The sequence below is a fragment of the Methylobacterium sp. E-046 genome (assembly GCF_022829625.1).
GTDB lineage: Bacteria > Pseudomonadota > Alphaproteobacteria > Rhizobiales > Beijerinckiaceae > Methylobacterium > Methylobacterium longum.
In genome coordinates this window covers 1-109,225 of sequence record NZ_JAKSYP010000211.1, presented here as the reverse complement: position 1 = coordinate 109,225, position 109,225 = coordinate 1, and the positions used below count along the sequence as shown (strand labels likewise).

112 protein-coding genes, 1 other RNA gene and 1 pseudogene (1 of these 114 cut by a window edge) are annotated in these 109,225 nt (G+C 70.2%); 65 read left to right on the top strand and 49 right to left on the bottom strand.

Annotated features, from left to right (window positions below; translation table 11 throughout):
• Nucleotides 1-863: the 3' portion of a glycoside hydrolase family 25 protein gene (locus tag MKK82_RS21910; protein WP_238288688.1), read on the top strand. Its footprint begins 22 nt before the window's first position; 863 of the gene's 885 nt are visible here — the last part of the coding sequence; its start codon lies off the left edge, out of view; the stop codon is at nt 861-863.
• Between the two features lie 137 nt (nt 864-1,000).
• Nucleotides 1,001-1,768, top strand: coding sequence for a Crp/Fnr family transcriptional regulator (locus MKK82_RS21905; RefSeq protein ID WP_238288690.1), 768 nt, complete (start codon nt 1,001-1,003; stop codon nt 1,766-1,768).
• Between the two features lie 33 nt (nt 1,769-1,801).
• Here the strand turns inward: MKK82_RS21905 and MKK82_RS21900 are convergent, their stop codons facing one another.
• Nucleotides 1,802-2,185 (bottom strand): VOC family protein, encoded by a 384-nt coding sequence (locus MKK82_RS21900; protein ID WP_238288692.1) that lies wholly within the window; start codon nt 2,183-2,185, stop codon nt 1,802-1,804.
• Nucleotides 2,186-2,401: 216 nt separating this feature from the next.
• On the opposite strand from MKK82_RS21900, the gene MKK82_RS21895 reads away from it, so the two are divergent.
• Both MKK82_RS21895 and fabI read left to right on the top strand, forming a co-directional pair.
• Nucleotides 2,402-3,328, top strand: a complete 927-nt coding sequence (locus MKK82_RS21895) for a DnaJ C-terminal domain-containing protein (protein ID WP_243986843.1) — start codon at nt 2,402-2,404, stop codon at nt 3,326-3,328.
• A 139-nt stretch (nt 3,329-3,467) separates the two neighbouring features.
• The gene (gene fabI / locus MKK82_RS21890) at nt 3,468-4,292 is read left to right on the top strand and encodes an enoyl-ACP reductase FabI (protein WP_238288695.1); all 825 of its coding nucleotides are present in this window, start codon (nt 3,468-3,470) and stop codon (nt 4,290-4,292) included.
• 251 nt (nt 4,293-4,543) lie between these two features.
• Here fabI and MKK82_RS21885 read toward each other — a convergent pair whose 3' ends face one another.
• Nucleotides 4,544-5,536, bottom strand: a complete 993-nt coding sequence (locus MKK82_RS21885; protein WP_238288697.1) for a polyphosphate kinase 2 family protein — start codon at nt 5,534-5,536, stop codon at nt 4,544-4,546.
• Between the two features lie 97 nt (nt 5,537-5,633).
• Between MKK82_RS21885 and MKK82_RS21880 the strand changes: the two genes are divergently transcribed.
• The 3 genes from MKK82_RS21880 to MKK82_RS21870 all read left to right on the top strand — a co-directional run bounded on the left by MKK82_RS21880 (nt 5,634) and on the right by MKK82_RS21870 (nt 11,941).
• A complete protein-coding gene (locus MKK82_RS21880) occupies nt 5,634-6,221 on the top strand; it encodes a histidine phosphatase family protein (protein ID WP_238288700.1) in 588 nt (195 codons plus the stop codon).
• A gap of 108 nt (nt 6,222-6,329) precedes the next feature.
• Nucleotides 6,330-10,397 carry a Pls/PosA family non-ribosomal peptide synthetase gene (locus tag MKK82_RS21875; protein ID WP_238288718.1) on the top strand — a complete coding sequence of 1,356 codons (4,068 nt, stop codon included), beginning with the start codon at nt 6,330-6,332 and terminating at the stop codon, nt 10,395-10,397.
• Nucleotides 10,398-10,786: 389 nt separating this feature from the next.
• Nucleotides 10,787-11,941 carry a sensor domain-containing diguanylate cyclase gene (locus MKK82_RS21870; RefSeq protein ID WP_238288719.1) on the top strand — a complete coding sequence of 385 codons (1,155 nt, stop codon included), beginning with the start codon at nt 10,787-10,789 and terminating at the stop codon, nt 11,939-11,941.
• 32 nt (nt 11,942-11,973) lie between these two features.
• Here the strand turns inward: MKK82_RS21870 and MKK82_RS21865 are convergent, their stop codons facing one another.
• Entirely contained in the window at nt 11,974-13,449 is a 1,476-nt protein-coding gene (locus MKK82_RS21865) for a PAS domain S-box protein (RefSeq protein WP_238288721.1), read from the bottom strand.
• 339 nt (nt 13,450-13,788) lie between these two features.
• Here MKK82_RS21865 and MKK82_RS21860 point away from each other — a divergent pair, with 339 nt between their 5' ends.
• Nucleotides 13,789-13,995 (top strand): SlyX family protein, encoded by a 207-nt coding sequence (locus MKK82_RS21860; RefSeq protein ID WP_238288723.1) that lies wholly within the window; start codon nt 13,789-13,791, stop codon nt 13,993-13,995.
• A 16-nt stretch (nt 13,996-14,011) separates the two neighbouring features.
• Here the strand turns inward: MKK82_RS21860 and MKK82_RS21855 are convergent, their stop codons facing one another.
• Both MKK82_RS21855 and MKK82_RS21850 read right to left on the bottom strand, forming a co-directional pair.
• On the bottom strand, nt 14,012-15,445 hold the full coding sequence (locus MKK82_RS21855; protein WP_238288725.1) for an NAD-dependent succinate-semialdehyde dehydrogenase: 1,434 nt from the start codon (nt 15,443-15,445) through the stop codon (nt 14,012-14,014).
• A gap of 101 nt (nt 15,446-15,546) precedes the next feature.
• On the bottom strand, nt 15,547-16,335 hold the full coding sequence (locus MKK82_RS21850) for a class II glutamine amidotransferase (RefSeq protein WP_238288735.1): 789 nt from the start codon (nt 16,333-16,335) through the stop codon (nt 15,547-15,549).
• A 322-nt stretch (nt 16,336-16,657) separates the two neighbouring features.
• Between MKK82_RS21850 and MKK82_RS21845 the strand changes: the two genes are divergently transcribed.
• The gene (locus tag MKK82_RS21845; RefSeq protein ID WP_238288745.1) at nt 16,658-17,050 is read left to right on the top strand and encodes a response regulator; all 393 of its coding nucleotides are present in this window, start codon (nt 16,658-16,660) and stop codon (nt 17,048-17,050) included.
• Nucleotides 17,051-17,302: 252 nt separating this feature from the next.
• Here the strand turns inward: MKK82_RS21845 and rpsU are convergent, their stop codons facing one another.
• Nucleotides 17,303-17,638 carry a 30S ribosomal protein S21 gene (gene rpsU, locus MKK82_RS21840; protein ID WP_238288747.1) on the bottom strand — a complete coding sequence of 112 codons (336 nt, stop codon included), beginning with the start codon at nt 17,636-17,638 and terminating at the stop codon, nt 17,303-17,305.
• A gap of 221 nt (nt 17,639-17,859) precedes the next feature.
• On the opposite strand from rpsU, the gene MKK82_RS21835 reads away from it, so the two are divergent.
• The 11 genes from MKK82_RS21835 (at nt 17,860) to MKK82_RS21785 (ending at nt 29,286) form a co-directional block, all read left to right on the top strand.
• Nucleotides 17,860-18,906 (top strand): threonine aldolase family protein, encoded by a 1,047-nt coding sequence (locus MKK82_RS21835; RefSeq protein ID WP_238288749.1) that lies wholly within the window; start codon nt 17,860-17,862, stop codon nt 18,904-18,906.
• Nucleotides 18,907-19,066: 160 nt separating this feature from the next.
• Nucleotides 19,067-19,510, top strand: coding sequence for a type II 3-dehydroquinate dehydratase (aroQ, locus tag MKK82_RS21830; protein WP_238288752.1), 444 nt, complete (start codon nt 19,067-19,069; stop codon nt 19,508-19,510).
• Nucleotides 19,511-19,653: 143 nt separating this feature from the next.
• The gene (locus tag MKK82_RS21825; RefSeq protein ID WP_238288754.1) at nt 19,654-20,355 is read left to right on the top strand and encodes an orotate phosphoribosyltransferase; all 702 of its coding nucleotides are present in this window, start codon (nt 19,654-19,656) and stop codon (nt 20,353-20,355) included.
• Between the two features lie 12 nt (nt 20,356-20,367).
• Entirely contained in the window at nt 20,368-21,447 is a 1,080-nt protein-coding gene (gene pyrC / locus MKK82_RS21820) for a dihydroorotase (RefSeq protein WP_243986841.1), read from the top strand.
• A gap of 203 nt (nt 21,448-21,650) precedes the next feature.
• Nucleotides 21,651-23,096 (top strand): amidase, encoded by a 1,446-nt coding sequence (locus MKK82_RS21815; protein WP_243986839.1) that lies wholly within the window; start codon nt 21,651-21,653, stop codon nt 23,094-23,096.
• A 432-nt stretch (nt 23,097-23,528) separates the two neighbouring features.
• Complete coding sequence (locus MKK82_RS21810; RefSeq protein WP_243986837.1) at nt 23,529-25,304, top strand: acetolactate synthase 3 large subunit; 1,776 nt, start codon at nt 23,529-23,531, stop codon at nt 25,302-25,304.
• Between the two features lie 81 nt (nt 25,305-25,385).
• Entirely contained in the window at nt 25,386-25,928 is a 543-nt protein-coding gene (ilvN, locus tag MKK82_RS21805) for an acetolactate synthase small subunit (RefSeq protein WP_043347129.1), read from the top strand.
• Nucleotides 25,929-26,049: 121 nt separating this feature from the next.
• Complete coding sequence (locus MKK82_RS21800) at nt 26,050-26,694, top strand: glutathione S-transferase family protein (RefSeq protein ID WP_243986835.1); 645 nt, start codon at nt 26,050-26,052, stop codon at nt 26,692-26,694.
• Between the two features lie 84 nt (nt 26,695-26,778).
• A complete protein-coding gene (locus tag MKK82_RS21795; RefSeq protein WP_238288770.1) occupies nt 26,779-27,435 on the top strand; it encodes a TetR/AcrR family transcriptional regulator C-terminal domain-containing protein in 657 nt (218 codons plus the stop codon).
• Between the two features lie 12 nt (nt 27,436-27,447).
• Nucleotides 27,448-28,467, top strand: a complete 1,020-nt coding sequence (gene ilvC, locus MKK82_RS21790; RefSeq protein ID WP_238288772.1) for a ketol-acid reductoisomerase — start codon at nt 27,448-27,450, stop codon at nt 28,465-28,467.
• Nucleotides 28,468-28,632: 165 nt separating this feature from the next.
• On the top strand, nt 28,633-29,286 hold the full coding sequence (locus MKK82_RS21785) for a pyridoxamine 5'-phosphate oxidase family protein (protein WP_243986827.1): 654 nt from the start codon (nt 28,633-28,635) through the stop codon (nt 29,284-29,286).
• Between the two features lie 4 nt (nt 29,287-29,290).
• Here the strand turns inward: MKK82_RS21785 and tam are convergent, their stop codons facing one another.
• The 3 genes from tam to trpS are packed head-to-tail and all read right to left on the bottom strand — an operon-like array spanning nt 29,291 to nt 31,854.
• Nucleotides 29,291-30,070 (bottom strand): trans-aconitate 2-methyltransferase, encoded by a 780-nt coding sequence (gene tam, locus MKK82_RS21780; RefSeq protein WP_238288781.1) that lies wholly within the window; start codon nt 30,068-30,070, stop codon nt 29,291-29,293.
• A gap of 21 nt (nt 30,071-30,091) precedes the next feature.
• Nucleotides 30,092-30,793, bottom strand: coding sequence for a haloacid dehalogenase type II (locus MKK82_RS21775; RefSeq protein WP_238288783.1), 702 nt, complete (start codon nt 30,791-30,793; stop codon nt 30,092-30,094).
• Nucleotides 30,790-31,854 carry a tryptophan--tRNA ligase gene (gene trpS, locus MKK82_RS21770; protein WP_243986823.1) on the bottom strand — a complete coding sequence of 355 codons (1,065 nt, stop codon included), beginning with the start codon at nt 31,852-31,854 and terminating at the stop codon, nt 30,790-30,792. The genes MKK82_RS21775 and trpS overlap by 4 nt, the downstream gene beginning before the upstream one ends.
• A gap of 276 nt (nt 31,855-32,130) precedes the next feature.
• Here trpS and MKK82_RS21765 point away from each other — a divergent pair, with 276 nt between their 5' ends.
• On the top strand, nt 32,131-33,882 hold the full coding sequence (locus tag MKK82_RS21765) for a di-heme-cytochrome C peroxidase (protein WP_279603192.1): 1,752 nt from the start codon (nt 32,131-32,133) through the stop codon (nt 33,880-33,882).
• Between the two features lie 15 nt (nt 33,883-33,897).
• On the opposite strand, the gene nth is transcribed toward MKK82_RS21765, so the two are convergent.
• Both nth and MKK82_RS21755 read right to left on the bottom strand, forming a co-directional pair.
• On the bottom strand, nt 33,898-34,659 hold the full coding sequence (gene nth / locus MKK82_RS21760) for an endonuclease III domain-containing protein (protein WP_238288795.1): 762 nt from the start codon (nt 34,657-34,659) through the stop codon (nt 33,898-33,900).
• A gap of 200 nt (nt 34,660-34,859) precedes the next feature.
• Nucleotides 34,860-35,603 carry a GyrI-like domain-containing protein gene (locus MKK82_RS21755; protein WP_238289059.1) on the bottom strand — a complete coding sequence of 248 codons (744 nt, stop codon included), beginning with the start codon at nt 35,601-35,603 and terminating at the stop codon, nt 34,860-34,862.
• Nucleotides 35,604-35,800: 197 nt separating this feature from the next.
• Here MKK82_RS21755 and dapF point away from each other — a divergent pair, with 197 nt between their 5' ends.
• Nucleotides 35,801-36,688, top strand: coding sequence for a diaminopimelate epimerase (gene dapF / locus MKK82_RS21750; protein ID WP_238288811.1), 888 nt, complete (start codon nt 35,801-35,803; stop codon nt 36,686-36,688).
• A complete protein-coding gene (gene mtaB, locus MKK82_RS21745) occupies nt 36,688-37,914 on the top strand; it encodes a tRNA (N(6)-L-threonylcarbamoyladenosine(37)-C(2))-methylthiotransferase MtaB (RefSeq protein WP_238288823.1) in 1,227 nt (408 codons plus the stop codon). Before dapF ends, mtaB begins: the two co-directional genes overlap by 1 nt.
• A gap of 264 nt (nt 37,915-38,178) precedes the next feature.
• Here mtaB and MKK82_RS21740 read toward each other — a convergent pair whose 3' ends face one another.
• Nucleotides 38,179-38,853, bottom strand: coding sequence for an RluA family pseudouridine synthase (locus tag MKK82_RS21740; protein ID WP_238288826.1), 675 nt, complete (start codon nt 38,851-38,853; stop codon nt 38,179-38,181).
• Between the two features lie 57 nt (nt 38,854-38,910).
• Between MKK82_RS21740 and ftsY the strand changes: the two genes are divergently transcribed.
• Both ftsY and MKK82_RS21730 read left to right on the top strand, forming a co-directional pair.
• On the top strand, nt 38,911-40,311 hold the full coding sequence (gene ftsY, locus MKK82_RS21735) for a signal recognition particle-docking protein FtsY (protein WP_238288842.1): 1,401 nt from the start codon (nt 38,911-38,913) through the stop codon (nt 40,309-40,311).
• A gap of 334 nt (nt 40,312-40,645) precedes the next feature.
• Complete coding sequence (locus tag MKK82_RS21730; protein WP_238288844.1) at nt 40,646-41,260, top strand: septation protein A; 615 nt, start codon at nt 40,646-40,648, stop codon at nt 41,258-41,260.
• Between the two features lie 86 nt (nt 41,261-41,346).
• On the opposite strand, the gene MKK82_RS21725 is transcribed toward MKK82_RS21730, so the two are convergent.
• From MKK82_RS21725 to MKK82_RS21715, 3 genes are read right to left on the bottom strand one after another with little or no spacing between them, the layout of a single operon-like run.
• A complete protein-coding gene (locus tag MKK82_RS21725) occupies nt 41,347-41,961 on the bottom strand; it encodes a DsbE family thiol:disulfide interchange protein (RefSeq protein ID WP_238288847.1) in 615 nt (204 codons plus the stop codon).
• A complete protein-coding gene (gene ccmD / locus MKK82_RS21720; RefSeq protein ID WP_238288857.1) occupies nt 41,958-42,101 on the bottom strand; it encodes a heme exporter protein CcmD in 144 nt (47 codons plus the stop codon). Before ccmD ends, MKK82_RS21725 begins: the two co-directional genes overlap by 4 nt.
• 10 nt (nt 42,102-42,111) lie before the next feature.
• Nucleotides 42,112-42,909 (bottom strand): heme ABC transporter permease, encoded by a 798-nt coding sequence (locus MKK82_RS21715; protein WP_243986822.1) that lies wholly within the window; start codon nt 42,907-42,909, stop codon nt 42,112-42,114.
• Between the two features lie 244 nt (nt 42,910-43,153).
• On the opposite strand from MKK82_RS21715, the gene MKK82_RS21710 reads away from it, so the two are divergent.
• Together MKK82_RS21710 and MKK82_RS21705 are read left to right on the top strand one after the other, a co-directional pair.
• Nucleotides 43,154-43,825, top strand: a complete 672-nt coding sequence (locus MKK82_RS21710; RefSeq protein WP_238288861.1) for a trna delta -isopentenylpyrophosphate transferase — start codon at nt 43,154-43,156, stop codon at nt 43,823-43,825.
• 39 nt (nt 43,826-43,864) lie between these two features.
• Nucleotides 43,865-44,179 (top strand): hypothetical protein, encoded by a 315-nt coding sequence (locus tag MKK82_RS21705; RefSeq protein WP_238288863.1) that lies wholly within the window; start codon nt 43,865-43,867, stop codon nt 44,177-44,179.
• Between the two features lie 9 nt (nt 44,180-44,188).
• Here MKK82_RS21705 and MKK82_RS21700 read toward each other — a convergent pair whose 3' ends face one another.
• Both MKK82_RS21700 and MKK82_RS21695 read right to left on the bottom strand, forming a co-directional pair.
• Nucleotides 44,189-44,935, bottom strand: a complete 747-nt coding sequence (locus MKK82_RS21700; protein ID WP_243986821.1) for a tRNA1(Val) (adenine(37)-N6)-methyltransferase — start codon at nt 44,933-44,935, stop codon at nt 44,189-44,191.
• Entirely contained in the window at nt 44,932-45,156 is a 225-nt protein-coding gene (locus tag MKK82_RS21695) for a DUF2007 domain-containing protein (protein ID WP_238288866.1), read from the bottom strand. The genes MKK82_RS21700 and MKK82_RS21695 overlap by 4 nt, the downstream gene beginning before the upstream one ends.
• Nucleotides 45,157-45,324: 168 nt before the next feature.
• On the opposite strand from MKK82_RS21695, the gene MKK82_RS21690 reads away from it, so the two are divergent.
• Nucleotides 45,325-46,344 (top strand): polyprenyl synthetase family protein, encoded by a 1,020-nt coding sequence (locus tag MKK82_RS21690; RefSeq protein WP_243986820.1) that lies wholly within the window; start codon nt 45,325-45,327, stop codon nt 46,342-46,344.
• A gap of 70 nt (nt 46,345-46,414) precedes the next feature.
• On the opposite strand, the gene MKK82_RS21685 is transcribed toward MKK82_RS21690, so the two are convergent.
• Nucleotides 46,415-46,873: a MarR family winged helix-turn-helix transcriptional regulator gene (locus MKK82_RS21685; RefSeq protein ID WP_238289061.1), complete on the bottom strand. Its 459-nt coding sequence runs from the start codon at nt 46,871-46,873 to the stop codon at nt 46,415-46,417.
• A gap of 137 nt (nt 46,874-47,010) precedes the next feature.
• On the opposite strand from MKK82_RS21685, the gene MKK82_RS21680 reads away from it, so the two are divergent.
• On the top strand, nt 47,011-48,816 hold the full coding sequence (locus tag MKK82_RS21680) for a chloride channel protein (protein WP_238288869.1): 1,806 nt from the start codon (nt 47,011-47,013) through the stop codon (nt 48,814-48,816).
• Nucleotides 48,817-48,830: 14 nt separating this feature from the next.
• Complete coding sequence (locus MKK82_RS21675) at nt 48,831-49,304, top strand: hypothetical protein (RefSeq protein WP_238288878.1); 474 nt, start codon at nt 48,831-48,833, stop codon at nt 49,302-49,304.
• Nucleotides 49,305-49,321: 17 nt separating this feature from the next.
• On the opposite strand, the gene MKK82_RS21670 is transcribed toward MKK82_RS21675, so the two are convergent.
• The 3 genes from MKK82_RS21670 to MKK82_RS21660 all read right to left on the bottom strand — a co-directional run bounded on the left by MKK82_RS21670 (nt 49,322) and on the right by MKK82_RS21660 (nt 50,760).
• On the bottom strand, nt 49,322-50,194 hold the full coding sequence (locus MKK82_RS21670) for a 4-(cytidine 5'-diphospho)-2-C-methyl-D-erythritol kinase (protein WP_238288895.1): 873 nt from the start codon (nt 50,192-50,194) through the stop codon (nt 49,322-49,324).
• A 62-nt stretch (nt 50,195-50,256) separates the two neighbouring features.
• On the bottom strand, nt 50,257-50,538 hold the full coding sequence (locus MKK82_RS21665) for a hypothetical protein (RefSeq protein WP_238288896.1): 282 nt from the start codon (nt 50,536-50,538) through the stop codon (nt 50,257-50,259).
• Between the two features lie 15 nt (nt 50,539-50,553).
• A complete protein-coding gene (locus tag MKK82_RS21660) occupies nt 50,554-50,760 on the bottom strand; it encodes a molybdopterin-binding protein (RefSeq protein ID WP_243986819.1) in 207 nt (68 codons plus the stop codon).
• A gap of 226 nt (nt 50,761-50,986) precedes the next feature.
• On the opposite strand from MKK82_RS21660, the gene MKK82_RS34465 reads away from it, so the two are divergent.
• The gene (locus tag MKK82_RS34465) at nt 50,987-51,169 is read left to right on the top strand and encodes a hypothetical protein (RefSeq protein WP_238288906.1); all 183 of its coding nucleotides are present in this window, start codon (nt 50,987-50,989) and stop codon (nt 51,167-51,169) included.
• A 43-nt stretch (nt 51,170-51,212) separates the two neighbouring features.
• On the opposite strand, the pseudogene MKK82_RS34460 reads toward MKK82_RS34465, so the two are convergent.
• Nucleotides 51,213-51,380 (bottom strand): annotated as a pseudogene (locus MKK82_RS34460) (molybdopterin molybdenumtransferase MoeA); the annotation flags it as partial.
• A 212-nt stretch (nt 51,381-51,592) separates the two neighbouring features.
• On the opposite strand from MKK82_RS34460, the gene MKK82_RS21650 reads away from it, so the two are divergent.
• Together MKK82_RS21650 and MKK82_RS21645 are read left to right on the top strand one after the other, a co-directional pair.
• The gene (locus MKK82_RS21650) at nt 51,593-52,762 is read left to right on the top strand and encodes an aminotransferase class V-fold PLP-dependent enzyme (RefSeq protein ID WP_238288908.1); all 1,170 of its coding nucleotides are present in this window, start codon (nt 51,593-51,595) and stop codon (nt 52,760-52,762) included.
• 245 nt (nt 52,763-53,007) lie between these two features.
• Nucleotides 53,008-54,240, top strand: coding sequence for a hypothetical protein (locus MKK82_RS21645; RefSeq protein WP_243986818.1), 1,233 nt, complete (start codon nt 53,008-53,010; stop codon nt 54,238-54,240).
• 16 nt (nt 54,241-54,256) lie between these two features.
• Here the strand turns inward: MKK82_RS21645 and MKK82_RS21640 are convergent, their stop codons facing one another.
• The 3 genes from MKK82_RS21640 to MKK82_RS21630 all read right to left on the bottom strand — a co-directional run bounded on the left by MKK82_RS21640 (nt 54,257) and on the right by MKK82_RS21630 (nt 57,804).
• Nucleotides 54,257-55,384: a GNAT family N-acetyltransferase gene (locus MKK82_RS21640; RefSeq protein ID WP_238289063.1), complete on the bottom strand. Its 1,128-nt coding sequence runs from the start codon at nt 55,382-55,384 to the stop codon at nt 54,257-54,259.
• 5 nt (nt 55,385-55,389) lie between these two features.
• Nucleotides 55,390-56,379: a sterol desaturase family protein gene (locus tag MKK82_RS21635; RefSeq protein WP_238288912.1), complete on the bottom strand. Its 990-nt coding sequence runs from the start codon at nt 56,377-56,379 to the stop codon at nt 55,390-55,392.
• Nucleotides 56,380-56,616: 237 nt separating this feature from the next.
• Entirely contained in the window at nt 56,617-57,804 is a 1,188-nt protein-coding gene (locus MKK82_RS21630) for a glycosyltransferase family 4 protein (RefSeq protein WP_238288914.1), read from the bottom strand.
• A gap of 187 nt (nt 57,805-57,991) precedes the next feature.
• Between MKK82_RS21630 and MKK82_RS21625 the strand changes: the two genes are divergently transcribed.
• Complete coding sequence (locus MKK82_RS21625) at nt 57,992-59,182, top strand: DUF1972 domain-containing protein (RefSeq protein WP_238288916.1); 1,191 nt, start codon at nt 57,992-57,994, stop codon at nt 59,180-59,182.
• Nucleotides 59,179-60,423 carry a glycoside hydrolase family 5 protein gene (locus MKK82_RS21620; RefSeq protein ID WP_243986816.1) on the top strand — a complete coding sequence of 415 codons (1,245 nt, stop codon included), beginning with the start codon at nt 59,179-59,181 and terminating at the stop codon, nt 60,421-60,423. Before MKK82_RS21625 ends, MKK82_RS21620 begins: the two co-directional genes overlap by 4 nt.
• A gap of 7 nt (nt 60,424-60,430) precedes the next feature.
• Here the strand turns inward: MKK82_RS21620 and MKK82_RS21615 are convergent, their stop codons facing one another.
• A complete protein-coding gene (locus MKK82_RS21615; protein ID WP_238288933.1) occupies nt 60,431-61,735 on the bottom strand; it encodes a VpsF family polysaccharide biosynthesis protein in 1,305 nt (434 codons plus the stop codon).
• The gene (locus MKK82_RS21610; protein WP_243986814.1) at nt 61,732-63,828 is read right to left on the bottom strand and encodes a GumC family protein; all 2,097 of its coding nucleotides are present in this window, start codon (nt 63,826-63,828) and stop codon (nt 61,732-61,734) included. Before MKK82_RS21610 ends, MKK82_RS21615 begins: the two co-directional genes overlap by 4 nt.
• Before the next feature lie 267 nt (nt 63,829-64,095).
• Here MKK82_RS21610 and MKK82_RS21605 point away from each other — a divergent pair, with 267 nt between their 5' ends.
• The 7 genes from MKK82_RS21605 to MKK82_RS21575 all read left to right on the top strand — a co-directional run bounded on the left by MKK82_RS21605 (nt 64,096) and on the right by MKK82_RS21575 (nt 70,320).
• Nucleotides 64,096-65,682, top strand: coding sequence for a formyl transferase (locus MKK82_RS21605; RefSeq protein WP_238288937.1), 1,587 nt, complete (start codon nt 64,096-64,098; stop codon nt 65,680-65,682).
• A 105-nt stretch (nt 65,683-65,787) separates the two neighbouring features.
• Nucleotides 65,788-65,944: non-coding RNA, 6S RNA (gene ssrS, locus MKK82_RS21600), on the top strand.
• A complete protein-coding gene (locus MKK82_RS21595; RefSeq protein WP_238288947.1) occupies nt 65,934-66,545 on the top strand; it encodes a 5-formyltetrahydrofolate cyclo-ligase in 612 nt (203 codons plus the stop codon). Before ssrS ends, MKK82_RS21595 begins: the two co-directional genes overlap by 11 nt.
• 3 nt (nt 66,546-66,548) lie before the next feature.
• Nucleotides 66,549-67,367 carry a TIGR00282 family metallophosphoesterase gene (locus MKK82_RS21590; protein ID WP_238288955.1) on the top strand — a complete coding sequence of 273 codons (819 nt, stop codon included), beginning with the start codon at nt 66,549-66,551 and terminating at the stop codon, nt 67,365-67,367.
• A gap of 201 nt (nt 67,368-67,568) precedes the next feature.
• Complete coding sequence (locus tag MKK82_RS21585; RefSeq protein WP_238288967.1) at nt 67,569-68,543, top strand: MotA/TolQ/ExbB proton channel family protein; 975 nt, start codon at nt 67,569-67,571, stop codon at nt 68,541-68,543.
• A complete protein-coding gene (locus MKK82_RS21580; protein ID WP_238288969.1) occupies nt 68,543-69,556 on the top strand; it encodes a peptidoglycan -binding protein in 1,014 nt (337 codons plus the stop codon). Before MKK82_RS21585 ends, MKK82_RS21580 begins: the two co-directional genes overlap by 1 nt.
• A 452-nt stretch (nt 69,557-70,008) precedes the next feature.
• Nucleotides 70,009-70,320 (top strand): methyl-accepting chemotaxis protein, encoded by a 312-nt coding sequence (locus MKK82_RS21575; protein WP_238288972.1) that lies wholly within the window; start codon nt 70,009-70,011, stop codon nt 70,318-70,320.
• A gap of 44 nt (nt 70,321-70,364) precedes the next feature.
• Here MKK82_RS21575 and MKK82_RS21570 read toward each other — a convergent pair whose 3' ends face one another.
• Nucleotides 70,365-71,387, bottom strand: a complete 1,023-nt coding sequence (locus MKK82_RS21570; RefSeq protein WP_238288974.1) for a D-cysteine desulfhydrase family protein — start codon at nt 71,385-71,387, stop codon at nt 70,365-70,367.
• A 39-nt stretch (nt 71,388-71,426) separates the two neighbouring features.
• Complete coding sequence (locus MKK82_RS21565; RefSeq protein WP_238288976.1) at nt 71,427-73,268, bottom strand: ABC transporter transmembrane domain-containing protein; 1,842 nt, start codon at nt 73,266-73,268, stop codon at nt 71,427-71,429.
• Nucleotides 73,269-73,512: 244 nt separating this feature from the next.
• Between MKK82_RS21565 and rpmE the strand changes: the two genes are divergently transcribed.
• On the top strand, nt 73,513-73,761 hold the full coding sequence (rpmE, locus tag MKK82_RS21560; RefSeq protein ID WP_012322259.1) for a 50S ribosomal protein L31: 249 nt from the start codon (nt 73,513-73,515) through the stop codon (nt 73,759-73,761).
• 135 nt (nt 73,762-73,896) lie between these two features.
• Here the strand turns inward: rpmE and MKK82_RS21555 are convergent, their stop codons facing one another.
• Complete coding sequence (locus MKK82_RS21555; protein ID WP_238288991.1) at nt 73,897-74,427, bottom strand: DUF1465 family protein; 531 nt, start codon at nt 74,425-74,427, stop codon at nt 73,897-73,899.
• Between the two features lie 461 nt (nt 74,428-74,888).
• Here MKK82_RS21555 and MKK82_RS21550 point away from each other — a divergent pair, with 461 nt between their 5' ends.
• From MKK82_RS21550 to MKK82_RS34270, 3 genes are all read left to right on the top strand, one after another.
• Nucleotides 74,889-76,187 (top strand): murein L,D-transpeptidase, encoded by a 1,299-nt coding sequence (locus tag MKK82_RS21550; RefSeq protein WP_238288994.1) that lies wholly within the window; start codon nt 74,889-74,891, stop codon nt 76,185-76,187.
• 344 nt (nt 76,188-76,531) lie between these two features.
• Nucleotides 76,532-78,043 (top strand): calcineurin-like phosphoesterase C-terminal domain-containing protein, encoded by a 1,512-nt coding sequence (locus MKK82_RS21545; protein ID WP_238288997.1) that lies wholly within the window; start codon nt 76,532-76,534, stop codon nt 78,041-78,043.
• A 582-nt stretch (nt 78,044-78,625) separates the two neighbouring features.
• On the top strand, nt 78,626-78,829 hold the full coding sequence (locus MKK82_RS34270) for a hypothetical protein (protein ID WP_012322267.1): 204 nt from the start codon (nt 78,626-78,628) through the stop codon (nt 78,827-78,829).
• A gap of 10 nt (nt 78,830-78,839) precedes the next feature.
• On the opposite strand, the gene MKK82_RS21535 is transcribed toward MKK82_RS34270, so the two are convergent.
• Nucleotides 78,840-79,229, bottom strand: a complete 390-nt coding sequence (locus tag MKK82_RS21535; protein ID WP_238289001.1) for a hypothetical protein — start codon at nt 79,227-79,229, stop codon at nt 78,840-78,842.
• 316 nt (nt 79,230-79,545) lie between these two features.
• Between MKK82_RS21535 and MKK82_RS21530 the strand changes: the two genes are divergently transcribed.
• Nucleotides 79,546-79,755 carry a cold-shock protein gene (locus MKK82_RS21530; RefSeq protein WP_238289003.1) on the top strand — a complete coding sequence of 70 codons (210 nt, stop codon included), beginning with the start codon at nt 79,546-79,548 and terminating at the stop codon, nt 79,753-79,755.
• Nucleotides 79,756-79,985: 230 nt separating this feature from the next.
• Nucleotides 79,986-80,222 (top strand): AsnC family transcriptional regulator, encoded by a 237-nt coding sequence (locus MKK82_RS21525; protein WP_238289005.1) that lies wholly within the window; start codon nt 79,986-79,988, stop codon nt 80,220-80,222.
• A 31-nt stretch (nt 80,223-80,253) separates the two neighbouring features.
• Here the strand turns inward: MKK82_RS21525 and MKK82_RS21520 are convergent, their stop codons facing one another.
• Nucleotides 80,254-81,069 carry an inositol monophosphatase family protein gene (locus tag MKK82_RS21520; protein WP_238289007.1) on the bottom strand — a complete coding sequence of 272 codons (816 nt, stop codon included), beginning with the start codon at nt 81,067-81,069 and terminating at the stop codon, nt 80,254-80,256.
• A 362-nt stretch (nt 81,070-81,431) separates the two neighbouring features.
• Between MKK82_RS21520 and MKK82_RS21515 the strand changes: the two genes are divergently transcribed.
• Nucleotides 81,432-81,932 (top strand): DUF6101 family protein, encoded by a 501-nt coding sequence (locus tag MKK82_RS21515; protein WP_243986810.1) that lies wholly within the window; start codon nt 81,432-81,434, stop codon nt 81,930-81,932.
• A gap of 14 nt (nt 81,933-81,946) precedes the next feature.
• Here the strand turns inward: MKK82_RS21515 and ubiA are convergent, their stop codons facing one another.
• On the bottom strand, nt 81,947-82,894 hold the full coding sequence (gene ubiA, locus MKK82_RS21510) for a 4-hydroxybenzoate octaprenyltransferase (protein ID WP_238289011.1): 948 nt from the start codon (nt 82,892-82,894) through the stop codon (nt 81,947-81,949).
• A gap of 88 nt (nt 82,895-82,982) precedes the next feature.
• Entirely contained in the window at nt 82,983-83,456 is a 474-nt protein-coding gene (locus tag MKK82_RS21505; protein WP_238289013.1) for a hypothetical protein, read from the bottom strand.
• A 231-nt stretch (nt 83,457-83,687) separates the two neighbouring features.
• Between MKK82_RS21505 and MKK82_RS21500 the strand changes: the two genes are divergently transcribed.
• The 5 genes from MKK82_RS21500 to MKK82_RS21480 all read left to right on the top strand — a co-directional run bounded on the left by MKK82_RS21500 (nt 83,688) and on the right by MKK82_RS21480 (nt 87,462).
• Nucleotides 83,688-84,440, top strand: coding sequence for a 16S rRNA (uracil(1498)-N(3))-methyltransferase (locus MKK82_RS21500; protein ID WP_243986857.1), 753 nt, complete (start codon nt 83,688-83,690; stop codon nt 84,438-84,440).
• Nucleotides 84,441-84,733: 293 nt separating this feature from the next.
• Nucleotides 84,734-86,101 carry a glutamate--cysteine ligase gene (locus MKK82_RS21495; RefSeq protein WP_238289014.1) on the top strand — a complete coding sequence of 456 codons (1,368 nt, stop codon included), beginning with the start codon at nt 84,734-84,736 and terminating at the stop codon, nt 86,099-86,101.
• Nucleotides 86,102-86,202: 101 nt separating this feature from the next.
• The gene (locus MKK82_RS21490) at nt 86,203-86,478 is read left to right on the top strand and encodes a hypothetical protein (RefSeq protein WP_238289016.1); all 276 of its coding nucleotides are present in this window, start codon (nt 86,203-86,205) and stop codon (nt 86,476-86,478) included.
• Between the two features lie 115 nt (nt 86,479-86,593).
• The gene (locus MKK82_RS21485; RefSeq protein ID WP_238289018.1) at nt 86,594-86,848 is read left to right on the top strand and encodes a sulfurtransferase TusA family protein; all 255 of its coding nucleotides are present in this window, start codon (nt 86,594-86,596) and stop codon (nt 86,846-86,848) included.
• Nucleotides 86,849-86,886: 38 nt separating this feature from the next.
• Nucleotides 86,887-87,462 carry an NUDIX domain-containing protein gene (locus MKK82_RS21480; RefSeq protein ID WP_238289019.1) on the top strand — a complete coding sequence of 192 codons (576 nt, stop codon included), beginning with the start codon at nt 86,887-86,889 and terminating at the stop codon, nt 87,460-87,462.
• Here the strand turns inward: MKK82_RS21480 and MKK82_RS21475 are convergent.
• From MKK82_RS21475 to MKK82_RS21450, 6 genes are all read right to left on the bottom strand, one after another.
• The gene (locus MKK82_RS21475) at nt 87,459-88,322 is read right to left on the bottom strand and encodes a WecB/TagA/CpsF family glycosyltransferase (RefSeq protein WP_238289020.1); all 864 of its coding nucleotides are present in this window, start codon (nt 88,320-88,322) and stop codon (nt 87,459-87,461) included. The two genes, MKK82_RS21480 and MKK82_RS21475, sit on opposite strands and share 4 nt — an antisense overlap.
• Nucleotides 88,315-89,790 (bottom strand): GumC family protein, encoded by a 1,476-nt coding sequence (locus MKK82_RS21470; protein WP_238289021.1) that lies wholly within the window; start codon nt 89,788-89,790, stop codon nt 88,315-88,317. The genes MKK82_RS21475 and MKK82_RS21470 overlap by 8 nt, the downstream gene beginning before the upstream one ends.
• A gap of 281 nt (nt 89,791-90,071) precedes the next feature.
• On the bottom strand, nt 90,072-91,178 hold the full coding sequence (locus MKK82_RS21465) for a glycosyltransferase (RefSeq protein ID WP_238289022.1): 1,107 nt from the start codon (nt 91,176-91,178) through the stop codon (nt 90,072-90,074).
• Entirely contained in the window at nt 91,175-93,151 is a 1,977-nt protein-coding gene (locus MKK82_RS21460; RefSeq protein ID WP_238289023.1) for a glycosyltransferase, read from the bottom strand. The genes MKK82_RS21465 and MKK82_RS21460 overlap by 4 nt, the downstream gene beginning before the upstream one ends.
• A 352-nt stretch (nt 93,152-93,503) precedes the next feature.
• Nucleotides 93,504-94,550, bottom strand: coding sequence for a selenide, water dikinase SelD (gene selD / locus MKK82_RS21455; RefSeq protein WP_238289024.1), 1,047 nt, complete (start codon nt 94,548-94,550; stop codon nt 93,504-93,506).
• 47 nt (nt 94,551-94,597) lie between these two features.
• The gene (locus tag MKK82_RS21450) at nt 94,598-95,317 is read right to left on the bottom strand and encodes a cytochrome c biogenesis CcdA family protein (RefSeq protein ID WP_238289026.1); all 720 of its coding nucleotides are present in this window, start codon (nt 95,315-95,317) and stop codon (nt 94,598-94,600) included.
• 156 nt (nt 95,318-95,473) lie between these two features.
• On the opposite strand from MKK82_RS21450, the gene MKK82_RS21445 reads away from it, so the two are divergent.
• From MKK82_RS21445 to MKK82_RS21435, 3 genes are all read left to right on the top strand, one after another.
• Nucleotides 95,474-95,983 (top strand): metallophosphoesterase, encoded by a 510-nt coding sequence (locus tag MKK82_RS21445; protein WP_238289028.1) that lies wholly within the window; start codon nt 95,474-95,476, stop codon nt 95,981-95,983.
• Between the two features lie 129 nt (nt 95,984-96,112).
• Complete coding sequence (locus tag MKK82_RS21440) at nt 96,113-96,445, top strand: hypothetical protein (protein ID WP_238289030.1); 333 nt, start codon at nt 96,113-96,115, stop codon at nt 96,443-96,445.
• An 88-nt stretch (nt 96,446-96,533) separates the two neighbouring features.
• Nucleotides 96,534-96,674 (top strand): hypothetical protein, encoded by a 141-nt coding sequence (locus MKK82_RS21435; protein ID WP_238289032.1) that lies wholly within the window; start codon nt 96,534-96,536, stop codon nt 96,672-96,674.
• A 14-nt stretch (nt 96,675-96,688) separates the two neighbouring features.
• On the opposite strand, the gene MKK82_RS21430 is transcribed toward MKK82_RS21435, so the two are convergent.
• Nucleotides 96,689-96,934: a hypothetical protein gene (locus MKK82_RS21430; RefSeq protein ID WP_238289034.1), complete on the bottom strand. Its 246-nt coding sequence runs from the start codon at nt 96,932-96,934 to the stop codon at nt 96,689-96,691.
• Between the two features lie 167 nt (nt 96,935-97,101).
• Between MKK82_RS21430 and flaF the strand changes: the two genes are divergently transcribed.
• The gene (gene flaF, locus MKK82_RS21425) at nt 97,102-97,473 is read left to right on the top strand and encodes a flagellar biosynthesis regulator FlaF (protein WP_238289036.1); all 372 of its coding nucleotides are present in this window, start codon (nt 97,102-97,104) and stop codon (nt 97,471-97,473) included.
• A 13-nt stretch (nt 97,474-97,486) separates the two neighbouring features.
• Here the strand turns inward: flaF and MKK82_RS21420 are convergent, their stop codons facing one another.
• The gene (locus MKK82_RS21420; protein WP_238289038.1) at nt 97,487-97,891 is read right to left on the bottom strand and encodes a flagellar biosynthesis repressor FlbT; all 405 of its coding nucleotides are present in this window, start codon (nt 97,889-97,891) and stop codon (nt 97,487-97,489) included.
• Between the two features lie 150 nt (nt 97,892-98,041).
• Here MKK82_RS21420 and MKK82_RS21415 point away from each other — a divergent pair, with 150 nt between their 5' ends.
• On the top strand, nt 98,042-98,818 hold the full coding sequence (locus MKK82_RS21415; protein ID WP_238289040.1) for an SDR family NAD(P)-dependent oxidoreductase: 777 nt from the start codon (nt 98,042-98,044) through the stop codon (nt 98,816-98,818).
• A 248-nt stretch (nt 98,819-99,066) separates the two neighbouring features.
• On the opposite strand, the gene MKK82_RS21410 is transcribed toward MKK82_RS21415, so the two are convergent.
• From MKK82_RS21410 to MKK82_RS21390, 5 genes are all read right to left on the bottom strand, one after another.
• Complete coding sequence (locus MKK82_RS21410) at nt 99,067-99,297, bottom strand: hypothetical protein (protein ID WP_238289042.1); 231 nt, start codon at nt 99,295-99,297, stop codon at nt 99,067-99,069.
• A 218-nt stretch (nt 99,298-99,515) separates the two neighbouring features.
• Entirely contained in the window at nt 99,516-99,767 is a 252-nt protein-coding gene (gene moaD, locus MKK82_RS21405) for a molybdopterin converting factor subunit 1 (RefSeq protein ID WP_238289043.1), read from the bottom strand.
• 53 nt (nt 99,768-99,820) lie between these two features.
• Nucleotides 99,821-100,420: a CDP-diacylglycerol--glycerol-3-phosphate 3-phosphatidyltransferase gene (gene pgsA / locus MKK82_RS21400; protein WP_238289066.1), complete on the bottom strand. Its 600-nt coding sequence runs from the start codon at nt 100,418-100,420 to the stop codon at nt 99,821-99,823.
• 73 nt (nt 100,421-100,493) lie between these two features.
• A complete protein-coding gene (gene uvrC, locus MKK82_RS21395; protein ID WP_243986809.1) occupies nt 100,494-102,557 on the bottom strand; it encodes an excinuclease ABC subunit UvrC in 2,064 nt (687 codons plus the stop codon).
• 83 nt (nt 102,558-102,640) lie between these two features.
• Nucleotides 102,641-103,354: a protein phosphatase CheZ gene (locus MKK82_RS21390; RefSeq protein WP_238289048.1), complete on the bottom strand. Its 714-nt coding sequence runs from the start codon at nt 103,352-103,354 to the stop codon at nt 102,641-102,643.
• A 279-nt stretch (nt 103,355-103,633) separates the two neighbouring features.
• Between MKK82_RS21390 and MKK82_RS21385 the strand changes: the two genes are divergently transcribed.
• Entirely contained in the window at nt 103,634-104,464 is an 831-nt protein-coding gene (locus tag MKK82_RS21385) for a L,D-transpeptidase (protein WP_243986808.1), read from the top strand.
• Between the two features lie 102 nt (nt 104,465-104,566).
• On the opposite strand, the gene MKK82_RS21380 is transcribed toward MKK82_RS21385, so the two are convergent.
• A complete protein-coding gene (locus MKK82_RS21380) occupies nt 104,567-105,352 on the bottom strand; it encodes a DUF2076 domain-containing protein (RefSeq protein WP_238289052.1) in 786 nt (261 codons plus the stop codon).
• 203 nt (nt 105,353-105,555) lie between these two features.
• Nucleotides 105,556-106,398, bottom strand: coding sequence for an outer membrane protein (locus MKK82_RS21375; RefSeq protein WP_243986807.1), 843 nt, complete (start codon nt 106,396-106,398; stop codon nt 105,556-105,558).
• A 399-nt stretch (nt 106,399-106,797) separates the two neighbouring features.
• Here MKK82_RS21375 and MKK82_RS21370 point away from each other — a divergent pair, with 399 nt between their 5' ends.
• From MKK82_RS21370 to MKK82_RS21350, 5 genes are all read left to right on the top strand, one after another.
• Nucleotides 106,798-107,331 (top strand): GAF domain-containing protein, encoded by a 534-nt coding sequence (locus MKK82_RS21370; RefSeq protein WP_238291880.1) that lies wholly within the window; start codon nt 106,798-106,800, stop codon nt 107,329-107,331.
• 103 nt (nt 107,332-107,434) lie between these two features.
• Nucleotides 107,435-107,584, top strand: a complete 150-nt coding sequence (locus tag MKK82_RS21365) for a hypothetical protein (RefSeq protein WP_238291882.1) — start codon at nt 107,435-107,437, stop codon at nt 107,582-107,584.
• Nucleotides 107,585-107,729: 145 nt separating this feature from the next.
• Nucleotides 107,730-108,338: a PAS domain-containing protein gene (locus MKK82_RS21360; protein WP_238291883.1), complete on the top strand. Its 609-nt coding sequence runs from the start codon at nt 107,730-107,732 to the stop codon at nt 108,336-108,338.
• A gap of 114 nt (nt 108,339-108,452) precedes the next feature.
• Nucleotides 108,453-108,677 carry a hypothetical protein gene (locus tag MKK82_RS21355; RefSeq protein WP_238291885.1) on the top strand — a complete coding sequence of 75 codons (225 nt, stop codon included), beginning with the start codon at nt 108,453-108,455 and terminating at the stop codon, nt 108,675-108,677.
• A gap of 307 nt (nt 108,678-108,984) precedes the next feature.
• A partial coding sequence (locus tag MKK82_RS21350) for a MucR family transcriptional regulator (protein ID WP_243986806.1) occupies nt 108,985-109,225 on the top strand: 241 nt, incomplete at its 3' end.

Sequence of the window (109,225 nt, the reverse complement as noted above, 5' to 3'; positions counted from 1 at the left end):
CGCGGTCTCTGTCCCGGGACCTGACCTGGGGACTGAACGGCCGACTTGCCGCCGCCCGGCGGTGCGCCGGGCGATTCGCCGCCGCCGCGATCCTCGCGGGGCTCGCGGCCTGCGCGTCGAACAACGACTTCTACCCCACCAAGGGCGACACCAAGCCCCATCCCGGTGTGGCGAAGGCCAAGCAGCACCCGATCCAGGGCATCGACATCTCGAAGTGGCAGGGCAACGTCGATTGGGCTTCGGTCCGGGCGGCCGGAACCCAGTTCGCCTTCATCAAGGCGACGGAGGGCGGCGACCACGTCGACGAGCGCTTCCGGACCAACTGGGACGGCGCGGCCCGGGCCGGCGTGCCGCGGGGCGCCTACCACTTCGTGTTCTGGTGCCGCTCCGCCCGGGAGCAGATGGAGTGGTTCAAGCGGAACGTGCCGAACGACCCGGCCGCGCTCCCGCCGGTGCTCGATGTCGAGTGGAATGGCCACTCGCAGACGTGCCCCAAGAAGCTGCCCAAGGCGCAGGCCCTGGCGATGGTCACCGAGATGCTGGAGGAGATGGAACGCTACACGGGCAAGCGCCCGATCATCTACACCGACATCACGTTCCATAAGGACGTGCTCGAAGGCGAGCTGCCCGATTACCCGCACTGGTTGCGGTCTACGGCGGCGGAGCCCGAGCAGCGGTTCGTCAACCGCAAGTGGATGCTCTGGCAGTTCACCTCAACTGGCCGGGTCCCCGGGGTGCAGGGCGACGTCGATCGCAACGCCTTCTACGGCACCCCGTCCGACTGGGCCTCGTTCCTGTCCACGGATTGCGATCCGCGGGAGCACCGCCGTCTCTCCGCGCAGGGGCTCTGCACGGACAAATAGATACGGTCTATGGAAAGAAACCCAGGTTAGTTCAGAGGCGCGGCGCGCGGAGTATTTCTCCGGAAGTCTGGCTGCCGATCCGGCACGCCGGCGAGGATCCCTTCGGGAGCCTCTCCTCCCGGACCTCGCCGCGCCTGATGCCGATCGATCGTGCCGTCCCAACGGGTAACCTGCTCCTCGCCGCGCTGTCCGCCACCGACCGTGCGCTGATCGTTCCCCACCTCGAACACCTGTCCTACGCCAAGGGCTCGACCGTCTTCGAGGCGGGTGATGAGGTGACGCACATCACCTTTCCCTGCGAACAGACCGTCGTCGCCCTGGTCGTCGCCACCCGCGACGGGCGAACCGCCGAGACCGTCACGATCGGCCACGACGGCGCCGTCGGCGGAATCGTCGGCCCGGGCCGGATGCCGGCTTCGGCCAACGCGCTGGTGCAGGTCGGCGGGCCGACGCTCCGCCTCCACGCGGATCGCCTCCTCGAGGCGACCGTCCGGTCCGCCTCGCTGCGCGACCTGTTCGCGCGCTACGCCGATTGCTTCCTCGCGCAACTCGTCCAGACCGCCGCCTGCAACGCCCTGCACCCCATCGAGCAGCGGTGCCTCCGCTGGCTGCTGACGCTCCAGGACCGGCTCGGCGGCGATATTCTGCCGATCACCCACGAGGTGCTGGCCGCGATGCTCGGCGTCCAGCGCACCTATCTGACGCGCATCCTGCGGACGCTGCAGGACCAGGGTCTCATCCAAGTGGGACGCGGGCGCATCACGGTGGTCGATCGTGCGGCCGTATCGGCTGCGGCCTGCGAGTGCCACGGTCGCGTGCGGCTGCACTGCGAGACGGTGCTGGGCGCGGTCTACGGACCCGCCGCCCATGTTGCCCGCGCCGAGGCGTTGCCCGCTACCGGTTAGCGGGAACCCGCCCGCATCGCGACGGAACCGCCCTCAGGCGGCCGAGCGCTCCAGGATCTCGATCAGCGCCCCGTCGGGTCCCTCCACGAAGGCGATCCGCAGCCCGGGGCCCCGCGCGGTGATGCCGGTCTTGACCGGCACGCCCCGCGCCGTCAGGTCGGCCATCGCCGCCTCGATGTCGGCGACCCGCAATCCGAAATGCTCGATGCCGAGGCACGGGGTCGGCGTGGCGGGGGCGATCTCGTCCGGCGCCTGCTCGATGAACATCGTGAGGCCGCCGAGGTCCAGAACCACGCGCTGCACCGGGTCGTCGCCGACGCGCTTCACCTCCCGCGCCCCGAACGTCTCAACGTAGAAGCCCGCGGCTTTCACGGCGTCGCGGCTGCGCAGATGGAGGTGGTCGCTGGTGTACTGCATCGGGTCTCCGGCTCCTGGCGATTCGACCGGCGCGCGCCCGCTCGGGGCGTCCGCCCCGGTCGCGGACGCAAGGTAAGGCCACGGCCCCCTGCGGGCGAGATGCGGCGCTTGACGTCACGCACGAACCCGCAGAGTTTCGCGTCCGTGACCGTTGCAGGGATGCAACATTCTCCCCACATCGGGGTTCAGACCCCACACCGCACAGCCAAGAGTTCCATGCGCAATCCCTACGACGTGCTGGGCGTGGCCAAGGGGGCGAGCGAGGCCGAGATCAAGAAGGCCTATCGCAAGCTCGCCAAGGACTTCCACCCCGACCGCAACAAGAACGACGTGAAGGCCAAGGACCGCTTCGCCGAGGCGAACTCGGCCTACGAGATCCTGGGCGACGCCGAGAAGCGCAAGCAGTTCGACCGCGGCGAGATCGACGCCGAGGGCCGGCCGCGCGCCAGTGGCTTCGAAGGCTTCGGCGGCGGGTTCGGTGGCGGCCGCGGCGGCGGAGGCGGCGGCGGTTTCGACTTCGAGAACATGGCCCGCAGCCGGCAGGGCGGCATGGGCGAGGACATCTTCTCCCACATCTTCGGCGAGGCGTTCCGCGCCGGCGGGGCCGGCCCCGGCGGCCAGCGCCAGGCCGCCAAGGGCGAGGATGTCGCCGCCGAGCTGTCGGTCACCCTCGAGCAGGTCGCCAGCGAGGAGAAGCTGCGCCTGTACCTGCCCACCGGGCGGGAGGTCGACGTGGTGATCCCCCGCGGCGTCGTCGACGGTCAGACCATCCGCCTTCGCGGTCTCGGGCAGGCCGGCGGGCCTCGGAGCGAGCCCGGCGATGCGCTGCTGACCATCCGGATCCGGCCGCATCCGCGCTTCACGGTCGACGGGGCCGACCTGCGCACCACTGTGGACGTGCCCCTGGAGGACGCCGTGCTCGGCGGCACGATCCGCGTGCCCACCCTGACCGGCGCCGTCGAGATGAAGATGCCGCCGATGACGAGTTCGGGCCGGACCTTCCGCCTGCGCGGCAAGGGGCTGCCGAGGAAGGATGGCAGCCTGGGCGACCTGTTCGCCACCACGGCGATCGTCCTGCCGGAGGACGAGGACGCGGCCGTGATGGAATTCGCCCGCGCGCGGCGCGCCGCCAAGGCGGCCTGAGCCGACGACCCCGGGCGGATCCGCGGGAACCGCCCGAGGCGGAAAGCCCCGGGGCACGTCCCGGACTTCCGTCGCCGGGCCGCCTCCGCTAAGGAGGCCCCCCGGCGCCGCGAGGTGTCGCGAGACTTCGGGATCGATCATGGCGGAACACGGGCAGGGCCTTCTGGCGGGCAAGCGGGGCATCGTCCTCGGGGTCGCCAACAACCGCTCGATCGCCTGGGGCATCGCCCGCAGCGCCCGCGCCCACGGGGCGGAGCTGGCCTTCACCTATCAGGGCGACGCCCTGCGCAAACGGGTCGAGCCGCTCGCCAAGGAACTCGACGCCCACGTCATCGGCCATTGCGACGTGACCGAGGCCGCCACGATCGACGCCGTGTTCGCCGAGGCCGCCCGGGTCTTCCCCGAGGGCATCGACTTCGTGGTCCACTGCGTCGCCTTCTCCGACAAGGACGAGCTGACCGGGCGCTACATCGAGACGTCGGAGGACAATTTCACCAAGTCGCTCCTGGTCTCCTGCTACTCGTTCACCGCGGTGGCCCAGCGCGCCGAGAAGATCATGCGGCCCGGCGGCTCGCTCGTGACGCTGACCTATTACGGCGCCGAGAAATGGATGCCGCATTACAACGTCATGGGCGTGGCCAAGGCGGCGCTCGAGGCCTCCGTGCGCTACCTCGCGGCCGATCTCGGCCCGAAGAACATCCGCGTCAACGCGATCTCGGCCGGCCCGATCAAGACGCTGGCGGCGTCGGGCATCGGCGACTTCCGCTACATACTCAAATGGAACGAGTACAATTCGCCCCTGCGCCGGACGGTGACGATCGGCGAGGTCGGCGAGACGGCGGCCTATCTCGTCTCCGACATGGCGGCCGGCATGACCGGCGAGATCCTGCACGTGGATGCCGGCTACCACGTCGTCGGCATGAAGAACCCCGAGGCGCCGGACCTGAGCCTCGACAAGGATTAGGTCCGCCGGCGGGCCGGACCCGGTCGGCGTCCCCCGCCACGAACGGGCCCGCGCGAATTCCTCGATCGGGTCCTACCGTCGCGCGTGACCAGGATCCGCGCCGCCGTCGAAGCCGCTGCGGGAGGAGGGTTGGTCCTGCCGGTACCGTCGCCGCCCCTGAACACCGACGGCGCGTCGACCGGGGCGCCGATCCGCCGGAGCGCGCGGTAGCCCGAGACCTCGCGCACCACCCGCGTGCCGCGCCGCCCGACTCAATCGGGGACCTTGAGCTCGGCGATTCCCTTGACCGCCTCGGGGAATTGGGGGTCCATCGCGGCGAGCGTATCCGCCACCGTCTTGGCGATCACGTAGTTCCGGAACCATTTGTGATCGGCCGGCACCACCAGCCAGGGTGCATCCGGTGTCGAGCATCGGGACAGCGCGTCCGCGAAGGCCTGCTGGTAGGCGTCCCAGGATTTCCGCTCCACGAGGTCGGCGGGGTCGAACTTCCAGTGTTTCTCCGGATCGGCGATCCGGGCCTCGAGCCGCTTCTTCTGCTCCGCCTTCGAGATGTGCAGGAAGAACTTCAGGACGGTCGTGCCGGACTCGGTGAGCAGCCGCTCGAAGTCGTTGATCCGCCCGTAGCGGCTCTGCCAGACCGCCTCCGGCACGAGGCCCTTCACCCGCACCACGAGCACGTCCTCGTAGTGGCTGCGGTTGAACACCCCGATCATGCCGCGGCCCGGCGTGCGCGCGTGATAGCGCCACAGGAAGTCGTGATCCATCTCCTCGCTCGACGGGACCTTGAACGACGCCACCGCGCAGCCCTGGGGGTTCACGCCCTTGAGCACGGCCCGGATCGTCCCGTCCTTGCCGCCGGTATCGATCGCCTGGAACACCAGGAGCAGGCTGCGGCTGCGCTCGGCATAGAGCCGCTCCTGCAGCGCGACGATGCGCGCGCGCTCCGTGTCGAGCGCCTCCTTCGCCCAGGCCTTGTCGAGCCCGCCATCGGCGTCGGCCTCGACCGAAGCGAGGTCGAAACGCGCGCCCGGCTCGACCGCGACGACGCCCGGCGCCGCCACGATCGGGGTCGCCCGGTGCCCCCGCAAGGCGGCCGGTTCCGACTCCGCCAGCGTGTCGACGGCGCTCGCCCACCGGGCGGTGGACGGCCGGTCCGATCCCGCCGTCGCGTTCAGGTCATCCCCATCTGTCACGCCGCGTCCGTGCTTCTGGCCGCGATGATGCTTGCCGTGCTTCTTCGACATAGGGCAGGACCTGTTCCCGGACGTTGCCGACCGTCGGCGGAAACGGCCGTGCATCCGGGCCGTTCCAGACGCCTTCGCAGGACGGGGTTCGATACGGTTGGCTACGATCTACTTCATCCGCCACGGTCAGACCGACTGGAACGCGGAAGGCCGCCTCCAGGGCGGCCGTGATACCGATCTGAACGCCCTGGGCGAGACGCAGGCGGCCGCCGCGGCCGAGCGGCTCGCCGTGCTGGCGGGCCCCGGGCTCGCCGGGGCGGATTTCGTGGCGAGCCCCCTCAAGCGGACGCGGCGCACGATGGAGATCCTGCGGGCGGCCCTCGGCCTGTCCCCCGAGGACTACCGCACCGATCCGCGCCTGCGCGAGATCGGCTTCGGCGCCTGGGAGGGCTCGACCTGGTCGGAGATCCGGCGCCGGGACCCGGCCGGGGCGGCGGGGCGCGAGCGCGACCGGTGGCGCCACCGGCCGCCCGGCCTCGGCGGCGAGAGCTACGCCACGCTGGTGGAGCGCGTCGGCCCGGCGCTGGCCGGCCTGGAACGCGACACGGTCGTGGTCGCCCATGGCGGGGTGGCGCGGGCGGCCCTGGTGGCGCTGGGCCATCTCGATCCCTACGCGGCGCCGCGCCTCGGCATTCGCCAGGGCGAAGTCCTGGTCCTGGAGCCCGAAGGCTGGCGCTGGGCGTGATCCGCCGGGCGGGGGCGCAAATCGGCCTCGATAACGGCATGATCGGCGGGCTATAGGGCGACGGCCACGGTCAGTGCCGGCCCGAGCGGGCGGCCAGCGGAGCAGCGGATGAGCGACGTCGCCGAGAAGACCCGGTCCGGTCCGGCCGGGGAGCGCGAGCGGTCCGGCGACGGGGCGGCCGTCCTGCGCGGCGCGCACCGCCCGGACCTGATCCGCGACGAGGTGCTGGCCGAGGTCTTCCTGCATTCCGCGCGAACCCGGGCCGACCATCCCTGCCTGATCGACGGCGCGCGCGTGGAGGCCGGGGGTGTCCACCCGCGCCTGACCTACGCCGCGGTCGCCGACCGCGCCGGCCGGATCGCCGCTGGCCTCGCCCATCGCGGCATCGGCCCCGGGGACGTGGTCGGTCTCTGGATGGCCCGCGGACCGGACCTCCTCGTGGCGCAGATCGGCATCACCCTGTCGGGCGCCGCGTGGCTCCCCTTCGACGCCGAGGCCCCGGCCGACCGGGTGGGCGTCTGCCTGACGGATGCCGCTGCCAAGGCGCTGCTGGTCTCGCCGGCGCTCAAGCAATCCGCGCCGGCGGCGGCGCCGGCCCTGACCCCTGCCGACCTGGACGCCGCGACCCCGGCCGATGCGACCGTCCCCGACGCCCGCGCCGCCGGGCTGACCGGCGCGCACCCCGCCTACCTGATCTACACCTCGGGCTCGACCGGCGTGCCCAAGGGCATCGTCATCAGCCACGCCAACATCTGCCATTTCCTGCGCTCGGGAAACGCCCTCTACGGGATGCGTCCGGACGACGTCGTCTTCCAGGGCGCCTCGGTGGCCTTCGACCTCTCGATGGAGGAGATCTGGGTCCCTTACCTCGTGGGCGCGACCCTGTTCGTGGCGAGCCCGGCCATGATGGGCGACGTGGAATCGCTGCCCGGCATCCTGGAGGCGGAGCGGATCACGGTGCTCGACACCGTGCCGACCCTGCTGGCGATGATCTCCGGCGACCTGCCGACGGTGCGCTTGGTCCTGCTCGGCGGCGAGGCCCTGCCGGAGCCCCTGGTCGCCCGCTGGGCCACGGGCACGCGCCAGCTGTTCAATACCTACGGGCCGACCGAGGCCACGGTGGTGGCGACCGCCGCCGAGATGCGCCCGGGCGAGCCGGTCACCATCGGCGGCCCGATCCCGAATTACTCCGTCTACGTCGCCGGCGAGGATCTGACCCTGCTGGGTCGCGACCAGCAGGGTGAACTACTGATTGGCGGCCCCGGCGTGGCCCGCGGCTATCTCGCCCGGCCGGAGCTGACGGCGGAGAAATTCATCGCCAACCCCTTCGGGTCGGACGGGACCGACCCGGTGCTCTACCGCTCGGGCGATGCGGTCTCCCTCGACGCTGCGGGCCGGATCGTGTTCCACGGCCGCATCGACGATCAGGTGAAGATCCGCGGCTTCCGGGTGGAGCTCGGCGAGATCGAGGCCCGGATCCGGGCGATCCCCGAGATCAACCAAGCCGCCGTGGTGCTGCGGCAGGATGACGGCGTCGACCGCCTCGTCGCCTTTCTGATCCCGGAGCGCGGCCGCGCGATCGAAACCGCGGCGCTGCGGAAGACCCTCGCCGGGCAGATGCCGCCCTACATGGTGCCGGGCCATTTCGAAGTGACCGAGACGCTTCCGCGGCTCACCTCCGGCAAGGTCGACCGGAAGTCTCTGAAGGTCGCTCCGCTCACCGTAGTCTCGGCCGACGGCGAGCAGGAGCCCCCCGCCAACGAGACGGAGGCTGCCCTCGTCGCCGCCGCCAAGCAGATCTTCGGCAATCAGCCGATCGCCCTCGAAGGCGACTTCTTCTCCGATCTCGGCGGTCATTCCCTGCTCGCCGCCCGCTTCGTCTCGGCGGTGCGCGAGAGCCCGGCGCTGGTCGGCATCACCCTGCCGGACGTCTACGCCCTGCGCACGATGCGGGCGATGGCCGACGCGCTGATCGCCCGCACGGGTGGCATGGGCGCGGCGGCCGCGACCCGCGACCTGAGCTTCGAGCCGCCACCGCTGCTGCGCCGGGCGCTGTGCGGGCTCGCGCAGCTCGCCGCGCTGCCCCTCGTGATCGCGCTCGCGACCGCGCAGTGGCTCGGCATGTTCGTGACGTACCTGCTGCTCACCGGCGGCGGGCTGAGCTTCTTCGCCGAGCTCGGGGTGCTGCTCCTCGTCTACATCGCGATCAACGGCGTGACGGCGGTCGCGGCGGTGGCCGGCAAGTGGCTGATCCTCGGCCGGACCAAGCCTGGTCGCTACCCGCTCTGGGGGACGTACTATTACCGCTGGTGGCTCGCGCAGCGGCTCGCGCCCCTCGTCCATGTGAAGTGGCTCCAGGGCTCGCCGGCCATCGCCATCTACCTGCGCCTGATGGGCGCCAAGGTCGGCCGCGACACCCTGATCTCCGACATCGAAGTCGGTGCCGCCGACCTCCTGACCATCGGCGACGGCGCTTCGCTGGGCGGCCGCCTCGTCGTCGCCAACGCCGAGATCGTCGGCAACGAGCTGGTCATCGGCACGGCGGAGATCGGCGCCGACGCGGCGATCGGTACCTCCTGCGTGATCAGCCACGACACCGTGATCGGGCCGCAGGCCGAGATCGGGGACCTCACCACGATCCCGGCCGGCTCGCGGGTCGGTGCGGCGGAGCGGTGGGACGGCTCCCCCGGCCGCAAGGTCGGGATGGCCGATCCGGCGGATCTGCCCGCCCCCGCCGAGGCGTCGTTCGGACGCCGGGCCGCCTTCATGGCCGCCTACATCGTCCTCCTCGGCGCGATCCCGGCGGTGGGCCTTCTGCCGATCTTCCCGGCCTTCTTCATCTTCGACCAGATCTCGGACTCGCTCTCCGACATCACCGACGTCGACTACCACTGGTACCTGCCGATCCTCACGTGGCCGACCGCCATGCTGATGACCGCCGGCACGGTGCTGCTCATCGCCGGCATCCGCTGGATCGTGCTGCCGCGAACGCGCTCGGGCACCTACTCGGTCCACTCGCTGTTCTACCTGCGCAAGTGGTCGCTGGCGCTCGCCGTCGAGGTGACGCTGGAGACGCTCTCGTCGCTCTTCGCCACGGTCTACATGCGGGCGTGGTACCGGCTGATGGGCGCCAATATGGGCCACGGTGCCGAGATCTCCACCAACCTCGCCGGCCGCTACGACCTCGCCGAGGTCGGCGCGAAGAACTTCGTGGCCGACGAGGTGGTGTACGGCGAGGAGGAGATCCGACGCGGCTGGATGCACCTGGAGCCGACCCGCACCGGCGCCCGGGTCTTCGTCGGCAACGACGCCGTCGTGCCGCCCGGCGCGGTGATTCCCGACGACGTGCTGATCGGCATCAAGTCGAAGCCCCCGGCGAACGCGGCCATGAGCCCCGGCGAGACTTGGTTCGGCTCGCCGCCGATCCGGCTCCCGGCCCGGCAGAAGGTCGATCTCGGCTCGACGGCGCAGACCTACGAGCCCGGGATGTGGCCGAAAATCCGGCGCGGCGTGTTCGAGGCCTTCGCGACTTCGTTCTCGCCGATGCTCTACATCACCCTCGCGATCACCGTGATCGATTGGTACTTCTATCCCGCCATCCTGGAGAAGGACTGGACCGGGCTGGCGGTCAGCTTCGTCGTGGCGAGCGTCGCCATCGCGCTGATCCAGTCCAGCGCGGTCATCGCGATGAAGTGGCTGCTGATGGGCGTCTACAAGCCCGGGATGCAGCCGATGTGGTCGTGGTGGGCCATGCGCACCGAGGCGATCGCGGTGGCCTACTGGGGCCTCGCCGGCAAGGTGCTGCTGGAGCACCTTCAGGGCACGCCGTTCCTACCCTGGGTACTGCGCCTGTTCGGCGTGAAGGTCGGTCGGGGGGTGTGCATGCTCACCACCGACATCACCGAATTCGACTGCGTCACCATCGGCGACTACGCCACGATCAACCGGGTCTCGGCGCTGCAGACGCACCTGTACGAGGACCGGATCATGAAGATCGGCCGCGTGGTCGTGGGCAAGGGCGTGTCGGTGGGCGCCTTCTCGACGGTGCTCTACGACACCAAAGTCGGCGACTACGCGCGGCTGAGGCCTCTGACCATCGTGATGAAGGGCGAGTCGATCCCCGCCAATACGGAGTGGGAGGGTGCGCCCGCGGTCCCGGTGATCCACGCGGCCTAGGCCCGCTGCCATCCCGGGGGCGGTCCACGGGCTTGGCGGCCTCGCCCGCGGATCCCCGCGGCAACCGTGCCACGGAGCGGTCAAGGGCCTCGGTTCCGGTCCCTCATGCGCGCGCCCGCGGCGCCCGCGACTGTTGGTGTGTGTCGATCGCAGGGGCTTTGACGACGGGCCCTCCACCCGTGGCGATGTGCGGACCCGCCCGTCCGTTCGAGGGGCGGACGCGCGCGGAATCCCGCGAGGGCACCGGCGCGGCCCGGAGCGTCCCTGGTCGGACCCTTGGTATTAAATCCTTATGGTGTAGGGATCACTCTTCGCCGGAACGCCCCTGGCCCTGCGCGGCAGGTCGGCACCCGGTGGGATCACCCCGGACTGGAGATCGATGGACGGTCGTGCAGCTTGATCCCGCCACCCTGCTGATCGTCAGTTCCGCGACGACCCTGCTGGTCGGCACGCTGTTCCTGGCCACTTGGCGGCAGGCCCCCGGATCCCGCGCGCTCGCCGTGTGGGGAGCGGCACACCTCGTCGGGTCGGTCGGCTCGACCGGGCTGGCCCTGCGCGGCCAGATCCCGGATCTTTTCTCGATCGGCTTGGCCAACGCCGTGGTGCTGGCCGCCTACGGCCTGATCTGGAGCGGCGTGCGCTCGTTCGAGGGCCGGAGCACCCGCCTGGCCGTGGCGATGGCGGGCGCGGGCCTCTGGTGCATCCTCTGCTGCGTGCCGGCCTTCTACGAGTCCATCAGCCTGCGCGTCCTGTACGCCTCGGCCGTGGCGACGGCCTATTGCGGCGCGGCCGCCGCGGAGATCTGGCGCGGCCGGGCCGAACGCCTCGCCTCCCGGATCAGCGCCGGCGCGGTCTTGGCGCTGCACGGCGCCTTCTACTTCGTCCGGATCCCCACGACCCTGCTGGCGCCGCCCATGCTCGGCCCGAACCCGCTGACTTCGCCCTGGGTGGCGATCCTGTGCTTCGTCACCATGCTGTTCTCCATCGCCTCCGCGTTCACCTTCATGGCTCTGGTCAAGGAGCGGGCAGAGCGCGAGCAGCGCATCGCCGCCTCGACCGACGCGCTCACGGGCGTGCGCAACCGCCGGGCCTTCGCGGAGGCGGCCTTCGGCGCATTGGCCGAACAGCGGGACGGCGCGCTGCTGCTGATCGACCTCGACCGATTCAAGGCGGTCAACGACCATCACGGTCACGCCGTGGGCGACGCCGTGCTGGTCGGGTTCTGCGCCATGGCGGCCTCCCTTCTGCCGCGGGAGGCGCTGCTGGGGCGCTTGGGCGGTGAGGAATTCGCCTGCCTGCTGCCCGACGTCTCGCCGGCCGAGGCCCTCGCCCGCGCCGAGGAGCTGCGCCGGACCTTCGCGGAGCTGTTCGTGCCGGAACTCCCCGACCTGCGCGTCAGCGTCAGCATCGGGATCGCGCAGATCCGCCGCGGGACCGGGTACGAGGCGCTGATGCGGCAGGCCGACGCCGCGCTCTACGCGGCCAAGAATGGCGGGCGCGACCGGGTCGCGGTCGCCAATCCGGCCGCCGCGCGGGCGGCCTGATCGGACGTCCCGGGACGATCGGCCCGCCGCCGTCAGGCGAGGGCGCGGGCCGCCTCGGAGACCTTGCGCACCGAGGCGTCCACCAGCCCCGCCGAGGCCGCGATCTCGGCGATCGCCGCGCGGGCCGATTCCACGCTGTGGGCGGCGGACTGCATGTTCTCGGTCATGTCGCGGGTCACCGCCGCCTGCTCGGTCACCGCGGACGACACGCTGAGCGAGATCTCGCTGAGCTGCTCGATGGTGGCGCCGATGCCGTCGATGGCCGCCACGGCCCGGGCGGTCTCCGTCTGCACGGCGGCGATCTGGGTTCCGATCTCGCCGGTCGCCCGGGCGGTCTGCTCGGCGAGGGCCTTCACCTCGGCGGCCACCACCGCGAACCCCTTGCCGGCCGCGCCCGCGCGGGCGGCCTCGATGGTCGCGTTGAGCGCCAGCAGGTTGGTCTGGTCGGCGATGGAGCGGATCAGGTTCACGGCGGCGCCGATCCGGTCCGCCGCACCGGTCAGGCCTACGATGATCGCCCCCGCCTCCTCGGCGCGGGTGACCACCTTGTCGACGGACGACTTCGCCAGGAGGGCGTGCCGGCTCAACTCCTCGATGGAGGCGGCGAACTCCTCCGATCCGGCGGCGACCGCCTGGACGTTCCGGGTGGTCTGGTTGGCGGCTTTCGCGGTCCCGTTGGCCTGCTGGACGACGCGGCTCATCGAGTCGCGGATCGCGGCGATATCCGCGTCGATGGCGCGCTGGCCCTCGGCGCGCCGCTGACGCTCCTCGACCTGCTGCGTCACGTCGGTGGCGAACTTGACGACCGCGCAGGGCTTGCCGGCTTTGTCGAAGATCGGGTTGTAGGCGCCGAAGATCCAGACGGTGCGCCCGCCCTTGCCGATCCGGCGGAACTCGCCGCCCTGGTGCCGCCCCGCGCCGAGGGCGGCCCAGAACGCCGTGTACCCGGCGCTCGCCGCTTCATCCGCCGGCAGGAACATCCGGTGGTGCTGCCCGCGCACCTCGTCGAGGGTGTAGCCCATGGTCGACAGGAAGTTGGCGTTGGCGTCCGTGATGAGGCCCTCCAGCGTGAAGCTGATCACCGCCTGCGAGCGGTCGAGGGCCGCGATCTGGCCGGCAGCCTGCGTCTCGCGAGCCGACAGCTCGGTGACATCGGTGCCGAGCATCACGATCTTGGTCACCGCTCCGCGACGATCACGGACGGGATTGTACGAGCCGCTGATCCGGATGGTCCGGCCGGACTTCGTCAGGCGCGCGAACTCGCCGGTCTCCGGTCGACCGGTGCGCAGTCGCTCCCAGAACGCGACGTGGTCCGGGCTCGCGCGCTCCGCCTCCGGCACGAGAAGGCCGTGCTGACGCCCGCGCGCTTCGGCGCCCGCGTAGCCGAACAGGTCCAGGAAGATGGCGTTCGCATCCAGGATCGTGCCGTCGAGCGTGAACTCGGCCCGCGCCGTCGTCTGGTCGATCGCCGTGATCAGAGCGTCCGCACGTGAACCAAACATCGCCATCGGATCCGGTACTTCACAAGAATACGGCGAAGTACTTGCCCGAGGATCGTTCAAGAACTTCCGCGCCGGGATTGACTAGAAGCCCGTTCACGGAATCGTGCCCGCCGGTGAACACGCGTTTAAGTTGTATCAAAACCTTCGCCGGGAGATGCTTTCCGACGGGCCGGGATGGGGCGGGGGATGTGGCCGGTGATCCGGCGACGGGCATCGAGGGCCGGACGCGTCGGGGCTCTCCGGGACCGCAGCGGCGCACCTGTATATCGCGGGATGTCCCGGTTGCGCTAAGAGCCGGCGCGGGGACACCGAACCGCGTGTGGCGGGTCTGACGGGAGAGCGGTGATGGACGAACCGAGCCGGATCGACCGCCTGGAGATGCGTCTCACCGAGCAGGAGGCCACGATCGAGGATCTGAACCGGACCGTGACCGCGCAGTGGCAGCTGATCGACCGCCTCACGCGGCAGGTCGACGGGCTCCGGGAGCAGGTGGAGGAGGCGGCGGTCCGCGCCGCGCCGCGCGGAGCGGAGCCGCCGCCTCCCCACTACTGACGCGCCGCGCGGCTCGTCAGAAGTTCGCCTGCGTGACGAACTTGGTCACCAGGTAGGCGTCGAGCGCCTCCGGGCCGCCCTCGCTGCCGTAGCCCGAATCCTTCACGCCGCCGAACGGCGTCTCCGGCAGGGCCAAGCCGTGGTGGTTGATGGAGATCATGCCGCTCTCGACCCCGTTGGACACCCGGGCCGCGCGCTCGGCCGAGCGGGTGTAGGCGTAGGCCGCCAGGCCGTAGGGCAGCCGGTTGGCCTCGGCCAGCGCCTCGTCGTCGTCCGAGAAGCGGTTGATCAAGGCCACGGGCCCGAAGGGCTCCTCGTTCATGATTCGGGCGGTGAGCGGCACCTCGGTGAAGACGGTCGGCTCGAAGAAATTGCCCTGGTTGCCGATGCGCTGGCCGCCGGTGCGCAGGCCGGCCCCGCTCGTTTCCGCGTCGGCGCTCAGCGCCGTGATGTCGTCGAGGCGGCGGCCGTGGATCAGGGGACCCATCTTGGTGTCGGGATCCAATCCGTCGCCGACCTTCAGGGCCTTGGCGAAGCTCGTGAAGCCCTCGACGAAGCGGTCGAACACCGTATCGTGCACCAGGAAGCGGGTCGGCGAGACGCAGACCTGTCCGGCATTGCGGAACTTCGACGGGGCGAGGACCGCGATGGCCTTCTCGACGTCCGCGTCGCCGAACACGATCGCCGGCGCGTGGCCGCCGAGTTCCATGGTCGCGCGCTTCATGTGCTCGCCCGCCAGCGCGGCGAGCTTCTTGCCGACCACGGTCGAGCCGGTGAACGAGATCTTCCGGATGACCGGGTGCGGGATCAGGTAGGCCGAGATGGTCGCCGGATCGCCGTAGACGAGCGAGAGCGCATCGCCCGGGATGCCGGCATCCAGGAAGGCGCGGACCAGGGCCGCGCAACTGGCCGGCGTGTCCTCGGGGCCTTTCAGGATCACCGTGCAGCCGGTGCAGAGGGCCGCCGAGATCTTGCGGACCGCTTGGTTGATCGGGAAGTTCCAGGGCGTGAAGCAGGCCACCGGACCCACCGGCTCGCGGATCACCGCCTGCAGGACGCCGTCGGCGCGCCCCGGGATGACGCGGCCGTAGGCGCGCTTACCTTCCTCCGCGAACCAGTCGATGATGTCGGCCGCCGCCAGGGTCTCCATCCGCGCTTCGGCAAGCGGCTTGCCCTGCTCCTGGGTCATGGTGCGGGCGATGTCGTCGGCCCGGGCGCGCAGCAGGTCGGCGGCCTTGCGCATCACCTTGGCGCGTTCGAACGGCGCCACCTTCCGCCACGCCGGGAACGCACGGGCGGCGGCCTCCAGGGCCTCGTCGAGATCGGCCTGTGTGGCGACGGCGCATTGTCCGATCGTCTCGCCCGTAGCCGGGTTCAGGACCCCCAGGGTCTCCCGGTCGGCGCCCGCGCGCCAGCGCCCGGCGATGTGAAGCTCGGTATCCGGATACATCGGTCGATTCCCGCCCGGCCGCACGATCGGCCGTGGGCGGAATGTGGACATACGGCGCGACCCGGCAATGCCTCCCGCGGCATGGCTGGTCCCGTTTGTATTCAGGCTGCTGCGCGGCTCGTGGTTCCAGGCACCTGCACGACCGTCGCCGCGCCGTGGCGGGCGCGGAGCGTGCCGCCCTTCGGGACGACCTGCCATCCCTCGCGGCATCCGTCGATCGGCTCCGAGACCACCACGATGCCGCCGGGACCCTCGCGGTAGTACAGGCTCGGGGGCCGGCCGTCGCAGGCCCAGCGATAGGCGGTGAGCGTCTCGCCGTCGGTCAGGAGCGCGGTGAAGCGCAGCGGCTCGCAGACATTGGCGGCCGCCATCAGCTCGCGGATGGAGCCCAGCGTCCGCGCCATCGCGCCAACCGGATCGGTCTCGAGCCCGTTGGCCAGCGCTAGCAGGAAGATCGCCTCGGAATCGGTGCTGCCGCGGCGGTGATCGTAATAGGCGTCCGGGATCATGGCCTCGAGCCGGCGCTTGATCCGATGGTAGCCGCCGATCTGGCCATTATGCATGAACAGATGGCGGCCGTGGACGAACGGATGGCAGTTCGCCCGGGCGGTCGCGGTGCCGGTCGAGGCGCGCACATGGGCGAAGAACGTCCGCGCCCGGACCTGCCCGCACAGGTTCACCAAGTTCTCGTCCGACCACGCCGGCGAGATATCCCGATAGACCCCCGGTTCCGGCCGCTCGGCGTACCAGCCGATGCCGAACCCGTCGCCGTTGGTTTCGGTCTTCCCTTCGTCGGCGTGCAGCGACTGATGCACCAGCGAGTGGGTCGGCGCGCAGACGAGGTCGGAGAGGAAGACCGGCTCACCGCTGTAGGCGAGGAAACGGCACATGGGGGAGGTCGATCCTTCAGCTCTGGTCCGCGTTGAATCCGCCGAGAACGCCCCACCGGGATGGGTCCGCGCCGCCCAGCAGGTTAACAGTCGGTCCACTTCGGTGAACAGTTTCTTAACCGCCCGTGCGTTGCGCCAATTTCGGGCGTTGTGCACGAAAGTGATGACCCTTGGCCGCAGGGCAGGCATACGCCCGCCGAATCGCCACGACTCTTGTGAGCCGGCTCCTGACAGGCCAGCATGGCCGAATCGGGGAATCAGAAGCCTGCTCATGAGGCCGTGACCCGTCGAGGGGTAAATCACCGAGATCAGGAGACCTTTCATGGATCGCGCACAGCCCGATAGTTCCAGCCCCGTGGCTCTCGTCGTCGAGGACGACGCGGCGGTGCGCGATCTCGCCACCGCGGTGCTGGAAGAGACGGATCTCGGCGTGATCGCTTGCGAGAGCGCGGAGGCGGCCCTGTCGGTGCTGGAGCGCGCCGACGTCACCGTGGCCCTGCTCTTCGCCGACGTGCGCCTGCCGGGCGCGATGGACGGTATCTCCCTCGCTCAGGCGGTGGGCCGCCGCTGGCCGGACGTGCGCGTGGTCATCACCTCCGGGGCGAGCCGCGACGCGCGCCTGCCCGATCAGGCGGTGTACATGCAGAAGCCGTGGCGCGCCCTCGACGTGCTGGTTCAGGCCGAACGCGCGACGATCGCCGCCAAAGCTGCCTGAACCGGGGCGGCCTGAAGCAAGGCTGCCTGAGCCTGGGCGGCCTTTCCGAACGGTCTGCGTGAGCGCAGCGGCGCGACCTGGAGCCTCACGACCTCCCCGGGCGTGGGGCGACGGGCTTGTTTCGCTTCGCTCGCGAGACCGGCGGCCTGGCCGAGCGGGCGGATGGCCGGCAGGACCCGCCCGGCACCCGGCCATAGAAAAAGCCCGGCCGCTGACGCGGGCCGGGCTCTTTCGAAGCCGCTCCGTGGTCGCTCAGGCGACGGGAGCCGGCGTGACCGGGACCTGACCCGAGGCGTTGCCGCCCTGCGGCTGCGCCGCCGTCGGGGACGGGAAGCCGGGGCGACGGCCGCCGGCGGGGAAACGGGGCTTCGGCTTCGGCGCGGCGATCAGGCCCTCGCGGATCGCGGTCTTGCGGGCCTGCTTGCGGGCGCGGCGGACGGCCTCGGCCTTTTCGCGAGCTTTGCGCACGGACGGCTTCTCATAAGCCTTGCGCTGCTTCATCTCGCGGAAGATGCCCTCGCGCTGCATCTTCTTCTTGAGGACGCGGAGCGCTTGATCGACGTTGTTGTCGCGAACGAGTACCTGCAACGGACTTGATCCTCTGGACCTGGATTTGGGGCTCGCGCAGCCCGCCGCCGATCTGGAAACCGGCAACGTCCCTCGCCCGGGATGAACCCGGGAGGGACGGGAACGTCGGTTTCCGAATCGGCGTGGAGCCCACGCATTGGCGGGCCTATTACACCAAGCGCGCACCAGTTCCAACCTGCTTGCGCGATCCATCTTCGCCGGTGTCGTGCTAGGTTGCGCGGATGAGACACGACGACTCGCAGCAATTCGCCAGCGACAACTACTCCGGCATCTGCCCGGAGGCCTGGTCGGCCATGGAGGCGGCCAATCGCGGCCATGCCCCGGCCTACGGCGAGGACGGGTGGACGCAGCGCGCCGCCGACGCGTTCCGGGCCCTCTTCGAGACCGAGTGCGAAGTGTTCTTCGCGTTCAACGGCACCGCCGCCAACGCCCTGGCGTTGGCCGCCCTCTGCCAGTCCTATCACAGCGTGATCTGCGCCGATTCGGCCCATGTCGAGACCGACGAGTGCGGCGCACCGGAATTCTTCTCCAACGGCTCGAAGCTGCTGACCGTCCGGACCGAGGGCGGCAAGCTCACGCCGGACGCGATCCGCGGCCTCGCTCAGAACCGGAGCGACATCCACTTCCCGCGGCCGCGGGTTGTAACGATCACGCAGCCCACCGAGACGGGTCAGGTCTACAGCCTCGCCGAGCTGCGGGCGCTGTCGGCGACCTGCCGGGACCTCGGTCTTGCGCTCCACATGGACGGCTCGCGCTTCGCCAATGCCTGCGCGAGCCTCGGCTGCAGCCCGGGCGACATGACGTGGCGGGCGGGCATCGACGTCCTGTGCTTCGGCGGTACCAAGAACGGGATGCATGCCGGCGAGGCGGTGGTGTTCTTCGATCCGAAGCTCGCCGAGGATTTCGGCTACCGCTGCAAGCAGGCGGGCCAACTGGCCTCGAAGATGCGCTTCCTCGCGGCCCCCTGGGTCGGCATGCTGGAGAGCGGCGCATGGCTGAGGAACGCCACGCACGGGAACGCCTGCGCCCGGCGCTTCGCCGAGGCCGTCGCCGGGCTGCCAGGGGTGCGGGCACTGTTTCCCGTGGAGGCCAACGCGGTCTTCCTGACGCTGCCGCCCGCCACCATGGACGGCCTGCGCGCCCGGGGATGGCGGTTCTACACCTTCATCGGCGGTGGCGCGCGCTTCATGTTCGCCTGGGACGCGAAGCCCGGGCGCGTGGACGAGCTGGTCCGCGACCTCGGTGCGCTCTCCGCCGCGGCGGCGTGAGCACGGGGCCGGACCGGTCGATCCGAGCCGCGCTCCGATCCCCGCGCGGCCGATGCGATCCGGCCTTGCCCGAGGGGATGCGAACTGACTTACAAGGTCGAGTATGGGGACGAGGCCCGGGCGGTAAGTCGGCCACGCCGCCCGGGCCACGGGGCACACGATGAACGACACTGTCCTGGTCCTGAACGGGCCGAACCTGAACCTGCTCGGCAAGCGACAGCCCGAGATCTACGGCCGCGAGACGCTGGCCGACGTCGAGGCTCTTTGCCGCGACACGGCCGCCGGCTTCGGGCTGCAGGTCGATTTTCGGCAAAGCAATGCGGAGCACGTGCTGATCGACGCGATCCACGATTTCCGTGTCGGATCCGCCGGGATCGTCATCAACGCGGGGGCCTACACCCACACCTCGGTGGCGATCCTCGACGCGCTGAACACCTGCGCGGTGCCGGTGATCGAGTGCCACATCTCGAACGTCCACCGGCGCGAGGCCTTCCGCCATCACTCCTATATCTCGCTCGCCGCGACGGCCGTGCTCGCCGGGTTCGGGACGCACGGCTACGCGCTCGCAATCCGGCACCTCGCGCATCTCCGGGCCGGCGCTTGAGGCGCGGATAGCGTCCCGCGCAGACTTGACGCGTGCGGAGCCAGGGCGGAGGAGGGCGGCCAGACCTCAGTCTCACGCGCTCTCAGCCCCCGGCCGGGTCCGTCGCCGATGGAGAGCGCCCTCAGCGGGAGCGCGCACGCCGCATGACCAGCCCCTTCCTGCCCCTCGACCGGACGGTGATCGCCCGCGAGGCGGCCAAGATGTTCCTCGAGATCGGCGCGGTCCTCTTCTACAAGGACGAGCCGTTCAAGTTCACGTCGGGCTGGGCGAGCCCGGTCTACACGGACAGCCGGAAGATCATCTCGTTCCCGCGCCTGCGCTCGACCCTCATGGACTTCGCCACCGCCACGATCGTGCGCGAGATCGGCTACGAGAAGCTCACCCACATCGCGGGCGGCGAGACCGCCGGCATCCCCTTCGCGGCCTGGATCGCCGACCGGATGATGCTGCCGATGCAGTACATCCGGAAGAAGCCCAAGGGCTTCGGCCGCAACGCCCAGATCGAGGGCGAGATCGTCGAGGGCGCCCGGACGCTGCTGGTCGAGGACCTCGCCACCGACGGGCGCAGCAAGGTGAATTTCTGCAACGCCCTGCGCGAGTCCGGCGCCCAGGTCGATCACTGCTTCGTGCTGTTCTACTACGACATCTTCCCGGGCAGCGCCGCGCTGATGGAGGAGATCGGCATCAAGCTCCACTATCTCACCACGTGGTGGGACGTGCTGGCGGTGGCCAAGGAGATGGGCACCTTCGACCCGAAGACGCTCGACGAGGTCGAGCGCTTCCTCAACGCCCCGGCCGAATGGTCGGCGGCCCATGGCGGCATCTCCGCCTTCGGTCAGGCCTGAGGAGTTTTCGCGATGGGCGTCGCCGACCTGTTCCCCGCCGAGCGCCAGGAGGCGAAGCCGGTCGAGCGGATCACCATCCGCCGGCCGGACGACTGGCACATCCACCTGCGCGACGGCGCGATGCTCAAAGCGGTGCTGCCCTACACGGCGGCGCAGTTCGCCCGGGGCATCATCATGCCGAACCTCGTGCCGCCGGTGACCACGGTCGCGGCCGCGCGGGCCTACCGAGAGCGCATTCTGGCGGCTCTGCCCGCCGGGATGGACTTCAAGCCGCTGATGACCTGCTACCTGCGGGACGACACGGATCCGGCCGAGATCGAGCGCGGCTTCAAGGACAAGGTCTGGGTCGCCGCCAAGCTCTACCCGGCGGGCGCGACCACGAACTCGCATGCCGGCGTCACCGACCTCCTCGGGATCGCCCCCGTGCTGGAGCGCATGGAGCGGATCGGCATGCCGCTTCTGATCCACGGCGAGGCGACCGACCCGGAGATCGACATCTTCGACCGCGAGGCCGCCTTCATGGAGGGCAGCCTGATCCCGCTGCTCGGCCGCCACCAGGGGCTGAAGGTCACCGTGGAGCACGCCACCACGGCGGAGATCCTCGACGTGGTCCGGGAGCACCGGAGCCGGTGCGCGGCCACGATCACGCCGCACCACCTCGTGATCAACCGGACCCACATCTTCCAGGGGGGCCTGCGCCCGCACCTCTACTGCCTGCCGGTGGCCAAGCGCGAGCGGCACCGGCTCGCGCTGCGCAAGGCTGCGACCTCGGGCGAGGCCTGCTTCTACCTCGGCACGGACACCGCTCCGCATGTCCGCGGCGCCAAGGAGGCGTCCTGCGGCTGCGCCGGCGTGTTCTGCGGGCCCTCCGCGCTCCAGACCTACGTGCAGGTCTTCGACGAGGAGGGGGCACTGGACCGGTTCGAGGCCTTCGCGTCGCTCAACGGCGCCCGTTTCCACGGGCTGGAGCCCAATGCCGGGACCGTGACCCTGGAGCGGCGGCCGGGCCGGGTCGCAGAGGCGGTCGCGGTGGACGACACGGCGGTGGTGGTGTTCCGCGGTGAGGAGACGCTGCCCTGGTCGGTGGCGTGACGGCCTCAGTGGCGGCCGGACGTCATCGCGAGCGCAGCGAAGCGACCCAGGGCAGCGCGACAACGGTGATCGTCGCGCGACACTGGATCGCTTCGCTGCGCTCGCAAACACCGACAGCGGCATTCCATCCTTTCAGCTAAAGGCGTCTTTGCCTGGATCCAACCTCCGGCTACCGATCTCCGTCGATCCGGAGGTAGTTTTCGATGCAGGACGCGCGACAGGACGGCATCACGGGGCTCGGCGCCGTGGACCTCGCCGCCGCCATCCGCGGCCGGGTGGTCTCCTGCGGGGAGGTGATGCGCGCCTATCTGGAGCGGATCCACCGGATCAACCCGCAGGTGAATGCCCTCGTGGGCCTCGCGGATGATGCCGCGCTCCTGCGGGAGGCCGAGGCCGCCGACGCCGCCCTGGCGCGCGGCGATGCCGTCGGCCCGCTGCACGGTTTCCCGCTGGCCGTGAAGGATCTCGACCCCGTCCGCGGCCTGCGGTTTACCCAAGGATCCCCGATCTTCGCCGACCGGATCGCCGAGACCGACTCGATCATGGTGGCCCGGCTGCGCGCCGCTGGGGCGATCTTCATCGGCAAGACCAACATCCCCGAGTTCGGCCTGGGCTCGCACAGCTTCAACCCGGTCTACGGCGCCACCGGCAACGCCTACGATCCGGAAAAGACCGGGGGCGGATCGAGCGGCGGCGCCGCCGTGGCGGTGGCTCTGCGGATGCAGCCGGTCGCCGACGGCAGCGACCATGCCGGGTCGCTGCGCAACCCGCCGGCCTTCAACAATTGCTACGGCCTGCGCCCGAGCTGGGGCCGGATCCCGGCCGAGGCCAAGGACGTGTTCAGCCCCGGCCTCGGGGTGCTCGGCGCCATCGGCCGGACGCCCGCCGATATCGGCCTGATGCTCTCGGTGCTGGCAGGCTACGATCCGCGCTGCCCGAACGCCATCCGGCAGGATCCATCCGCCTTCGCGAACTCGCTCGCCCGCGATTTCCGCGGCACGCGGATCGCGTGGCTCGGCGATTGCGGCGGGCAGATCCCGTTCGATCCCGGCGTGCTCGACCTCGGGCGTTCCGCGCTCTCAACCTTCGTCGACATCGGCTGCATCGTCGAGGAGGCGATACCCCGCTACGACATGGAGCAGCTCTGGCAGGACTGGCTGGTGCTGCGGGCCTTCACGGTCGCGGCGTCGCTCCGCCCGTTCCACGACGAGCCCCGTCAGCGGGCACTGCTGAAGCCGGAGGCCGTCTGGGAGGTGGAGCGGGGGCTGGCGCTCGGCGCCGACCGGATCATCGCGGCCCTGGAGGGGCGCACGCGCTGGTACGAGACCCTGCGCCGCTTCATGGACGCCTACGATTTCGTCGTCATGCCGAGCGCCCAGGTCTTCCCGTTCGACAAGACCCTGCGCTGGCCCGGGACGGTGGGCGGGCAGGCGATGGACACCTATCACCGCTGGATGCAGATCACGATTCCGGCGACGATGTCGGGCCTGCCGGCCCTCGACGTCCCGGCCGGCTTCGGAGCGGGCGGCCTGCCCACCGGCATCCAGATCGTCGGCCCCAATCATGGCGAGCTCGCCTGCCTGCAACTTGGCGCGGCCTACGACGCGGCGAGCAACTGGGTCCGGCGCTTCCCGCCGTCGCTGCAGTGAGGGGCATTGACCGGCTCGACACAGGGAAACAGCACGAACAGCCGCGCGGACGCGTTGACCGGCACCACGCGCTCCGCTATGAGGCCCGACACTTCACGCGCGACCGGTGTCGATCCACGTCGGATCGACTGGCCGCCGCGAGGCGAGTACGGATATCCGATGACCACGATCCTTATTGTAGCGGTAGCGTCACCGACGGGGCGGCCCTGAGCTAGGGTCGCGATCCGAGCGGTGGCGCATGCAGGGTCCCTCGGGGCCCTTTTTTGTTGCCCGCTCCAGGGCGGCATGGGATCGGCCGGACGGGATATCGAGGCGGACGGCACGTTCGGGCGAGGCGGGAACCGCCCCGCATGACGAGGGTGCGGTGAGAGAGGACGGGGCAGGGCGGCGGTCGGTGACCGCCGTGGCTCCGGAGAGCGCGAGGAGACGAGCATGAGCGGCGAGGTCATGACCGGGGCCGAGATGGTCATCCGGGCCTTCCAGGATCAGGGTGTCGATACGCTGTTCGGGTACCCGGGCGGCGCCGTACTGCCGATCTACGACGCGCTCTTCCACCAGAACGCCGTCAAGCACATTCTCGTCCGCCACGAGCAGGGCGCCGTCCACGCGGCCGAGGGCTATGCCCGCTCCTCCGGCAAGGTCGGCTGCGTCCTCGTTACCTCGGGTCCCGGGGCCACCAACATCGTCACCGGGCTCACCGACGCGATGCTGGATTCGATCCCGCTGGTCTGCATCACCGGCCAGGTCCCGACGCACCTGATCGGCACCGACGCGTTCCAGGAATGCGACACGGTCGGCATCACGCGCCACTGCACGAAGCACAATTACCTGGTCAAATCGATCGACGACCTGCCGCGCATCCTGCACGAGGCGTTCTACGTCGCGGCCAATGGCCGGCCCGGCCCGGTCGTCGTCGACCTGCCCAAGGACATCCAGTTCGCCTCCGGGCTCTACGAGCGCCCCGAGATCGCGAGCCACAAGACCTACCGCCCGGCGGTGAAGGGCGATGCCGACCGGATCCGCGCGGCCGTCGAACTGATGGCGACCGCGCGCCGGCCGGTCTTCTACACGGGCGGCGGCGTGATCAATTCGGGCCCGGAGGCCTCGCGCCTCCTGCGCGAACTCGTCCGCGAGACCGGATTCCCGGTCACCTCGACCCTGATGGGGCTCGGCGCCTATCCGGGTACGGACGAGAAGTTCCTGGGCATGCTTGGCATGCACGGGACCTACGAGGCCAATCTCGCGATGCACGAGTGCGACGTGATGATCTGCGTCGGCGCCCGGTTCGACGACCGAATCACCGGCCGGCTCGACGCGTTCTCGCCCTTCTCCAAGAAGATCCACATCGACGTCGACGCGTCCTCGATCAACAAGGTCGTCAAGGTCGATGTCGGGATCGTTGGCGATTGCGCCTCGGTGCTGGCCGACATGCTGGCGGCGTGGCGCGCCCTGCCGTCGCGGCCCGACAGGTCCAACCTCGATCCGTGGTTCCAGAAGATCGGGACCTGGAAGGCGCGCGACTGCCTCGCCTACTGGCCGTCGGGCACGATCATCAAGCCGCAATACGCCGTCCAGCGCCTCTACGAGGCCTGCAAGAATCGCGAGACCTACATCACGACCGAGGTTGGCCAGCACCAGATGTGGGCGGCCCAGTACTTCAAGTACGACGAGCCGAACCGCTGGATGACCTCCGGCGGCCTCGGCACGATGGGCTACGGCCTGCCGGCGGCCATCGGCACCCAGCTCGCGCATCCGGACGGGCTCGTCATCGACATCGCGGGCGAGGCCTCGATCCTGATGAACATGCAGGAGATGTCGACGGCGGTTCAGTACCGGCTGCCCGTCAAGGTGTTCATCCTGAACAACGAGTACATGGGCATGGTCCGGCAGTGGCAGGAACTGCTGCACGGCTCGCGCTACTCGCAGAGCTACTCGGAGAGCCTGCCGGACTTCGTGAAGCTCGCGGAGGCCTACGGCGCCAAGGGCATGCGCTGCGAGAAGCCGGGCGACCTCGACGGCGCCATCGCGGAGATGCTCGCCCATGACGGCCCGGTGATCTTCGACTGCATCGTCGACAAGACCGAGAATTGCTTCCCGATGATCCCGTCGGGCAAGGCGCACAACGAGATGCTCCTGTCCGATTACCTCGGCGAGACCGGCGTCGAACTCGGCGACGTGATCTCCGAGGAAGGCAAGATGCTGGTGTGAGGGAGGGCGGCCCGGCGTACCGCCGGGCCGCGATCCGCCGCTGCGGCGGCAATGGGTCGAACGACGAGGACGAGGCCGGCGATGAATGCGATGAACACCCACTACCCCGATGCCGTCCGCGTCGAGCCGGTGAACCGGCACACGCTGGCGGTGATCGTCGACAACGAGCCCGGCGTGCTCGCCCGCATCTCGGGGCTGTTCTCCGGCCGCGGCTACAACATCGAGAGCCTGACCGTCTCCGAGACCGAGGAGGCGCGCCACATCTCGCGCATCACCATCGTCACCACGGGCACCAACGCCGTGATCGAGCAGATCAAGGCGCAGCTCGACCGGCTGGTGCCGGTCCACCGGGTGGTGGATTTGACGCTTCAGGGCAACGCCCTCGAGCGTGAGATCTGCCTCGTGAAGGTGAAGGGCGAGGGCGAGCACCGCAGCGAGGCCCTGCGGCTCGCCGCCGCCTTCGGCGCCAAGACGCTGGACGCCACGCTCAACTCCTTCGTGTTCGAGCTGACCGGGGCCACCGAGGAGATCGACCGGTTCGTGCGCCTGATGAGCGTGATCGGGCTGGTGGAGATCTGCCGGACCGGCATCTCCGCGATGGGGCGCGGGGCGGAGCCGCTTTAGGATCTGGCCACTCGGCCGAACGGTGTTGCGGAGCGCCGATTGAATCGATGAGGCGAGCCGATCGAGGCCGCCTTGCTGCGGCGAACGCGCCGCGCCCGACTTCGTCGATCAAGGATCACTCATGACCGCCCGCACCCTCTACTACGCCCCCGGCGCCTGCTCGCTGGCCGCCCACATCGTCCTGGAGGAATCCGGGCTGTCATACGAGGGCATCAAGCTCGACCTCGCCGCCGGCGACCAGCGCCGGCCGGAATACCTCGCGATCAACGATCGCGGCCGCGTGCCGGCGCTGACCGAGGACGGCTGGGTGCTCACCGAATGCGCGGCGATCATGCGCCACGTGGCCCGTCAGGTGCCGGAGACGGCATTGTGGCCCACCGACCTGCGCGAGCAGGCCGCCGCGGACGAGTGGCTCGGCTGGCTCGCCTGCAACCACCACGTGACCTACGCCCATGTCCGCCGGCCCGAGCGCTACTCCGACGACGAGAGCGCCTTTCCGGGCATCAAGGCGAAGGCGGCCAACACCTACGCCGACCTCGCCACCATGACCGAGGTGCGCCTCTCGCACGGCGGCTGGGCGGTGGGCGACCGCTTCAGCGTCGTCGACGCCTACCTGACGGTGTTCTGGTTCTGGGCCAACGGTCCGGTGCTCCGGTTCGACATGGCCGGCCGCTTCCCGGCCTGGACCGCCCATGCCCGTCGCGTCGCCGAGCGGCCGGCCGTGCAGGCCGTCTTCGCCCGCGAGGGCCTGCCCCTGCCGCGCTGACACGGTCGGGGCGCGGCACCCCCCTTGCCGCCATCTGCGAATCGTCCTAGAGCGCGTACCGTACGGTACGGTACGCCATTCGAGATGATGCAGACCAGCGCCACAGCAGAGCGGGACGCGCCTTCGGTACGCCAGCAGGCGGTGCTGGATGCCGTGCTCGGCCTCATGGTCGAGGACGGCGAGCAGCTCACCATGGATGCCGTCGCGCGGCGGGCGAGCTGCTCGAAGGAGACGCTCTACAAGTGGTTCGGCGACCGGGACGGGCTGCTGACCGCGACGGTGCGCTGGCAGGCCTCGCGGGTCCATGCGGGCTCCGATGCCGCGCATGTGCTCGACGGCGCGACCCTGCGGGAGCGCCTGCAGGACTTCGCCGTGACGTGGCTGGAGGTCATCACCGGTCCGACCTCGGTGGCGCTGAACCGGATCGCCATCGCGCATGCGGGCTCGCGCAAGAGCAACCTCGGCGGCATCGTCCTGGCGAACGGGCGCTTCGCCATCGGTGAGCGCGTGAAGCCCGTGCTGGAGGCTGGGCGCGCCGCCGGCCTTCTCGCCTTCGCGGACAGCGAGGCCGCCTTCCGGACCTTCTTCGGCCTCGTCGGCCGGGATATCCAGATCCGACTTCTGCTCGGCGAGACCCTCGATTTCGATGGGGCCGAGATCCGGCGCGATGCGGGCCGCGCCGTCGAGCAGTTCCTGGCCCTCTACGGCCGGGCCACAACCGACCCGAACCACCACGTTTAAGAGGAGACAGACATGCGGGTATATTACGATCGCGACGCCGACCTGAACCTGATCAAGGGCAAGAAGGTCGTCATCGTCGGCTACGGCAGTCAGGGTCACGCCCACGCGCTCAACCTGCGCGATTCGGGCGTGAAGGACATCGTCATCGCCCTGCGCGAGGGCTCCGCCACCGCCAAGAAGGCGGAAGCCGAGGGCTTCAAGGTCCTGTCGGTCGCCGAGGCCGCCCGTCAGGCTGACGTGGTGATGATGCTCACCCCCGACGAGCTGCAGGGCGACATCTACCGTGAGTCCCTCGAAGGCAACATGAAGCAGGGCGCCGCGCTCCTGTTCGCCCACGGCCTCAACGTCCACTTCAACCTGATCGAGCCGCGCAAGGACCTCGACGTCCTGATGGTCGCTCCGAAGGGCCCCGGCCACACCGTGCGCTCCGAGTACCTCCGCGGCGGCGGCGTGCCGACCCTGATCGCCATCGCGCAGGACGCCTCCGGAAACGCCCACGACCTCGGCCTGTCCTACGCCTCGGCCAACGGTGGCGGCCGCGCCGGCATCATCGAGACGACCTTCAAGGAGGAGTGCGAGACCGACCTGTTCGGCGAGCAGGCCGTGCTGTGCGGCGGCCTCGTCGAGCTGATCAAGGCCGGCTTCGAGACCCTGGTCGAGGCGGGCTACGCCCCCGAGATGGCCTATTTCGAGTGCCTCCACGAGGTGAAGCTGATCGTCGACCTCATCTACGAGGGCGGCATCGCCAACATGAACTACTCGATCTCCAACACGGCCGAGTACGGCGAGTACGTCACCGGCCCGCGGATCGTGACGCCCGAGACCAAGGCCGAGATGAAGCGCGTGCTGAACGACATCCAGTCGGGCACCTTCACCCGCAACTGGATGCTGGAGAACAAGGTCAACCAGACCTCGTTCAAGGCGACCCGCGCCAAGCTCGCCGCCCACCCGATCGAGGAGGTCGGCGCCAAGCTCCGCGGCATGATGCCGTGGATCTCCGAGAAGGCGCTGGTCGACAAGACCCGCAACTGATCCGCACCCGCGCGGTCGGGCTCTGCCCGGCCGCGCATGCCGGGGCCGGTCACGCGAAGGCGTGGCCGGCCCTTCGCGTTCCGGGTTGCCCGGCACCGGACATCCCGGCCATAAGCCCCGCAGCGGTCCCGCCTGCACGAGGACCGGCACGCGGAGAGGACACGCATGGCATCGCTCTATTCCGACGCGCACCGGGCGCTGCAGGAGGAGTTCGGCACCACCAAGCTCGCCGTGCGCCTCGACGAGGACTGGGTCCACGAGAGCGTCCAGCCGGACGAGGCCGCCTTCGTCGGCGCCCGCGACATGTTCTTCCTCTCGACCGTCGACCCGGACGGCATGCCGACCGTCTCCTACAAGGGCGGCCCCACGGGCTTCGTGAAGGTGCTCGACGCCAGCACGCTGGTGTTCCCGGGCTTCGACGGCAACGGCATGTTCTACTCGATGGGCAACATCGAGGGTCAGGCCAAGGTCGGCCTGCTGTTCATCGACTTCGAGACGCCGCACCGCATCCGCGTGCAAGGCCACGCGACGCTGCTGCGCGACGACGCCCTCATGGCCGAGTACACCGAGGCGAAGTACCTCGTGAAGGTCGCGGTCACCAAGATCTGGGTCAACTGCCCGCGCTACATCCACAAGTACCAGAAGCTCGAGCAGAACAAGTACGTGCCGCGGCCCGGCCGCGAGACCCCGCTCGCCGCCTGGAAGCGCCTCGACCTCGCGGGCGACGTGATCAGCGATGCCGACAAGGCCCGTGTCGCCCAGGAGGGCAAGCTGGACGTCTCCGAGTACGAGGCGCTGATGGCCCGCGGCGAGGCCTGAGCCGCTACCGCGCCCGCGCCACGATGAACACCCGCGGGAAGGCCAACAGGCGCCGCCCGTCGCTGCGCGGCGGGTAGGCGGCCTCGATCTCGGCGGTGTAGGCCGACAGGAATCCGGCCCGCTCCCCGGCATCGAGCGGGTCGAGGAAGGGCCGGAGCCCCGTGGCGCTCACCCAGTCCACGATGGCGGCGGCATCCGCCATCCGGTGGTGATAGGCGGTGCGCCAGACATCGACCTCGGCGGCGTGCGGCGCCAACAGGTCGTAATAGGCCGCGGGCTCCAGCATCCGCCCGAGGCGGCCGGCCACGGCCGGATCGCCGATCGCCGCCGCCCAGGGTCCGTCCGCCGCGACGTCGCGCATCAGGCGATGGGTGGGCTCGGCGAGGTTGTCGGGCATCTGCACCGCGAGCACGCCGCCCGGGGCGAGGAGGCCGAACAGCCGCGGCAGCAGGCGCGCGTGGTCCGGCAGCCATTGCAGCACGGCGTTGGCGTAGATCAGGTCCGGCGCCCGCTCCGGAATCCAGGTCGCGGCATCGGCCAGCGCGAAGGCTAGGCCCGGAAGCCGGGCGCGGGCGCTCGCCAGCATCGCCGGCGAGGCATCGAGGCCGATCACCTCCGCGCCCGGGTAGCGCGCCGCGATCAGCGCGGTGGAATTGCCCGGGCCGCAGCCGAGATCGCAGGCCAGGAGCGGCGCGGCGAGGGGCACGCGGGCGAGGAGTTCGGCGGCGGGGCGGGTCCGCTCGTCCTCGAAGCGGGTGTAGAGGGCGGGGTTCCAATCGGCCATCGCAACCCTCCGTCGTCGCGGTCAGCAGCCGAGCCGGTCGGCGAGATCCGCGAGGTCCCGCGCCGCGTGGGTGACCGGCACCGTCGGCGCGGTCTCGCCGCCGGCCGGCCCGTGCTCGTGGGGCCGGGCGATGTGGGCGGTGGCGAGCCCGTGACCCGCCGCCGCCGCGAGGTCGTTCGAGTGGGCCGCGACCATCATGGTCTCCGCGGGCGCGAAGCCGAGGGCCGCGACCGCGTCGCGGTAGAGAGCGGGCTTCGGCTTGTAGTCGCGGGAATAGCCGGCTCCGAGGATCGCGTCGAAGATCAGCCCGTTGCGGCGGGCGAGGTCGGCCATCAGCCGGACATGCCCGTTCGAGTTCGGCGCCAGGAGGTGCTTCGCCCGCAGCCGCCGCAGCGCGTCCGGCACCTCGGGCCAGGCGTCGAGCCGGTGCCAGGCCTGGACCAGCTCCCGCCGGAGGTCCTCGGACACGCCCGCGATGCCGAACTGTGCCAGCACGTCCGGCAGGGACTCGGCCTGGAGCGTGTCGAGGTCGACGAAGGGCCGGGCGCCGGAGCGCACCGTCTCCATCGACGGGTTGTAGCGGGCCCGCCACGCATCCGCGAAGGCACCGGCATCGAGGTCTGGCGCGAGGGGCGCGAGCAGCCGCGCCGCCTCGCGGGCGACGCCGGAGCGCCAGTCCACCAGCGTCCCGAAGACGTCGAAGACCAGCGCCCGGACGGTCACCGCACCGCCTGAAGGCTCGGACCGCGCCGCACGAAGCCGACGATGTCCTTGACCGCGTCCAGCGTCTGCGCCGCGATGGTCTCGGCCCGGGCGGAGCCATCGGCCAGCACGGCGTCGATGTGGCCGGGATCGGCCGTGAGCTGGCGCATCTCCCCGGCGATCGGCGCGAGGCTCGTCACCGCGAGGTCGGCGAGCGCCGGCTTGAAGGCGGAGAACTGCGCCCCGCCGAAGTCGCGCAGCACCTCTTCGCGGGTGATGCCGGCGAGCGCCGCGTAGATCCCCACGAGGTTGTCCGCCTCCGGCCGCTCCTTCAGCCCCGCCACCTCGGAGGGCAGGGGCTCCGGATCGGTCTTGGCCCGCCGGATCTTCTGGGCGATGGCGTCCGCATCGTCCGTGAGGTTGATGCGGGAATTGTCGGACGGGTCCGACTTGGACATCTTCTTGGTGCCGTCGCGCAGCGACATGACCCGGGCGGCCGGGCCGCCGATCAGCGGCTCCGTGATCGGGAAGAACGCGTCGCCGTGACCGTGCGCCGCGATCGAGCCGGCGAAGTCCGTGTTGAACTTCTGGGCGATGTCCCGGGTCAACTCCAGGTGCTGCTTCTGGTCCTCGCCCACGGGGACGTGGGTCGCCCGGTAGGCCAGGATGTCGGCGGCCATCAGCACGGGATAGTCGTACAGGCCGATGGAGGCGTTCTCCCGGTCCTTGCCGGCCTTCTCCTTGAACTGGGTCATGCGGTTCAGCCAGCCGAGGCGGGCGACGCAGTTGAACACCCAGGCGAGCTCGGCATGCTGCGGGACCTGGCTCTGGTTGAACACGATCGAGCGCTTCGGATCGATTCCGGCGGCGAGGAAGGCGGCCGTGACCTCGCGGATCTGGCCGCGCAGGGCCTCCGGGTCCTGCCAGACGGTGATCGCGTGCAGATCGACCACGCAGTACAGGCACTGCGCGTCGCGGTCCTGCATCTCCACGAAGCGCTTCACCGCCCCGAGATAGTTGCCGAGGTGCAGGTTGCCGGTGGGCTGGACGCCCGAGAAGACCAATTCGGTGAACGCGGCCATCGGCGCCGATCCTGAGCAAGCATAGACCGGGGCTCCGCGCCGTCCGGGCGCGGGGTTACTCGCACCCGTAGGCCGGACCGGTCAAGGCGCGCCGCTTGACCGGCCGGTGCGCCGGACGGGCGCCGGCCGTCGGCAGCACGGGCCTCCCGATCCCATCTCGCCGTCGCTGCGCGCCATCCAAACGGATGATGCCGCGAACCAGCCGATGTTACATTCCGTTTTACTGATTTGATTCGCGGAATTCGGCTGTCTGACCACTGTATTCGCGGGGGATCGATGTCGTCGGCACGCAGACTCCTCACGGCCGTCTGGGCCTGCCTCCCCCTCCTGTCGGTGCCTGCTGCCCGGGCGCAATCCACGCCGCCGATCTCTGTCGATCAGGGCTCCGACTGGGACGACCGTGTGCGGCGGGCCTTCTACCTCCAGAGTCAGGGCTCCGAGCTGATGCCACTCGCGTGGCTGAAAGCCCTGAAGCGGACCGACGGGACGCCGTTCCTCGCGGGAAGCCTGTCGCGCTACGGCTATCTGCCCAATCCCGACAGCCGTGACGATCTGCCCGTCGGATTCACCTTCGCCGGCCCCGCCGGGGGCGAGATCGCCGGGATGACCTGTGCGGCCTGCCATACCCGTCAGATCACGGTCGACGGCAAGGCCTACCGGATCGACGGTGGGCCCGCCATCGCCGACTTCCAGAGCCTCCTGAGCGACCTGGATGTCTCCATGGCCGCGGTCGTCGCGTCGGAGGCGGCATTCCAGCCCTTCGCCCGGACGGTTCTCGGCAAGGCGGCCGAGGACGCGGACGCGGTCCAGAACCTCTCCTTCTTCGTGAAGGCTTGGTACGACCGCTATCACACGCTGATGACGCGGGCCTTGCCCAAGACCCCCTGGGGCCCTGCGCGGCTCGACGCCGTGGGGATGATCTTCAACCGCGTCACGGGCCTGGATATCGGCGTCCCGCCCAACACCATGATCCCGGACAACATCCGCGTCGCTGATGCGCCGACGCGCTATCCCTTCCTCTGGAACGCGCCGCGTCAGGACCGGACCCAGTGGCCGGGTTTCGCGGAGAACGGCAACGACAGTCTCGCCTTGTCGCGGAATCTCGGCGAGGTGCTCGGCGTGTTCGGCCGGTTCCATCCCCGGCCGGACCCGTTCAAGGTCCTGCTCAGATACGATTACCTCAGCGACAACTCGGCGAACTTCAACGGCCTGCGGCTCTTGGAGGACGCGGTTAAGAAGATCGGCCCGCCGCGTTGGCCCTGGACTCTGCAGGCGACGCTGGTTGAGCGGGGCAAGATGATCTTCGAGCGGGGGGAGTCGGAGGGCGGCTGCAAAGGCTGCCATTGGCCGAACCCGGGTGTCCGCTGGCCGGGTGAAGCGGCGACGTGGCACACCCCGGTCAAGGATGTCGGCACCGATTCCCGCGAGCACGGGATCATGCAGTGGCGGGCGAAGAGCGGGGTCCTCACCGGCGCGCAGATCCCCCTTGTGCAGTCGATGCCGCTCAAGGCCGAGAACGAGTGCGCCATCAGCATCCTCGCCAACGCTGTGGCCGGCTCGATCATCCAGAGCTTCAATCCCTTTCTGACCGCAGCGCCGCCGGGGATGGCTCCGCCGCACCTCAACGTGCTCGCGCTGCCGCAGCAACTGCGGTCTCTCGCCAATGCGTTCCCCCGGGCGGGTGATACGAGCTGCACCTCCGGCGTCCCGGCCGGGACCTATCCGTACGAGGCGCGCGTGCTCGAAGGGATCTGGGCGGCCGCGCCCTATCTCCACAACGGGTCCGTGGCGACCCTCGCGGACCTCCTGAAGAAGCCGAACGACCGCCGCCCGTCCTTCAGGATCGGGTCGAACTACGATATCGAGGCCGTCGGCCTCGGCGAGGACCAGACGCAGTTCGACTACACGTTGAACACGACGGATTGCACCGATCGCGATTCCGGCAACAGCCGGTGCGGGCACGATTACGGCACGAATCTCACGCCCGACGAGAAGAGGGCCCTTCTCGAGTATCTGAAGTCACTTTAGGCGCAGCACGTCGGCTCACGGCTCCCGCACGGGCAGCCGCGCGCTCGGGCAGAGGTCGACCAGGACGCAGCGCCCGCAGGCCGGACGCTGATGGTGGCAGACCTGCTGGCCGTGCAGCATCAGGATCTCGTGATTGTCGTAGAGATCCTGCGCGCTCCACGCGGCGGGGAGCTGCGCCCGCAGGATTGGGTGCGAGGGACCGACATCGACCCGCTTGCCGATCAGCCCAAGGCGCTGCGCCACCCGGTGATGATGGCTGTCCACCGGCAAGGCCGGCATCCGCAGGGTGGAGAACGACAGGACCGCCGCGCTGGTCTTCGGGCCGATGCCGGGGATGGCCTGCAGCCACGCCCGCGCGGCCTCGACCTCCATGTCGGCCAGGAAGGCGAGGTCGAGGCTCCCGCAGCGGTCGCGCACGGCCCGGAGCACGTCGCGGATCCGCGGCGCCTTCAACTCCGGCCAGGTCACGCCCGCGATGGCGGCCTCGATCTCCGGCACGTCCGCGTCGATCACCGTGTCCCAGTCGGGGAACCGGGCGCGGAGGGCCTTGAAGGCCCGGCCGGACTCGGCGTTGCGGGTCCGGTGCGACAGGAGCGAGGAGACGAGTTCGCTGACCGGATCGAGACTGTGGAAGTACGGGATCGGGCAGCCGTAGACCGGGCACAACCGCGCGTGGACGGCGAGGGCCTTCTCGGCGAGGGCCGGATCCGTGGCGGCGGGGACCGCCTTGCGGCGGGGACGCGGGACGGTTTCGGTTCTGAAATCGGCGGCGGGCATATCGGGCGAATCCGCCAGCCCGCATCGCTGTTCCTGGCGGCGCGGGGCAGCGGCGATCTGTCCGATCCGGCCGCGTCGGCCTCGCGGTCGGAGGCCGCACGTTCCGCCCTCCCGTCGAAGAGGGGGGAAGAACGAGCCGGCGGTCGCGGCCGGTTCGACGGCGCGGGTTCGGTCCGCGTCGCCGGCCGATCGCCCGGCTCCTACTTCACCAGCGCGTAGATGTTGACGTCGAGGTTGTCGTCGGTGTTGTCCTTGAGGTCGGTCGCGTATTCCTCGACGAACCGGTCCTGCACCACGATGTCCTTGGCATCGAGATAGGCAGTCAGCGTCTCGTAGGTGCTGTCGATCGACTCGTAGGAGCCCTTGTGGGCGAAGCGCAGGGCCTTGCCGGAGGGCGTCGTGCCGAAGCGCAGTCCGTCCGCCTCGGTCGGAGCCGGACTCGGGGCGGCCGCCACCGGCATCATCGCCTCGAACTCGAAGCCGTCATCGTCGGTGCGGGTGAAGACGGCGAGGGGCCGGCCGGCCGGCGCGACCCCGATCTTGGCGAGGTCGGCCTCGATCCGCGCGAAGGCCTGCCTCAGGTTCGGCACGGCCTCCTCCCACTTGGTCTTGCCCGACAGGATCGCGGCCGGCTTGGCCGGCAGCGTGACCTCGTCGACGTCGCCCGGTTCGCCGGGCTTCTCGATCAGAGTCGGCCGCGCGGGCGTCCCGACCGCGGCCTGACCCGCGGGCGGGGGGGCGATCGACTGCTCGGGGGCCGGGGCCGGGCTCTTGCCCGGATCGGCGATCGGGTTCGGCGCCGTCGTCGTGGGCAGCGGGTTGGTCTGCGCCGGCGACGGCGCCGTGGACGGCGGCGGGGCGGCCTGTTGTTGCGCGGCGACTGGATTGCCGGACGCGAGCACGAGTGCAGCCGAGAGGGCGACGAACGGGCGAAGGCGGATCACGTAGGGCGCTCCGGTCGAGGCCAGCGGATGATCGCGCGGGCTCTCGTGGCCTAACCTAGTGGCGAACCGCACGGCCCGCGAGACCACCGCGGACGAGAGCTGCGGGTGCGGCGCATCTGCCACGCCGCAGGCTCCCCTCGCGCGCAGCGGCGGGTTTTGCCATATAGCCGGCCGATCCTTCCAAGCCGCGGGACCGCATGAGCGCACTCGCCCACAGACGCTTCCTGAAGATGCACGGCGCCGGCAACGCGATCGTGGTGCTGGACCTGCGCGGCTCCGCCGAGCGGGTGCGGCCCGCGGAGGCGCGGGCCATCGCGCGGGATCCCGGCTCCGCCTTCGACCAGCTGATGGTCCTGCACGATCCCGTGAGCCCGGGCACGGACGCGTTCATGCGGATCTACAACACCGACGGCTCGGAATCGGGCGCCTGCGGCAACGGCACCCGCTGCGTCGCCTACGCGATGCTCGACGATCCGGCCATGGCCCGCCCGGCCGAGGGCGGGCGGCTTGCCCTGGAGACCGAAGCGGGCGTGCTCGGCGTGCGCCGCGTCTCGGAGCGGGCCTTCACGGTCGATATGGGCCGCCCGCGGCTCGCCTGGGACGAGATCCCCCTGGCGGAGCCGTTCCCCGATACCCGGCGGATCGAGCTGCAGATCGGCCCGATCGACGATCCGACCCTGCACTCGCCGGGCGTCGTGAATATGGGCAACCCGCACGCGGTGTTCTTCGTGGAGCGGGATCCGGACAGCTTCGATCTCGCCCGGATCGGCCCGATGCTGGAGAACCACCCGCTCTTTCCGGAGCGCGCCAACATCTCGGTGGCGCAGGTGACGGGGCGCGAGACCATCACCCTCCGCGTCTGGGAACGGGGCGCCGGGCTGACGCTCGCCTGCGGCACCGCCGCCTGCGCCACCGTGGTGGCCGCCGCGCGGCTGCGGATGATCGGCCGGCAGGCCGCCGTCGCGCTGCCCGGCGGCGAGTTGTTCGTCGAGTGGCGCGCCGACGACCACGTGCTGATGACCGGTCCGGTCGCCCTCGTCGCCGAGGGCACCCTGGCGCCGGAGCTGTTCACCGGCACCGCCTGATGGCGGTCGAGACCCTGACGTTCGGGTGCCGGCTGAACATCGTCGAGTCCGAGGCCCTGCGGGCCCATGCGGCGGCGGATGGGCGGGACCGGGTGGTGGTGAACACCTGCGCGGTGACGGCCGAGGCCGGGCGGCAGGCCCGCAAGGCGATCCGGCGGGTCGCGCGCGAGCGCCCCGGCGCCGAGATCGTCGTCACCGGCTGCGGCGCCGAGGTCGAGACGGCGGCCTACGCGGCCATGCCCGAGGTGGCGCGCCTCGTCGGCAACGCCGAGAAGCTGCGGCCGGAGGGCTGGTCGTCGGCCGCGACCGGGCCGGGCGCCGTGATGGCGGCACGTCGGGCCGATCCGACGCGGATCGGGGCCGTGGCCGGGCACACCCGGGCCTTCGTGCCCGTGCAGAACGGCTGCGACCACCGCTGCACCTTCTGCGTCATCCCGTTCGGCCGCGGCGTCTCCCGCTCGGTGCCGGCTTCCGACGTGATCGCGCAGATCGAGACCCTCGTGGCGCAGGGCGGGCGCGAGGTGGTCCTCACCGGCGTGGACCTCACGGCCTATGGCCGGGATCTCGCCGGGCCGCCCCTGTCTCTCGGCGGCCTCGTGCGGGCGATCCTCCGGGCGGTGCCTGGCCTTCCGCGCCTGCGCCTGTCCTCCATCGATTCCGTCGAGGCCGACGATGCGCTGCTGGCCGCCATCGCCGAGGAGCCGCGGCTGATGCCGCACCTGCACCTGTCCCTCCAGGCGGGCGACGACCTGATCCTGAAGCGCATGAAGCGCCGGCACCTGCGCGCCGACGCGATCCGCTTCTGCGAGATCGTGCGGCGGCTGCGGCCCGACATGGTCTTCGGCGCCGACCTGATCGCGGGTTTCCCGACCGAGACCGAGGCGCAGTTCGGCCGCTCCCTCGATCTCGTGGCGGAATGCGGCCTGACGCACCTGCACGTCTTCCCGTATTCCCCGCGCCCCGGGACGCCCGCCGCACGCATGCCGCCGGTGGCCCCCGAGGCGATCCGCGCGCGGGCGGCGCGCCTGCGCACAGCCGGCGCCGACGCCCTGCGGCGGCACCTCGACGCGCAGGTCGGCCGACGGCTGACGGTGCTGGCGGAGCGCGGCGGCATCGGGCGGAGCGCGGATTTCACCGCGGTCCGCCTGGCGGGCGCGGTCGCGGCGGGGACGTTCCACGACGTCGGCATCGCCGGCCACGACGGCGCGCGGCTCATCGGCGCCTAGCGCCCCCGGGGGCGACGCGGTTCTCCGGTCCGCGATCCCGGGAAGGGCGCCCCGGAGGCCCGCTTTGCGCTCCGGCAGCTCAAAACGTGGGGCTGGGCCGGCAACGGTCGGGAGCCCCGCCTCCGAGCCACGTCGCCCGCGATTGCGGACCCGGGGAATGCGGGGACGCCCGGCTCGAGCGCGGTTGTCGATCAGCCGCTCGGGATCCCGTGCGGGTCTCGGGCTTCGCCCCTCGCGTCGCCGCGCGCCGGACGACGCCGAGGCTCACGCCGGCATCGTCGCGACGGCCTGCGCGATGTGCGGCGGCGGCGGCGCCGTCACCGTGATCGCGTCGCGCTTCGGGTAGAGCGGGATCGACAAGGTCCGCGCGTGCAGGTGCAGGGCGCTGCCGCGGGGCGCCCCGCCGTAGATCGCGTCGCCGAGGATCGGCCAGCCGGAGGCGGCGCAGTGGACCCGGAGCTGGTGGGTGCGGCCGGTGACCGGCTTCAGCTCCAGCCAGGTCCGACCGTCGGCGCGGCCGAGCACCCGCCAATGCGTCAGGGACGGGTCGCCCGCCGGATCGGCCTTCATCCACCACGAGCGCGGATCGTCCGAGCGCCGGGCCAGCGGCAGGTCGATCCGGCCGGACTCCTCGGCCGGGCCGCCCGCCACGAGGGCCCAGTAGGTCTTGTCGACGGCGCTGCCGGAGAACAGCTTGCCGAGACGCGCCAGGGCCTTGGCGTGGCGGCCGAGCGCGAGGCAGCCGGAGGTGTCGCGGTCGAGCCGGTGCGCCGCCTCCGGCCGGCGCGGCAGGCCGAAGCGGAGCGCGTCGAGGTGGTCGGTGAGCGTCTCGCCACCGCGCGGGCCGGGATGGACCGGCAAACCCGGCGGCTTGTCGATGACGAGCAGCAGGGCATCGCGGTAGAGGAGGCGCGCGCCTATGTCGAAGGCGTTGGACATCCGGATCGGCTAGAGGGTCGGTGTCGGCGGGGCAAGGTGGGGCGAGGACGCGAAGTCATGGCGAGCGAGGAGAAGCCCGGCTGGTTCGGACGCCTGTTCGGGCGCAAAGGCCAGCCTGCGCCCGAGGACCAGACCGAGGATCAGTCCGAAGACAAGCCCGAGGCCGAACTGCCGCCGGAGGCGGCCTCGCCTTCGGAGGGCGAGCCTGATTTCGCCACCGCCGCGGAGGACGTGGCGCACGTCCCGCTGCCGCCGGAGGATGCCGGGGGGCCCGTCCCGGACGCGATCGAGGGCGCGGATCTGCTGCCCATCCCGGGCGAGCCCGAGCGTCCGCCGACCGGCACCGCCGGCGACGATCCCGCGCACGGCGCCGACCCGGTCGATACCGGGGACGCCAACCGGGAGCCGGTGGTCGAGGCCACGCCCGCCATCGATCCGGACTTCCAGCCCGACACCCAGCCCGATATCCAGCCCATCGACAGCGCCGCGGCCCTCGCCCACGACGCGGGCGCCGGGCCGGACCGCGAGCCGGAGGCCAAGGGCTGGTGGGGCCGTCTCACCTCGGGGATGAAGCGGACCTCGTCGGCTCTGTCCGACCGCGTCACCGGCCTGTTCACCAAGCGCAAGCTCGACGCCACAACCCTCGAGGATCTGGAGGATGCGCTGATCCAGGCCGATTTCGGCCTGGAAACCGCCATGCGGGTCTCGGAAGCCGTCGGCAAGGGCCGCTACGAGAAGGGCATCTCCCCGGACGAGGTGCGGGCGATCCTGGCCGCGGAGGTCGAGCGGGCGCTGGAGCCCGTGGCGGTGCCGCTGTCGATCGACGCCGCCAAGAAGCCGTTCGTGATCCTGACGGTCGGCGTCAACGGCGCCGGCAAGACCACGACGCTCGGCAAGCTCGCCTCGAAGTTGCGGGCGGAGGGGCGCACCGTGATGCTGGCGGCGGGCGATACGTTCCGGGCGGCGGCGATCGACCAGCTCAAGGTCTGGGGCGCGCGCACCGGCACGCCGGTGATCAGCGGCGCGCAGGGTGCCGACGCGGCGGGCCTCGCCTTCGACGCCCTCAAGCAGGCCTCCGCCGCCGGGACCGACGTGCTGCTGATCGACACGGCGGGCCGCCTCCAGAACAAGGCCGGCCTGATGGACGAGCTGGAGAAGATCGTCCGCGTGCTGCGCAAGCAGGATCCCGAGGCGCCGCACGCGACCCTCCTCGTCCTCGACGCCACGGTCGGCCAGAACGCCCTCTCGCAGGTGGAGCTGTTCTCGCAGGCCGCACCCGTCTCCGGGCTGGTGATGACCAAGCTCGACGGCACCGCCCGGGGCGGCATCTTGGTGGCGCTGGCCGCGAAGTTCGGCCTGCCGGTGCATTTCATCGGCGTCGGCGAGGGGGTGGAGGATCTGGAACCCTTCGCGGCAAGGGACTTCGCCCGGGCGATCGCCGGGCTGGAGAAGGATTAGGCGGCGCGCATCCCGCCGGCCCGGCGGCGGGCCTCTGCGGCGATCTGCGCGCGGGCGTGGTCGACGGGGATACCCCGTGCCACGACCCGGCCGTCGCGCGCGACGCCGTCGTCCGGAACGCGCGGGGCACCGCTGGCGCGGGCCCGATCGGTCTCTGCCGTCGCTGATCCGGCGCCGGCTGCGGGGCGTTCGCCGCGAGGTCGGCCGGGGGCACCCCGATCTCGGCATTCTCCATCACGATGGACATCGCGCGCTCCGCGTTACACACACCCCCGCAAATCCCGTTCGACGCTCCCAGTTTACCGTGAGCGCCGCAGCCGAGCCGACCGAGCGTATGCAGATCGAATCCGTCCCCCCGCAGCGCCACCTGCCGCCCCTCGTGAAGCTGGCGCTGGAACTCGGCCCGCTGGTGCTGTTCTTCCTGGGCAACGCCTATTCCGAGCGCTTCGGTGTGGCACCCGACCAGAAGCTGTTCGTGGCGACCGGCGTGTTCATCGCGGCGACCGTGGTGGCCTTGACGATCCACTACGTGATGGTCCGGCGTTTGCCGATCATGCCCCTGGTGTCCGGCGTGGTGGTGGTGGTGTTCGGCGGCCTCACGCTGGCCCTGCAGGACAAGACCTTCATCATGGTCAAGCCGACCATCGTGAATTCGCTGTTCGGCACCGTACTGCTGGGCGGCCTCCTGTTCGGGCGCTCGCTGCTGTCGGTGGTGCTCGACTCGATGTTCAGCCTCACCGAAGAGGGCTGGCGCAAGCTCACCTTCCGCTGGGGCGTGTTCTTCTTCGTCCTGGCCGCCCTCAACGAGGTCGTGTGGCGGACGCAGACGGAGGATTTTTGGGTCAACTTCAAGGTGTTCGGCATCATGCCGATCACCGTGCTGTTCGCGCTGGCGCAGACGCCGCTCCTCACGCGCTACGAGCGCAAGACCCCGCAGCCGGAGGCGTAGCGCGCCCTGCCGGGGGCGTAGCGGCCCCTGCCGGAGGCTTGGCACCCGGGCCGGAGGCTTGGCCTTCCCTGCCGGGCGCGCCGCGGCTACTGCGCCGCCGCGACCTTCCCGGCGGCGCGGATGCGGGCGAGGACGCTCGCGAAATTCTCCGGCGTGAGGATGCCGACGAGCTTGTCGCGGATCACGCCGTCCGGCCCAATGATGAAGGTTTCGGGCACGCCGTAGACGCCGAAATCGATCGCCGCGCGCCCGCTCGCGTCGGCCCCCACGGCGCTGAACGGCACGCCGTGCCGGGCGAGGAAGCGCTGACCCGCCTCGGGACTCGGTTCCTTGTAGTCGATGCCGACCAGCCGGATGCCGGGCTCCTTCGCCAGCCGCATCAGCATCGGATGCTCCACCTGACAGGGGGCGCACCAGGAGGCGAACACGTTGACCACCGTGATGTGGCCCTTCAGGTCGCCGCTCGACAGGCCTGGAACGGGGGCGCCCGCGGCTGTCAGTCCCGGGACGGCGGGGAGCGCGAAGCTCGGGGCCGGCTTGCCGATCATCGCCGAGGGCAGGGCCGCCGGATCGGCCCCCGAGCGCAGGCGCAGGAACATCACGGCCGCGAGCGCCGCGAAGGCGAGGACGGGCACGATCAGCAGGAGCGATCGGCGGACCGGAGGCGGCGAGTCCGTGGCGTCGTCGAAAGGTGCGTTCATCGCCGCTCCTCCCCGAAGCCCCGCAGGGCGCGGAGCTGCGCCCGCCGGTCGCGCAGGGCGTTGCCGACGAGCGCGATCATCACCAGCGCGCTGAACGCGTAGGCGGCCAGGATGAAGCCGCCGTGGGAGCCCAGATCCATCGCGGCGCTCCTAGACCGGTTGGCCGACCGGCATCGCGGCCGGCGTCGGGGTGATGCGGGGCTGGGTGCGGTCGAGGCGCTCGGCCTCGCGGATCGTCAGCGTCCGCACCCGGCGCCGCATGATCTCGGTGCGCATCGCGTAGAGATGCAGGGTCGACCCCCCGAGGGTCGCGGCGCCGATCATGATCAGCAGCGGGTAGAGCATCGACGGATCGATCGTCGAGCCGCCCATCCGCAGGATCGAGGCCGGCTGGTGGAGGGTGGACCACCAGTTCACCGAGAACTTGATGATCGGCAGGTTCACGGCGCCGACGAGGGTCAGGATTGCCACCGCGCGGGCGGCTCGGTTGGGATCCTCGATGGTCCGCCACAGCGCGATGATGCCGCAGTAGATCAGCAGCAGGATCAGCATCGAGGTCAGCCGCGCATCCCAGACCCAGTAGGTCCCCCACATGGGCTTGCCCCAGAGGGAACCGGTGACGAGGCAGATCAGCGTGAACGCCGCCCCGATCGGCGCCGCGGCCCGTTGGGCGACATCGGCCAGGGGATGGCGCCAGACCAGGGTGCCGATCGCCGAGAGGCTCATGGCTCCGTAGAAGAAGACCCCGAGCCACGCTGCAGGGACATGGATGTACATGATCCGGACGGTCTCGCCCTGCTGGTAGTCGGGCGGGACCGCGAAGAAGGTCAGGTAGAGGCCGATCCCCAGGCCCGCCAGCGACAGGGCGGCGAGCCAGGGCACGAGCGCGCCCGACCACCGCATGAAGTGGCTCGGGTTCGACAGGCGGGTCCAGAGGGAAGGGGTCATCGCGACTGCGGTCTCGGACATCGTGACCGTGGGTCTACCTTAGGGTGCGGTGCAGCAACAATGCGGGCCATGCGCGCGCCCGATCAGGAGCCCGCGAGGACGCGACGCCGCATCCGCAAGGCGGTCCGCCCCTTGCGAAGGGTACGCCGATCGCGCATATAGATACGAACAAAAAGAGAACAAAAGAGCGTCGCCCGAGAAAGTTGTGGACGACGCGGCCCTCTCCCGCCGGAACGAGCCCCGCATGCGAACCGCCGACAAGCAGATCGCCGACATCCTCGTCCGCTACGGCGAACCCTTCGGGGGCAACGTCTGGCGCGTCCAGGGCACGGCCGTGATCTACCACAAGACCCTGGAGCGCATCGCCGCACAGGCGGGGATCGTGTTCGAGCCGCCGACCGTCATCCGCGCCGAGCGCGACGAGGCGGTGATCCTGGTGACCGGTCGCCTGCCCGGCGCGAAGCCCGGGACCGAGCGGGTCGAGTGGTCGATGGGCGAGGCGCTGGTCAACGTGAACTACCGCGTCTCGGGCAAGCAGGCGGCCTACGTCTACGCCATGGCCGAGAAGCGGGGGAAGGACCGGGTCATCCTCAAGCTGATCGAATTGCACGGTCTCGTCTATTCGGAGGAGGAGGCCGACGAGTTCCGGGCGCACCAGCCCGCCGTCCGGGCCGTCGACGAGGATTTCGAGGAGCCCGCCGCCTTCGACGAGGTCACCGAGGCCGAAGGCGATCTCAAGCGCCGCATCGACGAAGCCGAGACGATCAACGCGGTCACCGACCTGATGCTGGACGGCGCCACCCAGGCCATCCTGGCGACGATGCCGTCCGGCACCCGCGACGAGGTCCGTGACTACGCCAAGGCGCGCCTCGTCGCGCTCGGCTGGCCGAAGCGCGGCCGCCGCAGCGCGGCCTGATCCCCACAGCACCGCATTCCGCAACCGCAGGAGACCGCCATGCATCGCGCGACGAGCAGCCGCCGCACCCTGAAGGCCCGCCGGGAGGTCCGGCGGAACTGGAGCATCGAGACGCTGTCGTACAGCCCGACCCGGATCGTCCGCCTGGGCTCGGAGAAGGTCGCGATCCTGTTCCCGCCGGTCGAGCCCGGTTCGGCGTGGCAGCTCTACCCCCACCCCGACACGTTCCCGGGGCTCAACTTCGACGGCCTGCCGGAGCCGCTGCGCCCCGAATTCCTCGCCTTCCCGGACCTGCCGGAGGTCGAGCGGTTCCTGGGCATCCGCGAGGAGGAGCCCGCCGCCCTCGCGGCGTGAGGCCTCCCCTCAGGGCGGAGGCCAGGGCGCGCCGGTATGGAGCGCCCGGGCCTCCGGGGTGAATCCGCCGTGGGGGTCGTGCAACACGAGTGGCGGGCACAGGCTCGCCGCCGCGCGGCTGCCCCGGATCGCGGTGATCAGCACGCGGATCGCCGGGGCGTCGGCGCGGGCATGGACCGGCCGGATCGCCAGCCCGCCGTAACGCCCCCTGAGGGCCTCCAGGCAGGCCGGCAGCGCATCGGCCCTGTGGACGAGCCCGAGGCGGCCGCCGGGCCGCAGGATCGCCGTGCAGGCGCGGATCCACGTCTCCAGGCAGCCCTCCGCGAAGGTGTGGGCGGACGCCCGTCCCGGATGGGGCGAGGCGCGGTGCGATTCGGCCGTGAAGTATGGAGGGTTCGTCAGCACCGCATCGAAACTGTCCGGCTGGAGCCCGGCGGCGCGGCGATCCGCCGCCGCTGCGAGAACGTCGGCCACGATGACCGGCGCGTCGATGCCGTTCAGCGCGGCGTTGATCCGGGCCAGCTCGGCCAGGGCGGGATCGCGCTCGATCAGGGTCGGTCGAAGCCCCGGCGTCAGTCCCGCGCAGGCGAGCCCCACGGCACCCGTACCGGCGCCGACGTCGCAGAGCCGATCCTGCGCGCGCAGCGTCATCAGCCGCGCGAGCAGAACTGCATCCGTCCCGGCACGATGCGCCCCCCGGGACGGCTGGTGCAGGCGCAGCAACCCGCCCAGGAAGGCGTCCGGCTCCGTCGTCACGGCTGACGCAGTTCGTGGGCGATCCCGGCATCGCCGAGGAGGCGCCGCGCCTGGGCCTCGTGATCGCGCGGCACCAGAAGCCGCTGTCCGAACGCGCCGATCGAGCCCTCCAGCAGGCTCATGTGACTGTCCGCCACCAGCACCGGGATCTCGGCCGCCTCCAGAATAGAGCGCGCGAACCCGATCAACACGAGATCGTTGGCCCGGATCAACTCGATCATCGCGCGTCCTCGATCATCATCGTGTAGATCGGCGGTTTCGTCGCGGAAGACCCGCGCTGCCGGTATCCCATATCGGCTGGGCGACGATGTTGCGGCGCCGCGGGGCGCGTGCGAAGGGATCGGCGGCCCCGCGACGGGCGACCGCTCTGGAGGTCACGGATTTTGGGTATGGCCCTCTCCATCGAGAACCCGAAGCCTGAGGCCGAGGCGGGGCTGAACGACCTCGTCGCGCTGGTGGCCGACGGCATGGCGCGGGTCAACACCACGATCCTGTCGCGGACCGGATCCGACGTGGCGATGATCCCCGAAGTCGCCAATCACCTGATCGCGTCCGGTGGCAAGCGCCTTCGCCCGATCCTGACCCTCGCCTGTGCCCAGCTCTGTGGCTACGCGGGCGGGGCCGACGGCGACGTCAAGCTCGCCGCCAGCGTCGAGTTCATGCACACCGCCACGCTCCTGCACGACGACGTGGTCGATGAGAGCGACATGCGCCGCGGCCGCGTCGCCGCCCGGATCAAGTGGGGCAACGAGGCTTCGGTTCTGGTAGGCGATTTCCTGCTCGGCCAAGCCTTCCGCATGATGGTGGAGGTCGGCTCGCTGAAAGCCCTCGACATCCTCTCGGCCGCCGCAACGGTGATCGCAGAGGGCGAGGTGATGCAGCTCACCAACGCCAAGAACCTGGAGACCGACGAGGCCGCCTATCTCGCGGTGATCCGCGGCAAGACCGCCGAGCTGTTCGCCGCGGCCTGCGAGGTCGGGCCGGTGCTCGCCGGTCGGCCGGCGGTCGAGCAGGCCGCTGCCCGCGCCTACGGGATGAACCTTGGGATCGCGTTTCAGCTCATCGACGACGTGCTGGATTACGGTGGCACTTCGGCGGAGCTCGGCAAGAACGTCGGCGACGATTTCCGTGAGGGCAAGATCACCCTGCCGATCGTGCTGGCCCATCGACGGGCCAGCGAGGGCGAGCGCGGATTCTGGCGGCGCACCCTTCAGCACGGCGAGATCGGAGAGGACGATTTGGGGACGGCCCTCGACCTGCTACAGCGCCACGGCGCCCTGGAAGAGACGGTCGGTCGCGCCCACTATTACGGCGCCGAGGCGCGTGCCGCCCTCGACATCTTTCCCGATGGTCCGGTGAAGGCAGCGCTCCTCGGGGCGGTGGAGTTCTGCGTAGCGCGGGCGCGCTGAGGCGTATCGCGGCTTCCGCGGCTGCGGTGTCCAACGCGGAAGCTGTCTCGGTCCGAGTACCGCACGCCCGTCATCGCGTGGCCGAAGCCAGCACGTCGGCCAAGACCGGTGCCAATCCGCGCAGTTCCTCCAGATGCGCGGCCGTCAGCGTCCGCAGCAATGCCTCGGCGTGGGGTGTCAGCGACAGCGCGCTCCGACGCCGGTCTTCGGCAACGCGCACCTTGGTCAGCAATCCGCCTTCCACCATCCGGGTGACCAACTCGGCGGCGCTGTGAGGTGCGATGAGCAGTTGCTCGGCGAGCAGCCCTACGGTTGCCGGCGCGCGTCCGGCGTGGCCCGCCAGGGTCAACAGGGCCTGATGCTGCTGCGGCGGCAGGCCGGCGCGCGCCGCCGCGGCCTCGCTGAAGGCCATGAAGCGCCGGAGCCGAAACCGGAAATCCGCCAAGGCCGCGTACTGCTCCCGCGTCAACGCACCCGTCTCCGGTTCGTTGGGCTCGGGCTTATCGATCTCGGGATCGTCTACCGCCATGATCGTCTCCACGAGAGCTATCCGGATGCCTCTATGTGAGCGCCGATCCAGGATCATGCACGTCGCCCTATCGGGCCCTGGTAGAATATATCGGATCACGACATAAATGACAGGTTCTGCTCAGAGAGGAGACCTGGATGGATGGCCGGATCGAGATCGCGCGCGGCGGTGACAGGCCGAGGCGGCGGGCCCTAGGGGATTTCAGCACCGATCGGCGCGTCCTGACCCTGGCCGGCTTGGCGATCATCACCGGAAGCGCCGCCAGCGCCACGGCTTGGGTGCTGCTTACCCTGATCGGGCTCGTAACCAACCTCGTCTGGTATGGGCGTTTCGATGCGAGCCTGACATCGCTGGCCGGTGCTACGCCGGGACCGTGGACGGTCGCGATCCCAGTGGTCGGCGCGCTGATCGTCGGTGCCATGGCGCGCTACGGCTCGGAGAAGATCCGCGGCCACGGGATCCCGGAGGCGATGGAAGCCATCCTGATCGGCGGCAGCCGGATGTCGCCCAAGGTGGCCGTGCTCAAGCCGCTCTCGTCGGCCGTGGCGATCGGCACCGGCGGTCCGTTCGGCGCCGAGGGGCCGATCATCGTCACCGGGGGCGCGGTCGGCTCGCTGTTCGCCCAGTTCTTCCACCTGAGCGCCGCCGAGCGGAAGACCCTGCTGGTGGCGGGTGCCGCCGCCGGCATGACGGCGATTTTCGGGACGCCGGTGGCGGCCGTGCTGCTCGCCGTAGAGGTCCTGCTGTTCGAGTGGCGGCCGCGCAGCCTCGTCCCCGTGACGGTCGGAGCTGTGACGGCAACCTGTTGGCGGCCGCTGCTTTTCGGCGCCGGCCCGCTCTTTCCCTTCGCCGACAATCCGTCACTTCCGTGGTGGGGGCTGCCTGCCTGCGCGGCACTCGGCATCGCCTGCGGGCTGATTTCCGGCCTCCTCACCCGCACGCTCTATGCCCTGGAGGACGGCTTCGGCCGGCTGCCTCTGCACTGGATGTGGTGGCCGGCGCTGGGGGCCGTCGTGGTCGGCCTCGGCGGTCTCGTGGAGCCCCGGGCACTCGGCGTCGGCTACGACGTCATTCACGACCTGCTCTCCGGGCACATGCTGACCGGTGCCGTCGTGATGATCCTCGTCGTGAAGGCGGTGATCTGGCTCGCTGCTCTGTCCTCGGGAACGTCCGGCGGCGTGCTCGCGCCGCTGCTCATCCTCGGCGGCGCGGTGGGGTGGTTGATTGGGCTCCTCCTGCCGGGTGCCCATGGCTTCTGGGCGCTGATCGGTATGGCGGCGATGCTCGGGGGCACGCTGCCAGCTCCGCTGACCGCCGTGGTGTTCGCCGTTGAGATCACCGGCGACGTCGCTGCACTGGCGCCTCTGCTAGCCGCCACCATGGCGGCCTACGCCGTGACCGTGCTGCTCCTCAAGCGCTCGATCCTGACCGAGAAGATCGCCCGGCGTGGCCAGCATGTCACCCGCGAGTACGGGATCGACCCGTACGATCTCGCTCGGGTGGAAGCGGTGATGACCCGGTCGGTCGAGACCCTGAATGCGGGTTCGCCCCTGACCGAGGCGCTCGCAGCCATTGAGACGGGTATCCACCACGCCTATCCAGTCATTGACGACGGCGGTCGTCCCGTAGGGCTGGTCTCGCGCGGCGATGCGCTGGGCTGGGCCCTGGAGGAGCGCGATGGCGACACCGCGGAAGGCAGTCTCGGCGAGCGCGTCTCGGACGCCGATCTCGCTGTGGTCCATCCGGGCGACGTCGTCTCGCACGCGATCGACGTGATGCTCGCCGCCGGGCAGGGCCGCCTGCCGGTCACCGACCCACAGAGCGGCCGGCTGGTCGGGCTACTGACCCGCAAGGATCTGCTTCAGGTTCGCGCCACCGTCGTGCGCGGCGAGGCCGAACGTCATGCGTTCTTCCGCAAGGGCCGGCTCGTTCGCCGGGCGTGATCAGGAGGAAGACGATGGCGCATCGCGGTCCGGATCTGACGTCCCTCCTCGGTGGGCTCGGGCCAGGCGCCTTCTGTCTCTTGGACGGCCCTAATGGGACGGATCTGGCGCTGGTCGTCTCGCGTGAGGGGCGGCGCGAGGTGCTCGTCTTGAATCGGCGTCGCAAGGCTGACGGGGACCTGCCGCTCCTGTCGAACCTTGCCGTCGACGCCGTGGTGGTCCTGTTGGCCGCCTTCGTGGCGCCTAGCGGCGCGGTTGACCCTGCGGCATCCGTTTCCCCCAGGCGCGTCCCAGGCGCGCTCTACCTCACGGCGGCGGGCAACTATCTCTGCGGTCGCGACGAGTTCGGGCGGCTCGCGACCTTCGATGCGGCGAGCGGACTTCACGGCGCGATCAACGCGGAAGGGCTTCCGCAGGCGGTGCGATGGCGCGTGATGGTTCCCCAGGCGGGCGGCGTCGTCACGGTCTACGAGGCCGAGCCCGCCTGAGGGCCGCGGCCCGACATTCAGCGCAGGAAAGTCGGCGCAACCCACCAGTCCGGGTGAGCGGCACGCAGGGCAGCGGCAGCCCTGACGGCACCGCGCCGGTCCGCGAACAGCGCGAAGACCGTCGCGCCGGAACCCGACATTCGCGCGAGCCGGCAGCCCTGTGCACGCAGCGCCGAGAGCGTATCGCCGATCACCGGCGCGACCGTGAGGGCCGGCGCTTCCAGATCGTTGCGGGCCGGGGTGATCGCGGCCACCAGAGCTTCGCCGTCGAGATCCGGGGTGATCGCCGGATGGGCTGCACCGTCGAGATCCTGGCCGGGCACGAGGCCGAGCGCCTTGAACACCGGCGCGGTCGGGACCGGAACGCCGGGATTGACCAGCACCGCCGGCAGGGGTGCGAGGCCGAGAACCGGGCCTATCGCGTCACCGACGCCGCGCATCATCCGGGCTCGCGGGTCCAGGCAGACCGGCACGTCGGCTCCGGTTTCCCGCGCCACCGCGACGATGGCCGCGTGATCGAAGGGAAGTCCGTTGAGGCGGGCGAGCAGGCGTAGGGCCGCGGCGGCGTCGGAGGATCCGCCGCCGATGCCGGCAGCCACGGGCAGGCGCTTCACGAGGTGGAACGCGCCGGTGCGCAGATCCGGCACCTGCGCGGCGAGCCCCCGCGCCGCGCGCAGGACGAGGTTGTCACCCGTTGGGCCGGCCGGGCCGGCCGTCGGGCCGCTGACGGAGAGGCCGAGGGGCGCGCCGGGATCCAGGGTCAGCCGGTCGGCGACGCCCGCGAAGACCACGAGGCTCTCCAACGCGTGATAGCCGTCGCGCGCCCGGCGCCCGAGGATGTGGAGCGTCAGGTTGACCTTGGCGGGGGCGCGGTCTGCGAGGAGGGTCACGGGGGCTCGGACGTAGAAGGGCGGTGTCGAGGCTCTACAGACTCGCGCCTGATAAAAACAGCTCAGCCGAACTCCGCATGCGGTCTGTACGGCAGCGCGTCGCCGACGCGGATCGCCGTCAGGTCCTCGGCGAATTCGACCAACCCTTCGCTCGTCGCGAGGCTCGACAGGGCGCCGCCAGACGCCAGGACGGCGACGGGCCGTCCGGCGTCATCTGGGCTCAGGCACACGCGAAGGTACTCGCGCCGACCCGGACGCTTCTCACAAGCGAAGCCGCTCGGCACGGTGAGTGCGGGTGCGGTGTCCTGCACGCCCGACAGGTGCAGGACGAGCGGCTTCAGCACCGTCAGGGCGGTAACCTAGGCGGTGACCGGATTACCCGGCAGGCCGAAGAAGGCCGTGCCGTCCACCTGTCCCAGCGCCACCGGCCGGCCCGGCTTGATCGCCAGCCGCCAGAAGGTCAGCCCGCTCGAAGCCTCCACGGCGGCGCGGACATGGTCTTCCTCTCCCACCGAGACGCCGCCGGAGGTGACGATCAGGTCGTGCGCCGCGGCAGCTGCCACCACGCGCGCGCAAGGGGGCGGGCGCGTCGCGCCGGATCCCGAGATCAGCAGCCTCGACGCCGAGCCGTTTCGGGAGCGAAGAGCATCGGCCGGTTGACGTCGTGGATGTCGGCGGGGGGGTAGGGGTTGACCCGGGGGGCGTCAGTTCGTCGCCGGTGGTAAACAGTGCTGCCCTCAGTGGGACGCGCAGGCGCAGGTCGGGAAGTCCAAGGGCGGCCGCGAGCGCCAGGTGGCGGACACCGAGCCGGGTGCCGGCCCGGATCGCGATGATGCCGTGCGCGATGTCCTCACCGGCCCGGCGACGGTTGGTGCCGGAGCGAGTTTGGGCGGCAAGGTGACGCTGCCGCCTTCGACCCGCACGGCCTCCTACATGGCCACGGCATCGGCGCCGGGTGCATCGGAGCCCCGGTGAAAATCCGCACCGCGACGCCGGAACACGCCGCCGTTGGCGTTCGGCCCGCCTGGATCCGTCCGGAGAGAGGCAGGTGGGTTGCCCCGCCGTCCGCGCAATCGGCCGCGCGCACGGCGTAGCCGTCCATCACCCCGTTATCGAAGGGTGGCAGATCGAGCGGGGCGACAACGACCTCGGCGAGGACGCGGCCATCCGCCTGCCCGAACGGCACCGTTTCGATGCCGGCGAGCACCGGCAATCGCTTCCGGATGAGCGCCACAGTGTCGGCCCCGCAGAGGTGTGGGCGCCGCGTCGACGCAGTCGGCGCTCAGACGGTCCATGGCGGCGCCGGATTGGGCTGGTGCAGGCGGGTCGGCACGGGCGGCCTCGCAGGCTGTGGAGCGCCGGAGTGCGGCATCGGAGCCGGGCGATGAAGCCCGGCACGTGGCCTCGGCCGGTCGCATCCTCTACACTCTCGCCACCATGTCGCCCGATGCCGCGTTGCCTAGCCTGCGCCATCTGTTCGAGGTGCCGGCGGATGTCAGCTACCTTGACGCGGCGGCGTGGTCGCCGTTGCCGCGGGTTGTCCGCGCCGCCGGAGAAGCGGGCATCCTCGTCAAGAGCCGGCCCTGGGACCATTCCCGCTCGGCGATCCCGGCCCTCGCTGAACGCGCCCGCGCCGCTGCGGCCGGTCTCATCGGAGCCGGCGCGGACGACGTCGCGATCGTCGGCTCGGTCAGTCACGCAATGGCCGTCGCCGCGCACAACATTTATCCGCGTCCCGGCGGTCGTCTCTTGCGGGTGGCCGACGAGTTCCCGTCCCTGCGTTTTGCCTTCGACCGTCTCGCTGTTCGCCATGACCTCGCCGTTGAGGAAGTGGCACGTCCCGGTGACGGCGATTGGACGGCGGCATTGCTGACCGCCATCGACCGTCCGGGTGCCGGTCCGCTTTCACTCGCCACGCTGACGCCCCTTCACTGGACCGACGGAAGCCTGATCGATCTCGACCGCCTTGCACCAGCCGTCCGTGCCGCAGGCGCTGCCCTGGTGATCGACGCGACGCAGGCTGTGGGGGCTCTCCCGGTGGACGTGGCCCGATGGCAACCCGATTTCCTGGCCTTTCCCACCTACAAATGGGCATTGGGACCCTACGGATTCGCCTGTCTGTACGCGGCGCCCCACCGGCAGGACGGCTGCGCCATCGAAGAGAATGTCGGCAACCGTCCGCCGGTCGACGGCGCTCGCCGCTACGACCGGGGCGAACTGAACGATCCCGTCGCCCTCGCCATGGCGGCGACCAGCCTGGAACTGATCGCCGGCTGGAATATGCGATCCGTGGCGGCACGGCTGCGTGAAATGACGGACCGGCTTGCCACGGATGCCGAGCCGCTCGGGCTCCTGGCTGCGGCTCGGGGCCTGCGGGCGCCCCACATCCTGGGACTGCGCTCGTCCGGAGCGTTACCCAACGGTCTCGTGGACAGGCTCGCCCGGAAGCGGGTGTTCGCCAGCGAGCGCTCGTACGCCTTGCGTCTCAGTCCGCATGTCTGGGTCGACGATGACGACATCGCACGCTGCATCGCCGCCCTCCGGGATGTGCTCGGCGGACGTCCCTGAGACACGACGGAAATGCACGGCTGCTAAGCCGGCACGCGTCGGCAAAGTGCGGATGTCGACGCCGGCATCGCGCCTAGATCAGCCGTCGATACCGCCTGCGCGGTGCCCTGAAGAAGGCTTCCTTCGTCAAAATGTCGAGTTTCATAGCGCCTCCGGGCGATTTTCTTCGCGCGCCGGATCACGGCCGTTCCTTTCGCGCGCGGCTGTCCGGCGTCGTTCAGGCCCGTTTTTCCGGGCGTTTCGCCGTGATTCTTTCCGGTGAGCTGATCCAGAGCCTGTTCCACTTCGCGCTCAACATCCACTTGGTACGCGAACTTAATTCTCGCAACTACGGGTTGTTTGCGATCGTCTTCGCGGTGGGCGCTGTCGGGATCACCTACATCCGTGCGCTGGTTGCAGTCCCAGCGACGCTTCACCTCGCACGGAGCCGTGGTCGGCCGGCGGCGACGGGGTACGATGTCATGTTCGGCTCGGGTGCCGTGCTCGTCTCCGGCATCTCGGCGCTCGGCGTCAGCGTGACGCTGGTTCCCGTGATTGGCCTGGGCGCGCTGGCGGCCGGCGCGTTCGTCGGCCTCTATGCGTTCCGCAGCTACCTGCGGATCGTCCTTCTCGCCCGAGGCCGCCCGCGGATCGCCGGACTGAGTGACCTCGTTTACGCCCTCTGCGGCGCCCTGTTCATGGCGCGCGGGTTCAGCGGTGACGGTACCGTGCTGCTCGATCAGGCCTTCTTGGCGATCGCCCTCGCGCATGCAATCGCCATCGCGGCAGCTTTCGGCGCGCTGCGCGAGCGGCTCCGGTTCTCACTCCATGCTCGAGCAAGGGCGCGATACCGGTCGATCTGGCGCACCCTGGCTTGGTCGCTGGCCGGTGTCACCAGCCTGACCGTTCAGGGTCAGGGCCTGACCCTGCTGTTCGGCCTTCTTGCCGGCCCGGCCGCCTACGCGCCGATCGCCGCGACGCTCGTTCTCTATGCGCCGCTGCGCATCCCCACGAGCGCGCTGATGAACATGGTCCTGCCGGAACTCAGCAGTCTACTCGCGAACGGCGAGGTTCCGGCAGCGCGGCGGCTCGTGTTGCGGCACACGGCCCTGATCGGCGGTGCCTGCATCGCCTACGGCGCGATGATGGCGGAAGCCCTGCCCCTGATCGAAGAGATCCTGTTCAAGGGCCGTTTCGCCGGCGAGCCGATGGGCTGGATCGGCCTCGGCGTCTGGGCCGTCGTGACCGCGTCGCTGCTCTACGCGATCCCGCGTACCTATCTTGAAGCCTCGGCCGCCTTTCGGACGATCACCGCCGGTGCTGTGGCGAGCGCCGCACTCGGCTTCGCGATCATGGTCCCGGCGCTGCTGCTGCTGCCCTCGGCCACCGCGCTCCTGGGGCTCCTCGCCTCGGAACTCGCCACCCTCGCATGGTCGCTGGAGGCGTTCCGGAGGACCACGCGCAGTTCGCGCCTGTCCCGGAACGCCGGTGCGGCGTGAGATACGCCGCCCGGCCCTAAGCCGGGGCTTCCGCCGTGGGCGCCACATCTCCGCGCGGCGCCATCCGACCGAAGCGGCGGCGCAGGGCGTGCTGAGCGCGGTCTGCGATGAGCGCCGCGAAGCCCAGGGGCGTCCGCGCACCGATCATCGAGGCCAGCGTCAGGTTCTGCGTGCCGAAGCGCCCCTTGAAGCCCTCATCGCCGCAGAGGAAATCCACGGTGTGAAGCCCCCGGTCGATCGACCACATGATGTAGTCCATCATCAGCACCATCCCGGGTGAGCCGCGCTCCACCGCGGGATCGTAGGTGGTGACGAAGGCCATCATGGCTCCGGCCTGGACGAAGTTGACCGACACCGCCACGACCTCGCCGCCGCACTCGAGTACGAAGACGTGGAGCAGCCCCGCCTCGGCGAGCACCCGCACCATGGCGGGCAGGGCTGGGGAGCCCTCGTCGTAGAATGCGGTGGAGGCAAGCCCGTGGGTGGCGAGCCAAGCCCGCTTGAAGGTGGTCAGTCGCTCGAGCACCGGCGCGACCGGCTCATCCGGGCTGAGAAGGCGGAAGGTGAGCGGACCCCGCTCGCCCATGAATTTTTGGCCGCGGCGATAATTCTGCCGGGTCTTCTTCGATTGCGCGTCGAACCAGGCCTGTCCGCTCTTCCAGGGGCCGCGTACGCGCCAGTTCGCCTCGTCGCGGTGGTTCAGGTGCAAGCGGATCCCGTCGCCCGCGGGATCGAGCAAGGTTTGCGACACGGCTTCCGGCAGCAGCCGGTTGAGGTAGGCGAGATCGAAGCCGCCGTCCCGCCCGGCCTGACGCCACATCCGGCGCAGCAAGCCCCGGTCGGCATCCGGCGCCATAAGCGCGTCCCCGAAATCCGAACAATCCTTGGCGGCCCATTCGAGCACCCGGAAGATCTTCCGGCGCACCGTGGCCAGCGGCATCACCCCGATCAGGGCCTCGCCCCGCCACGCAAGCACGATGGCCAGGGTGCGCCGGTCCCGGTCGGCGGCGCTCGACCACCATGCGGTGATCCAGGCGTGGCTCTGGAAGATGAGGGCGCCGCTGCGCGTCCACAGGTCCGTCCAGGGCTGTTCCACCTCCGCCAGCCGCTCGGGCGTGCGGATCGTCTCGAAGCGCTCGATCATTGCGGTCACGCGCCGGGCCGGGATTCAGCCGAAATGCCGCGCAGGCGCCGCACCTGCCGGCTGATCCGTCGGCCCATCTTCTTCAATGGCAGCACATAGAGGCCCGACAGGGACTGATAATCGGCGACATCCCGATCGACGAGGCCAAATTTAAAGTCCTCGTTCGGATGGGGGACGCACAGCGTCCCGAATATCCTGTCCCAGAACGAGAACAGAAGTCCGAAATTCTTGTCGTAATGCTGCGGCGCCGTGGAATGGTGGAGCTGGTGCCAGTGCGGGCACAGCACGACGTTGTTGAGTGGACCGAACGAAATTTTGAAGTGCGTGTGACGGACGAAATCCATCATCAGAATGTTGCGCATGATGTAGACGTTGATGCCGAACACCGTCAGCTCGACCGGATTGAGAGCGAGCAGGCTCCAAATACCGAAGCAGATCCCCGGGATCACTCCGTCCCAGGCGCGGTTCATGACCTCGTCGAGGGGGTGCACCCGGTCCTTCGTGATGCCGACCATGACCTCCGCGGAGTGGTGCACCTTATGGAGCTCCCACAGGAACGGGAACCGGTGCTGGGCCGTGTGATACAGGTAGTAGGACAGGTCGTAGGCCAGCAGCATCGTGGCGGTGAACACCACGATGGTCCCCGGCCCAGGCGACCCGAAGACCGGGTGGTCGATGCCGAAAAGCGTGCCGAGCAGCCGGTTCGTGGCGTAGCCGACCGCCACCACGAAGGTCACGCCTGCTGGGATGAGCAGGAACGGCATGATCGCCTTGCGGGTGACGTAGAACAACAGGTCGGCGCGCGCCGACGGGTGCGTGATCACCTCAGGCGGGAGCGCGAACTCGAAAAATTCGGCGAACGAGTATCGCTCCGCCGTACGCAGGTACGCGATCAGCGCGCAACCGAGCGCGGTCGCGAACAGCAGGCCAGCGGCGAGCAGGTTCTCGGCTGAAACCTTTTCGGCAATCCGCGAAATGAAGTGAGCGACATCCATGGATACGCGTTCCCCTTGCCGGGACGGGCCTGATCCTCATCGTCGAGGCGCACGCGCCGCCGAGGCGCAATGCGTCTCGGCAGGCGGAAAGATCTCCCAATCGTCCTTCCCGGATCTTAGCGCCGACGGAATTGTCCACCGAAAACTGGCTTCGATCCGCGAGCCGTCGACGTCACTATCGCTTTCGAACGAACCATTCACCCCGTGCCGAATACGTTCACGGATCGCCGGTCGGTTTCAAGTGATGGCGCGCGTCGAACGCTCGACCTTCGGGGTCCCCGGCGGACGTGAGGCCCTTAGGGTCGCGCGCACCATGGCGGCGATGCCGTCCGCCGCCGACGCCTCCGAGAACACGCTCTCGTAGCGCGCCCGCGCGGCCCGGCCGAAATCCCGCCATCGAGACGGATCGGCGACCATGCGTTCGAGGGCCGCCGCGATGGGCTCCGGACCGCCCGGCGGCACGACCCAGCCGGTCTTGCCGTCCTCCACGACCTCCGGCAGACCGCCGATCGCTGTGACCAGGGGTGGCACGCCGTACGACATGGCCTCGATCGCCACCCGGCCCAGGGATTCCGGCTTCTGCGACGGCATGGTCACCACGTCGGCCCACCGATAGAGCGGCGCCGGGTCGGATACGAACGGCTGGAGGCTCACGTGGTCCGACAGGCCCGTCTCGTCGATCCGCGCCGCCAGGCTGCGCTCACGCCCCACGTCCTCGAAGGCGCTGCCGACGATGCGCAGTTCGATCTGGCGGCGCACCGCCTCGGGCAGCGAGGCCAGGGCCTCGACCAGAACGTCCTGGCCCTTGATCCCGCTGATCCGCCCGAGCATCAGCACCCGTAGCGGGCGGCTGCCGTCGTAGGCCGCAGCGTTCGCCTCCAGCGGCCCGGCGATGCCGTTATAGACGACCCGGGCGGTTGCCCGCGCCGGCAGCGCGTAGACCCGTTCCGTGGCGTGCGAGTTGAACACCACGTTGGCGCCGCTCCAGCGAATCAGCGCGCGCAGGACCTTCAGGACCGTGCCCTCCGGAAGCTCGTGGACGTGCACGATGCTGCGTCCTGGGCTGAGGCGTGACGCCAGCAGATAATCCGCCACGACGGTGGTGTTGATGTAGACCAGATCGCTGGCGCGCAGGCGCCGGTACGCGCGCAGCACCGCGAACGGCAGGGCCAGGAGGTCGAGGGTGACGAGGCGTGCCAAGTTCTTCCGCCGCAAGATCCAGAGCGGCTCAACCAGAACGCGGTTCGCGAAGGGCGTCAGCGCTGCCACGATCGGGCCGTTCCGGGGCAGGATGACATCGATCTGCGCGTTCGGCTGGGCGGAACGAAGCGTGCGGACGGTCTCGACGAAGCAACGGTCGGACCCGTAGAGCTCGAAGCCTTGATGCACGCAGGTGATGCGCAGGCACGTATTCAACTCGTCCATTGGGTGCGCAGCCGTCGATACTACGCTGCCAGCGTCAGGTGCGACGCAAGTCGTGCTTAATATCGATTTATCTACCATGGTGATATGTTCTAAAATTGACTCGCAACTTTAAGTTGCAAAATTGATTTCATAGACCGGTTACTTGCGACGACTTACAATAGGATCAGCAAAATGGGAAGGAAGGACGATGCCTGACCGCGCACTCGAAGTGCTTATCCTCGGAACGCGCGGAATTCCGGCAGCACATGGCGGCTTTGAGACTTTCGCGGAGCGCTTGGCCGTTTATCTGGCCGCCCGGGGCTGGCATGTCGGCGTCTATTGCCAGAGCGAGGTTGGGCGCGTGGAGAAACGTATCCGGTCGAGCGACTGGAACGGCATCGAGTTGATCACCGTGGAAATCGGCCTGCGCGGTCCGGCGGCGACGCTCGCCTTCGACGCGTTCTGCGTCCACGACGCGGCGGCAAGGGGCGGCGTGTGCCTCGTGCTCGGCTATAACGGTGCCGCGTTCCTTCCCTACCTGCGGGCTCGCGGCGGACGCATCCTGACCAACATGGACGGGATCGAATGGCGCAGGCCGAAATGGTCGCTGCCCGTCCGGGCGTACTTCTACGTCAGCGAATGGATCGCGGCCTGGTCCTCGCAGCGGCTCGTGGCCGACCATCCGATCATGGCCGACCACCTCGCCCGGCGGCGCCCGCGACGGGCCATCGCGACGATCGCCTACGGCGGAGACCCGCCGCCGGCGGGGCTCGGATCGCCGCCCCTCGGCCTGCAGCCCGACCGTTACCTCGTCTCGATCGCCCGCATCGAGCCGGACAACAACATCCTGACGATCGTCGAGGCGTTCTCGCGGCGTCCCCGGGGCATGCGGCTCGTCGTCCTCGGCACGATGAACGTGGGCAATCCCTATCACCGCGCCGTCGAGGACGCCGCCTCGGACGAGGTCCTGTTCCCGGGTGCCATCTACGAGGCCACTCAGGTGCAGGCTCTGCGGGTGCACGCGCGAGCCTACCTCCATGGCCATACGGTGGGCGGCACGAACCCGTCGCTGGTCGAGGCCCTGTGGGCCGGCAGCGCCGTGATCGCGCACGACAACCCGTTCAACCGCGGCACGGCCGGCGACGGGCAGTTCTACTTCTCGGATGCGAATAGCTGCGCCGCCGTCATCGAACGGGTGCTCGTCGACGCGCCCGCGGTCGCCGCCGCCCGGGAGGCGTCCCGGCGACGCGCCGAGCGCTTCCGCTGGGACGACGTGCTGGCGGCCTACGAGGATGCACTGCGGCAGGTCGGCGGCTATCCGCCGACACGGATACCCGCACGGGACGCCGCCATCCCCGAGGTGGCGCCGGACCGTGCCACGGCCGGAACGGGCTGGTGACGGCCAGCCGCCGGGTGCTGCTGGCGGGTGGACTGGCCGCCGCGGGCGCGCTTGCACGGCCGGCGCGCGCCGCCGCCGAGCCCCTGTCGCTGCGCCGGGGCATCGCCCTCTGGCCGTGGTTCTCGCTCACCACCGAGTTCCCGGCACCGCGCATCGATTACGCGTGGCCGCCATTCCAGGCGGACCGCCCGATTCCCAGCGACGGAGACCTGCGCCGGCTCGCGGGCCTCGGCTTCGACTTCGTCCGGCTGCCCATCGATCCCGGTCCCTTCGTGGCCTTCACGAACAACCGGCGGGCCGAACTCCTCGGCAGCCTGTCGGCCGCAATCGACGCGGTCCTGGCGACCGGGATGCGCGTCCTGCTCAACGTTCAGGCCAATGCGGCAACCCACCACTTCACGCCGGACGCCTTCTACGGCTCAGATCGGGCGCCGCTGTTCTCGCTCTACCGGGATTTCGTGGCCGAACTGGCCCGCCTGTGCGCCCGCAAGGGGAGCGACCGTACGGCGCTGGAGCCCGTTAACGAGCCGCCGCAGGCCTGCGGTGCCGAGGCGTGGAACCGCGTACAGGCCGAACTCCTGGCCGTGGCCCGCGCGGCCGCCCCGTCGCTCACCCTCGTGGCAACCGGCTCCTGCGGCAGCCTCGTCGCTGGGCTCACGGCGCTCGATCCCGCACCCCTCGCGCGTTATGCGCCGCTTCTCTACACCTTCCACTTCTACGAGCCGTACCTGTTCTCCCACCAGGGTGCGCCGTGGCTCACCGAGGAGCCGTTCTACCGGTGGCTCAACGCGGTGCCCTGGCCCGGCTCGGGCGGCAGCCTGCGGGAGACCCTGGCTGCGGTCCGGGCCCGGATGGATTCCGACCGTGCGGTTTCTGGGGCCGAGAAGGCGCGCGACCTCACGATGATCGAAGGGAAGCTGCGGGAATATTTTGAGGCGCAGCCCGGGCCCGCCTATCTGGTTGCCGCGATGGCTCCGGTCTCGACATGGGCCGATCTCTACGGGATCCGGCCCGGGCACGTGCTGGTGGGCGAGTTCGGTGCCCTGCGCACCGACGCCCGCTACACGGCGGCGCGCGCACCCGACCGGGCCGCCTACATCCGTGACGTGCGCGAGGCTGCGGAGCGCGCGGGCTTCGCGTGGTCGTTCTGGAACCTGTTCGACGGCCTCGGCCTGATGGACGAGGCCCATACGGCCGATCCCGCGCTCGTGGCCGCGCTCGGGCTCAGGAGCCGGCGCTGAGCCGTCCTCAGGCCTCCCCGTCGGCCCGGGACCGGGGGAACAGCAGGATGAGCATCAGCGCGAACTTGGCGAGCATCGTCGTCTTGCCGGCCAGCCCCTCGAAGGTGTTGACCAGGATCACGAAGGTCAGGATCGGCAGCCAGACCCCACGGCGGCAGGACCGGGCGATCTCGGTGAGGTAGAGCCCGACGGCCAGCACCAGGACTGCAGTCACGAGAATGCCGTGATAGAGCACGTCGGAGATGATCGAGTTCTCGATGCCCCATTCCAGGCCGTAGATCCGGCGCAGGGTGCTGACTTGGAGCATGTCGGGGCCGAGTAGAAGCTCACGGAATGGGATCGCGTCGAAGATCGCCAGCATGTCGACCCGCGCCTGGGCGCTGCCGCCGTCGGACACGAACCGGCTCAGCAGCGTGTCAAAGAAGCCCGCAGCGGCCAGAACGGCCACGGCGACCGGCAGAATCGTCAGGGCGAAGCACGCGCAGGCGGCCCCAACGAGCGGGACCCGGCCCCCGCGCAGGGTGCGGTTGAGCGCGGCGAGGCCGACGCCGGTACCGAGGACCAGGGTCGTCACGGTGGCGGAGCGACCGCCGAACGTCACCAGGGCCACGAGTTGCAGGGTGATCATGCCGGCGCGCGAGCCAGGCCCGAGCCGGCCGCCGCCCCGGGCGAGGGCCAGGACGTAACAGGCAGTCATCGTGGCGTTGGCGAGCGGATGGCCCTGGAGCGCCGCCGAACGAGTGTCGGTCTCGAACGCCATGCCGTCGAAGCGGAACGGAAAGAAGCGCTGGCCGCTGGCGAGCTCGAAGAGCCCCAGCAGGGCATTTGCCAGCATCACCCCGTGGAATACGGATTCCAGCCGACCCAGGGTCACCGGATCGCGGTCCAGGAGCAGAATCGGCACGAGGCCGGCGAGCACGAACGTGTCGATCGAGCCGGCCAGTCCGGTCCCGCCGCGGGCGGCGATCAGGACGAGGAGCAGCACGCCGCAGACCGCGAGCAACACGCAGGCCGGACGGCGATTAAGAGCCTGCGCCACTGGGATCACCGGGTTTCCGGCGCGCATCAGCGTCCAGCCGACCAGAACCACTGCCAGGTACGTGGCCGGATGGATCTTGGAGGGCGCCGAGCCGCTGATCCCGTCGTAATTGATTCCCAACGCCCAGAGGAGGCCGCCCGAGATCCCGACGAGCACCAGCACCCAGAGGACGTAGGCGAGCGACTCGACCCGCGCGACCGCGCGCGCCAGCCCGCCGGACCGCTGCCGCGTCCCGTAGCGGTAGCCGAGGGCCGGCTGCCGGACGGTTCTCACGCGCTGCGCTTCCGCAGCAGCAGGGAGCCCGAGATCGGCCGACCCAGGGCCTCCGACGTATCGACCAGCTCGATGAGGTCGCGCTGGCGCGTGGCCCCGTTGCAGGCGACCAGCAGCAACCGGTCCGCGGCGGTCGCCAGCGGGCCGAGCCGCAGGTTTTCCGTGAGCACGCCGCCGTCGAGGATCACCAGCTCGAACCGTCCTTTCACGCCGGCGAGGAACCGCGTGATGTTGTCGGGGGTGAGGGCATCGCGGAGGGGCTTCTCCGTGTCGCCGAGGCCGATCCGCCGCGCGCCCGACTTGGTATCGGTCTGGATCACCGCGTTCAGGCTCTGCTCGCCGCGAAGGACATCGAGAAGCCCTCCGGCGCTCGATCCGTCGGAGCGCAGGTCCGCATCGACCAGGAGCACCCGGTCACCGCGGCCGACCGCCACGGAGGCGAGCAGCCGGATCACGGCGCGCCGCTCGGCTTCGTCGGATTCACCCGAGGTCACCAGCAGCGCCAGCGAGGATCCAGCGCTGCTCGAGGTCGCCGCGAGGTGGTCGAGGGTGAAGCTCGCCGCGGCCGCGTTGGCCCCCCGCGGCCGCAGGCCCGGAATGATCGCCACGACCGGCGCGTTCGCGATCCACTCCAGTTGGCGCGGCGACAGCACCGTGGGCGCGAGGTATTCCCGGGTCAGCGCGAGGCCGGCGCCCAGGCCGAGCCCGCCCGCGAGCGCAGCCGCGATCAGGATCAACCGGGGCGGCCAGCTCGGATCCTGCGGGGGGCGGGCCGCGGTGATGATCCGGGCGTTCGAGCTGTCGATGCTGGTCTGCTCCTTGATCTCGCGGGCGCGCACCAGGAAGTTGTTGTAGACCGAACGCGACGCCTCCACCTCGCGCTCCAATTCCCGGAGCTGCACGGACGACTTGGCGGTGGACGCGGATTGCCGCTGAAGTCGCTCGAGCTCGGCCGTCAGGGTCCGCTCGTTCGACTGGGCCCGCTGGTACTCGGTCTCGGCTGCGCCGGCGATGCGGTTCAGCTCGGCGTCGATCAGCCGGCGCACGTCCTGCATCTGCGTGCGCACGGCGGCGATGAAGGGGTGGCGCTCGCCGAGGTTGGTGCGCAGGTCGGCTTCCTTGGCGGCAAGTTCGGCATATTGGCCGCGCAGGCGGTCGATCGCCGCCGACTGAACCGCCTCCGGCATCGCGCCGGACCCGATCGCGTTGCCCCGCGCATCACGAATGCCCTGCAGACGCGCCTTGGCCTCCGCCGTCCGGGCCCGGGCCGCGACGAGCCGGGCGTTCGAATCGGTGAGCTGCTGCTCGTTCACGAGCCGCCCGCTGGAGGTGATCAGTCCGTTCTGTGCCTTGTAATCCTCCAGCTTCTTGTCCGCGAGGCTGACGGCGCCGCGCAACTCGTCGAGGCGCCCGCGCAGATCGCCGGCGGCGCGCTTGGCGGCGTCGGAGCGGGCTTCCGTCTGGTCCACCAGATAGGCGTTGGCGATTGCATTGACGATGCGCGCCGACAGATCGGGATCCGTCGTGGTGACGATCACGTCGATCACGAACACCTTGTCGGCGCGCTTCACAGCGAGCTTGCGGCGCAGCTGGTCGAGCGCCCGGCCGCGCGGATCGGCACGTCGCTCCGGCTGCGGACCGGTGATCATTCCTCGCAGCGCGGCCAAGCCCCGGGCGAGGGCGGTGTCCTGCGGAATCCCGAAGCCCGGCTCCGAATCCAGGCCCACCTGGGCCACGGCACGCCCCAGCACCGCATCCGACTCGATCACCTTCACCTGGCTCTCGACCTGCGCGATGCCGCCGTCCGGGGAGAGCGCACCCGGATTGACGTCGTTGGAGACGACCTGCCGGTCCCGCGGGTCGATCAGGATCTGGCCGGCCGCCGTGTAGAGGGACGGCGTGATGAGCGCGTAGGCCAGAACTGCCAGGCCGAGCAGCAGGGCCGTGCCGAACACGAGTCCCTTGCGCCGCCACAGGATACGCCACAGGTCGCCGACCTCGGCGGTGGTATCCTGCCGGCGTGAGCCGGGCCGTTCGGTGTGCTGTGTCTGCACGGGAGCCAACCACGTCGCGACAGCGATGTTATGGTCCATCTGTGTCACGATCGGTCACCGTCGTCTCGATCTGGATCAGCCGTTGGCGGATCACGATCCACCCTGCAAGAGTCGCGCAGGCACTTGGCAAGCCCTCAAGACTGCGATCGCTCCCAGAAAGCGTGTGGTTTACTGAGAGGATGGTGAATATCCCAACCATGCGGAGCCGCTCTCTGTTGGGTTATGACTCCCGTTACGGTTCGAGGAGTAGATAGGAGCTGAGTTCGTTAACCGACGAAGCACCGCCCCGAGCGGGAGCGCGCATCGATGCATGTGAGAGTTCGACTCGACGGGGCGCGACCGCGTCGTTGGCATGCCGCTCTCCTGCGGCGGATCGCCGGCCTGCCCGGGATCCACGCCGTCAGCATCGACGATGCACCGGCACCGGCGGCTTGGCCCAGCGCGGCGGACCTGCTGTTCAAGCTCGAGGCGCTGGTCCACGGCGTGTCGCCGACGGGCTCGGACGACCTGCCCGTCGCCGAACTCGCCCCATGGCGCCGTGACGACTCCAAGCCGGATCTCGTGCTCGACCTCTGTGGCGACCGTCCCACCGGGGCCGCGACTTGGCAGCTCGCGTTCGATGGACGGCGTGGCGAAGAGGCTCTGCTCGCGAGCCTGCTCGCGGCTGCAGTGCCGCAGGTCGCTCTGGTCGAGGACGGGAGCGTTCTCGCCCAGGGCCGCCTCGGTTCGGACCGGCCGGGGATCGTGCTCGCCAGTTTCGACGACGCGCTGGCCCGCACGGTGACTCTGGTCACGGCGACCCTTCGGCAGCGGCTCACCGGACCCGGTGGCCGGCGCCAGACTGCCGCATGGTGCGACGGGACGGCAGCCCGCGGCCGCGCCCTGACGGTCCCGTCGCTCGGGGCGCGGGCGGCACGCATGCTGGCCGGTGCGCTCATCCACCGCCTGTATCGCATCTGCTACAACGCTCCCCACTGGCGGTGCGGCTGGCGCCCCCTGAACGGACCCGACCTGATCACCCTCGGGCGGCTTCCCGAAGCGACCTGGACCGTCCTGCCGGATGATGGCCGGCGCTTCTACGCCGATCCCTTTCCGATCGCCGTCGACGGCACAACGCACCTCTTCGTCGAGGATTTCCCGCACGCGACCGGCAAGGCGATCATCTCGACGGTTCGATTCGGCCCGGACGGCCCCGAGGGGACGCCCGTTCCGGTCCTGGAGGAGGCCCATCACCTCTCCTATCCGTTCGTGTTCGAGCGCGCGGGCAGCATCTGGATGGTGCCGGAAAGCTCCGCGGCCGGCACGGTCGACCTCTATCGCGCGACGCGCTTCCCCGGAGGCTGGGTCAAGGAGGCCACGCTCCTTGCCGGGGTGGTGGCGAGCGATGCGACGCTGGTCGAGCATGGGGGCCGCTGGTGGATCTTCGCCACCGTCCGCGACGCGGAGCGCGATGCCCCGGCCGGATGGGGGTCCTTCCACGACGCGCTCCACCTCTGGTCCGCGCCCGACTTTCTGGGGCCCTACACACCCCATCCTGCCAATCCCGTGCTCGTCGATCCATCCTTCGCGCGGCCCGCTGGCCGAATCGTCGCGCGCGGCGGACAGCTGATCCGCCCGGTCCAGGATTGCGCCAAGGGGTATGGCCGCGCCCTGGCGCTGGCCCGCATCGACCGCCTCGATCAAGAGAGCTTCGCTCAGTCCATCACCGCCCGCGTCACGACCGGCCCGACGTGGCCCGGCAGCCGCCTCCACACGGTGAATGCCGGCGGCGGGATCGAATGCATCGACGGGTCCGCCCGCGCGCCCCGACTCCGCGTGCCCTCCCGCTTCCGGCGCCCGCCCGCCCGGCCGCCCGAGCCGGTCCCGGGCACCGGGTTCCGGCAGCCGGACTGAGCAGCCCTCCGTCGGCCGGTCGCGCAGGAGCTGGAACCGACGGCGGCGCCATTTTCATTTCGCGCGGCCCTGGCGGGAACGCACTCGGCCCGCTACATGTTGGAGGCGGGGCTGCAGAGTTCGTCAGGAGCACTATCCCCGGGGCCTTATCGACTCCCTCGGGAGCTGTCCCTGGCCTCGTCCCTGGACCTGGCCAACACGGCGCCCACCTACGCTGTAGGTTTCCCGGGATCGATCCTCCAACGGCTCACGTGGCTCCGCACTCCCCTGATCTTCACACCAGCGCCGCTGGCGCCGCGCAAAAGGCGGATCTCCGTCGCGCGGCTCTCGCCGCCCGCGACGCCCTCGATCCGGCCACCCGGCAATCCGCCTCCGCGTCGATCGTGGGCGCGCTCCTGGCGCTGCCGGAACTCGCCGCGGCACAGCTGATCGGTGCCTTCTGGCCGATCCGCAGCGAGGCCGATCCACGTCCCGCCGCCAAGGGGCTGCTCGCCCGGGGCCAGCGGGTGGCTCTGCCGCATGTTACGCCGGATGGTCTCGTCTTCCGGGAATGGCGCGCCGGGGACGCGCTGGTCGCCGGCCGCTTCGGTCTCAGTGAGCCCGACCCGTCGCTTCCGCCCGTCGAGCCGGACGCGCTGATCGTGCCGCTCGCCGCCTTCGACCGATCCGGACAGCGCGTCGGCTACGGCCGCGGCTACTACGACGGCGCGATCAGCCGGTTGTCGCGCACCCACCCCGTCCTCACCGTCGGTATCGGCTTCGCCGCCCAGGAAGTGGCGCAGGTGCCGGCCGAGCCGCACGACCAACCACTCCGCTTCGTGATCACCGAGGCCGGTGTGATCCGCTGCGCCGGAGCGGCCTGACCGATGCGCCTGCTCTTCCTCGGCGACGTCGTGGGGCGTTCGGGCCGGATTGCGGTCTGCGAGCAACTGCCGCGCCTGCGCGAGCGCTGGCGCCTCGACTGCGTGGTCGTCAACGGCGAGAACGCGGCCGGCGGCTTCGGCATCTCCGAGTCGATCTGCGACGAGCTGATCCAGGCCGGCGCCGATGCCGTGACACTCGGCAACCACAGCTTCGACCAGCGCGAGGCTCTGGTGTTCATCGCGCGCCAGCCGCGGCTGGTGCGGCCGGCGAACTATCCGCCCGGAACCCCCGGCCGCGGCGCGACCGTCATCGAGACGCAGGACGGCGCCCGCGTGCTCGTGGTGAACGTGATGGGCCGGGTCTTCCTCGACGCCATGGACGATCCCTTCGCCGCCGTCGAGCGCGAGATCGACGCCTGCCCCCTCGGCGCGGCCGCCGATGCCGTGGTGGTCGACGTCCACGCCGAGGCGACCAGCGAGAAGCAGGCCTTCGGCCATTACCTCGACGGTCGCGCGAGCCTCGTGGTCGGGACCCACACGCACACCCCGACCGCCGACCACCGGATCCTGCCGGGTGGGACCGCTTACATGTCGGATGCGGGCATGTGTGGCGACTACGATTCGGTGATCGGCATGCAGAAGGACGAGCCGATCCGCCGCATGATCCAGAAGACGCCGGGCTCCCGCTGGGAGGTTGCCGGCGGGGAGGGGACCCTCAGCGGTATCGCCGTGGAGCTGGATGCGCGCGGCCTCGCCACGCAGGTCGCCGCGGTCCGTCTCGGGCCGCATCTCGAGGAGAGCCGGCCGCATTTCTGGGACTGACACGCACGCCACCGCAGGGGACGCGGGTTCGGTGGAGGTGCACGCGTCGTCGACGGGGCTGGCCCCGTTTCCGTTCGCAACGCGATGGGGAACGCTTCCACCGTGGCCTGTGCGTGACTTGATCGCGTGCGGGCCCCACCCCACAGTGACCGCGACGGGCGCCGCCGGCGACCCCACCTCGAGATCAGGCTAGAGCGACCGATGGCCGCCCGCGATACCGGCGAAGACAGGAGAGCGCCGCTGGCACGGCCCGGGATCTATCTCGGACGGATGCTGGTCTTTTTGACCCTGGTCGGTTTCCTGGCCTTCATCCTGTTCAAGCAGATCACCCCGGCCTTCCTGGCCAATCCCGGGCTCAACGGCCTCATCCTGGGCGTGCTGCTGATCGCGGTGCTGATCGCGTTCGGACAGGTGATCCGGCTTTACCGCGAAACCACCTACGTCAACGCCGTGGCGCGGGGTGCTCAGGCCAAGCGGCCGCCGGCCCTGCTCGCGCCCATGGCACCGATGATCACCGCCCGCGCCGCCGGGGCGACCCTGCCGGGTACCGCGGGCTATCTCGACACCATCGCGGCGCGCCTCGACGAGGGGCGCGAGATCCTGCGCTACATCGCCGGCATCCTCATCCTGCTCGGCCTCCTCGGCACCTTCTGGGGCCTGATTGACACCCTCTCGGCGGTGGGGGGCGTGATCAAGGGCATGCGCGGCGGCGGCGATGCCGGCGTGATGTTCGACGAGCTGAAATCCGGCTTGGCGGTTCCGTTGTCGGGGATCGGCCTCGCCTTCTCGGCTTCCCTGTTCGGTCTCGCCTCGTCTCTGATCACCGGCTTCCTGGAACTGCAGGCGGGCCAAGCCCATGCCCGGTTCCACAACGAGCTCCAGGATTGGCTGATGTCCGGCGAGACCGTCGCCGGGACGCCGGCCCTGGCGGCCGGGCCGAGCCTCGGGTCCATGGAGTTGAAGGAGGCCGTGGATCGCCTGACCGCCATGGTGGCGGAGGGCGGGAGCAGCCGCGCCGCCACACTGGCCATGACCAACCTCGCCGAGGGCATCCAGGGCCTCGTCCAGCACATGCGGGCCGAGCAGCAGATGATCCGCGACTGGGTCGAGGCGCAGGCGAGCCGCGAGCGCGAGTTGAAACAGGTGCTCGACCGGCTCGGGCGGGAGCGGGTCTAATGGCTTCCAGGGCGGCGCGCTCCCGGCACAGCCTCAACGTCTGGCCCGGCTACGTCGACGCGCTGGCGACGCTGCTGCTGTCCGTCGTGTTCCTCCTGACGGTGTTCGTCGTCGGGCAGTTCTTCCTGTCCCAGGAGCTGACCGGTCGGGACGAGACCTTGGCCAAGCTCAATCGCCAGATCGCGGACCTCACCGATCTGCTGGCTCTGGAGCGTTCGAACCGCCGCAGCCAGGAGGATGAAGCTCGCAACCTTCGCACGACGCTGGCCGGGGTCGAGAGCGAGCGCGATCAGGCCAAGTCCCAGGCCGAGGCCGCCACCGTCAGCCAGGGCGCGGCAGCCCCACTCGACAGGCAACTGGAGGTCGAGCGCGGTGCCACGAAGCGGGCTTTGTCCCAGATCGATCTCCTGAACGAGCAGATCAGCGCCATGCGCCGCCAACTGGCGGCGCTGGAGGATGCGCTGGCCGCCTCCGAGAGCCGTGATCGCGAGTCCCAGGCGCGCATCGCGGAACTCGGCAGCCGTCTGAACGTGGCGCTGGCCCAGAAGGTCCAGGAACTCGCCCGGTACCGCTCGGACTTCTTCGGACGGCTCCGGCAGATCCTCGGCAACCGCTCGGACATCCGCGTGGTCGGCGATCGGTTCGTGCTGCAATCCGAGGTCCTATTCCCGGGGGGCTCCGCCTCTCTGAAGCCCGAGGCCGGCCCTGAACTCGACCGGATTGCCGGCGCGATCTCCGATCTCGCCAGGGAGATCCCGGCGGATCTGCCCTGGGTGCTGCGGGTCGACGGCCACACCGACGCGCGCCCGATCAACACGCCGCAATTCCCCTCGAACTGGGCGCTCTCGGCCGCCCGCGCCATCGCGGTGGTGCAGTATCTCGCCGGGAAGGGCATCCCGCCGCAGCATCTCCTGGCCGGCGCCTTCGGCGAGTTCCAGCCCCTGGATACCGGTGCCACCGAGGAGGCCTATGGCCGCAACCGGCGGATCGAGATGAAGCTCACGGAACGATAGGCCGAGCCACGGCAGCCCCTCGGCGGATTGCGGCTCCCGAGCTCGAGGCCCCGGATGCCGGAATGGCTTCGAGGTATTCCGGAATGATCGGGATGCTTGGCCTCAAGGTGTGCAGGATCTCGCTCTGAGATCACGGTGTCCAGAGCAAATGACGGTCGGGAATAGGCGGGGTTGGTCTGGAAAATCATCCGCGGGCGCGTCGCAAGCTTGAGGGATTGCCCGAGAGGGCCTGGATTAACCAAGAATTATCTTTGTGAAAGCATGGTGCCGGCGTTCTGAGAGGGATGCGGCCGATGTCAAAATCCAACCAGTCCCAGAGCGCCAGGGGCCCGTGGACGCCTGACGCCGGCCTAGCCGCGCATCGTGAGCCGGAACGATACGTCGGGTCGCGTGCGGACGCCTCCGAAGACGCGCAGGCGATCGCGGCGGCCATGCGGGTTTTCGAGGAGGGGTTGAGACAGCTGACGGCGTTCGGGCCGGCGGCGGTCCCGGAGCGCAGCACGCGGGAGGACCTGACCGGCCTGCTGGCCTCGATCGCCGAGCAGACGAGCCTGATGGCGCTTCGGGCCTCGATGAAGGCGAGCCGCGCCGACGCGGCCGGACGAGGCTTCGCAGTCGCCGCCGCCGAGGTGCGGAGCTTGGCCGGACAGATGTCGCGTGCGACGGAGACGCTCGTGTCTCAGGTCGGTCTGATCCAGGCTGCCGCGGAGCGGTCGCGGGACGCCACCGCCGCCGGAGAATGCGCGAAAGCCTCCACGACCTGACGCCGTGACGCGGATGCGCGCGCCGCCTGCGGAAAGGCCGCGCGTCAGCCCGCCAGGGCGTCCTTGTAGGCGAACACCCCCGGGGTTCCCCCGGTCATCAGGAAGAGCACCGCCGCACCGCTCGGATAGAGGCCGGCGCGCACGTCGTGGAGCAGGCCCGCGAAGGCCTTGCCGCTGTAGACCGGATCGAGCAGCCGGCCCTCGTGGCGGGCCATCAAGCGGACCGCCTCCAGCATGCCCTCCGTGGGAATGCCGTAGCCGGAGCCGCGGTGGCGCCCGTCGAGGTTGATGTCGTCCGGGGTCACGCGCCGCTCCAACCCCATCAGCGCGAGGGTGGCGTTGGCCTTCTCCAGCACCTCCGCCCGGGCGCGGCTCTCCTCGGCGAGCACCGCGAAGGACTTCGCGAGCCGGGGGTCGAGGTCCATGGCGGCGAGCCCCGCCACCAAGCCGGCATGGGTGCCGGCGCTGCCGTTGGCGGTGATGATCTGCGCGAAATCCAGGCCGAGCGCTTCCGCCTGCGCCAGGATCTCGGCCGCGGCATTCACGTAGCCGAGGCAGCCGGTCGGGCTCGATCCGCCGGACGGAAAGACGTAGACGCCGCGGCCCGTCCCGCGGAGTTCGATCGCCCGCGCCTCGGCGGCAGCCACGGAATCCGCATCTCCAGGCAGTTCATGGACCTTGGCGCCGAACACGTCGTCGAGCAGGCGGTTGCCGTTTCCGGTGTAGTCCGGATCTTCGCGCGGAACGCTCCGGGTCAGGAACAGCTCGCAGGCGAGACCGGCCCGGGCCGCGGCCGCGGCGGTGAGCCGGGCGTGGTTCGACTGGATCGCTCCCACGGTTACCACCGTGTCGGCCCCCTCGGCGCGGGCTGCACCCAGCAGGTATTCCAGCTTGCGGAGCTTGTTGCCGCCGAGCCCGATCCCCGCCACGTCGTCGCGCTTCACGAAGATCCGCACGCCGTTGAGCGCCCCACCGAGGTGGCGCGTCAACCCGTCGAGCGGCTCGATCAGTGTCGGAAGCGTCAGGAGCGGCAGGCGCGGGAAGCGCGTGAGATCGAGGGTCGGCATGCCGACGCTTCTACACCGCGGCCGAGCCCCTGTCCCGGTCTACTCCCCGGCCGGCAGCCGCTCGGCCCGGATACGAGGCTCCTTCCCGCGCGCGGTCTCGTCCAGCGCGTCGGTGAACTGCAGGTTCGCGAGCTGCGCGTAGAGCGCGCCCTGGGCCAGCAGGCTCTCGTGGGTCCCGGTCTCGACGATGCGACCATCGTCAAGGACGAGGATCCGGTCCGCCGCGCGGATCGTGGCGAGGCGGTGGGCGATCACCAGAGTGGTGCGGCCCTGCATCAGCGTGTCGAGGGCGGCCTGCACCGCGCGCTCGGATTCCGCGTCGAGCGCCGAGGTCGCCTCATCGAGCAGCAGGATCGGTGCATCCTTCAGAATGGCGCGGGCGATGGCGATGCGCTGCCGCTGGCCGCCCGACAGCGTCACGCCGCGTTCACCCACCTGGGTCGCGTAACCCTGCGGCAGGGCGGCGATGAAGCCGTGCGCGTTGGCAAGCTCGGCCGCGCGCCGCACCTCCGCCTCGCCGGCGTCGGGGCGCCCGTACCGGATGTTCTCGGTGACGCTGCCGGAGAACACCACCGGGTCCTGCGGAACCAGGGCGATGCGGGCGCGCAGGGCCTCCGGATCGACCTGCGCGATGTCGGCGCCATCCACCCGGATCCGGCCGCCCTGCGGGTCGTAGAAACGCAGCAGCAGCTGGAAGACCGTGGTCTTGCCGGCCCCGGAGGGACCGACGAGGGCGATGCGCTCGCCGGGCGCCGCCGCGAAGGCCAGGCCGTCCAGGGCGGCATGGCCGGGTCGCGTCGGATAGGCGAAGCGCACGGCCTCGAACTCCACGGCGCCGCGTGCGGGCACCGGCAGCGGAAGCGCGGGGGAGGGCGCGCGGATCGCGGGCTCCGTGGCGAGGATCTCGGTGAGCCGCTCCGCGGCCCCGGCCGACATCGCGAGGTCGCCGTACACCTCCGAGAGCTGGCCCAGCGCCCCGGCGCCGAAGACGGCGTAGAGCACGAATTGCGAGAGTTCGCCGCCGCTCATGGAGTGGTTGAGGACGCCCTGCGCCCCGTACCACATCACCCCGACCACCGAGGCGGAGATCAGGAAGATCGCCACGCCGGTCAGCAGGGCCCGCGCCCGGATCGAATCGCGGGCCGCCGCGTAGGCGTCCTCGGACGCCGCGGCGAAGCGGGCCTCCGTCATGGCCGAGCGCCCGAAGGCCTGCATGATCCGCACGGCTCCCACCGCCTCGGCGGCGTAGGCGGACGCATCCGCCAGACGGTCCTGCGCGGCCCTGGAGCGCCGGCGCACGCCCCGGCCCGAGATGATCAGCGGGAACACGATCAGCGGAATCGCCGCCAGCACCATCACGGAGAGGCGGGGGCTCGTGATCACCATCATGGCGGTGGCGCCCACGAACAGGAACAGGTTCCGCAGCAGGATCGAGACCGAGACGCCGAAGGCCGACTTGATCTGCGTCGCGTCGGCCGTGAGACGCGAGACGATCTCCCCCGACTGCGCGCGGTCGAAGAAGGCGGGATCGAGGATCGTCAGACGGGCGAAGACGGCGCTGCGCAGGTCCGCCACCACGCGCTCGCCGAGCGTCACCACCGTGTAGACGCGCGCCGCGCTCGACAGCGCGAAGGCCGCCACCACGCCGAGCAGGGCCAGGAAGTAGGCGTCGATCACCTCCGAGCCGTCGACGGTGAAGCCGTGGTCGATCACGCGGCGCATGGCGATCGGCACGACCAGCGTCGAGGCCGAGGCACAGATGAGGGCGACGAGTCCGGCGGCGATCCGCCCCCGGTAGCGCAGGGCAAAGGGCATCAGCGGCCGAAGCGCGCTCAGCGGGGCTTTGGGCCGACCTTCGGCGGCCTTGGTCTTACGGGCCATCACGCCTCACGTGTCAGTCCCCCCATCCGGTCCGCGGCGCTTGTGACCGGAGAAAGCCTGCGGTATACGCCGCCGCTCATCCGATTGCGTGTGTTCAATGGCCGCGGGCCGCCACCACGGTCGGCTTGGACGTGCCGTTGCCACGAACCAGCGGTTCGGTGCAACCGGTGATATCTTCCGCATTCCGGGCCGGGCGGCGCCTCCTGCGCTTCCCGCCGGCGTGCCAGATCAGGGACCAAAGGTCATGGCGAAGGACGCGGCCGCAAAGGCCAAGGGGACCGAGCACCCCGACTACCACTTCATCAAGGTCGTGATGACCGACGGTACCGAGTACCAGACCCGTTCGACCTATGGGAAAGAGGGCGATACCCTCAACCTCGACATCGACCCGCTGACCCATCCGGCCTGGACCGGCGGTGAGCAGAAGATGCTGGACCGCGGCGGTCGCGTCTCGCGCTTCAACTCGCGGTTCGGCAACCTCGGCAAGCGCTGAGCGATCGAGACAGCGCGCCGCCCCTCGGGACGGCGCGGCCGGAACGGGCGGCCCTCCGGGGCCGCCCGTTTTTCGTTGCGGCACCGTGTGGCGGAGAGGCGCGCCTCCGGGCCGCTCGCTTCCGGGCCGGCGCCCTCAGCCGTCGGCCATCCGGAACGCCATCCGCAGCAGGCCCTGCTGCTGCGCCACCGGGCTCTCCACCGGCGCCGGCGTCGGGCGATCCTCGGTGATCAGCGAATCGAGGTGCAGGATCCGGGTGTGAAGGCGCCTCGCCCGCTGGATCAACTGCTGGAGGCGGACCGGCAGCTGGTTGAAATCCTGCGGCTTCGACGGCTCGGAGCTGCCGAGCTTGACGCGATGCTTCTCTAGGAGCGCCTCCGCCGGGGTCATCTCGCCTTCGGCAACGGCGCGCTGCACGAGCAGCCAGGAGGCGATCTGCATCAGCAGTGTCGTCAGGCGCATGCTCTCGGTCGCGTAGCTCAGCGTCGCGTCGCGGGAAACGAGGCGGGACTCGTCGCGACCTTCGCCGTCGAGGTAGGCGGCCGTCTCTTCGACGAGCGTCATCCCTTCGCGGAACAGCGTCTTGAAGGCGTCCGAGTGGACGTAGGACTTGCCGAAATCGACCCAGTCTCGGTCGTCCCGGAACGTGACATCGAAGCCGTTCATCTGCCTCTCCTGTGCCGTCCGACGGCCCTGTCCGTGCGAAACTGGGACGCTGCGTCCCTGGCTGTCCGACGACGCAGCAATCCTAGCGCCGATCGGCGGCGACATCAGGGTTCATCCTTTTTTAACCTTAATATCGCGCCTGCGGCCAACTTAAGACCGCTGTAGGCGGATGCCACTGCGCCGCGACGAGGCCCCGATAGGGCTGGATTGGCCGCATCGGCCCGTCCTGAGCGGGAGGCACGTCGCGGGGGGATCTCCGCCGCGCTATGGCATCCCTGCCACAGGTCGTGGCGCGCGGCCGTCGCCCAGCGGCCGGATCCCGCTGCCGCGTGCGCTTGCGCACCGCGGTGCCATATTCCGGCCCCTTCGATAGGGAGTCTTAACGGCAGACCGACACCGTGGCGCGGAGACAAGCCGTCCCCGCCACAATCTGACGAACTCCGGACCAGAGCCAGCGACCGATGCGCATGAAGGCACAAAACCGGTTCACCGCCCTGTTGAGCGTCGCCGCCCTCGGCACGCTCGGCTTCGGCGCCGCCGAGGCGCGCGACCAGGGCAATTACGCCCAGGCCGAATGGGCGCAGGACTACGCCTCTCCCGCCGGCATGCAGGTCCAGCGCGAGACCGTTCCGATCCTCTCGCCTCAGACGGTGACGGCGACCGAGCAGATGGTCGATCGCTACAAGGACATCGTCACCCGCGGCGGCTGGCGCGCGGTCTCCGGTGCCGAGCATCTGCGGATCGGCTCACGCGGCCCGGCCGTGGCCGCCGTCCGCCAGCGCCTCATCGTTACGGGCGACCTCGATCAGGCGGCCGGTGGTTCGGGCGTGTACGATTCCTACGTCGCAGCCGGCGTGAAGCGCTTCCAGGCCCGCCACGGCCTGAGCCAGACCGGTACGATGAGCCTCGCCACCCAGCAGGCCATGAACGTGACCGCCGACGTGCGGCTGCGTCAGCTGGAGACCAACGTGGTGCGCCTGCGCTCCTATTCGGGTGATCTCGGCCGCCGCTTCGTCATCACCAACATCCCCGCCGCGCTGGTGGAGACGGTGGAGAACGGTCAGGTCGTCACGCTCCACGCCGCGGGCGTAGGCAAAATCGACCGCCAGTCGCCAATCATGAACACCAAGGCGACGCAGATCAATTTCAACCCGACCTGGACGGTCCCGGCTTCCATCGTGAAGAAGGACCTGATCCCGAAGATGCAGAAGGATCCGAACTACCTCACGGACAACAAGATCCGCATTCTCGGGAACGGCCAGGAGATCTCGCCGAAGTCGGTGAACTGGTTCTCCGACGAGGGCACGCGCTATACCTACCGGCAGGATTCGGGCGCCGACTTCAATTCGATGGGCATCGTGCGCATCAACATCCCGAATCCCTACGGCGTGTTCATGCACGACACGAACACCAAGGGTGTGTTCGGCGACGATTTCCGCTTCATCTCCTCGGGCTGCGTCCGCGTCCAGAACGTGCGCGAGTACATCACTTGGCTCCTCAAGGACACGCCCGGCTGGGGTCGCCAGCAGGTCGAGGAGGCGATCGAGAGCGGCAAGCGCATCGACGCCAACATCGCACAGCCGGTGCCAGTCTACTGGACCTACATCACTGCGTGGTCGACCCCGGACGGCCTCGTGCAGTTCCGGGACGACATCTACAAGCGCGACGGCGTGAACGTGCCGTCGACCATCGGTGCCCCGACTCCCGTCGCGAGCGCCGAGCCTGTGCCGCAGAGCTTCGAGCCCGGCGACGAGGAGTAATTCTCACCGCCGCGTGACGGCGCCGCGCTCCGGTGCAGCGTTCCGAGGCCCGCATCTCCGCCGAGATGCGGGCCTCGCGCGTTGCGGATCGCTTCTGTCATCCGGCCGTCAGACAGATCTGCTTGGCCGCAGGCGACAGCGCGATCGGCTCGCCAGCCGGACGCCGCGTTGCGTTGCGTTGCAGGAGCAGCCCATGTCGCGTGATACCGCATCCGGAGTCGGACGCCTCACCCGGCGGGAGACCGTAGCCGGCCTGGCCGGCCTAGGGCTGGCCCGCGGGGCGCGCGACGGCGGAGGAGGCCGCGGAGGCCACCGGGATCGTCTGGGCGACCGGCCTCGCCGGGGTGGACCGCGTCCCGCTGCCCGGCGTGCTGGTCTCCAACGGGCGCGAGGTCGTGCGCACGGACGCGCAGGGCCGCTACCGCCTGCCGCTGGAGGGGGACGGCGCGATCTTCGTGATCAAGCCGCCGGACTACGCCCTGCCGCGCGACGTCGACAACGTGCCGCGCCACTCCTACGTCCATCAGCCCGGCGGAACGCCGGTCGACCTGGGTCTCCGCTACCGGGGCGTCGCCCCGACCGGACCGCTGCCGGCCTCGATCGACTTCACCCTGACACGGACCGAGGAGCCGACGGAGTTCGACGTCCTCCTGTTCACCGATCCCCAGCCCGAGAGCCGCACCGAGCTCGACCACGTGCGGGATACCGCCGTCGCCCGCGCGATGGCGATCCCGGCGGCGTTCGGCCTGACCACTGGCGACGTTTTGTTCGACGACCTGTCGCTCTACGGCCGGTCCAACCGCATCGTGGGCCAGATCGGCGTGCCCTGGTACAGCCTGCCGGGCCACCACGACCTCAACATGCAGGCCCCGGATGCCCGCTACAGCCGCGAGACCTGGAAGCGGGTGTTCGGGTCGCCGACCTACGCGTTCCAGCAGGGGCGCGCGTGGTTCGTCCTGCTCGACAATGTCGAGTGGCTCGGTCCGCCGGTTCCCCTCGGCGCAAACACCTATCGCGGACGGGTCGGCGAGCGCGGCCTCGCCTTCCTCCGCAACCTCCTGGCCGAGATCCCGCGGGACGCCCTGATCGTGCTCGCCATGCACATCCCGCTCTTCACCGACACGGCGCCGGACGACGCGCGCGGGACGACGACCGACCGGGCCGCGCTCCTCGATCTGCTGGGCGGGCGCAGGGTCCTGAGCCTTGCCGGGCATACCCACACCACCGAGCACCACTATCCGGCCAAGGGCCACCACCACCATGTCCTCACGGCCGTCTCGGGCTCATGGTGGAGCGGCCCGGACACGCGCACCGGCATCCCATCGGCCGACAGCCGCGACGGTACGCCCAACGGCTTCCACGTGCTGTCGATCCGCGGCAACGACTACACCACGCGCTACGTCCCGGCGCAGGGTCAGCCGGACGAGACGATGCGCATCCTGTTCGAGAGCGAGGCGCGCGCCGGCGCGGTGGAGGTGATCCGTCACACCCGGCCCCTGCAGGGCCTGCGGCCGTCGGTCGCCCAGGACGCGCTCGCCGATACGACTGTGGTGGTCAACGTTTTCGACGGCGGTCCACGAACGCACCTCACGCTTCGGATCGGAGGCCGCGCCCCGCAGGCGCTGGCGCGGACTCGTCGCCTGGATCCGTTCGTCGCCGAGCTGTTCCAGCGCTACCCGGAGACCAAGAAGGGCTGGGTCCAGGCAATACCGTCGTCCCACATCTGGACGGCGCGGCTGCCGGACGACCTCGCACCGGGCGTTCATCGCGTCACGGTTGAAGGCGTCGACGAGTACGGCCGCCCGATCCGCGCCAGCGCCGTGCTGGAGGTCGCCGGCGAGCGGGGGCGCGGCTGACGGAACCGGTCGGGCTGCCGGAAGGCGGACACCGTGGCCGCCTTCCGCGAACCCCTCGATGACGTTCACGCGGACGGCGTCCCGGTCGTCGGATATGCGGTGCGTGACGGTGCTCTGGTCGGCCGCGACCGTCCGGGCGTGCCGGCGGCCGCCGGCCTTGACCTCCTCGATGCGGATCGCACTGAACGAGGCCAGGGCACGATCCTCGGTTGCCTCGGCCTCCGGATCCGCACCGACGGCGGTTTCCCCGCCCCTGCCGGTCTGGTCCTGATCCCGGAGCGGGAACCTGTTCCGGCGTGGCAGCAGTGCCGCGCCGGTGTCCCCTGCGCCATCCGCGGACAGCGTGGCGCGGGGGAGGATCGATCCGGCCTCTCAGACGACATCCATCGCGAGGGGCAGGATCGTGGCTCCAGGGAGATCGGGCCAAGCGTACCGCCAAGCTCCGAGCCCAGCATGGCCGCGGGAGGCGACACGCGCCGTTTCGTCCGCGGCCGGGGCGGGGAAGACGCCAGGGAGCCGGCCCCGGAACCCCTGGAAGCGCGGTCCGTTGGTCACCATCCCCAACCCATCAGGAGCCGCGTCATGGCCAATCCCGGCCTTCCCGAGCCCACGCCCGGCGATCTGCCGCCCCCGCCGCCGACACCCGAAGAAGAGCCGGATATCGGCCCCACCGGCCCGCGCACGCCCTATCCGGTGAACGATCCGGGGATCGGCGAGCCGGGCGGCCCCGGTTCAGAGCCGGACATCTTCCCGGGTACGCCGACAGATCCCGGCACGCGGATGTAATCTGCGCCGATCAGTGACCGCCATGCGACGTGCGAACGTCGCGCGGCGCATTCAGGATTTCGGAGAGGCTCGTCACCACGTGGCGGGCCTCTTCGTCGGTGAGACGCAGCTGGAACGGCGGCAGCGCGCCGGCCTGAAGCGCGACCACGGCCTGCCCCTCGTCGTCGGTGCCGATCTCGATGGCCGACGACGTCACGTCGAGCATGGCCACCTCCTCGTCGCCCATCTCCTCGCCCATGTCGGGCTCGTCGGTGTCGTCGATCGCGGTGAGGAGCTGCCCGACGGCGCGGACCAGGGCGCGGGCGGCGCGGGCATCCATCACCACCGCCGTCGCCTGATCATCCTTCTGGAAGGAGAGCTGGATGTTCGCACCGTCCAGCGAGACCGAGATGCCTGCCATGTATCGTCCAGAGCCACACGCCTTAACCGCTTGAGCGCATTCCGTATATGCATCGCGACGGCCGGAAATCACAGGGGGCGCGACCCACCGCCGGTGTGGCTCCGGCCACCTGCGACGCAGAAGATACGCCGCCAGCGCCTTGTTGCAGCCGCAGCCGACGCTTAAATACGTCCTCGGGGGGCTTTCCCACCGAGGCTGACGCTCTTCAGGTTCAGCGACTCGCGCCCCGCCGCACTGGCTCAACCCAGAAAGACCGTGGTGCATCACGCGGCCCTCGTGCCGTGCGGATGGCCTATGGACGAATGAGGTACACTACGTGAATACCGGTACTGTGAAGTGGTTCAACGAGACCAAGGGCTACGGCTTCATCCAGCCGGATGACGGCGGCAAGGACGTGTTCGTTCACATCTCGGCCGTCGAGAGCGCCGGGATGCGCAACCTGATCGAAGGTCAGCGCGTCACTTACGAGATCCTCACCGACAAGCGCAGCGGCAAGGACGCCGCCGGCAACCTACAGGCGGCTTGATCGACCTGCGAGGCTGAGGGTCCTGGCTGAACGCCCGCCGTGCCACCGTGCACCGGGCGCCCCCGCAACGGGAAGGCCGACAAGGACTTTGAACCGGCCGCGTGACGCGGTTCCCCCTTCCGACGCTTCCCGGCGGGCGACATCGTCCACGGTGACAGCGTCGGAGGCAATTTCCAGAAACGACACCGGACGGCGCCAACGTCCGGCTCAGAAAAGAAAAGACCTTACGTATGTTGTTCGAATACACGCGGCGCCATGGCGTCCGCTCGCCCGTCACCGATGCGCCGACCTTCCGGGTCGGCAAGCTGGCACGGGCCAATACCGGGGATCAGACCCGGGCCGACATCAGTCACCTGATCGACCGGTCCTACAATTATCACTCCCCGCGGGAGCTTCACTGGCATCTCGCCGAGCGGCTCGGGCTCGCGCCCACCGCGATGAAGCTCCACGACGCGACGGCGGCCTGAGAGCCGCCGCTCATCAGCGGAACAGCGGTCCTCAGCGATCCCAGGCCTTGAGCACGGGATCGCGCAGGGCCAAGGGTGCGGCGAGCAGCTCGCCGTGTACGGGGTCGGCACGATTGTAGCGGGTTGCCTCGCCGTCGAAGCCGCATACGACGCCGCCGGCCTCGCGCAAGACGAGGTCCGCGGCGGCGAGATCCCAGTCACGGGCATGACCGGAGACCATCCCGACATCGACGCTGCCGTCCGCGACCCGGGCGAGCCGGAGGGCGAGGGATGGTATCCGCTTGATCACCTCGAAATCGGAGGCCGACCCGACGCCCTCGGCCAATCGGTCGAGCATCGGCTTCGGCCCCGTGATGCGGGCGCCGGCCAATTTCTCCCGCGCATCGACCCGGATCGCCTTGCCGTTCCGGGTCGCTCCGCGACCGCGGACGGCCTCATAATCTGCGTCGCCCACGGGTGCGTGGACGAAACCGATCAGCGGCTGACCGGCGGCCAGCAGCGCCACCGCGATCGACCAATCCGGGTGGCCCGACAGGAAAGCCCGAGTGCCGTCGATCGGGTCGACGATCCAGACCAGATCGTGGCCGATCCGCGCGGGATCATCGGCGGTTTCCTCCGACAACCACGCGGCCTTCGGCACGAGGGCGCTCAGCCGGACCTTGAGGAAGGCGTCGACCGCGACGTCCGCTTCGGTCACCGGCGAGCCGCCGGCCTTCGACCAAATGCGCGCCGAGGTCTGTCCGCCGAGCCTGAAGAACGGGCGCGCGATGTCGGCCGCCTCGCGCATCACGGCGCGCAGCTCCGGCATCAGGGCAGACACGGCTTCGTCGGTGAGAGGCTCTGGCATCGCGCTCCGCATGAGATCCGTCAGGCCCGTGAGGGCTTGGTTGCGCCGACCGTCCGGTCGCTCGGACGTCCGGACCGCCTCGGGCTGGGGAAACCGGGCGCTTGAGGAACGCGCGCGGGCATCCCGTTGTACGGTGCCGCCCGCAGCGCCACAAGGAGCCCTGGTTGATCGATCGATAATGATCGGTCTGCGCAAGGAAGTGTTGAGCATTCAAGGAAGCATTGAGCATTCCGCAAATGACAGCGCTGTCCAGATTCGCTTAACGACGGCTCTTAAGCGGTGCGGAGGAGTTCGGGTGCGATTTTGCTTGGCATAACGGACGGCCCGACAAGGGCTGCCACTTGCTCCAGGGACTCGGACAGATGAACACTTACCCGGTCACGGACGACGATCACGCAGGACGACCGATACATGGGGCCGACGCCGCGTTCTGCTTCACCGCCTCTCCGCTGCCGGTGATCGGCCGGATGTCCGGTGCAGGACGGGCCGCCGGCATCGCGCTCGCCTACGCGGCCGAGGATGCGGAGATCACCGGGGCCGACCGGTTCAGCCTGATCCTCGTCGATGCCGAGGGCGATGAAGTGCATCGCCTCGGCAGCTTCCCCGAGGATGACGTGGTGGCCGTGTGGCGCGACATCGCGGCCCGCGCCGGTCTGGTGCGGATGATCGTTCGGGAGGACGGCGTCCTCGTCCCGGTGTCGCAGCAGATCGGTCGTCTCGTCCTCGGGCAGGTGCGCATGCGGCGGCGTCACGCCGGGCTCGGACGTCGGCGTCCGCGCTTCCTCACCCGCCGCAAGACCGGCCGTCTCCCGGCACGTCCGCAGATCCACCGCGGCGAGAACGAGATCATCGCGCGCAGCTGAAACCCAATCGCATCTCAGGACAGGCCACGCAGCACCGCGTCCACGGCCAGGCCGACGAACAGGATCAATCCGGCATCACGATTCGAGCGGAACAGGGCCAGCGCCCCGCGCCCGTCGCGATCCCGCAGCGACAGGGTCTGCCAAGCGAGATGCGCCGCGAAGGCCGCAACGCCGAGATAGCCCACGAACCCCGCCCCAGCGCCTCGTGCCGCCAGCGCGATCAGGATCGTCGCCAGGGCGTAGCAGATGCCGACGGCAGGCCGCACGCTCCGGCCGAACAGGCGGGCTGAGGACCGGATGCCGGCGATCTCGTCGTCCTCGATGTCCTGTACCGCGTAGATCGTGTCGTACCCGATCACCCAGCAGAGCGCGCCCGCGTAGAGCAGCAGCGCCGGCGGGTCGAGGCGGGCGAACACCGCCGCCCAGCCCATCAGCGCACCCCAGGCGAAGGCCAGCCCGAGAACGGCCTGCGGCAGCGGCATGACGCGCTTCATGAACGGGTAGATCGCCACCGGCAGCAGAGAGCACAGCCCGATCAGGATCGCGTCCCCATTGAACTGCAGGAGCACCGTGAGCCCGATCAGGGCCTGAACCACCAGGAAGAGGGCCGCGTGGCGCGGTCGCACCTGACCGGAGGGCAGGGGCCGCAGCCGTGTGCGCTCGACCTGCGCGTCCAGGTCACGGTCGGCGATGTCGTTGTAGGTGGAGCCCGCCCCCCGCATCGCGACGGCCCCGATGAGGAACAGGAGGCAGTGCCAGGGGTCGGGGAAGGGCTGGTCAGCCTTGATCGCCGCGAGCGCCGCCGACCACCAGCAGGGCAGGAGCAGCAGCCACCATCCGATCGGCCGGTCGATGCGCGCGAGCCGCAGGTAGGGGCGCCAGCTCCGCGGGGCGAGGCGGTCGACCCAGTGCCCGGTGACCGCGTCCGCGGGTCGCCCGTTATCGATCACCGTGCCGCCCATCGGTCGGAGTTCCGGTCGTCCCACGCGTGGATTCCGCTCCCCTGGGGAGAGGGGAGCCACACCGCATCCGTGATCCTTCCGGACGCGCTTACAATGCGCCCTGCGGCAGCTTGAAGCTGCCCGTCAAGCCCGGGCCGCCGAGCAGGCCACCGCCGCCGCCGCCGTTCTGCGCCTGGGCGCGGGCCTGCGCCTCCATCTTGGTTGCCTGGGCCGCCACGCTGCAGATCTTGGTGCGGATGCCGCTGACCTTCAGATGATCGGCCTTGAAGCCCTCCGCGAACGAATCGGGGATCGAGCACCATTCCTTGTTGGCGGCGATCCACTTGATGCCCTCGGTCCCGTTGCTCTGGAGCTTCCCGAACAAGGCGCAGGCTTCCTGCGGCGTCATCTTCTTCTTCGACTGCGAGGCCGAATTGGCGCGGCCGACCAGCGCCTTGCGCTCGGCCAGCGTCTTCTGGATGGCGCCGCATTCCGGCGCTGCACCCTGCGCGAAGGCCGCCGACCCGAACAGGACGGTGCCGACCAGCACCGCAGCCCCCAGACCCAGGCTCACCTTTGCCATTCCACGACTCCCTCGACACCCCTGCCGAATCCGCATGCGGCCGGCTCAATTCCGTTCTGCTGGGTTCGCCACAGGATTGTGGCGTCAATCGAGCGGCAAGCCGGCAGCCGGCCGAGCCTGCGCAGCGGTGATGCCTGCGCGGCGGAAAACCCGGGATCGTAATCTTTTGGCAACACTTCCCGCGGCCGGCGGCGCGTTGACAGGATGCCCCGCCCGCGCGACCACGCCGGCATGCCGGCCTACGACTTCACCGCACCACGCCTGTTCGTCGCGGCCGACCTCGCCGCCGGGGTGAACCTGCCGCTCGACCGTGCCCAGGCCAATTATCTCCTCAACGTTCTGCGGAAGGGGCCGGACGATCCGGTGCTGGTGTTCAACGGCCGCGACGGCGAGTGGCGCGCCCGGCTCGTCCAGACCGGACGAAAGAGCGCGGACCTCCAGGTTGCCGAACGCTTGCGGGTGCAGACCCCGCCTCCCGACCTGCACTATCTGTTCGCCCCCCTGAAGAGCGCACGCCTGGATTACCTCGCCCAGAAGGCGGTGGAGATGGGCGCGGGTACGATCCGCCCGGTGATCACCCGGTTCACGCAAGGCGAGCGGGTCAACATGGAGCGCCTGCGCGCCAACGCGGTGGAGGCCGCCGAGCAATGCGGCATCCTGGCGATACCGGATTGTCCCGAACCCGAGCGGTTGCCCCGGGCCCTCGGGAGTCTGACCGCGGAGCGCGTCCTCGTCTTCTGCGACGAGGACGCGCCGGTGCGCGATCCGGTGCGGGCGCTGCGTGAGGCGGCCGATCCGAGCGCGCCGCCGCCGCTCGCCGTTCTGGTCGGCCCGGAGGGCGGCTTCTCCGAGGAGGAGCGGGCGCTGATCCGGGCGCGGCCCAACACCCTGGCGATCTCCCTGGGGCCTCGGATCCTCCGGGCCGACACAGCGGCGGTCGCGGTGCTGGCTCTGGTTCAGGCGGTGCTGGGCGACGGCCGTTGATGGAGCCGCCCGGATCGATGTGTGCCCGCGCACATGAAGGTACCGGCGCGGGCGATTGTCGCCCGGTATCGAACGTGATGCGGCGTACCGGCCGCCGGCGCCGCGTTGTGGGTTCCGGGCGCCTCGATTATGTCCCTGCACGGACGCCGTCTGCGCCGCGCGCCGATCGGGGTCGGGGGCGGGTGTCCGTCCGGGCTCCGCTCGCAGGACGGGGAGGGGCTGGACGGATCCGCCGGAGCAATCCGGCGCGCTCTCACTCCAGGTTCTAGGTCAGACGCACGGGCAGGCAGCGCATGGCGCGCGACAGCAACGACTCCACGCCGCTCACCGCGCGCGCCGAACTGATCGCGTGGTTCGCGGCAGGCGAGAAGCCGCGCGAACGCTTCGCGATCGGCACCGAGCACGAGAAGATTCCCTTCTACCGGGACGACCGCTCGCCCGTGCCGTATGACGGCGAGCGTGGCATCCGCGCCCTGCTCGAAGGACTTGCCCGCGAGACGGGCTGGGAGCCGATCCTCGATCTCGGCAACATCATCGGCCTGTCGGCGGACGAGGGCGGGGCGATCTCGATCGAGCCGGGCGGTCAGTTCGAGCTCTCCGGCGCCGCGCTCCCGGACGTTCACGCCACGGCGGCCGAACTCGCCACCCACTTGGCGGCGACGAAGCGGGCGGCCGATCCGCTCGGCATCGGCTTCCTGACTCTCGGCATGAGCCCCCGGTGGCGCCGGGACGAGACTCCGGTGATGCCCAAGAGCCGCTACCGGATCATGGCGGGCTATATGCCGAAGGTCGGGTCGCTGGGCCTCGACATGATGCTGCGGACCGCCACCGTGCAGGTGAATCTCGATTTCGCCTCCGAGGCCGACATGGTCCGGAAGATGCGGGCGTCGCTCGCACTTCAGCCCGTCGCCACCGCGCTGTTCGCCAATTCCCCGTTCACGGATGGCCGGCCGAACGGATTCCTCTCCCGCCGTTCGGAGATCTGGCGCGACACCGACGCTGATCGCACCGGGATGCTGCCCTTCGCCTTCGACGCGGGGTTCGGCTACGAGGCCTACGTCGACTGGCTGCTCGACATGCCGATGTACTTCGTGAAGCGCGGCGACATCTATCACGACGTGTCCGGCGCCTCGTTCCGCGACCTGATGGCCGGCAAGCTGCCGCAGCTCCCCGGCGAGTATGCGACCGTCGCGGATTGGGCGAACCACGCCTCCACCGCATTCCCCGAGGTGCGGTTGAAGCGCTTCCTGGAGATGCGGGGCGCCGATGTCGGCGATCCCGGGATGATCGCCGCGCAGGCGGCCTTCTGGGCCGGGCTGCTCTACGACGAATCGGCCCTCGATGCCGCCCTCGACCTCGTGAAGGGCTGGAGCCCGGCCAATCGTGAAGCCGCGCGGGCGACCGCGCCGCGCCTCGGCCTCGCGACCCCGGTGGCCAACACGACGCTCGGCGCCGTGGCAGCCGAGGCCCTTGCTATCGCCCGATCGGGCCTGCGGGCGCGCGGCCGCCGCGACGCGGAGGGACGGGACGAGACGGTCTATCTGCAGCCGCTCGAGGCGATCGTGGCGGCCGGTCGGACCCGGGCGGATGATCTGCTCGCCGACTACGAGCGGCGGTGGAATGCCTGCGTCCGCCCGGCCTTCACGGAATGCGTGTTCTGATCCAAGCCTGACACCAAACCCCGGCGAATCGCGAGAATCGCCTCCGCCGCATGCTATTGGAACGTTCCGAATCGTGTGTGCAGCCGTGGGGAGATCGTTTCATGACCCGCATCGCCATCCTCGTCGTAACCGGCCTCTCGTCCCTTGCCCTCACCGCCGGCGCCAGCATGGCCGCCGATCCGGCCCGCTCCGGCCCCTCGGTCCAGGGACAGTTTCACGGGTCGGTCACCCAGGCACGGCCGCGCTGGAGCTACTACGGCGAGTATCAGTACCCGATGCCTTTCGGATACGGATACGCCTATGCAGCGATCGAAAGGCCCGGCTTCGAGTATGGCTACAACGGGCCGCGCTACGTCTGGTCGGCTCCGGATCGGTAGAACGGTCCGGCTTACGGCTATTCGGAGTGGTGAGCTTCGACGCTGCCGGGCCGTCCGCCATCAAGCCGGTGAAGCGGGCGACACGGACCCCCGAACCGGCCCGGGAGACGCCGAGGTGCGCGACGATCCGGACTGCATCGACCTCGACCTGAGCGGATTGAAGTGCCCCCTGCCGGTGCTGCGCACCCGCAAGGCGCTGCGCGGCCTGCCCGCCGGGCAGACCCTCATGGTCACCTGCACGGATCCGCTGGCCATGATCGACATTCCGAACCTCGTCCGCGAGGAGGGAGCACGGCTCGAGGCGGCGGAGCGGCGGGGGGATCGCCTGTGCTTCCGGATCACGGCCTCCGCGAAGCCGCCGCATTCCTGAACGATCCGTCAGCCTCGCAAGGATGAGGTCGGAACGGCATGGCACCACGGATCGGAGGCGTGCGCCTCGTGCACGAAGGATGGGCGCGCTACCTCGTGGCCGAGGTGATGCAGGATGACGGAACCCGCATGACGCGGGAAATCGAGGATCACGGTCGCGCCGTCGCGGTGCTGCCCTACGATCCGGACCGGCGGGTCGCCGCGCTCGTCTCGCAATTCCGCGCGGCCGTGCTCTATTCCGGCGGTCCGCCGAGCCATGTTGAGGTTCCGGCCGGGCTCCTGGACGAGGGCGCGCCCGAGGACGAGGCGCGACGCGAGGTCATGGAGGAGACCGGGCTGCGACTCAGCCGGCTCGACTTCGTCGCCAGCGCCTGGTCGATGCCGGGTATCTCCACCGAGCGGATGGACTTGTTTCTCGCCCCTTACAGTGCGGCCGACCGGACCGGCGCGGGCGGCGGTCTCGCCTCCGAAGGCGAAGCCGTCGCCGTTCACGAGATTCCGCTGCCGGAACTCGCCGCCATGAGCCAGCGGGGGGCGCTCACCGACATGAAGTCACTGGTCCTGCTGTTCGCCCTGCAATTGCAGCGACCGGACCTGTTCGCGGACCGAGGCTAGCCGCTCCGGCGTACGAACCGATCCTGGATCACGATGCCGACGAACCGCCAGGACTTGATGAAGTAGCGGCGGAACAGCCGGCGCGGCGCCTGCAGGAACCGGAAGATCCATTCGAGACCGAGCTGCTGCACCATCCCGGGCGCCCGTGACATGCAGCCCGCCGCCACGTTCAGCGCGTCGCCGACGCAGAACACGATCGGGTCGCCGAGGCGCGCGCGGTGCCGATCGATCCAGATCTCGGATTTGGGCGCGCCCACGGCCATGACCAGAAGCGTCGTGCCATGGGCGCGGATCTTCTCGACCAAGGCGCGGCTGTAGGCCGGATCGGACTCGAAGCCGAAGGGCGGCACGACGCTCGTCACGGATCCGCCGGGCAGGCCGCCCGCCTGCAGCCGTTCGGTCAACCTGTCCGCCGCGTCTTGCCGGGAGGCCACGAAGAAGATCCGCCGTGCGAAGGGAGGCGGGTCAGCGAGGATGCACGCCAGGAGATCGTGGCCGGTCACCCGATGCACCGGTTGGCGACAGGCCCGGCGCGCCAGCCAGACCAGCGGCATCCCGTCGAGCGTCCGGGCCGCGGCGCGCCCGTAGGCGCCACGGAACTCGGCGCTCTCGCGGAGCTGGACGATGTGGTCGACATTGGCCGTCACGATCATGCGCGGCCCATCGCTCGGCAGGGCCGCCACGGCGGCCACCACCGCCGCGGCCTCACCCGTGTTGAACCGCAACCCGAACATGCCGACTGTGGGATCGGCGTGGGCGGACCCGGTGGCGTGCGGTATGGACAACCGGACGCTGCGCACCTCGGAACCGAGCGTTTCCCCCGGATCCAGGCTGAAACGGATGTTCCCGAGATCACGCATCGGCGGCCCGGAAGCTGGCCGCAGGGCGGGTCGCGGCGCGCAGGGTACGGCGGCGATCCCGATCGGCGCCGAGGAGGAGGGCGATGGCGCCGCCCAGCAGCAGGCCGAGCACCAGCGCCACCGGAAGGACGATCTTCGGTGAGGGCGGGAAGGTCCGCTGGCGGGCGGGCGTCGCCACCGAGATGATCCGGACGTTGGTGGTGTTGAGCCGCTCCTGCTCGCTCGCCTCGCGGGCGCGCTTCAGATAGGCCTCGTAGACGCCGCGGCGGGAGTCCAGCGTCCGCTCCAGTTCGCGCAGGCCGACATAGGCGCGGTCGCTGGTGGTCGTCTCGGTCTTGACCCGGTCGAGGCTGGACCGGATCGCCGCCTCGCTGGCGGCGGCGCGATCGTAATCCTTCTGGGTCGTCTCGATGATCCGCTCCTTCTCGCGCTGGATCAGGCGCTGGAGATCACGCTGCTGGGCATACTGCTCGGCCATGGCCGGGTGGCGCTCACCGAGGCGGGTCGCGAGCTCGGCGGTGTTGCGGGACAGCGTGGCGTATTGCTGCCGCAGCGCCTGCATTTCGAGGGACTGGAGCATCTCGGGCAGCGCGGTGCTGGGATCCGAGGAGCGCATCCGCCGGGCCTGATCGAGGCGGGACTTCGCCTCCGCGGTCTTGATCGAGGCGGTGACGAGCTGCTGGTTCAGGTCGCCGAGCTGCTGATCGGTGAGGAGCCGGCCGCTGGAGGCCACGAGCTTGTGATCCTCGCGATAACGGACGACGGCGCTCTCGGCCTGCTCCACATCGCGCTTCAGGTTGTTGAGGCGCCCGGCCAGGGCGTCCGAGGCGCGGCGGGCGGTGTCGGTGCGCGCCGCGGCCTCCTCGGCGAAGTAGGCGTCGCCGATGGAATTGGCGATGCGCGCGGCCTTCTCGGGATCGCGGGACTGCACCGCGACGTCGATCACGAAGGTCCGCTCGGCCCGGCGAACGCTGAGCCGGTTCTGGAGCGTGTCGAGGGCGATGTTGATCGGATCCCGGCTCGCCGGCGGGGGCATCATCCCCAGCGCGCCCTTGACCCAGTTCGTCACCGGATTGGCGCCGTCCGGCAGCACGAACTCGTCGTCCTGATCGAGGTGCAGCTTCGCGATGACCCGGCGCAGGACGTTGTCGGACTGGATCACCCGCACTTGGCTCTCGGCGATCGAGACGCCGCTGTCGGCCTGCGGCTGACGGGCGTTGACGTCGTTCTCGACCACCCGCAGGTCGCTCGGATCCACGAGGATCTGGATGCTCGATGTGTAGCGCGGCGGGAGCAGGCCCAGCAGGGCGACCGCCGCGGCGACCATGAACAGCGCGCCGAGGATGATGAAGCCTCCGCCCCGCCACAGGCGCCGCAGGATCACGCGCGGCTCCGTCCGCGGTGTCGTCTGCGGCAGCACCATGCGGATGGGCTGCTCACCGCTCATGCGCGTCGAGAAGTCGAACATACGCCTCGCTCCCTGACCTGTCGGGGCGGACCACACCGCCCACCGCCGCCCTCCGGATCCGTCCCGCTTCCGATCGGCTATGTGCCGATCCGGGACAGGTTCTGGATCGAGGCAGTGTCTTCGCCGACACTCCAGCAATCAGCATACCGAACAAGTAATCTCGTCGTGATGCAGGTTCGGCGAGCAGGAAACCCACAGATATCCCCGGCTGAATCGTCCTTAACTGCCTCGGCTCTCAGGTAGGAACAGCCACGCTTCCGCCTCGGACCGCGTGCCTGGTCTCACACGGGCGCGTGCGGCCGGACGACCGACTCCGCGGCGTCGTAGGCCGCCCCGTCGCCCGTGAGAAACCGGCGGAAGCGCCCCGCGTCCGCGTCCGCCGCCGCGTTCCAGCGCGCGACGTTGCCCCGGCTGGCCCGGGCTGCCCGCGACAGGCCGCCGGCCGCGATCCAGGCAGCCAGGATCCGGGCGGCGGCCTCCGGATCCTCCGGCCGGATCAGCAGGCCCGAGGCGCCCAGGACCTCCCGGAATACGGGATCGTCCGGCGCCGCAACCGGCAGGCCGCCATGCTGTACCTCCAGGAGCGGCAGGCCGAGCCCCTCCGCCTTCGAGGTGCAGAGCAGCAGGTGGCACGAGGCGGCGAGGCTGCGCAGCCCGGCATCGGGCAGGTAGCCGTGCCGGTGCAGGAAGGTGGGTGGATCCTGCAGGAAATCGTGCCGGCCCCAGCCGACCCGGCCCACGAGGTGCAGCTCGGCCGGGACGCCGGCCCGGTTCAGCGCCGCCGTCAGGGCGAGGGCCGCCGGGTAGTTCTTGCGCGGCTCGATCGTCCCGATGGCGAGGAGCCGCAGCGTCGTTCCGGCCTCGTAGGAGGCCGGCCCAGTCAGGCCGCCGAGGCCGAACGCATCGCGCACGGCCGGTCGCAGCAGGGCGACCCGAGCGCTCCTGGCGCAGACCGCGCGCACGGCCTCGCCGGTGGTGCGGCTGTTGACGAACAGGTTCGGGCACCAGCGCAGAGCCAGGGCGAAGCTCGGGCTCATGTAGAGCCGGCTGCGCAGGCTCAGATCCTCCTTCCGGGTGAGCAGGAACGTGTCGTGGACGTAGAGGAGGCATCGCGCCGCCGCGACGGCGCAGAGCGGTCCCGGTGGAAAGCCGGGGAAGAGGAAGAGCGCGTCCCGGTCCAGCACAGTGCGCAGCGGTAGACCCACCTGCTGGGTGGCGATCATGCCGGGCAGCGACCCACTGGCGACCGGCCGGATCTCGTGTGGTCCCAAGCTGTCCGGCGCGAACAGGTCCAGGGTGACCCGCTCGATCCCGGTCACGTGCCCGCGCAGATGCGTCTGGTCGATGTAGATTCTCCGGGGTGCGGCGCGCCGCGTCGCTTCCGTCACCGGGCGCTCCGCCGCAATCGCCCCGCGAGGTACAGGCAGCGGCGGACGAAGAGCGGCATCCGGCGCCCGAGGACCATCTGCTTGGCGCGCCGCAGCCGGCGCACCAGCGGCCGCGAAGCCGCCGGGACCGTGCCGGCCGCCCCCCGCTGCCGCCGGGACGCGAAGGGGAAGTGGCCGAGCATCGCCGGCGCGAAGGCGAGCCGTGCCGATGCGTCCCGCAGCCCGTGGCTCCGGAAGATCGCGTCCAGCGACAGGGCGGCGGCGGCCGGGCTGTAGCGACTCTCCAGGGCGATCCGCGCGAAGGCGCCCAGACGCGCTCGCGCCTCCGCGTCCGCGACCAGATCCACCAAGGCCTCGGCGAGGGCACCCGGCCGCACCGGCACGAGGCGGCCGGACACGCCGTCGATCACCGCGGAGGTCAGCCCGGAGGTGCGGTAGGCCAGGGTCGGCACGCCGCAGAGGCCCGCCTCGATGGGGGTCTGGCCCAGGGTTTCGTGACGGCTTGCCGTGACGTGGAGATCGCAGGCCCCGTACCAGGCGGCCAGAGTCTCCTCGTCGGCGATCAGACCCGGCGCGAACAGCGCCGGGACGCCGAGCCGGGCCGGATCGTCGAGGCGGCCGATCGCCACCACGGCGACGCCCGGCCGCGCCACGGCCTGGAGCGCGGCCCGCAGGTCCGGAAAGCCTTTGTCGGGGCCGTCGACGATCACGGCCGAGACCAGGATCAGCACGGCGTCGTCCGGCAGACCGAGCCGGCGGCGCAGGGCTGCACGGTCACCCGGCCGGAACACGCCGGTCGGGAAGGCCAGCTGGATCCGCTCCGCCGCGGCGCCGGTTGGCGCGAGGTCCCGGGCGCGTGCAAGGGTCCAGTCGGAATTGGCGAGCAGCCACGGGCCCTCTGGACCCGCCAGGGCCGCGCGCTTGCGGACATGCATGTCGGCGATCCGGCCCGGAGCCAGCTCCGGATATTCGTCCGGGCCGGGGCAGGCGGCATCGCAGCCGATCTTCGCGCGGCCGCAGTCACGGGGATGGCAGCACCGGCCCGTGAGCGGGAACAGGTCGTGCAGGACGAGGGCGACCGGCCCCCGGCGGGCGAGGCGGCCGACGACGTCGAGGCTTCGGGTCGCGCCGTGGAGGTTTCCGGCGAGAACGAGGTCGGGTGCGGCCGACGCGATCGCCGCCTCGGCCCGGGGGAAGCTGTCGGTCCACTCGGCCGCCTCGGGACGCGTGCTCAGGGCGATGTCGGTGACGCGATGGCCCGCGAGTGCCAGCGCCTCCGCGAGCCGGCGCTGCGCGACGCCGGCGCCCCCCTGCGTGCCGAGGCCGGTGAGCGAGACGATCGACAGGCCCGCCGGCTGCGGCCTCGGCGTCGCGGTCAGCCTCTGGAGCAGCACCGGCCGGCCGATGCGCACACGGTGATCCTCGGGGAGCGCCGACCAAGCCGCCGCATCCGGCATTCCGTCGGGACCGGTGCGCGTCCCCGCGTCGAGTGCCGCCCGGCTCCAGAGGATCTCGCCGCCCGTGAACGGCGTGCCGACCGACGCTTCCGCCGCTGCCGGAGCATCCAGGGCACGGACCGCGTCGTCGAACAGGACCCGCAGCCCGGCGACGGCGGAGGCGCCGGTCAGGGCCGCCTCCAGCGCCAGGGCGGTCAGCGCCCCCGGGGCGAGGAGGTCGCCCGCGCGGAGCCAGAGCAGGTGGTCGATGCCCGGGTCGGTGAGCAGCTCCGCGAATGCCGCGCCGCCGGTTCGGCGAGCCAGGACATCGTGCCGGGCTTCCGGGTAGCCCTGACGCAGGACCGAGGCGACGGTCCCGGAGAGGTCGGCACCATCATCGGCCGCGGTGACGACGCGGATCCGCGGCCAGGGCTGCCCGTCGGGGAGCGAGGCGGGACGGGGGAGGCCAGTGGCCGGTCCGAACGGCCAAGCATCGATGCCGTGGGCGGGGCTCGGCGGGGCGGTGGCTTCGGTCACGGCGATATCGGCGGCGTATGGGGCATCGTGCTGGCGTCGAGCCTGGACGCGAATGTTGAAGATTGCCTCTCGGTGGCGCCACCCTCCCGGGCTGACACCTCGGCCTCAAGCTTCTGCCGCCGTCCTGGCGTGCAGGGCGAAGGAACCCAGCGGCGCCGCGTTCTCTGGCGTCGCCCCGCCCCGGGGCACCGCGCGATGACGCGATGGAGCGTCGCACGGCGCGGTCCACGGGGGAGGGTCGCCCTCGAGACGGTCGTTCCTTTCACCCTTGCGAGGGCCGGCCGGACCGAGGCGCCCGGCGGCAGGCTGCCGGCGACCGCGCCCGAAACGTGCTTCGACCTGTCTCGCCCGATCAGACGTGCACGCGGATGCGCGCCGGACCCGCTTCCATTCGCCCGATCCGGGCGGCCGACAGGTAGCCGGACGCGCGGATGCGCTGCAGGATCGCGTCCGCCCGGTCCGCCGCGCAGGTGACGAGCAGGCCGCCGGAGGTCTGCGGATCGGTGAGGAGGTGGCGGCGCCAGTCGGAAAAGCCGTCGGGCAGATCGACGTCGCCGCCAAAGGCCGCCCAGTTGCGGTGCGAGGCCCCCGTGACGAAGCCTTCCTGGACCAGTGCCTCCGCCCGGGGCAGCAGCGGCAGCGCGTCGGCGTCAAGGGCGAGCGTCAGCCCGGCGCCACGGGCGAGTTCGAGGCCGTGGCCGAGGATGCCGAAGCCGGTCACGTCGGTCAGGGCGTGCACGGCGGGCTCGCCGGCGAGTTCCGGGCCGATCCGGTTGAGCAGGGTGGTGGTGGCGATGAAGTCGCCGTAGCCGGACGGGTCGAGGGCTGCGTGCTTGATCGCCGCCGAGTAGACGCCGACCCCCAGCGCCTTCGTCAGGATCACGGCGTCTCCCGCCAGGGCGTCGGCGTTGCGCCGCACCGCCTCCCGGCGGCAGGTGCCGATCACCGCGAGCCCGTAGATCGGTTCCGGCGCGTCGATCGAGTGGCCGCCGGCCACTGGAATCCCCGCTTCGGCGCACTTCTCCGCGCCGCCCCGCAAAATCTGCGCGACCATCTCGGGGGCGATCTTGCCGACCGGCATGCCGAGGATCGCCAGCGCCAGGAGCGGCCGGCCGCCCATGGCGTAGACGTCCGAGATGGCGTTCGTCGCCGCGATCCGGCCGAAATCGACGGGATCGTCCACCATCGGCGTGAAGAAATCCGTGGTGGCGATCACGCAGGTCCCGTCGTCGAGCTCCCAGACCGCGGCGTCGTCGGAGGTCTCGTTGCCGACGAGCAGCCGCTCGAACGGACCGGCGACCGGCTGTGCGGCGAGGAGCTGGCGCAGCGTCGCCGGGTCGAGCTTGCAGCCGCATCCTCCGCCGTGGGCGAGGCTGGTCAGGCGGGGGATCTCGGTCATCGCGGGGCTCCAATCCGTCTGCCGCGGACCGTCGCCCGCACCGATCCTCAGTAGCGCGTCGTCACGGCGTTGAGCCAGTCCGGCGAGGCCGAGACGAAGGCAGCCTCCGCGCGCTTGTCCAGCCCCGTCAGGACCAGAACGCCGAGCACGACCATCAACGCGCCGAGGCCGGCCTTCACGCTCCGGCCCACCGTCGCCAGATGTCCGCGCCAGCGGAGCAGGGCCTCGCGGGAGGCGAAGCCGAGCAGCACCAGCGGCAGGGCTGCCCCGATCCCGAAGGCGAGCATCGTGACCGCCACGCTCCCGAGGTTCTCGCCCCGCGCCGCCATCAGCGAGGCGGCCCCGAGGGTCGGGCCCACGCAGGGGCTCCACGCCGCTCCCAGCAGCACGCCCACGAGGAACTGGCCCGGCAGACCGGCCGAACCGAAGCCGCCGAAGCGCTCCTCGGCCCAGGAGCCCACCGGTCCGGCGGCGGTCGCAACCCGGGCCTGGAGCCGCGGCAGCATCAGAACGAAACCGAGGATCATCAGAAGGACCGCACCGGCGCGCCGGAACACGTCGCCGTCGAGCCCTATCGCGAAACCGATCGTCGCCACGAACAGGCCGATCGCCGTGAACGAGAGGGCGAGGCCGGCTGCCAGCGCCACGGGGCCGAGCCGATGCTCCGAGGCCGCCGTCCCGAGGACGATCGGCACCAGCGGAAGCACGCAGGGCGAGAGCACCGACAGGAGCCCGGCCAGGAACGCGAAGCCCACATTCCCCAGCATGAATCCATCCCCGTCGTTCGGCCCGCGCCGGAGGCTTCGCGCCTGCGGCGCGGGCCGTCAACGCGTGCGCCGATCACAGCGGCGCGGGAACCCGCGCGCGCACGGAGCGCTTCGGCGCCTGTACGCCGGATCGGCGGGCCTCGGCGGAGCCGGCAGGTGACCATCTACTTCACGGGCGACACGCATTTCGGTGACCAGCGGGCGCTGCGCTTCGACCACCGTCCCTATCCGGACCTCGCCGCCCACGATGCCGGCCTGATCGCGGCCTGGAACGCCGCGGTGGCGCCGGACGACACCGTCTGGCACCTCGGCGACTTCGCCCTCGGCCCGGGCGGTGCGCGGATCCGCGAGATCCTCGACGCCCTCAACGGCGAGAAGCACCTGATCGTCGGTAACAACGACGGGCCGGAGACCCTCGCGGCGCCCGGATGGGCCTCCGTCCGCCACTACGCGGAATTTCCGGTCGAGGGACGGATGGTCGTGCTCTGCCACTACGCGTTCCGCACGTGGAACGGGATGAGCCGGGGCGCCCTCAACCTGCACGGCCACAGCCACGGCAAGCTCACGCCGATGCCGAAACAGTACGATGTCGGCGTCGATCCGATGGGGCCGGCGCCCGTTCCGCTCTCCGCGATTCTCGCTTCACGCCGGCGCCGGAAGAGCTGATCCGGACCGGAACCTTCACGTCAGCTTCACCGTTTCAGCGGACAGAGACGGGGTGGACAAGAGCCAGCCCGAGCAACCCGGCAGTCCCGACCCGGACCTGCCTCCACAACGTGTTCAGTGAGTAATCCCGTGAGTGCCAGTTCGGCCACTCCCAGCCGCCTCGCTGCCGGCTTCGCCGGCATCCTGACCGGCCTCTTCGTGACCACGTCGGCGCTGGCCCTGCCGTCCTGCCTGGAGGCTCAACGCAAGATCGACGAGGCCAATGCGCTCCGGTTCCAGGCGCGCGAGGAGGCCCGACTGGGCAACCACGACCGTGTCTGCGACACGCTCGACGAGGTGGGCGACCGCTACGACGATGCCCGCGACGCCTTCGAGCGATGCGGGGAGGGCGTGGTCGCGATCGACCTCCGCAGCGAGCTGCGCGGCCTGCGGATCGCCAAGAAAATCAACCGCTGCGACTGACCGGGTGCGCCACCGCACCTCGGGCAGCCCTGCCCGATCTCATCATCCCGACATGCGCGACTCACGTCGCCGATAAGGTTCTGCGCCGATGATTCCTGCCACGCTTTCCAATGAGCTCCCGTCCGCAACCGCCGGACACACCGGTCCGTCCTTCGCGGCGGCCCTGTGCGGCTTCGTCAGCACCACCGTCGCCACGACGATGCTGCTCGTGCTCCTCGGCGCGCTCTGATCGGGACACCGTGATCACGGTGCGACCGACCAGAACCGCTGGCGGTTGAACAGCATGTCCTGCGTGCCGACCCGCGGGGCCGGCTCCGCCCGCCGGCTGCAATCGGGCTCGGCGGGTTTCGTCACGGCCGCGAGGGTCGTGGGCGCCGATGTCGGTTTGAAGCCCAACCGCGCCTGAATCTCAGGGTGGCGCGCTGCCGTGATGGTCAGCACGCAGGCGATCAGGCCGCCGGCAACGGTTCCGAGAAAGAAGTTCAGCATCGGTGGCCCGGTCCGGGGCCGTGTCCTTGAGGCCCGAAGTTGTCGTCGTCGTCCAACCCGGCGGGATCATGGCGGATCTGACGCTCACGCGGTTTTAACTCCTGCTCTGCGACAGCTACGCGCAAGCCTGCGTTGCAGGCGTGTCAGATGCCGGGGGTGGATCACCGATGAACAACGCCGCCAACGCCTACGCCAAGACCGCGCACAGCGCGCTGACGCCACGCGAGGCCGAGTCCGCGCTCCTGATCAAGGCGGCACAACGCCTGATCGGCGCCAGCCAAGGACTCGCCTCCGGTGAGACCAGTCGCCTCAACGAGGCCTTGTCTTACAATCAGCGCGTGTGGACGCTGCTGAGCTCCGAAGCGACGGCCGACGAGAACCCGCTCCCCGCCGACGTCAAGCAGGGCGTCGGTCGCCTGGGCGTGTTCGTCCTGCGCACCTGCGTCGACGCGATGATCGCGCCGACCCCGGAGAAGATCGCGTCGCTCGTGTCGATCAACAACCACGTCGCGGCCGGACTGCAGGGCAACCCGGGCTGAACCCGGCCGGCGCTCACGGAGCCGCCGTATCGCCATCGGGCGGGTTTGCGCCTGCGCCTTCCCACTCGACGAGCTTCCGGCTCAGCTTGAGCGCCTTGTAGAACTCGCCGGCCTCGACGGCGCCGGCGATGGCGGCCACCTGGGGGGCCGCCGCGGGCGCCACCCGAATTAGGTCGGTGGCTTGACGGAAGAACAGGTCGATGCCCTGCGCCGGGTCATCGGCGAGGTAGATCACCGTCAGCGTCAGGTGAAGCTGCTTGCAGGCCGTGTCGGCCTCGGTCTCCGTGATGATCTCGCTCTCGCGGAGGAACTTGCATTGCGTCTCGATCAGAAAGGTCGAGCGACGGTCGCCGTTACGCAGTAGGGCGCCGTTGATGATCAACCGCTCGTAGGGCTTGAGTTCGAGGCGCAGGGGCATGCGTGCTCCTTTCTAGAAGGCGCTGCGATCTCATTCGCCAAACGTTAACGTTTCGCCAATCCCCGGCCCGACGCAGCGCGTTGCGCGTCGAACGCAGCGTGGTAAAACTCAGACGATCCGGCCCTCGGGGCCGCGTCGGAGGGAGTTCCCATGGCGTCTGCATGGGCGAACCGTGCGATCTATCCGAGCCTCTCAGGCAAGCGGGTGCTGATCACGGGGGGCGCATCCGGCATCGGCGCAGCCCTGGTCGAGGCGTTCGTGGCTCAGGGCGCACGCGTCCTGTTCGGCGATATCGCGGACGACGCTGCGGCCGCCCTGGTCGCGCGGCTGTCGCCCGGCGCGGCGGCAGCGCCCCTTCACCGGCGCTGTGACCTCACCGAGGTGGCGGCGGTCCGCGCTCTCGTGACCGAGAGCGAAGCGGCGCTCGGCGGTCTGGACGTGCTCGTCAACAACGCCGGCAACGACGATCGCCACACCGTGGAGGAGATCACGCCGGACTTCTGGGACGAACGGATCGCGGTGAACCTGCGCCACCTCTTCTTCGCCGCCCAGGCCGCGGTGCCGGCGATGCGACGGGCCGGCGGCGGCGTCATCCTGAACTTCGGCTCGATCAGCTGGCATCTTGGCTTGAAGGACCTAGCGATCTACCAGACCGCCAAGGCGGGCATCGAGGGGATGAGCCGGGCCCTGGCCCGTGACCTGGGGCGCGACGGGATCCGGGTGGCCTCGATCCTGCCCGGCAACGTCCAGACCCCGCGTCAGGAGAAGTGGTACACGCGGGAGGGAGAGGCCGAGATCCTCCGGGCGCAATGCCTGGATCGCCGGATCCAGCCGGCCGACGTCGCCGCTCTGGTCCTGTTCCTGGCCTCGGACGACGCGCGCATGTGCACCGGCCACGGCTATTTCGTCGATGCCGGCTGGCGGTGAGCGGCTGCGCGATCCCTGACGTTCAGCCCGCAGGACGGTCGACGGCGGGGAGGCGAACTGCAATCGGGAACCTGAGGACCGGGCGACCGCAGATCGCCCGGTCCTGATGGAAGCCTCCGGGATCGGCGCGGGACGTCGGCCCACGCCCTCGCGGCGGCTGAACCGCACCCCACGAAGAGCGCGGACTTTCACACCGGGCTCGAAGTGGGATTCAGCATCTGTGTCGCGACAGCCGCGCCGGAGCGGCCTCAGTCGCACGATTCCTTCTTCACGGTCTTGGTGTCGCCCATGTCGTTCTCCTTGCGCACCGTCTTGGTGACGCAGCCGTCGCCGTGCTCGTGAACGGTCACGGACTTCGACTCTGAGGCCGGGCGATCGACGACCACGGCGGGACGGTCCCGCTCGATGACGGTGGTCTGCGCCTGCGCGGCGGCGCAGAGGCTCAGCAGGGCGGCGGTGGCGAGCAACGACTTGCGCATGGTGGGCTCCAGTACCGGTTTCGGTACCGAGTAACGTGATCCCAGCTTGAGCGTTCCGCCGGTGGACAGGTCGAAATGGCGGACCGAACCCGTAAAAGAACTTGGTTCGATCCGCGCGCCGTTCGGCATGAGGTTCAGCCGCAGCGACGCCTGCCAGTGACCCCGGAATCCAGCCCGTTTCAAGCCGGGCCGACTACGTGCGCAGACCTCCGCGCCGCTCAGCCGCCGGTCATGGGCGGGAAGAAGGCGACCTCGCGGGCGTCCCCGATCACGGCGTCGGGCTTGGCGTGGGCACGATCGATCGCGGCCCGCACTACGCCGGGATCCTCGAACGCGTAGGCGTATTCCTCGCCGCGCCCGCGCAGCCAATCGATGAGGTCGGCCACGGTGGCGATCTCAGGCGGCAGGACCAGATCTTCCTCGGCGCGGCCGATCCGCTCGCGGACCCAGGCGAAATAGACGAGCTTCATCGCGTCACCGTACCGGGTTCGGGGCTGGACCACGCATCCCGCGACTGAGGCGTTCAGCGCGGGTCGTCGATGACGTGCTTGATCCCGGCCCGCATATAGTCCCAGCCGGTCCAGAGCGTGAGGGCGGCGGCGAGCCACAGCAGCGTGATCCCGATCGGCTCGGTCCCCGGCAGGACCGTCTCGCCCGCGGGGCCGGCGACCAGGAAGCCCAGTGACAGAAGCTGCACGGTGGTCTTCCACTTGGCGATCTTGCTCACCGGCACGCCGACCTTCAGCTCGGCCAGGTACTCGCGCAGGCCGGAGACCAGCACCTCGCGGCACAGGATCACGATCGCCGCCCAGATGTTCGGCCCGATGATCGTGTGGTCGGCCGTCAGCATCAGCAGGCAGGCCGAGACCAGGAGCTTGTCGGCGATCGGGTCGAGCATCCGGCCCAGCGCGGAACTCTGATGGTAGGTACGAGCCACGTACCCGTCGAGATAGTCGGTGATCGCAGCCGCGACGAACACGCCCAGCGCCGTCCACCGGGCGGTGTGGGATTCGGGCCAGAACAGCAGTGCGACCATCACCGGCACGGCAACGAGGCGCCCGTAGGTCAGGCAATTCGCGAGCGTCCAGGCCGGCGACCGTCGTCGAGGGAGGACGGCGTTCATCGCGGGGGTGAAATCAGAGCGCGGCGCGTGCGTCAACGCCTCGGGTCCGGGCTCCGCCATCGCGGCGGGATTTTCAGGCGCCGGCATGGAAGAAGTCGTAGACCGCCCGCGCCGTCGCGGCGTTGACGCCCGGCGTCTTGGCCAGATCCTCGAAGGCGGCGCGCTCGATCGCCTTCACGGTCCCGAAGTGGTGCAGCAGCGCGCGCTTGCGGCTGGGGCCGATGCCGGCGATCTCGTCCAAAGGATTCTTCACCATCTCACGCTTGCGCTTGGCCCGGTGGCTCCCGATGGCGAAGCGGTGTGCCTCGTCGCGGAGCCGTTGCACGAAGTAGAGCGTCGGGTCCCGGGGCGGAAGCTTGAAGGCCGGCCGGCCCGGCACGAAAAACGTCTCGCGCCCGGCATCCCGGTCGCGCCCCTTGGCGACGCCGACCAGCGGCACACCCGAGACGCCGACCTCGTCGAGCGCCGCCCGGGCGGCATCCAGCTGGCCCTTGCCACCGTCGACGAGCACGAGGTCCGGCCAAGCCGGGAACGCCTCGCTGTCCTCCGCCGCGGCCGGGGCCGGGTCCTGCGCGCCACCCTCGCCGGAGGCGGTCGCCTCCTGCGGGGTACGGGGCACCTCCTTCACCAGCCGCTTGAACCGCCGCTGCAGCACCTCGCGCATCATCCCGTAATCGTCGCCGGGGGTCAGCTCCTCCGACTTGATGTTGAACGTTCGGTAATGCGTCTTCATGAAGCCCGTGGGGCCGGCGACGATCATGCCGCCGACCGCGTTCGTGCCGGAGATGTGCGAATTGTCGTAGACCTCGATCCGCCGGGGGGTACGGTCGAGGCCGAAGGCCTGTCCCAGGGCCGTCAGCAGCTTGCCCTGGGAGGCGGTGTCGGCGAGCCGCCGGGCCAGGGCCTCCTTGGCGTTGCGCTGGGCGTAGTCGACGAGGTTCTTCCGCTCGCCGCGGCTCGGGCGGTGGATCTCCACACGGTACTCGACCCGGCTCGACAACGCGGCGGCCACCAGCTCCGCATCCTCGACGAGGTGGCTGGTCAGGACCGTGCGCGGCGCCGGCTTGTCGTCGTAGAATTGTCCGATGAACGAGCCGAGCACCTCGTCGGGCGACATGGTCCGGTCGGCCTTAGGGAAATAGGCCCGGTTGCCCCAGTTCTGGAAATTCCGGAAGAAGAACACCTCGATGCAGAACTGGCCGGCCTGCTCGTCGAGGGCGAACACGTCGGCCTCCTCGACGCCCTGGGTGTTGACGCCCTGCACGCCCTGGATCGCCGAGAGCGCCGCGATCCGGTCGCGGAAGCGGGCGGCACGCTCGAACTCCATCGCTTCGGACGCCGCCTGCATCTCGGTGCGCATCCGGTCCTTCACGGCGTTCGACTTGCCGGCCAGGAAGGCGCGGGCCGAATCCGCCATGGCGGCGTAATCCTGCGTGGCGATCTCGCCCGTGCAGGGACCGGAGCAGCGCTTGATCTGGAAGAGCAGGCAGGGCCGGGTGCGGTTCTCGTAGTAGCTGTCGGTGCAGGTGCGCAGCAGGAAGGCGCGCTGCAGGGCGTTCACCGTCCGGTTCACCGCCCAGACGCTCGCGAAGGGGCCGTAATAGTTGCCCTTCCGCCGCCGCGCCCCCCGGTGCTTGACGATCTGCGGGGCGGGACCGTCCTCCGTGACCAGGATGTAGGGGAAGGACTTGTCGTCCCGCATCAGCACGTTGAAGCGGGGCTTGAGCTGCTTGATCAGGTTGGCTTCGAGGAGCAGCGCCTCGGTTTCGGTCGCGGTGGTGACGAATTCCATCGCCGCCGTCTGCGAGATCATCCGGGCGATGCGGTTCGAATGCGCCTGACCCCGCGCGTAGGAGCCCACCCGGGCCTTCAGGTTCTTGGCCTTGCCGACGTAGAGGACGTCGCCGCGGTGATCGAACATCCGGTAGACGCCGGGTGAGGACGGCAGCGTCGACCAGAACCGGCGGATCACCTCCGTTCCGGCCTGCACGGCGCCGGGCTCGAAGTCGAAATCGATCTCCGGCGACTCGTCGACCGACAGCCCGATCTCCGGCTCGTCGGCCGCATCCTCCCGCTCGGCGTCCCGGCCGTCGTCGAACGTATCGGGGGGCAGGTCGGTCAGGGCTCTGCGGCTCATACCGCAGATCTAAGCGTTCCTCGCGCTCAGGGGGACGGGGCGGCCGACAAAAAATGCGCGCCGTACGTACGGGCCGGTGGCGCTCAGTCGAACAGCGAGTCGATGTCGTCCTGATCGACGTGGCCGATATCGTGGTCGAGCTTCGGCCCGTTGAGCAGGCTGCTCTCGTCATCCAGGGACGTCGGCACCGGCATGACGGCGATCAGATCCTTGAAGCTGTCCAGCTCGGACCACGTCGCGATCAGCCGGTCGAGGTGTTCCTCAATGAACTTCATCACGCCGACGATCTTGTTGATCCGCTGACCGGTCAGGTCCTGGAAATTGCAGGCCTCGTAGGCCGTGATGACCCGCTCCAGAATGACATCGACATGCGGCTTCATGCCAGGCGGCAGCGTCGTGGCGTTGAGCATCCCGGCATGGCTCTCGATCTCCTCGATCGCGCCGAGGAGCTGCGTGGTGGCGCGCTCGGTCGAGTCGACCACGGCGTCGAGTTCGTCCGCCGCCCGCCGCATGCCTTTTCCGGTGTTCTCGGTCCGGTGGAGGGTCGCCAGTTCCGACTTCGTCCGGGTGATCGCATCCTTCATCAGGTCGAGTTCGGAACGCATGGCCAGAGCCTCGTGCAGCTCGCGCCGGCACGACTCGACCGTCTCGCTGGCGCTCCTCTGCGTGATGCGGCGCAGGTCCTGGATGGCGCTGAAGATGTCCTCAAGTCGCTCGCTCGAGGCGGGACCGCTCGGTGGCGGCGGCGTCCCGGGAAGCCCGAGGCTGTCTTCGATGCGATAGCGCTTCTGGGTCATCGTCCGGGCGTTGGCGTTCGTGTTCCGTCGCGGCAATTCTCTACCACATCGGTTAGCGGACCGTGACCGCCAAGCTCCCCAATGGGCAGAGCGCGTCGGCAGCGTGGGATCTCGCCACATGCACCGGCAGGCGCTTTACCGCTGATTCACGCTGCCGCCGCCCGGCCGGGGAGGGGCGTCCTGAGCAGCCCGATTCACCACGTTCCTTCACCTGATTCGCCAAGATGCGGCGGGATCGTCCTCGCGACGGGGGCGCGTGCCCCAATTCGGGAGCTTGCGATGCGGGGATCGGTCCGTTTCAGTCTGGGGGCGGCCTTGGCGGCGGCCGTCTCGTGCGCACCCGCGCAGGCCCAGCAGGCGCGCTACGCTGAGGGCGGCTACGGCGGCGGCCTGATCGAGTATCTGGTAACCGGCAGCGCCGGCAACGGCGGCCGGGGCTGGCCGCAGCGTTACGCACCGTCACAGCGGTATGCCGCTCCGCAGGCCTACACGACCCCGCAGCGGGTGGAGGCGCCGGTTCGGGTCGCGGCCTATTCGGGCGACCTTCTACCCGTGGAGGCCGAGCCCGGCCAAGCCGTCGGCGTGCCGCAGCCTGTTTATGGGGCGCCTGCGGCGGGGGCCTACGGCGCGCCCCAGGCCGATCCGAACCGGATCGCCCGCGCGGTCGCGCCGGAGTACCAGAGGCAGGAGGTGCCGTTCACCGGGCGGCAGAGGCCCGGGACGATCGTGATCGACACGTCGGGCAAGCACCTCTACCTCGTGCAGCCCGGCCAGCGGGCGCTCCGCTACGGCATCGGCGTCGGCCGTCCGGGGTTCGCGTGGAGCGGCCTCAAGACCGTCAGCCGCAAGGCCGAGTGGCCGGACTGGACGCCGCCGGCGGAGATGCTGGCCCGCCGGCCGGACCTGCCGCGTCACATGGCGGGCGGGCCCGAGAATCCGCTGGGCGCCCGGGCCCTGTACCTCGGTTCCTCGCTCTACCGCATCCACGGCACCAACGAGCCCAATACGATCGGCCAATCGGTCTCGTCGGGCTGCATCCGCATGATGAACGAGGACGTGGTCGACCTCTACGAGCGCGTGCCTGTGGGAACGCGCGTCGAGGTTCTGTGAGGGACTCGCGGGTCTGATCGGCCGCGCTCACGCCCCCCCGACACGACGAGGCCCGGCCGCGCCTGCGCGCGACCGGGCCTCTGTCATCGCGACGGGGAACGATCAGGTCCAGTCGCTGTCGTCGCCGCCGCCCAGGTCGCCGCCGAAATCGCCGGCCGGATCGCTGTAGCCGGCGTCCTGCAGGCCGCCGAAATCGGCGCCGCCGCCGCCGCTGTTATCGAGGGCCGAGCCGAGATCCTGGTTGCCGCCGCCGTCGCCGTAGTAGTTGTTGACGACCGTCTCGCCGCCGCCGCCGAGGCCCGCCGCCGCGGCGCTGCCGAGGCTCGAATGGCCGCCCGCGAAGGCATTGGAGAGGGCGCTCCCGAGCAGCATGCCGCCCGCCGCGCCGGCCGCCATGGGCAGCGCGGTCGCCATGAAGCCGCCGCCGCGGGCGGGCGCCTGCTGCCCGGCCCACGGTCCGCCCTGCTGCGGATAGCCGCCCTGCTGGGGATAGCCGCCCTGCTGGGGGTAGCCCTGCTGCGGGTAGCCCTGGGGCGCGCCGCCCTGATTGCCCCATGGCTGACCACCGGGCCGCTGCTGGCCGTAGCCGGGCTGCGGCTCCTGGCGCTGGCTGCCGCCGCCGCCGAAGATGCTCGACAGGAACCCGCCGCCGCCACCGGACGACTGCGCCGACGCGCCCTGGCGACGGGCCTCTTCAAGCTGCTGGTTGAGGCTCTTGATGGCCTCCTCCTGCACGTAGATCAGCTGTGCCATGGCGTAGGGCGCGTAGGGCTGCGTGCGGAGCTTGTCGGCGATGAACCGCTCGGCTTCCGCATCCCGAGGCTGGGTCTGCGCCTGCTCCAGGCGCTGGAAGATACCCGAAATGACGTCGCGTTCTTCGCTGTTCATGGAGTCGTCCTCCTCGAATCTAACCCGCGGGCCCGAACGCGCCGCATGGCAGACACGACATGGGTGCGCGGCGACGCTTTGTCAGGGGCGATGGCGAAAACTTCATCCCAGGGTGCCGAAAAGCGAAAAGCCCGGCCTGATGGCCGGGCTTCCCCGTCTCGCGGTTGCCGCCGGCGCGGCGGAGGCCACGCCGGTAGGTGATCCTAGAAGGTGCCGAACTTGTAGTTCAGGCCTGCGCGGACGACGGCGAACTCGTCGGAGCGGCGGCCGACCGGGCTGTAGAAGGCCGGGACGTTGGAGGCGGCGTTGATCACGAACGCGCCCTGGTTGCGGGTGTTGCGGTCGAGGTTGACGTACAGGCCTTCGACCTTGAGCGTGACGGCCGAGGAGCGGAAGAAGTTCAGGAAGGAGTCGGTGGGCAGCGCGTACTCGATGCCGCCGCCGACCGCGTAGCCGGTGCGGAAGCTGTCGTTGCCGGCAAAGCCGCCGAACGAGCGGTCGGCGCTGCCCGAGCCGTAGGCGAAGCCGCCGGTGCCGTACACGAGGGTGCGGTCGAAGGCGTAGCCGAGGCGGCCGCGCACGGTGCCGAAGAAGTCGAGGCTGGACAGGCCGCGCGGGTCGTTCAGGTAGAAGCCCGGACGGACGGCGCCGTTGACGAAGGCGTTGTTCCGGCTGCGGCCGAAGTCGAGGTACTGGGCGTCGGCCTCGATGCCGATGACCACGCCCGAGCCCGGGGTCAGCTGGAAGTTGTAGCCGATCTGGCCACCGCCGGAGAAGCCGTCCTGGCTGCGGTTGCCGAAGGAGGCGAGCACCGGGGCGCCGCTGGCCGTGAAGGCGCCGGGCACCGTGAAGGTGGCGTTGTTGGAGCGGCTGCTGGCGTCGAAGGCGTAGCCGGCGTTGATACCGAAGTAGGCGCCGGTCCAGGTGAACACCGGGACGGGGGTGAACACCGGCGGCGGGGCGGCCCGGCGCGGCAGGTCGGCGGCCGAGGCGGCGCCGGCCATCAGGGCCGTGGCGGCGCTGGCGAGAAGAAGCTTCTTGATCATCTGGTCCTCTGTCTCCCGTTTCGCGGGATGTGTGCCCGGCGACAGGAACTGCAGGACGCCGCCACGCGATAGTGCAAGGATGCAACAGCGCTCGAGACCCTCCGGGGCCGGCGCGCGGAAAGGTGCGCTAGAGCACATGGTTGCGCCGGTCGGATTGAAGGTGAGGAATTATTTACATTTCTCTACGCCCGGCGGACGGTGTGGCTGCACAATACCGGCGGGTCCTCACGGCAAGTCTCACGCAGAATGTTCTGCTGCTCGGTTCGGTAGAAGACTTGCCGGTTAGAACCCTATCGCAGGTTGTTGCCGCCGTGGGGCTCGATCCGGCGATGCGACACTATGGTGCGGCCCGTCGGGCGCCGCGTGGACGGAGATGACGCTTTCCGATACACATTCATCATGGCTGAGACGCTCTCCCGGCCCGATCCGGGCTTAGCGCGGGCCACCGACGACCTGACGGCTGCCCGGTCACTGGACGAGGTCGTGTCCGTCCTCCGGCGAAGCGCGCGGTCGATCGCCGGATCCGACGGGATCGCCGTGGTCCTGCGCGCGGGCGACGCGTCGTTCTACGTCGCCGAGGATGCCATCGAGCCCCTCTGGTGCGGCCGCCGGTATCCGTTGACGACCTGCATCTCCGGTTGGGCGATGCTCAACGCCGAGACCGCCATCGTGCCGGATATCGAGTGCGATCCCCGGGTTCCGGCCGCGCTCTACCGCATGACCTCGATGCGCAGCCTCGTGATGGTGCCGATCGGGTCTCCTCGGCCCGTGGCTGCGCTCGGCGCCTATTGGTGCGCGTCGGTCATCCCGGACGACGCGACCGTCGGGCGGCTCGAAGCGTTGGCCCGGGGCGCCGCCGCCACGCTGGCCCGGCTGCGGATCACGGCCGACGCTTCTGCGCCCCAGGAGCCGGTTTCCTCACCGGAGCCGTAGGGGGTCCACGGCGGCCGGACCCGCAGGACCCGGATGGGATCAATCGGCCGTTCCGGCCGTTCCATGACGCTCACGTCCCCATTCGGAAGTCCCGACCGGTCCCATGAAGCGCTTCACCCTGATCGGCATCTTCGCGGCCCTGCTGATCGCCATCCTCCTGATCGCCTCGACGTGGTCGAAGGTGACGCCGATCAATCCGGCGGTCTCGCCCGACACGTCCGCGACGCCCAATCCCACGAGCCAGCGCAAATGACCCGCCGGGGATGCCGCACCGGCGCCGCCTCGGCACTGGACCGGCCGCGGCCCATCATCCCAACTCGATTTTCCTTCCCGAACCGGGGTGAAATGGCACAGTGTAGCGCCAGATTATCCTGAATCAGCGATGCGGGATTGGGACGATGGGACAGCGTTCGAAGACGCCGGTCAACGCGATCGACGGCTTCAGCGAACCGCTCGACAGGCTGCGCGCCGCCCTGGACGCCTCCTGCGTCGTGGGAACCTGGGACTGGGATATCGTCCGCAGCACCATGGTGTACGACGCCGGAGCGGCGCGGCTCCTGACCGGCGATCCGTCGCTCGCCGAGACCGAGATCAGCGGCCACGAGACCCTGGCGGCCGTGCATCCGGACGATCATGGCTGGCTGATCGAGCACGTCCAGGACGCCGTGCGAGCGGGCGGTCTCGTGCTGGCCGAGTACCGTGTGGTCGCCGGGGACGGGACGATCCACTGGCTCCTCAGCCGCGGACGGACGTTCCAGGACGCGGTCGGGCGCCCGGTGCGGGCCCGCGGCATCATCATCGACATCACCGAGATGCGCGAAGGCGGCGACCGCTACGTCTTCAGCGGCGAGGCGGCCTCCGCCTCCACGCTGGAGCAGGCCGCCGATCTGGCCATCGCCCTCAAGCGGCTCCTCGGCGACGACGTCGCGGCCGACCTCCGCCTCGCCACCGACCTGGTGCTGATGAGCCTCGGGCGCGCCATCGCGCGCGATCGCGGATCGCACTGACCGGCACGCCCGGTCGACCGCACCGGCCCCGGATTCGCGCGACACCGGGAACATGCACCGGCCAGCGGCCTTGGCCCTTCACACGTCAGTGCAGGGTTCGGACGGGAGCGGCGCATGGGTCAGGATGTCGACGCGGCACGTGAAGCCTTCGGCACGGTGCCCCCGGGGCGACCGGTCGGCGAGACGAGGAAGCCCGAGCCCGAAGCCGGCGGCAGCGGCCCGCACGCGCCGGGCTCGGTGGAGCCGGCCGCCGAGGCGGCACCGGAGAGCGGCGGCTACGACACCCGTCCGCCGCTCCGCCAGCCGGACAACCGCAAGGGCGGCTACGGGGCGGGCTGAGGCGGCGGGGATCGATCCCCGCCGGGGGACATCATTCCGGGTAGCGCTGCACAGGCGTCGGTTTTTCCCAGTATAACTTTCTCTACTCTGGAAAAGGCCGCAGGCTGGCTCGTCGCGACCCTGACGGGCGCCGGCGTGAACACCGCGGAGGCCGACGGCGCCGGCGTGCCTGGCGCGGTTCGGATCACGGACCTGTGCGGCGCCGGTAAGCCCGACTATAATCATTATCATCGGTTCAATTTACTTCATATCAACCTTTGCCGGGCCTCCCTTATAGCCAGACCCATCATGATCTAAAGGATTTCTCATGAACGAGCCATGCGATGAGACGACCAACACCTTGACCGCTCTCACCGCCGAGCTTGTTGCCGCCTACGTGTCGAACAATCCGGTGCCGGCCGCCGAGGTGCCGGCGCTGATCGCCCGGGTGCACGGGGCGATCGCCGGCCTCGTCTCCGGCACGCTGACGGCCGAGACCGGCGGCGCGGCGGCCCAGGTCGAGGTCGACAAGCCGGGCGCGGCCCAGATCCGCAAGTCGGTCCGCCCCG

Bases quoted from the DNA above. Each gene is read 5' to 3' on its own strand.
- MKK82_RS21685 (WP_238289061.1), bottom strand. From the start codon at position 46,873: ATGGCGGTAGACGATCCCGAGATCGATAAGCCCGAGCCCAACGAACCG.
- MKK82_RS21570 (WP_238288974.1), bottom strand. From the start codon at position 71,387: ATGCCGACCCTCGATCTCACGCGCTTCCCGCGCCTGCCGCTCCTGACG.
- MKK82_RS21590 (WP_238288955.1), top strand. From the start codon at position 66,549: ATGCGCCTGCTCTTCCTCGGCGACGTCGTGGGGCGTTCGGGCCGGATT.
- MKK82_RS21385 (WP_243986808.1), top strand. From the start codon at position 103,634: ATGCGGGGATCGGTCCGTTTCAGTCTGGGGGCGGCCTTGGCGGCGGCC.
- MKK82_RS21630 (WP_238288914.1), bottom strand. From the start codon at position 57,804: ATGGACGAGTTGAATACGTGCCTGCGCATCACCTGCGTGCATCAAGGC.
- dapF (WP_238288811.1), top strand. From the start codon at position 35,801: ATGAGCGCACTCGCCCACAGACGCTTCCTGAAGATGCACGGCGCCGGC.
- fabI (WP_238288695.1), top strand. From the start codon at position 3,468: ATGGCGGAACACGGGCAGGGCCTTCTGGCGGGCAAGCGGGGCATCGTC.
- MKK82_RS21695 (WP_238288866.1), bottom strand. From the start codon at position 45,156: ATGATCGAGTTGATCCGGGCCAACGATCTCGTGTTGATCGGGTTCGCG.
- MKK82_RS21490 (WP_238289016.1), top strand. From the start codon at position 86,203: ATGACCCGCATCGCCATCCTCGTCGTAACCGGCCTCTCGTCCCTTGCC.
- moaD (WP_238289043.1), bottom strand. From the start codon at position 99,767: ATGAAGCTCGTCTATTTCGCCTGGGTCCGCGAGCGGATCGGCCGCGCC.
- MKK82_RS21725 (WP_238288847.1), bottom strand. From the start codon at position 41,961: ATGAACGCACCTTTCGACGACGCCACGGACTCGCCGCCTCCGGTCCGC.
- trpS (WP_243986823.1), bottom strand. From the start codon at position 31,854: ATGGCCGCGTTCACCGAATTGGTCTTCTCGGGCGTCCAGCCCACCGGC.
- MKK82_RS21855 (WP_238288725.1), bottom strand. From the start codon at position 15,445: ATGTATCCGGATACCGAGCTTCACATCGCCGGGCGCTGGCGCGCGGGC.
- MKK82_RS21610 (WP_243986814.1), bottom strand. From the start codon at position 63,828: ATGGACCATAACATCGCTGTCGCGACGTGGTTGGCTCCCGTGCAGACA.
- MKK82_RS21845 (WP_238288745.1), top strand. From the start codon at position 16,658: ATGGATCGCGCACAGCCCGATAGTTCCAGCCCCGTGGCTCTCGTCGTC.
- MKK82_RS21710 (WP_238288861.1), top strand. From the start codon at position 43,154: ATGCGAACCGCCGACAAGCAGATCGCCGACATCCTCGTCCGCTACGGC.
- MKK82_RS21360 (WP_238291883.1), top strand. From the start codon at position 107,730: ATGGGACAGCGTTCGAAGACGCCGGTCAACGCGATCGACGGCTTCAGC.
- MKK82_RS21550 (WP_238288994.1), top strand. From the start codon at position 74,889: ATGCGCATGAAGGCACAAAACCGGTTCACCGCCCTGTTGAGCGTCGCC.
- ubiA (WP_238289011.1), bottom strand. From the start codon at position 82,894: ATGGGCGGCACGGTGATCGATAACGGGCGACCCGCGGACGCGGTCACC.
- selD (WP_238289024.1), bottom strand. From the start codon at position 94,550: ATGACCGAGATCCCCCGCCTGACCAGCCTCGCCCACGGCGGAGGATGC.
- MKK82_RS21715 (WP_243986822.1), bottom strand. From the start codon at position 42,909: ATGACCCCTTCCCTCTGGACCCGCCTGTCGAACCCGAGCCACTTCATG.
- MKK82_RS21875 (WP_238288718.1), top strand. From the start codon at position 6,330: ATGAGCGACGTCGCCGAGAAGACCCGGTCCGGTCCGGCCGGGGAGCGC.
- MKK82_RS21635 (WP_238288912.1), bottom strand. From the start codon at position 56,379: ATGGATGTCGCTCACTTCATTTCGCGGATTGCCGAAAAGGTTTCAGCC.
- MKK82_RS21435 (WP_238289032.1), top strand. From the start codon at position 96,534: ATGATTCCTGCCACGCTTTCCAATGAGCTCCCGTCCGCAACCGCCGGA.
- flaF (WP_238289036.1), top strand. From the start codon at position 97,102: ATGAACAACGCCGCCAACGCCTACGCCAAGACCGCGCACAGCGCGCTG.
- uvrC (WP_243986809.1), bottom strand. From the start codon at position 102,557: ATGAGCCGCAGAGCCCTGACCGACCTGCCCCCCGATACGTTCGACGAC.
- MKK82_RS21640 (WP_238289063.1), bottom strand. From the start codon at position 55,384: ATGATCGAGCGCTTCGAGACGATCCGCACGCCCGAGCGGCTGGCGGAG.
- MKK82_RS21365 (WP_238291882.1), top strand. From the start codon at position 107,435: ATGAAGCGCTTCACCCTGATCGGCATCTTCGCGGCCCTGCTGATCGCC.
- MKK82_RS21785 (WP_243986827.1), top strand. From the start codon at position 28,633: ATGGCATCGCTCTATTCCGACGCGCACCGGGCGCTGCAGGAGGAGTTC.
- MKK82_RS21580 (WP_238288969.1), top strand. From the start codon at position 68,543: ATGGCTTCCAGGGCGGCGCGCTCCCGGCACAGCCTCAACGTCTGGCCC.
- MKK82_RS21555 (WP_238288991.1), bottom strand. From the start codon at position 74,427: ATGAACGGCTTCGATGTCACGTTCCGGGACGACCGAGACTGGGTCGAT.
- MKK82_RS21705 (WP_238288863.1), top strand. From the start codon at position 43,865: ATGCATCGCGCGACGAGCAGCCGCCGCACCCTGAAGGCCCGCCGGGAG.
- pyrC (WP_243986841.1), top strand. From the start codon at position 20,368: ATGGGCGTCGCCGACCTGTTCCCCGCCGAGCGCCAGGAGGCGAAGCCG.
- MKK82_RS21850 (WP_238288735.1), bottom strand. From the start codon at position 16,335: ATGTGCCGTTTCCTCGCCTACAGCGGTGAGCCGGTCTTCCTCTCCGAC.
- MKK82_RS21625 (WP_238288916.1), top strand. From the start codon at position 57,992: ATGCCTGACCGCGCACTCGAAGTGCTTATCCTCGGAACGCGCGGAATT.
- MKK82_RS21500 (WP_243986857.1), top strand. From the start codon at position 83,688: ATGCCGGCCTACGACTTCACCGCACCACGCCTGTTCGTCGCGGCCGAC.
- MKK82_RS21495 (WP_238289014.1), top strand. From the start codon at position 84,734: ATGGCGCGCGACAGCAACGACTCCACGCCGCTCACCGCGCGCGCCGAA.
- MKK82_RS21375 (WP_243986807.1), bottom strand. From the start codon at position 106,398: ATGATCAAGAAGCTTCTTCTCGCCAGCGCCGCCACGGCCCTGATGGCC.
- MKK82_RS21740 (WP_238288826.1), bottom strand. From the start codon at position 38,853: ATGTCCAACGCCTTCGACATAGGCGCGCGCCTCCTCTACCGCGATGCC.
- MKK82_RS21800 (WP_243986835.1), top strand. From the start codon at position 26,050: ATGACCGCCCGCACCCTCTACTACGCCCCCGGCGCCTGCTCGCTGGCC.
- MKK82_RS21795 (WP_238288770.1), top strand. From the start codon at position 26,779: ATGATGCAGACCAGCGCCACAGCAGAGCGGGACGCGCCTTCGGTACGC.
- MKK82_RS21905 (WP_238288690.1), top strand. From the start codon at position 1,001: ATGCCGATCGATCGTGCCGTCCCAACGGGTAACCTGCTCCTCGCCGCG.
- MKK82_RS21380 (WP_238289052.1), bottom strand. From the start codon at position 105,352: ATGAACAGCGAAGAACGCGACGTCATTTCGGGTATCTTCCAGCGCCTG.
- ilvC (WP_238288772.1), top strand. From the start codon at position 27,448: ATGCGGGTATATTACGATCGCGACGCCGACCTGAACCTGATCAAGGGC.
- nth (WP_238288795.1), bottom strand. From the start codon at position 34,659: ATGCCCGCCGCCGATTTCAGAACCGAAACCGTCCCGCGTCCCCGCCGC.
- MKK82_RS21675 (WP_238288878.1), top strand. From the start codon at position 48,831: ATGGCGCATCGCGGTCCGGATCTGACGTCCCTCCTCGGTGGGCTCGGG.
- MKK82_RS21585 (WP_238288967.1), top strand. From the start codon at position 67,569: ATGGCCGCCCGCGATACCGGCGAAGACAGGAGAGCGCCGCTGGCACGG.
- ftsY (WP_238288842.1), top strand. From the start codon at position 38,911: ATGGCGAGCGAGGAGAAGCCCGGCTGGTTCGGACGCCTGTTCGGGCGC.
- MKK82_RS21690 (WP_243986820.1), top strand. From the start codon at position 45,325: ATGGCCCTCTCCATCGAGAACCCGAAGCCTGAGGCCGAGGCGGGGCTG.
- MKK82_RS21420 (WP_238289038.1), bottom strand. From the start codon at position 97,891: ATGCCCCTGCGCCTCGAACTCAAGCCCTACGAGCGGTTGATCATCAAC.
- MKK82_RS21835 (WP_238288749.1), top strand. From the start codon at position 17,860: ATGAGACACGACGACTCGCAGCAATTCGCCAGCGACAACTACTCCGGC.
- MKK82_RS21730 (WP_238288844.1), top strand. From the start codon at position 40,646: ATGCAGATCGAATCCGTCCCCCCGCAGCGCCACCTGCCGCCCCTCGTG.
- ccmD (WP_238288857.1), bottom strand. From the start codon at position 42,101: ATGGATCTGGGCTCCCACGGCGGCTTCATCCTGGCCGCCTACGCGTTC.
- ilvN (WP_043347129.1), top strand. From the start codon at position 25,386: ATGAATGCGATGAACACCCACTACCCCGATGCCGTCCGCGTCGAGCCG.
- rpmE (WP_012322259.1), top strand. From the start codon at position 73,513: ATGGCGAAGGACGCGGCCGCAAAGGCCAAGGGGACCGAGCACCCCGAC.
- MKK82_RS21680 (WP_238288869.1), top strand. From the start codon at position 47,011: ATGGATGGCCGGATCGAGATCGCGCGCGGCGGTGACAGGCCGAGGCGG.
- MKK82_RS21815 (WP_243986839.1), top strand. From the start codon at position 21,651: ATGCAGGACGCGCGACAGGACGGCATCACGGGGCTCGGCGCCGTGGAC.
- MKK82_RS21525 (WP_238289005.1), top strand. From the start codon at position 79,986: ATGTTGTTCGAATACACGCGGCGCCATGGCGTCCGCTCGCCCGTCACC.
- MKK82_RS21825 (WP_238288754.1), top strand. From the start codon at position 19,654: ATGACCAGCCCCTTCCTGCCCCTCGACCGGACGGTGATCGCCCGCGAG.
- MKK82_RS21355 (WP_238291885.1), top strand. From the start codon at position 108,453: ATGGGTCAGGATGTCGACGCGGCACGTGAAGCCTTCGGCACGGTGCCC.
- MKK82_RS21415 (WP_238289040.1), top strand. From the start codon at position 98,042: ATGGCGTCTGCATGGGCGAACCGTGCGATCTATCCGAGCCTCTCAGGC.
- MKK82_RS21765 (WP_279603192.1), top strand. From the start codon at position 32,131: ATGTCGTCGGCACGCAGACTCCTCACGGCCGTCTGGGCCTGCCTCCCC.
- MKK82_RS21470 (WP_238289021.1), bottom strand. From the start codon at position 89,790: ATGTTCGACTTCTCGACGCGCATGAGCGGTGAGCAGCCCATCCGCATG.
- MKK82_RS21810 (WP_243986837.1), top strand. From the start codon at position 23,529: ATGAGCGGCGAGGTCATGACCGGGGCCGAGATGGTCATCCGGGCCTTC.
- MKK82_RS21410 (WP_238289042.1), bottom strand. From the start codon at position 99,297: ATGCGCAAGTCGTTGCTCGCCACCGCCGCCCTGCTGAGCCTCTGCGCC.
- tam (WP_238288781.1), bottom strand. From the start codon at position 30,070: ATGGCCGATTGGAACCCCGCCCTCTACACCCGCTTCGAGGACGAGCGG.
- MKK82_RS34270 (WP_012322267.1), top strand. From the start codon at position 78,626: ATGGCCAATCCCGGCCTTCCCGAGCCCACGCCCGGCGATCTGCCGCCC.
- pgsA (WP_238289066.1), bottom strand. From the start codon at position 100,420: ATGAACGCCGTCCTCCCTCGACGACGGTCGCCGGCCTGGACGCTCGCG.
- MKK82_RS21390 (WP_238289048.1), bottom strand. From the start codon at position 103,354: ATGACCCAGAAGCGCTATCGCATCGAAGACAGCCTCGGGCTTCCCGGG.
- aroQ (WP_238288752.1), top strand. From the start codon at position 19,067: ATGAACGACACTGTCCTGGTCCTGAACGGGCCGAACCTGAACCTGCTC.
- MKK82_RS21535 (WP_238289001.1), bottom strand. From the start codon at position 79,229: ATGGCAGGCATCTCGGTCTCGCTGGACGGTGCGAACATCCAGCTCTCC.
- MKK82_RS21900 (WP_238288692.1), bottom strand. From the start codon at position 2,185: ATGCAGTACACCAGCGACCACCTCCATCTGCGCAGCCGCGACGCCGTG.
- MKK82_RS21565 (WP_238288976.1), bottom strand. From the start codon at position 73,268: ATGGCCCGTAAGACCAAGGCCGCCGAAGGTCGGCCCAAAGCCCCGCTG.
- MKK82_RS21480 (WP_238289019.1), top strand. From the start codon at position 86,887: ATGGCACCACGGATCGGAGGCGTGCGCCTCGTGCACGAAGGATGGGCG.
- MKK82_RS21895 (WP_243986843.1), top strand. From the start codon at position 2,402: ATGCGCAATCCCTACGACGTGCTGGGCGTGGCCAAGGGGGCGAGCGAG.
- mtaB (WP_238288823.1), top strand. From the start codon at position 36,688: ATGGCGGTCGAGACCCTGACGTTCGGGTGCCGGCTGAACATCGTCGAG.
- MKK82_RS21450 (WP_238289026.1), bottom strand. From the start codon at position 95,317: ATGCTGGGGAATGTGGGCTTCGCGTTCCTGGCCGGGCTCCTGTCGGTG.
- MKK82_RS21370 (WP_238291880.1), top strand. From the start codon at position 106,798: ATGGCTGAGACGCTCTCCCGGCCCGATCCGGGCTTAGCGCGGGCCACC.
- MKK82_RS21505 (WP_238289013.1), bottom strand. From the start codon at position 83,456: ATGGCAAAGGTGAGCCTGGGTCTGGGGGCTGCGGTGCTGGTCGGCACC.
- MKK82_RS21860 (WP_238288723.1), top strand. From the start codon at position 13,789: ATGGACGAACCGAGCCGGATCGACCGCCTGGAGATGCGTCTCACCGAG.
- MKK82_RS21885 (WP_238288697.1), bottom strand. From the start codon at position 5,536: ATGTCGAAGAAGCACGGCAAGCATCATCGCGGCCAGAAGCACGGACGC.
- MKK82_RS21430 (WP_238289034.1), bottom strand. From the start codon at position 96,934: ATGCTGAACTTCTTTCTCGGAACCGTTGCCGGCGGCCTGATCGCCTGC.
- MKK82_RS21520 (WP_238289007.1), bottom strand. From the start codon at position 81,069: ATGCCAGAGCCTCTCACCGACGAAGCCGTGTCTGCCCTGATGCCGGAG.
- MKK82_RS21475 (WP_238289020.1), bottom strand. From the start codon at position 88,322: ATGCGTGATCTCGGGAACATCCGTTTCAGCCTGGATCCGGGGGAAACG.
- MKK82_RS21605 (WP_238288937.1), top strand. From the start codon at position 64,096: ATGCATGTGAGAGTTCGACTCGACGGGGCGCGACCGCGTCGTTGGCAT.
- MKK82_RS21515 (WP_243986810.1), top strand. From the start codon at position 81,432: ATGAACACTTACCCGGTCACGGACGACGATCACGCAGGACGACCGATA.
- MKK82_RS21865 (WP_238288721.1), bottom strand. From the start codon at position 13,449: ATGGCGATGTTTGGTTCACGTGCGGACGCTCTGATCACGGCGATCGAC.